Source organism: Salinispora fenicalii (assembly GCF_000514815.1).
Taxonomy (GTDB): domain Bacteria; phylum Actinomycetota; class Actinomycetes; order Mycobacteriales; family Micromonosporaceae; genus Micromonospora; species Micromonospora fenicalii.
In genome coordinates this window covers 1-114,843 of record NZ_AZWQ01000008.1, presented here as the reverse complement: position 1 = coordinate 114,843, position 114,843 = coordinate 1, and the positions used below count along the sequence as shown (strand labels likewise).

Genomic DNA, 114,843 nt, shown 5'->3' with positions numbered 1-114,843 from the left:
TCGGCCGCCGGGCGCGGCCATATGAAAGGGAAGTCCATGAGCGTTGAGGTGTTTTACGACGACGACGCCGACCTGGGTCTGATTCAGGGTCGCACGGTCGCTGTGATCGGGTACGGCAGCCAGGGCCACGCCCACGCGCTGTCGCTGCGCGACTCCGGCGTTTCGGTGGTGATCGGTCTGCCCGCCGGGTCGAAGAGCCGGCCGAAGGCCGAGGACCAGGGACTACGGGTGCAGACCCCGGCCGAGGCGGCGGCCGAGGCGGACATCATCATGATCCTCGCGCCGGACACGGCCCAGCGTGCCCTTTACACCGATTCGATCGCGCCGCACCTCACCGCCGGCAAGGCGCTCTTGTTCGGGCACGGGTTCAACATCCGGTACGGGCTGATCACGCCGCCGGCCGATGTGGACGTCGCGATGATCGCCCCGAAGGGCCCCGGCCACCTGGTCCGCCGGCAGTATGTCGATGGCAAGGGCGTGCCTTGCCTGGTCGCCGTCGAGCAGGACGCCAGCGGCAGCGCGTTCGGCCTGGCCCTGGCGTACGCCAAGGCCATCGGTGGCACTCGGGCCGGCGCGATCAAGACCACCTTCACCGAGGAGACCGAGACTGACCTCTTCGGCGAGCAGGCGGTGCTCTGCGGCGGTGCGGCGGCGCTGGTGCAGACCGGCTTCGAGGTGCTTACCGAGGCCGGCTACGCCCCCGAGGTGGCCTACTTCGAGTGCCTGCACGAGCTGAAGCTCATCGTTGACCTCATGTATGAGGGCGGCATCGCCCGGATGCGGTACAGCATCTCGGACACGGCCGAGTACGGCGACCTCTCCCGTGGCCCCCGCGTCATCGACTCCCAGGTCAAGGAGCGGATGCGCGCGATCCTGGGCGAGATTCAGTCTGGTGAGTTCGCCCGGGAGTGGGTTGCCGAGGACGAGGCCGGTCGCCCCAACTTCGCCAAGTGGCGGGCGGAGGGCGCGGCGCATCCGATCGAGGAGACCGGCGGCAAGCTGCGCGCCATGATGAGCTGGGTCGACCGGCCGATCACCGAGACCGCCTGATCCAGCAGCTCCCGGGCGCCCTGGTGCGAGGGCTTCCCGGCACCGCAGACGCCCGTGGCCTGACGCTCTCCCTCCCCGGCGTTGGGCCACGGGCGTCTGGCTGCGCTCCGGCACCGACGAGCAGGCGCGCGGCCAGCCGGTACGGGCGGTCGCTGTGAGGGCACTCACCCTGACCGCCGAAGCGCCGGCCCCGAGTGGCCGCCTACGATCCCTGTTAGGTGTCCGCAGCCGGCACCTGACGGCCATGGCCGGACTGCCGGCGGAGTGCAGTGCTGCCTCCGCCGCCCGGCCGACCGCTATAGACGACACTTAGAGGACCAATGAATCCTGTCGTACTGATCGCCGAAGAACTCGCCCCCGCCGCCATCGAGGTGCTCGCCCACGACTTCGACGTCCGACACGTGGATGGCACCGACCGTCCGGCCCTACTCTCGGCGCTCTCCGAGGCTGACGCTGTCATCGTCCGCAGTGCGACCCGAATCGACGCCGAGGCGATCGCCGCGGCACCACGGCTCAAGGTGGTCGCCCGAGCGGGTGTCGGCCTGGACAACGTCGAGGTGCCGGCGGCCACCACTCGCGGCGTCATGGTCGTCAACGCCCCCACCTCCAACATCGTCTCCGCGGCCGAGCAGGCGGTTGCCCTCCTGCTCGCGGTCGCGCGGAACACCGCCAGCGCCAGCGCGGCGCTGAAGGTGGGGGAGTGGAAGCGGTCGAAGTACACCGGGGTGGAGGTGCAGGGCAAGACCGTCGGGGTGGTTGGCCTCGGGCGCATTGGTGTCCTCTTCGCGCAGCGGATCGCGGCCTTCGGCACTCGGCTGATCGCCTACGACCCCTACATCCAGCCGGCGCGGGCGGCGCAGCTCGGCGTCCGCCTCGTCGGTCTGGAGGAGCTGCTGCGTCAGAGCGACTTCATCTCCATCCACCTGCCGAAGACGTCGGAGACGGTGGGTCTGATCGGGGAGAAGGAGCTGGCGATCGTCAAGCCCGGGGTGCGGATCGTCAATGCCGCCCGGGGTGGCCTCGTGGACGAGCAGGCCCTCGCGGATGCCATCGCCGAGGGGCGGGTCGCCGGGGCCGGCGTTGACGTGTACGCCAAGGAGCCTTGCACTTCATCACCACTGTTCGCCTTCGACAACGTGGTGGCGACCCCGCACCTGGGTGCCTCCACGCACGAGGCGCAGGACAAGGCGGGCCTCGCCGTGGCCCGCAGCGTGAAGCTGGCGTTGCAGGGTGAGTTCGTGCCGGACGCGGTAAACGTGCAGACCGGTGGCGTGGTCGCCGAGGACGTCCGGCCGCTGCTGCCGCTGGCCGAGAAGCTTGGCCGGGCCTTCACCGCGGTGGCCGGTGGGATCGCCGCGAGCGTGACTGTTGACGTGCGCGGCGAGGTGGTCAGCAACGATGTTTCGGTGCTCAAGCTCGCCGCGACCAAGGGGCTGTTCAGCTCGGTGGTGGAGGAGCAGGTCACCTACGTCAACGCCCCGCATCTGGCGGCTGAGCGGGGGGTCGAGGTGTCGCTGGTCACCAGGCCCGAGACGGCCGACGACGCGCTGCTGGTCACCATCCGTGGCGCCCTACCGGACGGCCGGACGGTGAGCGTCTCCGGTACCAGCGTCACCGGCGCCCGGGACGTCAACAAGCTGACCGAGGTGGATGGCTTCGACGTGGAGATCGGGGCGGAGGGCATCTTGGCCTTTCTCCGCTACGCCGATCGGCCCGGTGTTGTCGGCGCGGTCGGCACCCTGCTCGGCGAGGCCGGCGTCAATATCGCCGCGATGCAGGTGGCCCGTCGGGAGGCCGGTGGGGAGACGCTGATGACCCTCACCGTTGACCAGGCGCTCGGAGCCGATCTTCTCACCGCGGTCGCCGATTCGGTCGGTGCGACCTCGGCCAGCACTGCCGACCTGCGGGAGGAGTGATCGCCGGCCACGGAGGGCCCGCCGGTGGGCCCTCCGTGGCCGTAGGCGGTCCCGGGCACGGGCTGCGCGTTGGTCTGGTTGCGGGGGCGGTCAGCCGTCGGTGTGGTGGGACGGTGGATAGACCGAGCCGTCCTGGACGTCGAAGAGCATCAGCCGGTGTTCGCCGGCCAGCCGTTCGATGTCCAGCAGCACCTGGTCCGCGCAGGTCGGATGCAGCTTCAGCTCGACGTGGTCGCCAGCGGTGTGTAGCGGCGTCGTCGCCCAGGGGGTGTCCGCCCCGCCCGGCTGCTCTGGGTATGCGGCGGTGATCGCCCGATAGAATCCGACCACCCGCTGGTCGGGCTGGCGATCGGTGTGCTGGCCTGCTCGGCACCGCCGCACGGCTGTTCGTACGTCCTCGGCCGTTGCCCCGGGTGCCAGGGCCCACACGCTTAGATCGAAACTCACGGCGGACAGCGTGCCATTTGCCGTTCGCCATGTCGAAGTCGCCCTACCCCCCAACCAGCCCATACTCCTGACAGGAGGGTCTGCAGTGGATCCTCTTGCGTGGAGTTGTGTCAATTCGCTAGCGTACCGATGCGGTTACTGGCTGAGTCCGTGATGCGGGCCCGTCTTCGGGTGACGAGGTTGGCGTCCGGCCCTGGCTGGTCCGCACCCCTCGGGTGNGCGAGCCACGCGCAATCGTCGCTGACCGGCCCTCACGGTAGTTGCCGAAACCGTGGGGGCCGATCGTGACCCCCGGCGGGGCGGGCATGGGTGCCGCCATGGGCCGCCATCAGCGGCGGTGGGCGTGCAGGACTCGATAGTCCGTTCCACTGTGGAACCAGCTCAGCCCGGCCGGACCGGCGGCGTAGAGCGCGGTGGCGTAGGCGTCGGCGACGGCGAGGTCCGGCCCGACGACGGTGGCGGCGATGAACTGGTCGGCGGGTTCCCCGGTGTGCGGGTCCACCACGTGCCCCCGTCGTCCGGTCACTCCGGAGGTGCCGATCCCCCCGGCGGTCATCTCCAGCACCAGCGGTGCCTGGCGTCGGTTGGTGGGGTGGTGTACGGCGACCCGCCACGGTCCTCCGTGTGCGGCGTGCCCACGTACGACGAGGTCGGCGCCGGTGAGCACGGCGTAGTCGTGGACGCCCGCGGCCCGTAACCGGGCTGCGGCCCGTTCTACCGCCCACCCACCCAGCAGCCCTCCTGGGTCGAAGCCGCCGGGCACCGCCCAGGCGTCGAACCAGCCGTCGGTCGCGGCCCGCATCGCCGTGCAGCGGTCCACCAGGTCGGTCAGCGGCGGGTATGACTCGGGGCTGACCTCCCCCCGCCGTAACCGGGATACCAGGCTCTCTGGTCGGTTCGGCCCGTAGGTCAGGTCGATCGCGCGTAGCTCCGCGACAGCGTCCCGGAGCGCCGCGCCGAGGCCCCGGTGGCCAAGCCATTCCGGTGCGTTGAACAGCAACGTGTATTCGGCGATGGTGGTGCGGACGGTGTGCGCGACGGCGATTCGTTCCCCGGTTGCCGGGCCTGCTCCGCCGACCCGCCGCTGATGGCCACCGAGGCGGAGGTCCGGACGCGGCTGTGGTCGGAGTAGCGACGAGCCGTTCCAGCGGCTGCGTTGCTGTTCGTCGGTCCTCATTCTCATCCCGCCTCCCGGCCGACGCCCTGCGTCGCGGCGTTGGTGTGGGCCCTGGCCTGTGACCCCGCTGCTGATCAGGATAGGCAGCGGAGATCACCACTGAATGAATGTCACCTGGAAGCCTGCTGTACATCTGTATTCCCGAATGGTGGAAGTGTCGTACCGATGCTCGGGACCAGGGCGTACGGTCGGAGGCGAGCGAGTGAGGCAAAGGAGTCGACGTGGCACGGATCGCGGTGGTCGCTGGGGACGGAATCGGCCCCGAGGTGGTCGCGCAGGCCCGCAAGGTCATCGATGCGGTGGTGCCGAAGGTGCAGGCCACCGAGTATGACCTCGGTGCCGCGCGCTACCACCGCACCGGCGAGGTGCTGCCCGACTCGGTCCTCGCGGAACTGGCCGGGCATGACGCCATTCTGCTGGGTGCGGTCGGTGACCCGAGCGTCCCACCCGGCGTGCTGGAGCGGGGTCTGCTGCTGCGGCTGCGGTTCGCCTTCGACCAGTACGTCAACCTGCGCCCCGCCCGGCTCTGGGCCGGCACGAGCGGTCCCCTCGGCGGCGTCAAGCCCGGCGAGGTTGACCTGGTGGTGGTCCGCGAAGGCACCGAAGGGTTGTATGCCGGCGCGGGCGGTGCACTGCATCGCGGTACCGCGGCCGAAATCGCCACCGAGGAGAGCCTGAACACCCGACACGGGGTTGAGCGGGTGATCCGAGACGCGTTCCACCGGGCGGAACGGCGGGAGCGGCGCAAGGTCACCCTCGTGCACAAGACCAACGTGCTCACCCACGCCGGCTCGCTCTGGGCTCGTGCCTTCGCTGACGTCGCCGCCGAGTACCCGGACGTGACCACCGAATACCAGCATGTTGACGCCGCCGCGATGTTCCTGGTGACCCAGCCCCAGCGGTACGACGTGCTGGTCACCGACAACCTCTTCGGTGACATCCTCACCGACATCGCCGCCGCCGTCACCGGCGGAATTGGGCTCGCGGCCAGCGGCAGTATCAATCCGGAGCGCGCGTACCCGTCGATGTTCGAGCCGGTACACGGCTCCGCGCCGGACATCGCCGGTCGCGGTCTGGCCGACCCGGTGGCGGCGGTACTCTCCGCCGCGCTCCTGCTTGACCAACTCGGTCACGCCGAGCCGGCAGCCCGGATCACGGCCGCCGTGGCGGCGGAGCTGGCCGGTCGGGTGCCGGGCACGCCGATCCGAACCGAGGAGGTCGGCGACCGGCTGGCCGGGCACGCGGCCGGCTGAACCGGTAGCCACCTCCGCGGTCCGCCCGAACCGGTAGCGGCTCGCTCAGGGAGCACGGGCCCACGTCGGTTCGAAACCGCTTCAGTCACGTTGGGTAGGCGGTCGACGACTCTGTCCGTACCGGGCGGGTAGCCGGGACGAGCCACGCGTGTGGCCGGAGCGGGCGTCCCCCGGATGCCGCTACCCGCTGAACGACCGTTCGGGGTAAGTTGCTCGCACCAGCTCGGCACGCGGGGTCGCATGCCGTCATCATCCATTCCAGGGAGGTCAGCGCGATGAGCGGTGGTGACAAGCTCGAGTTCGAGATCCGTCCGAATTCGGCACCGGTATCCGTTGCGGACCGGGCTGCGCTGCTGGCCAACCCGGGCTTCGGGCGGGTCTTCACCGACCACATGGTCACTATCCGTTACGTCGCCGGGAAGGGCTGGTACGACGCCCGGGTCGAGGCGCGGGCGCCGATCCCGATGGACCCGGCCGCCGCGGTCCTGCACTACGCCCAGGAGATCTTCGAGGGCATGAAGGCGTACCGCACCGCCAGCGGTGGTGTGACGATGTTCCGGCCGTACGCCAACGCCGCCCGGTTCAACGCGTCCGCCCGGCGGATAGCGATGCCCACCCTGCCCGAGCAGACCTTCGTCGACTCGCTGCACCGGCTGATCGAGACGGACCGGGACTGGATTCCCGAAGAGGAGGACGGCAGCCTCTATCTGCGGCCGTTCATGTTCGCCAGCGAGGTCTTCCTCGGTGTGCGTCCCGCCAACGAATACCTCTACGCGGTGATCGCCTCCCCGGTCGGTGCGTACTTCCCCGGTGGGGTGAAGCCGGTGACGGTCTGGGTCTCGCCGGACTACACCCGGGCCGCGCCCGGGGGCACCGGTGCGGCCAAGTGCGGCGGCAACTACGCCAGCTCGCTGGTCGCCCAGGCAGAGGCGATCGAGCACGGCTGCGACCAGGTCATCTTCCTGGACGCCGTGGAGCGCCGCTTCGTTGAGGAACTGGGCGGCATGAACCTCTTCTTCGTCTACGACGACGGCACCCTGGCTACCCCGCCGTTGACCGGGACCATCCTGCCCGGCATCACCCGGGAGTCGGTGCTCACGCTCGCTGCCGCCGCCGGCCACCAGGTGGCGGAGCAGCCGATCACGTTCGCCGACTGGCAGGCCGACGCGGCGAGTGGTCGACTGCGCGAGGTCTTCGCCTGCGGCACCGCCGCGGTGATCACTCCGGTCGGCGCGGTCCGCTCTGTCGACGGTGAGTTCCAGATCGGTGGGGGTGAACCCGGCCCGGTCACCATGGCCCTGCGTCAGCAACTCGTCGACATCCAGCGGGGCAAGGCCGCGGATCCGCAGAACTGGGTTCACCACGTGCTCTAAGGGTTGCGGCTACTCCAGCAGGTGGTCGCGGAGCGCGGCCACCTGGGCGTCGGTGACGCCCGCGTGGCGAAGGTAGCCCTCGATCGTGCCGTAGCGGTCGCGTAGTTCGGTGAGGAAGAGCAGCATCGCCTCCTCGGGGCAGCTCAGCGGCGGCAGCGCCGGGTGTATCGCCCGGCCCGTCGTCGCGAACCAGGCCCGGAAGCGCTCGCCCGCTGCGGTGCTCAACGCGTAGTCCGTGGCGATGTCAGCGTCGGAGACGCCCAGCACGGCCAGGGTGAGACCGCAGACGATGCCGGTTCGATCCTTGCCGGCGACGCAGTGCACCAGGAGTGGGGCGTTGGTCTCGTCCGCGATCAGCCCGATCGCGGCGGCCAGGCCGGCGGTGCCGGTCGAGGCCAGGTCGGCGTACCGGTCGGCGAGGTAGCGGGCGAGGTCGGCGCCGGGTTGGTATGGCGTTTTGTCCCATTCGGCATGCTCCGGGTGGATGTGCTGCCAGGTCAGCCCCGCGAAGTCCGGGATCCGGCCATCCCGCTCCACTTCGTACGGCCGGCGCAGGTCGAGCACGGTGCGGACGCCGAACGTGGCGAACGCCGTCCGGTCGGCACCAGCCAGGCGGTGCGGGGTGTCTGAGCGAAAGAGCCGGCCACTTCGGACGGTGCGCCCGTCGTGGCCGGCGGGCCCGCCAACGTCGCGGAAGTTGAACAGTGTGTCGAATTGCGCTACTTCAATCGAGTCCACTCTGACACGGTAGCGGCAGACCCGGCGCTTGTGGTCCTGCCGATCATCGTTCCCGCGCGGTGCCCGGTGGGATAGCTGAGTACGTGTCGCCGTAGTAGCCGCCGAGCCGGTCCCGGTATGCCGGATCGGTGTCCGCGGTCTCGTCGTACTCCGGTGCGGCCTTGATCTGGGCCTTGCTCCGGTCGACGTGGACCTTCCGGGTGCTGTGGTCAACGTGGTTGACGGTGCCGGCGGGGAGCATGACCCGGCGACCGAAGAACCACGGGCCGGTGTCCACCACGAGGTAGCTGGAGTTGACCGCGTGGCTGGCCTGGTCCACCTTCCCGATTCCACCGTCACTCGCCTCGACCTGATAGCCCGCCAGGTCGATGTCGGTCGCGGTGGTGTCGGCGCGGTATCGCCACGGGTCGAAGGCGTTGCCGGGCGGGCCGTCGGGGTTGCTGCTCGGACCGCCGGTGCCGAGTGGGTTCGGGGTCGGGCGGGCCGGATGTGGGTCGCGCCGTGCCATGGCGCCTCCTTCCACCGGGGCGGTCCGGGCCGGCGTCCGGCCACCGCGGGGTGGTACCCGGTGTCGAGCCAGGTACACCGCAGTTCGGGGTGGTCGACGCCGACGACCTCCGAAAGCCGTCCCGGAATGCGGATTTGGTCGCCCCACCGGGCGCATGGCTGGCAGAGTGAACTCCGTGCACCACACCGTCATGATTATTCGCCGTTAGCGCGCCGGCCTCCCAGCCGCCGAGCGCGCAGACCTCCCACGTTCGTGGGGGGTCTTTTTGTTGCCGCAGAGAGGATCCTGATGACCTTCCAGGTCTACGACACGACGTTGCGCGATGGCGCCCAGCGCGAGGGGCTCAGCTATACGGTGGCCGACAAGCTCGCGGTGGCCCGGCTCCTCGACGAGTTCGGGGTGGGCTTCATCGAGGGAGGATGGCCGGGCGCGGTACCGAAGGACACCGAGTTCTTCCACCGGGCCCGTACCGAACTCGACCTGCGCCACGCGGTGCTGGTGGCCTTCGGCGCCACCCGGCACGCCGGTCGACAGGTCGACGACGACCCGCAGGTGCGCAGCCTGCTCGCCGCCGAGACCCCCGCCATCACGCTGGTCGCCAAGGCCGACCTGCGGCACGTGCGGGGAGCGCTGCGCACCTCCGCCGACGAGAACCTGGCGATGGTCCACGACACCGTGACATACCTGGTGGCGCAGGGGCGGCGGGTCTTCGTTGACGGGGAACACTTCTTCGACGGCTATCGCGATGACCCTGGGTACACCTCGTCGGTGGCCGAGACCGCACTCGCCGCGGGTGCCGAGCGGTTCGTGCTCTGTGACACCAACGGTGGCATGCTCCCCTCCCAGGTCACCGCTGTGATCGCCGACCTCACCGCCCGGCTCGAGGTGGCGCCCGAGCGACTCGGCATCCACACCCAGGACGACACCGCCTGCGCGGTCGCCAACACCATCGCCGCGGTGGAGGCGGGCGTGCGGCACGTGCAGGGCACCGCGAACGGGTACGGCGAGCGGCCCGGCAACGCCGACCTCTTCGCCGTGGTGGCGAACCTGCAACTCAAGCTCGGGCTGCCAGTCCTGCCCGAGGGCTGCCTGGAACAGATGGTGCGGGTGTCCCGCGGCATCGCCGAGCTCGCCACCATCGCCCCCGACGACCACCAGGCGTATGTCGGGGCCGCGGCCTTCGCCCACAAGGCGGGGCTGCACGCGAGTGCGATCAAGGTGGATCCGTTGTTCTACAACCACATCGACCCGCAGCTGGTGGGGAACCGGATGCGCATCCTCGTCACCGAGATGGCCGGCCGGGCCAGCATCGAACTCAAGAGCCGGGAGCTGGGCCTCGACCTGGCCGACCACCCGGAGACGCTGAACCGGGTCACCAAGCGGGTCAAGGAGCTGGAGGCCGAGGGCTGGTCGTTCGAGGCGGCCGACGCCTCGTTCGAGCTGCTGGTCCGCTCGGAGCTGCCGGACGCGGCGCCGCCCCGACCGTTCACGCTGGAGTCCTACCGGATTCTGGTTGAGCACCGCGAAGACGGCACGGTGGTCTCCGAGGCGACCGTCAAGATCCGGGTACGCGGCGAGCGGGTGATCGCCACCGCGGAGGGGAACGGCCCGGTCAACGCGCTCGACGAGGCGCTGCGCGCCGGTCTGGTCCGGCACTACCCCGAGCTGCGCGACTTCGAGTTGGCCGACTACAAGGTGGGAATTCTGGCGGGTAGCCACGGCACCGGGGCGGTGACCCGGGTGCTGGTGGAGACGTCGGACCGCAACGGTCGGGACTGGACCACGGTAGGCGTGCACCCCAACGTGGTGGAGGCGAGTTGGGACGCGCTGGTTGACGCCCTGACCTACGGGCTGGACCAGGCTCGGGGCGGACGGTCCGGGTTCACCCAGCCGGCGGGAGGCGCAGGTCGGTGAAGACCGCGCGGTGGTCGCTGCCCGGGATCGCGTACACCGCGGTGGCCTGGACCGCGATCCGCCGGTCCACCAGCACGTGGTCGATGGTCACCGGCGGAATCAGACCACCGTCGTACGGCCCCCACGTGCCGGTGAGCCCGGTCCCGGCAGCGTCGGCCGCGTCCACGTACCCGGTGTCCAGCAGGGCGCGCAGTGGGGCGTGGTCGAGGGTGGCGTTGAAGTCGCCGGCGAGGATGCGGAGCTGCCCGTCCGGGGTGGCGGGGGGCTGGGCGGCGAGGTCCCGGCGCCAGTTTCCGACCTGGTCGAGCGCGTACGGGGCGGCGGGGTGGACCGACTCGACCTGGACCGGCGGCGCCGCCGGGACGGTGACGGTTCCGTACGCCTGGAGGAAGCCCCAGCCGTTGCTGTTGTGCCGCACGCCGCCCGCGCTGATCGGGTAGCGGGCGTACAGGCCGGAGCCGGGGGTCCCCTCGACAGGGTGTAGTTCCCGGTACGGCAGGAGTTGGTCGAGCCCCAATCGATCCAACTCGGCCGCGATCGCCGGGGTGAACTCCTGTACGGCCAACACCTCCACCGAGTGCCGGCGAACGAGGTCAACCAGCGCCTCGGCGTCGGCGGAGCCGGCCAGCAGGTTGGCTGTCAGCAGCCGTACCGGTGGGCCGGTGGCGGCCGGCGGGGTGGACTCGAACGTCCGCGGTGCCACCACGGCGACCAGGGCCACGGTTGTCACCGCCGCCACCGCCGCTGGTCGCCAGCGTCGCAACGCGAGGAGCAGGATCAGGGGGAGCAGGCTGGCCGCGGCGGCGTACGGGGTGAAGGCCAGCAGCTGGACGAGGGGACCGCGGTCGAGGCCGAGCAGGCGTACGGCCGCCCAGGCGGCACCCGGGGCGACGGCCAGCCAACCGGCCACGGTTCTGGTCGCCGGTCGCCGACGGGGGTTACCTGCTTTCGCCACGACCGCAGACTAGGGCACGCCGGCCTGCTCATCCTTCGCCGACGCCGCCGGAGGCCTTCAGCGTTCAATAGGTTGTTTGTCCAGTATCGAGGGGAATAACCGGTAGGGCCATACTCAGTGCGGTAAGTCCGACGTTTGCTGGCGGTCGGCGCGGGAAGCAAGCACCGTGACGGACATCTCGGACACCTTGGCCCCCGAGCCCAGCCCGGTCGATCCCGACGCAGCCAGCACCGAGTTACGACAGACTCTCGCCGAGGTCCGGCGCGTGATCGTTGGGCAGGACCGACTCGTGGAACGCCTGCTCACCGCGCTGATCGCCGACGGACACTGCCTCCTGGAAGGAGTACCCGGCGTCGCGAAGACCCTCGCCGCGCAGACCCTCGCCACCGTCGTCGGCGGCAGCTTCTCCCGCATTCAGTTCACTCCCGACCTGGTTCCGTCCGACATCGTCGGCACCCGCGTCTATCGGGCGTCCCGGGAGACGTTCGATGTCGAGCTCGGTCCGGTCATGGCCAACCTGGTCCTCGCCGACGAGATCAATCGCGCTCCCGCGAAGGTGCAGTCCGCGCTGCTGGAGGCGATGGCCGAACGCCAGGTCTCAATCGGCGGGCGGAGCTGGCAGGTTCCGGCGCCGTTCCTGGTGTTGGCCACCCAGAACCCGATCGAGTCCGAGGGGGTCTACCAGCTGCCGGAGGCGCAGCGGGACCGGTTCCTGATGAAGGTGGTGGTGGACTACCCGAGCGACGCCGACGAACTCGCGATCCTCTACCGGATGAGCAGCGACCGGCCGAAGCCCGAGCAGGTCCTCGACCCGCAACGGCTGCTCAACCTCCAGGCCCGGGCGAGCCGGGTCTTCGTGCACCACGCGCTCGCCGAGTACGTGGTCCGGCTGATCCTGGCCACCCGTGACCCGGGCCGGTTCGGCCTGCCCGACGTTGCCCCGCTGCTCGCCTACGGGGCGAGCCCACGCGCCACCCTTGGCCTGGTCGCCGCCGCCCGAGCCCAAGCCCTGCTGCGCGGCCGGGAGTACGTGCTGCCCGAGGATGTCCGCGAGTTGGCGGTCGACGTGCTCGCCCACCGGCTGGTCCTCTCCTTCGACGCGGTCGCCGACGGGGTGTCGGCCGAATCGGTCGTCCGGCGGCTGGTCAACGCGGTACCGCCGCCTCGGGTCGCCGGGGTAACCGAACCCGCGCCCAACCTGGCGGCGGCGTGAGGTGGCGCAGCCGGCCCGCTGGCCCGGTGTCGCCGGACCCCGGCCTGGCCGACCTGGCCGGGGACCGGCGGCTGCGCCGGCTCGAGCTGGCCGTGACCCGGCGGCTCGACGGTCTGCTGCACGGCCGATACCAGGGGCTGCTCCCCGGGCCGGGCAGCGAACCGGCCGGCAGTCGGGAGTACCGGCCCGGTGAGGACGAGGTCCGCCGGATGGACTGGGCGGTGACCGCGCGGACCACCGTGCCGCACGTGCGTCAGCTCGACGCCGACCGGGAACTCACCACCTGGCTCCTAGTTGATGCCAGCGTCAGCATGGAGTACGGCACGGCCGAGCTGGACAAGCGGGAACTCGCGGTAGCCGCCGTCGCGGCGGTGGGCTTCCTCACCGCCGGCGTGGGCAACCGGCTCGGCGCGTCGGTGCTCACCCCGACCGGGCTCCGCCGCTACGCCCCCGGCAGCGGCCGTACCCATCTGTTCGGGCTGCTCCGAATGCTGCTGGCGGCCCCCCGGCACGGCGGGTACGACCGGGACACCGCACCGCTCGCGCCCCCCGACCTGGCCACCGCGCTGGACGGCGTACGCCGGGTGGCCACCCGCCGCGGGCTCGTGGTGGTGATCTCGGACTTCCTGGACGGCCTGCCCGAATCGCCCGGGCAGCCCGCCCCCTGGGAACAGCACCTGCGGCGGCTCACCGTTGCGCACCAGGTACTAGCCGTGGAGGTGACCGACCCGCGGGAGTGGGAGCTACCCGACGTCGGCCTGGTCACCCTGGTTGACCCGGAGAGCGGCCGGCGGCGTGAGGTCTGGACCGGCGACCCCCGGCTGCGCCAGCGGTACGCCGCGGCGGCGGCCGCCCAGCGGGATCAGGTACGCCAGGCGCTACGCCGTGGCGGTGCGGCGCACCTGCCGCTGCGGACTGACCGGGACTGGGTCGCCGACATCGTGCGGCACGTGCACCAACAACGCCGGCTGGCGACCGTTGCGGTCCCGGTCGGGAGGGGAGGTGGCGGGTGATCTGGCTCTCGCCGACCCGGCTGTGGCTGCTGCTCGCCGTGCTCGGACTGGCCGCCGGCTACGTTCTGCTGCAGCGCCGCCGGAGCCAGTACGCGGTGCGGTTCACGAACCTGCGACTACTGGACCGGGTGGCACCACAGCGACCGGCCTGGCGCCGGCACGTGCCCGCCGGGCTCTTCCTGGCGATGCTGGCGTTGCTGGTGGTCGGCTTCGCGCGACCGACCGCCGAGGTGCAGGTTCCCCGGGAACGGGCGACCGTGATGGTGGCGGTGGATGTCTCCACCTCGATGCTTGCCGGGGACGTGGAGCCGGACCGGCTTACCGCCGCCAAAGAGTCGGCCCGTCGCTTCGTGGACGGTCTCCCCGACGAGTTCAACGTGGGCCTGGTCGCCTTCGCTGGCAGCGCCGCTGTCCTGGTGCCGCCGGACACCGACCGGGAGGCGCTGGACGAGGGGATCGATCGGCTCGTCGAGGGGGCGACCGGGGTACAGGGCACCGCGATCGGGGAGGCGATCAACACCTCGCTCGGAGCGGTGAAGGCGCTGGACGGGGAGGCGGCGACGGACCCGCCGCCGGCCCGGATCGTGCTGCTCTCCGACGGGGCCAATACCTCCGGCATGGACCCGATGGAGGCGGCGGCCGACGCGGTGGAGATGGAGGTCCCCGTCCACACCATCGCCTTCGGCACCGCCTCCGGCTACGTGGACCGGGGCGGTCGGCCGATCCAGGTGCCGGTGGACGGGCAGACCCTCGACGCGGTCGCCCGGGAGACCGGCGGACAGTTCCACGAGGCGGTCAGCGTCGAGGAGTTGCGCGCCGTATACGACGACATCGGCAGCTCAGTGGGGTACCGCACCAAGCGACAGGACGTCTCAGCCCGGTTCATCGGCCTCAGCCTGGTCTTCGCGCTGGGCGCGGCGGCCGGCTCAATGCGTTGGTTCTCCCGCCTGCCCTGAGCCCGCCGGGTGGCTGGGTGCGGGTGGCCGATCGACACGAGGAGCGTACGTATGGCAGTGCAGAGCGGGCTGGGCGAACCGCGTGGCCCCTGGTTCATCTCGCCCGAGCTGGGCCCGGACGGGCGGCCCTGGCCAGACGAGTCCGGATCGGCGCGGGCAGGCGGGGCGCACCGCTGGCACCACCGGCTGCTGCTCGGGTTGGCGCTGGTGGCCATCTCCAGCGTCTCGGGCGCCGCGGCCGGTGGTCTGGTGGCGAGCCAGGACGGGGCGCCCGGGGCAGCCTCCGCCTCGGCCGCGCCGGTCCCGGCGGAGCTGGTGACCGCCGCCGAGCAGACCGTTCCGGGGGTGGTCTCGGTGTTGGCCGCCGGCGCCGATGGCGCCTCCGCTACCGGCTCCGGCTTCGCGGTCGACGACCAGCAGCACATCATCACCAACGACCACATCCTGGCAAAGGGGGGGAGTGGTTCGGTGATGGTGGAGTTGCCGGACGGGCGACGGTTCGCCGCCGAGGTGGCGGGCCGGGAGCCCCGCAGTGACCTAGCGGTGTTGCGGGTGCCGTCGTCCGCGGGCCTGGCGGCGTTGCCGTTGGCCAAGCCGGGGACGACCCGGGTCGGCGAGCCGGTGCTGGCGGTGGGCTCGCCCCTTGGCCTCGCCGGCACGGTGACCGCCGGCATCGTGAGCGCCGTGGACCGGCAGGTGCGCCTCGGTGACAACCGGCACACGGCGGTGCAGACCGATGCCTCGATCAACCCGGGGAACTCCGGAGGGCCGCTGGTGAACGCCCGGGGCGAGGTGGTCGGGGTGAACACGGCGATCGCCACGATCGACGGGAACGGCTCGATCGGGATCGGCTTCGCCATCCCCATCGAGCAGGTTCAGCAGACCGCCGACACGATCATCGGTAAGGGGGGCTGAGGTCTGCGGGGCCGGCCCCGCAGCGACTCCACCTGCCCGGTGTACCCGCCTGCCCGGTGTACCCGCCTGCCCGGTGCACTCCGGGGCCCAGGCGCTAGCCTCGGGAGCGTGGACAGTGGGCTGCGGGTGCACGATCGGTGGGTAGTGCCCGAGGCCGAGCTGCGGGAACGCTTCTCCCGGTCGTCTGGGCCCGGTGGTCAGGGGGTCAACACGACCGACTCGCGGGTGGAGCTGAGCTTCGACCTGGCCGCCTCACCGGGGCTCCCAGAGGCGCTGCGCGCCCGGGCCCTCGACCGCCTCGCCGGGCGACTCGTCAACGGCGTCCTCACCGTGACCGCCAGCGAGCACCGCGCCCAACTCGCCAACCGGGAGGCCGCCCGGGAACGCATGGCCGCGCTGCTCCGCGCGGCGATCGCACCGCCGCCGAAGCGGCGTCGCCCGACCCGGCCCTCCCGCGCCGCCAAGGAACGTCGACTGGCCGAGAAGAAGCGGCGGTCCCAGCGCAAGCGGGACCGCCGCGTCGACGGCGACTGACCGGATCAGCCCGGTGCGTCAGCGGTTGGCGACGCTTCGGCGGCGCCGGTCACCGGCGGCGTGAGGTGCCGGGTGAAGAACCGGACCGCGTTGCACGGCGGCGGTGAAGCTATCACATCCGTCGCTACGTATCGATCCTGTCTATTGCGTCGAGCAGTTGGGCGCGCAGTTGGGCGGCCCGTTCGGCGAAACCGCGCTGGGCGGCCGCGTACTCGATCCGTCCCGCTGGGGTCTCGACCGCAACCGGGGGGTAGCCCAGCGCGGCGAGGTCGTACGGCGAGGCGCGCATGTCGAGGGCGCGGATCTGCCCCGCCAGCTCGAAGCACTCCGCCACCAGCTCGGACGGAACCAGCGGGGAGAGTTTGTACGCCCACTTGTAGAGATCCATGTTGGCGTGCAGGCAGCCGGGCTGCTCCAGGTCGTGCTGGCTGTCCCGGGTCGGCTGGAGGAGGTTCAGCGGCCGGGCCGGTGCGGTGAAGAAGCGGTACGCGTCGAAGTGGCTGCACCGCACGCCCCGCTCCTCGACGACCGTGGCGACCTGCGCCGGGCTCATCCGTAGCGGCCAGGCGTTGTGCCGGACCTCGTCCTGGGTCTGCCGGTAGACCATCGCCCACTCGTGCATGCCGAAGCAGCCGAACTGCGCCGGTCGGCCGGCCGTGGCCGCCAACAGGGTCCGGATCCAGGTGATCGATTCGGCCCGCCGGGCGCGTACCGCCGGGGTGTTGAGGGTGGCGCCGGCGGCGCTGGCGCGGTAGTCCGGCCCGAAGTCGGCCGGGTCCGCGTCGCGCAGCACCACCCCCGCGCCGGGGTGCCAGCGGCGGAGCCGGGCCGGCCGGTGCGAGTAGTAGGTGAAGAGGAAGTCCTGCACTGGATGCTTCTCGCCCCGGCGGCGGCGGGCCAGGTGTGGGGCCAGCCACGCGTCGATCCGCTCCTGGTGTGCCCGGCGACGGGCCTGCCAGGTGGCCGGTTCGAGCACGGTGTCGAGTGCGGGGAGGGCGGATGTCACCTGCCCAGGGTACGACCGTCCCCGCTGGGGCCGGGTGTGTCCACCCGTGGTGCGCCCCGTGCCGCACGCTGCCGTTACCGGGCCCGGATTGCGCTACGCAGCCGGTTGCTGGGCGGCGAGGGTTGCTGCCCCAGCACGCCACGGATAGTATTTGGTCGAACGTCCAAGGCGATCGCCCAAGGAGGCCAACGTGGGTGAGACCAGCATCGAACGGGGCCGGAACGCGCGAGCGCGCCTGTTGACGGCCGCCCGGGAACTGATCGGCGAGCTCGGTTGGAACGCGGTCAGTACCCGGACGCTGGCCGAGCGGGCCGGCGTCCGTTCCGGGCTGGTGCACTACCACTTCGACTCGCTGCAGGCGCTGCTGCGTCACGCCGCCCTGGCTGAGGTTCAACGGATGCTCGACGGCACCAGCGCGCTCCTCGCCAGGGCCACGAGCCCGAGCGACGGCATCGAGCGGATGTTGTTCGACCTCGACCAGTACAACGGTGCTGACCCGGCTTCGCTGCTCTTCGTCGAGACCTACCTCGCCGCCACCCGCGACCACGAACTGCGTCAGGGGATGAGTGCACTGGTCGCCGACTTTCGTAGCTCGCTGACCGAAGCGCTCACCCGCTCCGGACACCCCGAACCGCAAGCCGCCGCGAGCATCGTGATGGCGCTCTTCGACGGCTTCGTCCTGCACAAGGGCCTCGACCAGGGCCTGTCCGCGGAGGACATCGCCCCGCTACTGCGCCGTGTCACCAGCACCGAAGAGAGTCGAATCCCCAACACCGAAGAGGACGGAGAACAATGATGAAAGCCCTCATCTGCGGCGCCGGCATCGCCGGACTGGCCCTCGCCCACCGCCTGCACCACCATGGTTGGGAGGTTCAGATCGTCGACCACGCTCCCGGGCCGCGCGAACAGGGGTACATGATCGACTTCTTCGGCCCGGGGTACGCGGCGCTGACGGCGATGGGACTGCGGCCGAATCTACGGAGGTTCGCCAGTCCGGTCGATTCCTTCCGCTACATCGACTCCCGCGGCCGAACGACTGTCCGCGTCGACTACACGTTCTTCGCCCGGGCTCTCGACGGCGAATTCGCCAGCATCATGCGGCCGGCCCTCGAACGCATGCTCCGCGAATCGCTCAACGACCAGGTCGACATTCGCTATAACGTCACGATCGACCGGATCCACGGTGACCGGGCAGAGCTCTCCGATGGCACTGCAGTTGAGGCGGACGTAATCGTGGGGGCCGACGGCATCCACTCCCACGTCCGCTCGCTCGTCTTCGGCCCCGAGCGCAACTACCTCCGCTACCTCGGCATGCACACTGCGGCGTACGTCTTCGAGGACCCCGCGGTGTTCGCACAGGTTCGGGGTCAGTTCGTGCTCACCGAGACCCTCAACCGGCAACTGGGTCTCTACGGGCTCGCCGATGGGCGGGTCGCGGTGTTCGCCCTACACCGAAGGGATGACGCCGGCCTACCCGAGGACCCACGCGAGGTGCTGTGTCGTACCTACACCGGCATGGGTGACCTGGTGGAGCGAGCCGTGGTCAACTGTCCTGGGCCGGAGGCGGTCTACTACGACCAGGTCGCCCAGATCGACGCCGCGCGCTGGACCGAAGGGCGGGTCGCGCTGGTCGGTGACGCCGCGTACGCGGTGTCCCTGATCGCCGGGCAGGGCGCCTCACTGGGGATCGCCGGCGCCTACCTGCTGGCCGAACGGCTGCAGGCCGCCGGATCGGTCCAGGAGGGACTGGCCGATTACGAGCGTCGCTGGAGGCCGATCATCCGCACCACGCAGCAGGCGGCCCGAGATCGGGTCACCGAGTGGTTCCTGCCGACGTCGTCGGCCAAGCTTCTGGCTCGGCGCTGGGGGTTCCGGGCGATGCGCGTGCCGGGCCTCGATCGACTTCTGGTCGGCACGCTGTTCCCGAAGAGCCACCGGAACATTGCCGAACTCGCGAGGTAGGAACTGCGGGTTCCCTGAAGCGAGGCGGATATCGGTCCTGCGGGTGTCAACCTTCTATGCTCGGTCGGTGGCGAGGATTGAGGGGGGCGCGAAATGGTAGCGCCAGCAGACTACGTGGAATTAGTTCGGCGACGGCTGGTGGCCGACGGGTGTGCGGTGACCGATGAGCGCCTTGGTGCTGACTCCGTGGTGATTGGGTACCGGGCTCAGTTTCGGGCACTGACCAGGATTCACTTTTTCACGGTCGTCACGACAATGGATCAGGTTGTCGAGGGAGATCTGCGGTCCTTTGTCAACAACGTGGTAGGGCTGGGGCTGGAACGAAAGGGCCGATGGCTCGGCGTGCAGACGGGCATCATCGTGCTGCCGGTACTCGTGACCGAGGCGGCGGATCCCGCCGCGACGGCGCTGACCCAGAAGGCGTACCGGCTGAAACGGTCCGGCTTCGCGGTCCTGACCCAGCCCACCATCGTGGACGTCAAGGCGGGCAGGGTCTGGACCTTCCGGGGTACCCGGGTCTGGGGTTTCGTCTACAACTCGTTGATCAAAAAGAAGTACGAGGCGTACCTGCCGGAGCCGTCGGCGGCGGCGGCCGACTGACTCGCGACCCCTTGCGGGCCGATGAAGCCACCCGTGTCGTAGATCGAAATTGATCATCGGAGGCGTCTACGGTGGTTCCATGGCACAGCTCCGCACGCCGACGACAGGAGTCGGTCAGGGTCGGGACGAGGCGAAGACGTGCCGATCGCGGTCTGGAGGGTCGGACGCGCCCTCCCTCCGGACCGATCTCGGGGACCGGCATGACCAGTTCCTCGCTCTGCTGCGTGCCCGCGGGTCAGGGCACGTCCACCCGAACTCCGGCGGAGAACACCCCACTGCGTAGCTCGAGTTGGGTCGGTGGCTGCTGGCCGGGCACGGTGAAGACCAGCGGGAGGACCATTCGGCTCCCGCCGGCCAGTGGCTTGGCGAACACGTCCCGGCCCTGGTTCGCCCGGCGGGTCGCCGGCTCGTCGGTGCTGACGAAGTTGCCATCGGCGAGGTACGCCCGCTGCAGTGGACCGTGCCAGCTCTGCTGTTCCGGAGTGCCGTTGTGGACCCCGACGGTCGCGGCGCAGGTCTGTGCCGCCGAGGTCGGTCGGCAGTTGATCCGGTAGACGGTGAACTCGAACGCCGCCTCGCGGAGTGGTTCCCCGATCGCCCCGGCGGCTCCGGTGCCGACCCAGGCGCCGCTGGTGGGATGGGAGTCGGTGTCGACGGCAGCGGCCTGCCGGGTGGCCGTCCAGGTCGCTGCGCCCACGGTGCCAGCCAGCACCACCGCGGCGACCGGGACGAGTAGCCAGGTCGAGGGCCGGCGGCGGCGCGCTGGCGTGGTCGGTGCCGCCGGTCGCGGATAGACGGTCCCTCGGCCCCCCTGGTGGGGCGGCGGGAGCTGTGTTGGGCGCCGCCGCCGTTGCCAGGTCCACCAGCCGCCGACGGCGAGCGCGGCGAGCCCACCGAGGCCGGTGAGGAGGGCAGCTGGCCGCTGCCACAGCGGTGGTTCCGGCTCGGCTGCCGCTGGTGTCGACGCGGACTGCCAGGTCGCGGTCGCGCAGTCGTACGGGCGTTCGCCGCCGGCGGCGAACGCGCAGGCGGGCGCGGTCAGGGGCGCATCGGGTGGCGCGGAGAGCTCGGTGCGGAGCGTGGTGGTACTCCGGGCGGGCAGCCGCAGGTCCCAGGTGACCTCCGTTCCGGCTGCGCCGCCGTTGGGACTGGGTCGGCCACCGTCGGTGATCGAGGTCGCCGAGGTGCCCGGTGGCAGCTCCTGCCGGACGGTGGTGGCGATCGGCCGGTTCCCGTCGTTGCGGACCTGGATCCGGTACCTCGGCGCGGCGGTGTTCTCCGGCGCGACCTGTACGGTGACCGGCGGCTTCGGTGGTGGGACCGCCGCCCGGGTCGGGCTCGGCAGCGCCGGCGGTGCGGATGGTCGGCCCGGCTCCGCGGAAGCCTCAGCGGACGGCTGGCCGGCCGGCGCCGTGGCTGCCACGGGCGGAGCGGGCTGCCGGGCGGCCGGCGGCGCTGCGGCGGCCGGGCCGGGTAGCGCCGGCACGGCGGCGAGCATGCCGAGGCAGTGGACGAGCACTGCGAGGGCCCTGTGGTGTCGTGTCGATGCAGGCATACGAACGAACCTCCGGAGCCGACGTTAGGGCGGTGTCACGCCAGGCGGTAGGAAGTGGCGAAGCCGGCCCCCTCCGGGCGGTGGTGGCGTAGGCTGCGCGGCGCGCCACGCGGCATCCGACCTGCGACTGCGCCCGCGCACTGGGCCGGGGATAGATTGGCTCGGTGCGTATTGCTCGTTTTGCTCATACCAAGGGAATGTCGTTCGGAGTCGTCGAAGGGGAGCCGGAGGCGGGTCCGCAGGGGCTGACCGTCGCTGAGGTCGAGGGGCATCCGTTCGGACGGATCACCTTCTCCGGCGCTCGGTGGGCCCTCTCCGATGTCCGCCTGCTCTCGCCGATCCTGCCGAGCAAGGTTGTCTGTGTCGGCCGCAACTACGCCGAGCATGCGGCGGAGCACGGTGCCGAGGTGCCGCAGGAGCCGTTGCTCTTTCTCAAGCCGTCCACCTCGGTGATCGGGCCGCGGGACGCGATCCGGCTGCCGGCGCTGTCGAAGCAGGTCGAGCATGAGGCCGAGTTGGCCGTGGTGATCGGGGCGCCCGGTGCCCGGCGGGCTGACCGGGCCGCCGCTGCGCGCGCGGTCTTCGGCTACACCTGCGCCAACGATGTCACGGCGCGGGATCTGCAACGGACGGACGGGCAGTGGACCCGGGCCAAGGGCTTCGACTCGTTCTGCCCGATCGGTCCCTGGATCACCACCGGCCTCGACGTCGCCGACCTGGAGATTCGGTGTGAGGTGGGTCGCGATCCGGAGGAGATGGAGGTCCGTCAGCTGGGCCGGACCCGGGACATGGTCTTCGACGTGCCGGCCCTGGTGTCGTACGTCTCACATGTGATGACGTTGCTTCCCGGTGATGTGATCCTGACCGGCACACCGGCCGGGGTTAGTCCGCTCGTGGATGGGGATACGGTCACCGTGCGGATCGAGGGGGTCGGTGAGCTGACTAATCCGGTACTGCCGGCCAGCTGATCCAGTACGAGGTTTCCGCAGCTCAAGGGCGTTCTGCCGGGGGCGATTTGGCCCTGCGGCGGGAGGAGGGTAATGTTTGTGCCCGGCGCTGCGAGGCGCCGATGGGGTATGGGGTAATTGGCAGCCCGACTGATTCTGGTTCAGTTAGTCTAGGTTCGAGTCCTGGTACCCCAGCGCTGTCTCGACTCGGTTGAGTCGTGGCCGCTGGATTTCAGCGGAGGTTCCGCCTCCGCTGAAAGGCTTCACCACTCACTGGGTGAGGAAGCAGCAGGTTCTGGCCCCGTCGTCTAGCGGCCCAGGACGCCGCCCTCTCAAGGCGGTAGCGCCGGTTCGAATCCGGTCGGGGCTACAGAAGCGGTGTGAGCCCGTCCCGTTATCGGGGCGGGCTTTTCCGTCTTTCTGCCCCGTGTTGCACTGTTCGCCCCTCGACCGCGCTTAGCTCCGGACGTGTTCACTCTGGGTCGTGTGTTCTTCCCGGACCGGGTTAGCCCTGCACCCTGTGCCGGTTCATCCCGGGTTGGGTCTGTGCCCGGCGTGATTCGCCGTCCCGCTCCCCCCGCCGTGGGTCGACCGGCCGGTGCCGGTAGACTATCTCCGCACCGCTCAGTTGGGCGGTCGTTTGGGAAATTCCTGGCCCCGTCGTCTAGCGGCCCAGGACGCCGCCCTCTCAAGGCGGTAGCGCCGGTTCGAATCCGGTCGGGGCTACTCATCTGCAACAGGCCCGTCTCGCCACCGCGAGACGGGCCTGTTGGTTTCGGTCACCAGGGCGGCGGGCTACAGGCCGGAGAGCCGCTGGCCGGCTCGGACGACCGCCATCGCGTGGCGTTCGCCGGGACGGCGGCCAAGCCGCTCGATCGGGCCGCTGACGCTGATGGCGGCGATGACTCGTCCGGTGCGATCCCGGATCGGTGCGGAGACGCTCGCCACCCCCGCTTCCCGTTCCGCCACGCTCTGCGCCCAGCCCCGGCGCCGGACCTCGGCCAGTGCTCGGCCGGTGAACTTCGAGCGGGGCAGGAGCGGCATGACCGCTTCCGGTGGCTCCCAGGCCAGCAGGATCTGCGCCGCGGAGCCGGCGGTCATGGGTAGCACCGAGCCGACCGGCACGGTGTCCCGTAGGCCGCTGGCCCGCTCGGCGGCGGCTACGCAGACCCGCTCGTCGGCCCGGCGCAGGTAGAGCTGAGCGCTCTCCCCGGTGGCGTCCCGGAGCGCGCAGAGCAGGGGCTCGGCCGCGGTCAGCAGCACGTCGGGCGCGGCGTTGGCCAGCTCCCCCAGCCGGGGACCGGGGCGCCACCGTCCCTGGGTGTCGCGTACCAGCATTCGGTGGATCTCCAATGCCTGTGCCAACCGGTGCGCTGTCGCCCGGGGCAGCTTCGTGCGTTCAACGAGTTCGGCCAGGCTGGCGCCGTCCACGCAGGCAGCCAGGATGACCACCGCCTTGTCGAGAACGCCGACACCGCTCATACTGTGTCCCACAAACCGAAACCTACCTCCCAGAATTTAGGATGTCCAGATGGTGGGAGTCACTCCTGAACCGAGGACCCTGGCCGAGAAGGTCTGGGCCTCGCACGTCGTCCGATCCGCCGAGGGCGAGCCCGATCTGCTCTTCATCGACCTGCACCTGCTCCACGAGGTGACCAGTCCGCAAGCCTTCGACGGGCTGCGCCTTGCCGGCCGGCGGGTCCGCCGCGCCGATCTAACGATCGCGACCGAGGATCACAACACCCCCACCGGGTACGCAGACCCGTCGTACCAGTCCCGCCGCGGTGACCTGCTGACCATCACCGATCCCACTTCTCGGACGCAGATCGAGACGCTGCGCCGCAACTGCGCCGAGTTCGGTGTGCGGCTACATCGGTTGGGCGACCGGAATCAGGGAATCGTCCACGTCATCGGCCCGCAGTTGGGCCTGACCCAACCCGGGATGACGATCGTCTGCGGCGACTCGCACACCGCCACCCACGGTGCCTTCGGCGCGCTGGCCTTCGGAATCGGCACCAGTGAGGTCGAGCACGTGCTCGCCACCCAGACGCTGCCGCAGGCCCGACCGAAGACGATGGCGGTGAACGTCGTCGGTGACCTCGCGCCGGGTGTTACCGCCAAGGACCTGGTGCTCGCGCTGATCGCCCAGGTCGGTACGGGTGGTGGCCGTGGGCATGTCGTGGAGTATCGGGGCGAGGCGATCCGGAAGCTGTCCATGGAGGGGCGGATGACCGTCGCCAACATGTCCATCGAGTGGGGTGCCAAGGCCGGGCTGATCGCCCCGGACGAGACGACGTTCGACTACCTCCGGGGGCGGCCGAACGCACCTTCCGGTGCCGACTGGGAGGCGGCGGTCGCGCACTGGCGGACGCTACCCACCGACGCGGGCGCGACGTTCGACTCCGAGGTGACCCTGGACGCGAGCCAGGTCACGCCCTTCGTGACCTGGGGCACCAACCCCGGGCAGGGTGCGCCGCTTGACGCGCGGGTGCCAAACCCGGAGGAGTTCGCCACCGAGCCGGAGCGGGCTGCCGCCCGTAAGGCGCTGGAGTACATGGACCTCGCGGCGGGCACTCCGCTGCGAGACCTCACCGTTGACGTGGTCTTCGTCGGCTCCTGCACCAATGGCCGGATTGAGGACCTGCGGGTGGCTGCCGACGTGCTGCGCGGGCGCCGGGTGGCTCCGGGCGTACGGATGCTCGTTGTGCCGGGCTCTGCCGCGGTGCGGGAGAGCGCCGAGGCGGAAGGGCTGGACAAGGTCTTCGCCGAAGCCGGCGCCGAGTGGCGATTCGCGGGCTGCTCGATGTGTCTGGGGATGAACCCGGACACGCTCCGGCCGGGCCAGCGCGCCGCCTCAACCTCGAACCGTAACTTCGAGGGCCGCCAGGGCCGGGGTGGACGTACCCACCTGGTCTCCCCGCCGGTCGCCGCGGCCACCGCGGTGGCGGGCCGGCTGGCGGCCCCCGCCGATCTGTAGCAAGGGACACCGCTGATGGAGAAGTTCACCATCCACACCGGCACTGCCGTGCCACTGCGTCACTCTAATGTGGATACAGATCAGATTATCCCGGCCGTGTATCTGAAGCGAGTAACGCGAACGGGTTTCGCGGACGCTCTTTTCAGCGCCTGGCGGGAAGATCAGGCCTTCGTTCTCAATAATGAATCATATTCTGGTGCCTCGATTCTTGTTGCTGGCCCTGAGTTTGGCACCGGCTCGTCCCGAGAGCACGCCGTCTGGGCCCTGCGGGACTGGGGGTTCCGGGCGGTGCTGGCCCCGCGCTTCGGTGACATCTTCCGGGGCAACGCGCTCAAGGGAGGGCTGCTGCCGGTTGAGTTGGATTTGGACGTAGTCGAAGAGATCTGGGATCGTGTCGAGGCCGACCCGAGCACGTCGATCACCGTCGACCTCGCCGCCCGCCAGGTTCGGGTCGCGGATGTGACCTGGGCGTTCCCGCTGGACGAGTTCAGTCGCTGGCGGCTGATGGAGGGCTTGGACGACATTGGACTCACGCTTCGGCACGAGCCCCTGATCGGTGCCTTCGAGGCGTCTCGGCGACCGTTCCTGCCGACCATCACATAGCCGCCTGCCCCACCACGCGAGGGAAAGTCGCCCCCACCGGCGTCGCCGGTGGGGGCGAATCTGTTGCGACACAAGGGCCTTTTTCTGTCGAATGTTTGTGTAGCGCCAGCACAGGGCATAACGTGCGCGCAGAATGGCTCGCGTCGAGTCAGTTGCACAATCGGGAGGAAGTCGTGAACAAGGCCGAGCTAATCGAGACGCTCGCCGTTCGCCTGGGGGACCGGAAGACGGCGACGGCCGCGCTTGACGCGGTCCTCACTGAGGTTCAGGCGGCGGTTACCAAGGGTGAGAAGGTGTCGATCACCGGCTTCGGAGCGTTCGAGAAGCGTGTCCGGGGAGCCCGAACAGCGCGCAATCCACGGACCGGCGAGGCGGTGAAGGTCAAGAAGACCTCCGTCCCGACGTTCCGCCCGGGTACCGGGTTCAAGGAGATGGTGGCCAGCGGCAAGGTACCGAAGGCCACCGCCGCGAAGAAGACCACCGCCGCCAAGGCGGCCGGGGCCAGGACCACAGGTGCCGCGGCCAAGAAGACCACCGCGGCGAAGGCGACGAAGACCACCGCCGCTAAGAAGACGACCGCCGCGAAGGCCACCGCCGCGAAGAAGACCACCGCGGCCAAGGCCACCGCGGCCAAGAAGACGACCGCGGCGAAGAAGGCCACCGCGGCCAAGGCCGCGCCGGCGAAGCGCGCCACCGCGACGAAGGCCGCCGCGGCACGGAAGTCCGCGACGAAGAAGGCGGCGCCGGCCACGAAGTCCACGGCGGCCCGGAAGAGCACGGCGGCCACGAAGTCCACCGCGCGGAAGGCGCCCGCGAAGCGGGCGACCACGCGCTGAGCCAACACCGTCGGGGCGTCCACGCGCTGAGGCGGCACCGTTGGGGGGCGCCCACCAGCACGGTGGGCGCCCCCCAACGCGCTACAAGGGCTCGGGGACGAGGAGAGTCGCGCCGGAGAAGGCGAGCAGCCAACCGCCCCCGTGCTGGGTGGTGAAGTCCGCGCAGCGGCCGGAGAGGCGCCCCAGTGCCCCCGAAATTATCGGCCCCTGGCAACACACCACGGCCGGCGTTCCGGCCGTGCCGAAGGCAGCCAGGCGGGCGGCAGCGGCCAACGCGCACTCGTCCTGGCTCTGACCCGCCCGCGGCTCGTCCAGATCTCCGGCTACCGCAATGGGCAGGTCGAGCAAGTCCGCCACCGGGCTGAGGGTCTGGACGCAGTGCCGGGTCGAAGCGGCGAGCAGGCGTACCGGCGCAACCACGGCCACCAGCGGCGCCAGCCGTCGGGCCTGGGCCCAGCCGGCAACGGAGAGCGGTCGCCCGCTCGGGGACCCGGCCCAGCTGCTCGGCCCACCCGCGTGCCCGTGCCGCACCAGCATGACCGTCGCGGTCACCGGTGGCAGGGCCGCGAATGCGCTGACCACGGCCGCGTCGTGCGGGTAGCTGACCAACCGCACCGCTTGGTCCACCGCGAGCCAGCGCACCTCGTCAACCTCGGCGTCGGGTTGAAAACCACCGGTCGCGACCGCCCGCATCGACCAGTAGTCGACCACCTTCGGCCGGTCCTGGCTGCGGTAGCGCACGCTCGGCAGCCGGGCCTGCGGAACCGCCCGGACGCCGGTCTCCTCGGCGACCTCCCGGAGGGCGGCGCGGAGCGGGTGCTCGCCCGGCTCGAGCTTTCCCTTCGGCAGCGACCAGTCGCCGTAGCGGGGGCGGTGCACCAGGCAGACCTCGATACCGCCCCGGCCCGACCGCCAGAGGACCCCGCCGGCCGCCCGGATCCCGCTCGCCATCCGGTCAGCGTACGGCCGTGTCGCCAACTCGGCGTAGCAGCAACTCCTGCAGGTGCCCGCGGGGGTCCTCCCCGGTGCCAGAGCGCCGGTGCCAGCTGCCCTCCGCGTCCAGCTCGAACGCCTCCACGTCCGGGCTGAACGCGGCGGTCAGCACGTGGTCCAGCTCGGCCCGGGCTACCGGGTCGGTGACCCGTACCAGCGCCTCGACCCGCCGGTCCAGGTTGCGGTGCATCAGATCGGCCGAGCCCATCCAGAACTCGGCGTCGCCGTCATTGCCGAACCGGAAGATCCGCGAATGCTCCAGGAACCGGCCGAGGACCGACCGGACCCGGATGTTCTCTGACAGGCCCGGAACCCCGGGACGGAGCGTGCACATACCCCGAATCAGCAGGTCCACGTGGACGCCGGCCTGGGAGGCCCGGTAGAGCGCGTCGGTGATCGCCTCGTCGACCAGCGAGTTCACCTTGAACTGGACCAGTCCTGACAAGCCGAGCCGGACGTTCGAGATCTCCCGCTCGATCCGCTCGATCAGGCCGCTGCGGATTCCCTGCGGCGCCACGAGCAGCTGCCGGTACGCCGTCTGCCGGCTGTAGCCGGTCAGCACGTTGAACAGGTCGGTCAGGTCGGCGCCGATCTCCGGGTCGGCGGTGAGTAGACCGAAGTCCTCGTAGAGCCGGGCGGTTTTGGGATGGTAGTTACCGGTGCCGATATGGCAGTAGCGGCGGATCTGGTTGCCTTCCTGCCGGACCACCAACGCCGTCTTGCAATGCGTCTTGAGACCCACCAGGCCGTAGACGACGTGGCACCCGGCGCGTTCGAGCGTCCGCGCCCAACCGATGTTGGCGATCTCGTCGAACCGGGCCTTCAACTCGACCAGCACCACTACCTGTTTGCCGGCCTCCGCCGCGTCTACCAGGGCGTCCACGATGGGGGAGTCGCCGCTGGTGCGGTAGAGGGTCTGCTTGATGGCCAGTACGTTCGGATCCGCGGCGGCCTGTTCGATGAAGCGCTGCACGCTGGTGGCGAAGGAGCGGTACGGGTGGTGCACCAGCACGTCACCATCGCGCAGGGTGGCGAAGACGCTGCGCGGCACCTCGCCCTCGGCGAGCCGCGGGTGGGTGGCTGGCACGAACGGCGGATCCTTCAGGTCTGGCCGATCCGCCTCGCCGTAGAGCTGCCACAGCGCCGACAGGTCGAGCAGGCCGTTGACCCGCTGGACGTCCTGGGTGTCCATGTCCAGCTCGCGGACGAGGAGTTCCAGCATGTGTTCGGAGATCGAGGCGGCCACCTCCAGGCGTACCGATGGGCCGAATCGACGCCGGGCGAGTTCCCGCTCGAGGGCCTGCAGCAAGTCCTCGTCCCGGTCCTCGTCAACCTCCACTTCGGCGTTGCGGGTCACCCGGAACAGGTGGCACTCCACCACCTGCATCCCGGAGAAGAGCTGGCCCAGGTGCACCGAGATCAGATCCTCCACCGGCAGCACCTGGACGCCGGGCTGGTCGCGGTGGACGCGGACGAACCGCGGTACGTTGTTCGGCACCTTGACCCGCGCGAACAGCTCCGATCCGCCGTCCGGGGCGCAGACGGAGACCGCCAGGTTGAGGGAGCGCCCGGAGATGTACGGGAACGGGTGTGCCGGGTCAACCGCGAGGGGGGTGAGCACCGGGAAGATGTGCTCACCGAAGTAGGTGCGCAACCGGGTGTGCTCGGCGTCGGACAGGTCACCCCAGCGGAGGATGCGTATGCCCGTGGCGGCCAGCTTCGGCAGGAGGTCGTCAACGAAGCAGGCGGCCTGCCGGGAAACCAGGGTGGCGGTCTTCTCCGCGATCAGCTCGAGCTGGGTGCGGAGCGGCATCCGGTCGCCGCCGCGAACCGGCAGCCCCGCGGAGAGCCGTCGCTGCAGCCCGGCGACCCGCACCATGTAGAACTCGTCGAGGTTGCTGGCGAAGATGGCGAGAAATTTCGCCCGTTCCAGCAGCGGCGTGCGCGGGTCCTCGGCGAGCGCGAGGACCCGCGCGTTGAAGTCCAGCCAGGAGAGCTCCCGGTTGAGGAATCGGTCATCCGGCAGCGGTTGCGCGGCGGGCGGTTCGGCGGGCGGCGCCGGCTGGTCCGGCACCGGATCGAGTACCTCCTCCAGACCGGCTGCGCCATCGGCCGGGTCGGCGCTGGTCGGCTCGGCCGGGGAGTCGGCGGTGTCGGTGCCCCGGGCGGACAGGAAGCGGCCGTCGGCCCCGCGGGGGCGGGAGCCGTTGTGGGATGGAACCGCCGGTCGGCCGGCGACGGAGTCAGCAGGGTGCTCGCCAGGGGTGCTCACCCGCCCATCTTGACCTGAGCTCGGTGAACGCCAAATGAACTTGGCCGGGTTGATCAGCTCATCGTCGGCAACGTCACGCGAATCACCGTTCCCGCCCCGTCGGTCTCCACCCGCAGCCGTTGGCCGAGGCGGAGCAGCCGCAAGCCGGAGGCGTCGAAGGCCGGAGCCGGAAACGCCAGTTCGGTGCCGTCGTCGAGGAGGAGCACGCCGCTGCGGGTCGTCGCGTCGTAGGTGGCCACCGTGCCCTGCATGACCGGCACGCTACACCGGTCGACCGACGGTTGGGGCAGCCGCGCCACACAGTGACGCGGTGCGCGCCCCCAGCCCGAGCCGGGTGGCGGTAGCCAGATCGGCGGCGGTGTCGACATCCCGACGCAGGCTCGGCCAGTCACCGAGCAGCGGGAGCGCACCACTGGCTGCATGGGCGGCCGCCGAGCTGCCACCGAAGCGTGGGTCCAAGGGCACGCCGGGCGGCGCTGTCAGCAGCACGGTGCCAGTGCCGGGGGCATCCGGCACGAACCGGCGGGTCGTGGGGCCGGACTGCGCCGCCACCAGGGCGGCCGCCAGCTCGACCGGGCGTAGCGCGGGCAGGTCCGCGGTGAGGCCCGCGACCCAGCCGGCCCCGGCGGCCGCCGCGCCGTACCGGAAGGCGGGGTTGAGCCCGGCGGCGGGGTGGTCCGGCACCACCCGCGCACCGATCGCCGCCGTTACGGCCGGGTCGTCCGTCACCACCAGCACCTCGACAATCACCGGACAGGCCCGTACCGCCTCGACCGTGTCGACCGCCAGCGCCAGCGCCAACGCCTCGTGGGGCTGGCCGGGCAACGCGCCGCGGAGCCGGCTCTTCGCCGCGTCCAGCCGCTTCACCGGCACCACTACGGTCCACACCTGGGTCACCCCGCCATCCTGCCAGCCCGGTGCCGGTACCCTCACTGGCCGGACCCGGTGGGAGCAGGCATGATTTCACCTCGCGGGCGTTGAACCGGGTGGGGCGTACCGGCGGGCCGGACGGTGGCGGTAGAAGGAGGCGCGGGTGGCGCGGCGCAGGATCGGATTCTGGCCACGGTTCGCTGTGGTGCTGGTCAAGTCCGTGATGACGATCTGGACGCGGCGGAGTTGGCACGGCATGGAACACCTCCGTCGGTCCGGCGGGATGATCATCGTGCCGAACCACATCTCGCACGCCGACCCGCTGGTCGCTGCGCACTTCGTCTACGACTCCGGGCGTTGGCCGCAGTTCCTCGGCAAGGCCAGCTTGTTCCGCATTCCGCTGGTCGGCGGGATTCTGCGCCGTTGCTGGCAGATCCCGGTCGAGCGCGGCACCGCGGCCGCGGTTCAGTCGTTGGACCTCCTAGTCGAGGTGGTGAACAGCGGCGGTGCGGTGGTGATCTACCCCGAGGGGACCCTGACCCGGGAACCCGAGCTGTGGCCGATGAAGGCCAAGACCGGCGCGGCGCGGCTCGCCCTGGCCACCGGCGCCCCGGTCATTCCGGTGGCGATGTGGGGGCCCGAGCGGATGTTCGATCCCCGGACCTCCCGGCTGAACCCACGTCCCCGAATCCCGGTGACCGTCGTCGCCGGGCCCCCGGTCGACCTGGACCGGTGGGCCGGCGTCCCTCCGACGAAGGCGGTGCTTGAGGAGATGACCGAGGCCATCATGCTGCGTCTGCGCGACTTGCTGGCCGAGGTTCGGCAGGCCGAGCCGCCCCCGCTCTGGGAACGCCCCCGCCACACCGAACGCCCGGGAGCGGCGGCATGAGCGGGCACGTCGCCGTGTTGGGGGCCGGGTCCTGGGGGACTGCCTTCGCCAAAATCCTCGGTGACGCGGGCCGGGATGTCAGGCTCTGGGCCCGGCGACAGGCGGTCGTGGCGGCGCTGCGGGCCGAGCGGAGCAACCCGGAGTACCTGCCGGGTCTGGTCCTGCCGGAGCGGGTGACGGCCACCGGTGACGCCGGGGAGGCGATCACGGGTGCCGAGCTGGTGGTGCTCGCGGTCCCGTCGCAGACACTGCGCGGCAACCTCACGGAGTGGCTGCCGTACCTGCACAGCGACGCCACGCTGGTCTCCCTGATGAAGGGGATCGAACTCGGCACCACCAAGCGGATGAGCGAGGTGGTCATGGAGACCGCCCGCGTCCCCGCCGACCGGGTGGTCGTGGTCTCCGGGCCGAACCTGGCCCCCGAGATCGTCGCCGAGCAGCCCGCCGCCACCGTGGTCGCCTGCCCCGACGTTGACCGGGCCACCCTCGTACAGCGGGCGATCACCACCCCGTACTTCCGCCCGTACACCAACGACGACGTGATCGGCTGCGAGCTGGGGGGCGCGGTCAAGAACGTCATCGCCCTCGCGTACGGCATCGCCACCGCGATGGGCTTCGGCCACAACACCCGGGCGATGCTGGTCACCCGGGGGCTGGCCGAGACCGCCCGGCTCGGGGTAGCGCTCGGTGCCGACCCGCTCACCTTCGCCGGCCTCGCCGGCATGGGTGACCTGGTGGCGTCCTGCTCCTCCCCGTCGGCCCGAAACCGCACCTTCGGCGAGCACCTTGGCCGGGGGGCAACCCTGGAGGAGGCCCGGATCGCCACCCGGCAGACCGCCGAGGGGGTCAAGAGCGCACTGGCCATCCGGGATCTGGCGCGGGCACACGAGGTCGAGATGCCGATCACCGAGCAGGTCGAGGTGGTCTGCCACGAGGGCGGGGACCCACGACGTGCGGTCGCGGCGCTGATGAGCCGTACGACGAAGCCGGAGTGACGCCGTGCTGGCCGACCGTGATGGAACCCGCTGTGTCCGCGCTGGGCTGCCGGAGCCGGTACCCGGGGAGCCGTTCCTGCCCGGCCCGGTCTTTGCCGCGCCGTACCACCTCGATCCGTGGGCCGGGCCCCCGGGCACGCCGAACGGCTACGGTCGGTCGGACAACCCGACCCGGCGGCGGCTGGAGGCGGCGATCGGTGAGCTGGAGGGGGGCGACTGTCGGGTTTTTGCCAGTGGCCAGGCGGCGATCACCGGGCTGCTGCTGAGTGTGTTGCGCTCCGGCGACACGGTACTGCTCCCCGCCGACGGCTACTTTTCGGTGCGGGCGTTCGCCACCGAGACCCTGGCTGGCATCGGGGTACGGGTGCTCCTCGCGCCGACCGTCGGGCCGTATCCGGACCTCGCCGGCGTACGGCTGGTGTTGGTGGAGACCCCGGCGAACCCGGGCCTCGACGTCGTTGACCTGCCCGCGTTGGCGGCGCGGGCGCGGGCGGCGGGGGCGTTGCTGGTAGTGGACAACACCACCGCGACCCCGCTCGGGCAGTGTCCGTTGGAACTCGGCGCAGACCTGGTGGTGGCCTCCGGCACGAAGGCGCTCACCGGCCACTCGGACCTGCTGCTCGGCTATGTCTGCACCCGGTCGGCTGAGTTGCTCGCGGCGGTGACCCGGTGGCGGGACCACACCGGGGCGGTCCCGGGCGCCTTCGATGCCTGGCTGGCGCACCGATCCCTGGCCACTCTCGACCTGCGGCTGGCTCGGCAGACCGCGAACGCTGCGGCCCTCGCCGGGTTGCTGGCGGAGCAACCGGGAGTGACTGGGCTGCGCTGGCCGGGCCGGCCGGAGGACCCGGCCTACCCGGTGGCCGTGGCCCAGCTGCGTCGGATGCCGGGGGTGCTCTCGTTTGATCTCGGCGCCGCCGACCGCGTGGCCCGCTTCGTTGCCGCGGCCCGACTGGTGGCGGCGGCCACCTCGTTTGGGGGGCTGCACACCACGGCCGACCGACGAGCCCAATGGGGTGACGACACGCCGCCCGGCTTCGTCCGGCTCTCCTGCGGCGTCGAGGACACCGCCGACCTGGTCGCCGATGTGGCTGCCGCGCTGCGGCTCGTCGATGGCTGACCGCTGCCGGTTCCCCATAGCGGGTCACCGGCGCGGGAACTAGCCTCACGTCATCGTCTCCGGAGTGGGAGGGCGGAACGTGGGTAGCACGGCAACGCCGGTGGTTGTTGGTTTGGACAACGGCGGCACCAGCAACAACGTCACTGTTTTGACAGTGGACGGACGCTTCCTCGTGGATGGCTTGCTCGAGAGCCCGAGCGAGGTCCAGGCCGGTCCACCGGCGGCGATCGAGGCCCTTGCGGGCGCCTTTTCCGAGGCATTGGCGTCGGTCGGGGTAACTCGGGATCTGGTCCGGGCGGTGGGGCTGGACACTCCCGGTCCGGCCAGCGCCGCCGGGGTGATCTCCTCGCGTGGTTCGACCAACTTTTCCCAGCCGCAGTGGCGGGGCTACGACGTGCGGGGTGCACTTCAGCGGCGGCTTGGCCTACCGGTGGTGTATCTCAACGATGGCAACGCCGCTGCCTTGTACGCGCACCATTCGTACTTCGGAGCGGATGCGGCGCGTCGCTCGTCGGTCTCCGTGGTGGTCGGTACCGGTCTCGGTGGTGGGCTGGTCGAAGGAGGGCGGGTGATCGCCGGTGCGGCCGGCATGGCGGGGGAACTGGGACACGTGCAGCTACCGCTGACCGGCCTGCTCGGCCCCGGCCAGCCGGAACCGGTCTGTGGCTGTGGGTTCATCGGGGACGCGGAGAGCATCGCGTCGCTGACCGGGATCGCCCGTAACCTGCTGCCGTACTGGCTGACCCGGTTCCCCGGGCATCCGCTGGCCGCCGAGCCGCTGGCGCGGGCGGCGAAGCTGGTCCGCGGGTTTGGTGAGCGGGGCGACCCGCTGGCCCGGGAGATCTTCACCCAGCAGGCGAAGGCGATCGGCCGGCTGTTCACGCTCGCGGCGAATTTGGCCGACCCGCATGCGTACTTCGTTGGCGGGGGCGTGGTGGAGGCGGCCCCGGAGTTCCGCGACTGGTTCCTCGCCACCATCCGCGAGCACACCGTGCTGCGGAAGGAACAGGCGGCGGTGGCGACGTTCGCGCTGGTGCCGGAGCGGGACATGGCCGGGGCCCGCGGGGTGGCCCTCGCGGCGCTGCGGGCTTTGTCGGCACCGGGGCGATGACCCCGCGTCGTTCTGCGGGATGCCGAGCAACGGGCGGCCGGAGCTGGCCTTCGGTGGTCGGGCGACGGTGGGACCAGTACCGCCGCCCGACCGGTCACCGGCGGGGTGGCGCGGCGGCGAAGGTCGTCCAGGCTGCGGGGGTGAAGAGCAGCGTTGGGCCGCCCCGGTCCTTTGAGTCGCGCACGCCCACCACCTGCGGCAGCGCTGCGATCTCGACGCACGCCCCCTCGTCTCCGCTGTGGCTGCTGGTGCGCCAGTAGGCCCGGGTCAGCTCCGGGCCGATCGTCGGGGTCATCGTCCTACCGTCCCTTCATGAGGTGCCGAAGCTGGTCCCGGCTGGCTGCCGGGCTGAGGGCCACGCTTCGCAGGTGCTCCATGATCTTGGTGCAGGTGCGGAGGTCGCCGGGGCGGTCGAGGACCATCTGGCCGGCGACCGTCTCCACCGAGGCGATGACGGGGTCTTCGGGGTCCGCGAACTCCAGGATGTGCAGCGAGCCGCGGGTGCCGCGGTGGTAGCCGGCGGCCAGTGGGATCACCTGGATGGTGACGTTGGGCAGCTCGCTTGCCTTGAGGAGGTGGCCCAGCTGCGCCGCCATCACCATCCGGTCGCCTACCGGTCGTAGTAGGGCGCCTTCGTCGATGATGGCGTCGAGGATTGGTGGGTGTGGTGCGGTGAGTCGCTGCTGTCGGTCGAGCCGGAGCTGGACTCGCTGCTCGACCTCGTCATCGGTCAGGGTGTGTGGGCCACCTCGCATCACTCCGCGGATGTAGTCGGCGGTCTGGAGCAGGCCGGGCACCACGGAGGGCTCGAAGTTGGCGATCCCGGTGGCCTCCGCCTCCAGCGCGATGAAGTCGATGGTGCGCCGGTCGAGAAGGTATGAGTAGGAGACCCACCAGCCGGGCTTGCGGGCGTCCTTGGCGAGCTGTGTGGCTGCCGCGATGTCGTCTGGTGCGACACCGTAGACGGTCAGGAGCGCGCGGACGACCGCCGGGCTCACCAGCGTCTGCGCGTTCTCGTAGCGGGACAGGGTGCTGCGGGTGCTGCTGATTTCGTCCGCTGCGGACTCCAGGGTGAGGCCGGCGGCCTCCCGGTGCATGCGCAGGGCGATGCCCAGTCGGCGGGCACGGGCGGTTTTCGGAGCCATGTATCGATCATTGCACATCCTTGGGAGGTGGTAAATGAGAGAACGCGGGTGAGAGTTGCATTCACAGCTATCGCAGTGTCACGCTGTTAGCAGGTCCTCGCTGACGGTTGTCGTGGCGACGGTGGCGGCGAGCGACTCGGAGGGATGAGGCGCGCGGTGGTCGGGTTACTCCCCCGGACCCGATTGCCGCGTGCTGCCCCGATGGCTCGCCGTCCGGAGGGACTCGACATGCGAACTGCCCAGCTGCCCCGACAGCGCTATGGCGCCACCGAGCCCGGCGCGGTAGCGCTAACCCGGTTCCTGGTGGTGCTCACCGATGTGCGCTCCCAGGACCGTGGTCGGGACGAGCGGGCCAGCCCGGAGCGGCGCCGGCAGGTGGTGGGCGCGAGTAGTCGCGAGGCGGCTGAGCGCATCGCGGGAGCATTCATGGCGCTGGGCATGGTGCGAGCGGGTCGGCAGCGGGTCAAGCTGATCGCGATCGGTCGGCGGCGCCTTCGCCGATAGTCGACGGACTGGCGGGCTGCCGGAACCGGCGGGCCGTCTCCTTCCTGTCGAGCTAAACCGATACATCCCCAAAATCCGGTTACCCACCGTATTCCGGGTCGACTAGTTGCTGGGCCCTCGCGCTCTCATTGGGGTATCGCCCGCCGACGTTCGCCACGCACAGTAAGGTCACCAAGGTGAGCGCCGCGGCAGATGCGACGAGCCGACGAAGAGGTGAGGGCCAGTGACCAGCCCAGGCAAGACCCGCGTGGCGGTCGTGTTCGGCGGACGTAGCCCGGAGCATGGCATTTCCTGTGTCAGCGCCGGCAGCGTCTTGGCGGCGCTCGACCCCGACGAGTACGAGGTCGTGCCGATCGGGATCAGCCGCGCCGGTCAGTGGGTGTTGACCGGGGGTGATCCGGACGAGCTCGCGATCAATGCCCGGCGGCTGCCGGAGATCACCGCGGAGTGCGGGGACACCATCATGCTGAACGCGGACCCGAGCAACAGCGGGCTGCTGGTACTCGACGCGACCGCGGGGCCCCGGGCCCTCGCCGACGTGGATGTGGTGTTTCCGGTCCTACATGGAGCGTACGGGGAGGATGGCAGCATCCAGGGGATGCTGGAGATGGCCGGTATCCCGTACGTCGGGGCGAACGTCTTCGCCTCCGCCGCCGCCATGGACAAGGAGTTCACCAAGAAGCTCTGCGCCGTCGAGGGGATTCCGGTCGGCCCGTACGCGGTGCTGCGCAGCGGCATGACCTTGACCGAGCAGGACAAGCAGCGCCTCGGCCTGCCGGTCTTCGTCAAGCCCTCCCGGGCTGGCTCGTCCTTCGGGATCACCAAGGTCAGCGACTGGGCGGACCTGGACGATGCGGTCGCCATCGCCCGGAAGATCGATTCCAAGGTCCTCGTCGAGGGCGCGCTCGTCGGCCGCGAGATCGAGTGCGGGGTGCTGGAGGGCGAGGCCGGTGGGGCGCCGGAAGCGTCCGTGCTCGCCGAGATCCGGGTGGTCGGTGAGCACGACTTCTACGACTTCGAGGCGAAGTACATCGACGCCGATCTCGCTTCTGAGTACGACGTCCCCGCCGACCTGCCGGAGCGGGTGACCCGTCAAGTCCAGGAGTACGCGGTCCGCGCCTTCACCGCGCTCGACTGCGCCGGGCTGGCTCGGGCTGACTTCTTCATCACCCCCGAGCTGGACGTCTACCTCAACGAGGTCAACACGATGCCCGGCTTCACCCCGTCGTCGATGTTCCCGCGGATGTGGGCGGCCGCTGGTCTGGAGTACCCGAAGCTGATCAATCGCCTCATCCGGACCGCCCTGCACCGCGGGACCGGCCTGCGCTGAGCCGCCTCGCCGCCGCCCGCCGGGACTACCGGTGCGGCGGGTCCGGTGGCAGCGGCGGCGGCCCGTTGGCGGGGGCTACTCGGGGCGGCAGCCCGTCGGGGCGTCGTCAACGGAGAGAACCGTAGCGGCGATCGTCTCCGAGACGGGGGAGACCCACTGCAGCGGCTGGTCGTAATCGTCGGGCACCCGGACCGTGACCGTCATCTCCCGGTCGACGGTGCTCAGTACGGTGCTGCCCTCCTCCTCGTTGCCGTACCAGCAGACCCGGTTGACCAACCAGAGCTTGTCGGTATCGGCGAAGGTCGGCGCCGCCCCGCCGCAGGCCACGGTGAGGGCCGGGTCACCGTACGCGGCGTTCTGCTCGGGGCCGGCGGTGACCGGACGCTGCGGCAGATCCCGGATCGTCGGCGGAAGCTGGGAGAGCAGGGCGCGGCAGACGGTGGCCGGGCGCTCGGCCAGAGCCGGAGCGGCCATCTCCACTGCGGCGGTTGACAGCGGCGCGGGGGTCGTCGCCGACGCGCTCGGCTCAGATCCCGGCTGATCCGGGGCGAACTGGTTGAACGCCAGGACACCGGCCAGCACGGTCGCCGGGAGCGCGACCGCCGTCGCGATCAGTGCCGCGCCCCGGTTAGAGCGGTCCCGGCCGCCCTCCGGGGCCCCATCGGCGCCGTCGGTGTCCGACTGGCGGGCAGCGGTGTCGCCCCCGGGGGTGGGTGCGTCGTCGGGGGCAGGGGTGGTGGTCTCGGACGAGTCGGGCAGCCTGCTCACTTAGAGACGCACCACCGAACAGGTGAGGGTGCGGGTGATTCCCGGCACCATCTGTACCTTGCTGACGATGAGGTCGCCGAGTTCGTCCACGGTCTGCGCTTCGCAGAGCAGTACCACGTCGTAGGGCCCGGTGACGGCGTCGACGCGGACAACGCCGGTAATCTTCGCGATCTGACCGGCCACGTCACGCGCTTGGCCGACCTCTGTCTGGATGAGTATGTACGCCTGTACCACGTTCGACCTCCCTCCGTCGCCGCTGGATGAGCGGCCCGAAGGGAGAAACTACCCTACCGACCAGGCCGGATTCCGATCGGCGGAGAAGGAGAAGCGGTGAGCGAACGCGGCAACGGCGTCGTGGGGCTGGGCGAGTTCGGTCTGATCGACCGGGTTACCGCTCGGTTGTCCTACGGACCGACCGTCCTGCTCGGCCCCGGGGACGACGCGGCGGTGGTGGCTGCCGCGGACGCCCGGGTCGTCGCCTCCACCGACGTGCTGGTGGAAGGCCGGCACTTCCGCCGGGACTGGTCGGCGGCGCAGGACATCGGCCACCGAGCAGCCGCGGCGAACCTCGCCGACATCGCGGCGATGGGTGCGCGAACGACCGCTCTGCTGGTCGCCCTCTGCATGCCGCCGGAGCTGCCGCCCGGGTGGGCAGAGGAGCTGGCCGACGGCCTGGCCGCGGAGGCCGCCAAGGTGGGGGCCAGCGTGGTGGGCGGGGACATGTCGGCGAGTCCCACGCTGACCATCGCCGTGACCGCACTCGGTGATCTAGGCGGCCGGGCGCCGGTGACCCGGGCCGGGGCCAAGCCCGGTGACATGGTGGCGCTCGCCGGCCGGACCGGGTACGCGGCGGCCGGCCTCACCGTCCTGTCTCGAGGTTTTCGGACACCGCGGCTGTTGGTCGAGGCACACCGACGACCCGAGGTGCCGTACCCGGCCGGACCGGCGGCGGCCGGGGCCGGGGCGACCGCGATGATCGATGTTTCGGATGGGCTCCTCGCCGACCTGGGACATTTGGCCCGGGCGAGCGGGGTGGCGGTGGATGTGCGGCGGGAGGCCTTCGCGGTGCCCCGGCAGATGCGCGACGCGGCCCAGGCGCTCGGCGTCGACCCGTACACGTGGCTCTTGACCGGCGGGGACGACCACGCCCTCGTGGCGACATTCCCCCCGACGGCCGTGTTGCCGGCGGGCTGGCAGCCGATCGGCGAGGTCGCCGCGGGTGCCGGGGTGACCGTTGATCGTCGGCAGTGGGAGGGCCCCGCCGGCTGGGACCACTTCCGGTAGGCGCACCGGACGGTCGTACCCTGCACTGGTGCGGAACCTGCAGATTCACCCCACCCGATTCGACTCGCCGACGGCGCAGCGGCTGATTGAGGCGGCCCTAACGGACCTGGGCATTCGATACGGCGGCAGCGGCGACGAGACCCCGGTGGACGCGGCCGAGTTCGAGCCGCCCGCCGGTACCTTCCTCATCGCCCACCTCGACGGCGAGTCAGTGGCCTGTGGCGGCTGGCGCAGCCACGGTGGGTCGGTCGAGACAGCCGAGCTGAAGCGGATGTATGTGGCGCCACACGTTCGGGGGCGGGGTGTGGCCCGAGCCGTTCTGGCGGCGGTGGAGCAGTCCGCACGTGAGCAGGGCCGTCAGCGGATCGTCCTGGAGTGCGGCGATCGGCAACCCGAGGCGCTTGCGCTGTACCGTTCATCCGGCTACGCGCGGATCCCGAACTTTGGCTTCTACAAGGATGCCCCAGGCTGCGTCTCGTTCGGCCGGGCCCTCTGATTCACGCTCCGCCCCGGGAGGCGCCAGGGCCCCAGCAACGCAAAACCGGCGGACCCGTTGGGGCCCGCCGGCGCGATCTGGCTGAGCTACCGCGTCAGGCGCGGGTTACCTTGCCGGCCTTGATGCAGGACGTGCAGACCTTCAGCTTCTTGGTGTTGCCACCACCGGCAGGGGTGCGCACCGACTGGATGTTCGGGTTCCAGCGGCGGTTGGTCCGCCGGTGCGAGTGGGACACGTTGTGGCCGAAGCCCGGCCCCTTACCACAGACGTCGCACACGCTAGCCACGGGATACTCCTGGGATTGATCCGTTCATGAGGTCGTCACCAGGCGCTGCCCGGGCAACCTGGCCAGGTTACCCGATGCCTGCTCGCGGTGCCCAACCCCCCTCGGACCCCGCTCAGATCCGCCGGGCCCTGCGCCCGGATTCGCCCGGCCTTGTGCGGGTACACGCCGGCGCGCGTCGCCGGGCCAGACGCGGACTGGAGCGCGCCAGTAGGCTACTCACTGTGCTGGACACCCTCGATGCCGCCGCGGTCCGCCGTTGGTGCGCGGGTGGGCTGGTCGCGTTGAAGCGCCATCAGGGCGAGATCGACCACCTCAATGTCTACCCGGTACCCGACGGTGATACCGGCACCAACCTGGTCCTCACCCTCACCTCGGCGCAGCAGGCGTTGGCGGTGGAGCTGGAGACGCTGCCCGAGGACGGGCCCACCCCGCACGGGCAGGCGCTCCGGCGGATGGCCCGGGGCGCGCTGCTTGGCGCCCGGGGCAACTCGGGAGTGATCCTGGCGCAGATCCTGCGTGGCTTCGCCGACGCGCTGGCCGCGGTCCCCGTGGTGCGGGGTCGGGCGTTGGCCGCTGCCCTGCGCGCCGCCGCCACCGCCGCCTACGCCGCCGTCGCCGCTCCGGTCGAGGGGACGCTGCTCAGCGTGGCCGCCGCCGCAGCGCGCGCCGCCGAGCGGGCCGGCCGCGACGAGCTGGGCACCGTGGTCCGGGCCGCGGCCGACGAGGCCGCCCAAGCCCTAGATCGGACGCCCCAGCAGCTACCGGCGCTGGCCCAGGCCAGTGTGGTGGACGCCGGTGGACGGGGCCTCTGCCTGCTGCTCGATGCCCTGGTCGAGGTGGTCACCGGGGAGCGTCCGGCGCGTCCGGAGCTCACCGGCCGCTCGCCCCACCCACCGGCCGATGACTCCCGCGAGGGCAACTGGTCGACGTACGCCTACGAGGTGCAGTATCTGCTCGACGCCGAACCGGCGGCAGTGGACCGGCTGCGCGAGGAGCTCGGTGCCCTGGGCGACTCGCTGGCGGTCGTCGGCGACAGCGCGGTCGGTACCTGGAATGTGCATGTGCACGTGGACGATGTTGGCGCGGCCATCGAGGCGGGCGTGGTCGCTGGTCGTCCACACCGGATCGTGGTGACCCGCTTCGCCGATCTGCCCAGGCCGCCCGCGTCGCCGGGGACGGACCCGGCCCCGGACCACCGGGCGGCGGTGGTGGTGGCCACCGGCGCCGGCATCGTCGAGCTCTGCACCGCAGCGGAGGCGGCGGTGGTGGAGGGCGTCTCCTCCGCTGGTGAGCTGCTGACCGCCGTCCGTGCCACTGGCGCGGCCCACGTCGTGTTGCTGCCCAACGATCCAGACACCCAGGTGATGGCGAACGACGCGGCCCGGGCAGCGCACCGGCTCGGCGTCAAGGTCAGCGTGGTCCCGACCCGGTCACCGGTGCAGGCGCTCGCCGCGCTCGCCGTCCGGGACCCGGGTCGGCGCTTCGAGGACGACGTGATCGCGATGGCCGAGGCCGCCGGCGCCTGCCGGTACGCGCAGGTCTGCCACGCCAGCCGGGCGGCCCTGACCGTCGCCGGCCCCTGCCGACCGGGGGACGTGCTCGCCCTGGTCGATGGCGAGGTGCACCTCATCGGGGCGGACCTGATCGACACCTGCACCGCCGTGGTCGACCGGATGCTCGGTGGCGGTGGCGAGCTGGTGACCCTGCTAGTCGGGGCGGAGGCCCCCGCCGGCCTGGCCGAGGCGGTCCGTGAGCACGTGGTCCGCTCCTGGCCGTTCGTCGAGGTGCAGGTGCACCTGGGCGGGCAGCCGCACTACCCGCTCCTGGTGGGGGTCGAATGACCTCCGACCAGGCCACCGTCGACACTCCGTTGGGCAAGTTGGTCGGGGCGAAGACGGCCAAGGCGCTCGCCAGCCACCTCGATCTGCACACCGCGGGCGACCTGCTCTACCACGTCCCCCGCCGGTACGACGAGCGCGGTGAGCACACCGACATTCGGTCGCTCGATGTCGGTGAACAGGTCACCGTGCTGGCCCAGGTGCAGCGCACCGCCGTACGTCCGATGCGCCAGCGCCGCGGAAATCTGCTGGAGGTGACGGTCGGCGACGGCTCGGGGGGCGCGTTGACCCTGACGTTCTTCGGCAACCAGGTCTGGCGCGAGCGGGATCTGCGCCCCGGCCGGTGGGGGCTGTTCGCCGGCAAGGTAACCGAGTTTCGGGGCCGCCGGCAGCTCAACGGCCCGGAGTACGTGCTGCTTGGCGCCGGTGATGAGGGCGAGGTGGCGGCCAGCGAGGAGGTTGAGGAGTTCGCGGGTGCGTTGATCCCGGTCTACCCGGCCGCCGCGGCGGTGCCGACCTGGGTGATCGCTCGGTGTGTTCGGGTGGTACTGGACACTGTCGACCCACCGGCGGATCCGGTACCGGCCACCGTACGGAGCGCTCGTAACCTGGCCGGCCTCGGCACCGCCCTGCGCGAGGTGCACCGGCCCTCCAGTAAGGAGGCGCTTTACCGGGCCCGCCGCCGGCTCAAGTGGGACGAGGCCTTCGCGGTGCAGCTCACCCTGGTGCGACGCAAGCGGCAGGCCGCCGACCGTCCAGCCCGACCACGGCCGGTGGTGGCCGGGGGCCTGCGAGACGCCTTCGACGCCCGCCTGCCGTACCAGCTGACGGCTGGCCAGCGGGAGGTTGGCACCGAGATCGCCACGGATCTGGCCACCGCCCACCCGATGCACCGGCTGCTGCAGGGCGAGGTCGGTTCCGGCAAGACGGTGGTCGCGCTGCGCGCGATGCTGCAGGTGGTGGACGCCGGTGGGCAGGCCGCCCTGCTGGCCCCGACCGAGGTGCTCGCCGCCCAGCACTACCGCGGCATCCTTGACCTGCTTGGGCCGCTGGGGCGGGCGGGTGAGCTGGACGCCGCCGAGCACGCCACCCGGGTGGAGCTGGTCACCGGATCGTTGGGCGCCGCGGCCCGTCGCCGGGCGCTGGGCGAGGTGCGCAGCGGCGCCGCCGGCATCGTGCTGGGCACGCACGCCCTGCTGTACGAGGGCGTCGACTTCGCCGACCTCGGTCTGGTGGTGGTGGACGAGCAGCACCGCTTCGGCGTCGAGCAGCGGGACGCGCTGCGGGCGAAGGCGGAGCAGCCGCCACACGTGCTGGTCATGACGGCTACCCCGATTCCACGTACGGTGGCCATGACCGTCTATGGGGACCTGGAGGTCTCCACCCTGTCGCAGCTGCCGCGGGGGCGCTCGCCGATCGCGTCGCACGTGGTTCCGGCCGCGGAGAAGCCCGCTTTCCTGGACCGGGCGTGGCGTCGGCTGCGGGAGGAGGTCACCGCCGGCCACCAGGCGTACGTGGTCTGCCCGCGCATCGGCGACGGTCCCTCCTCCGACGAGGAGGCGGCGCCGGAGGACGACACCGCGCGGCGGCCACCGCTCGCGGTGACCGAGGTAGCGCCGCTGCTCGCCGAGGGGCCGCTGCACGGGCTGCGGATCGGGGTGCTGCATGGTCGGCTTCCCGCGGAGGAGAAGGACGCGGTGATGCGTTCTTTCGCCGCCGGTGATCTCGATGTGCTGGTGGCCACCACCGTGGTCGAGGTCGGAGTGGACGTTCCCAACGCCACCGTGATGATCGTGCTGGACGCCGACCGGTTCGGGGTGTCCCAGCTGCATCAGCTGCGCGGTCGGGTCGGCCGTGGCTCCGCGGCGGGCCTCTGCCTGCTGGTGACCGAGGCGGTGGAGGGCAGCTCGGCACGGGAGCGGCTGGACGCGGTGGGGTCGACAACGGATGGTTTCAAGCTCGCCGAGCTCGATCTGGAGCAGCGGCGCGAGGGTGATGTGCTCGGCGCCACTCAATCTGGTCGCCGCTCACACCTGCGGCTGTTGTCGCTGCTGCGGGACGCGGACCTGATCCGCGACGCGCGGATCGAGGCGATCAGCCTGGTTGAGGAGGATCCAGAGCTGGTGCGCCATCCGGCGTTGGCGGCGTCGGTGGCCGCCCTGGTTGACGCGGACCGCGCCGAGTACCTGGAGAAGGGGTAGCCGCGCCACGGCGGCGGTGCGTCGGGGCGGGGATGTCCAGCAGCAGTGCCGCTGCTCGTCGCTGTCGGGTCTGCCGACGATGCGGTCGTGCTGTTGCACCGGCTGGCCCAACAACTGCCAAGGGCGGGCCGACCAGTTGGTCGGCCCGCCCTCAGCGGTCAGTATTCCTTAGCTCAGGCGGTGAACCGGAGCTTGCGACGACGGGCCATGATGAACAGGCCGCCACCGACGGCCAGCAGCACGGCGGCGCCGGCGGCGATGCCGCCAGCCGCGGCGCCGGTCACCGGCAGGCCCGGCTCGCCGCCGCCCTCACCGGGGGAGCAGTCCGCCGGCTTCGCCCAGGCGATCGGCTCGGGGTTCTCGATGCCCTCGCCGCTCGGCGTGACGATCAGGCCCTCCTCGGCCGGGAAGGACACGGTGCCGCTCATGCCCGGCTCGACGGTCAGCGTCTGCGCCTCACCCTTGTTCGGGGTGAAGGTCGCGGTAACGGTCTCGCCGTCCTCGGGGTTGTTGATCTCGAAGATCAGCTCGTCGCAGGTGGACTTGTAGGCGCCGGTCGGCTCGCCCGGCTCGACGCAGTTGTCGGCCGGCTCCGGATCACCCTCGAAGAGCGGGTCCTTGCTGCCCTCGACGGTCACCTTGATATCGGTCGCATGCTCCGCCGGAACCGCTACCGTGGTGCTCTCACCGGGCTTGAGGCCTACCTTCTCGGTGAAGGCGCCGAGATTGGCTTCGACGGTGAACTTCGCCGGAGCGGTCGCGTCGTCGGCGTTGTTGAGCGCGACGTGGGCGATGCCCTCGCAGTCAGCCTGGATGCTCGCCGTCGGCTTGGGAGCTCCCGGCGTCGGCGTCGGCGGCTCGGAGGTCGACGGGGTCGGCGTCGGCGTCGGCGGCTCGGAGGCCGACGGGGTCGGCGTCGGTGTCGGGGCCTTGCAGGTGCCGCAGAACTTGACCTTGACCGGGCGCAGTCGGTCTTCTGCGAAACCGTTGTCCCATTCGACCCGGACGGCCAGCGACGCCTTGGTGACGTCGCCGGACACCCGCTGGGTGGCGGTCAGCGTCTTCTTGACCGAGTGCGGGTACTTGTCACCGTCAGTGACGGTGAGGTCGGGGATGGTGACCTCGGTGGCCTTCCGCCCGACGTAGGTCTTGGCCACGACCTCGGCCAGCTTGAACTTCTTGACCTTCTTCGGGGTGCTTGCGCTCTTGATGTTCCAGGTGACAACCCACTCGCCGGTGGCGGCGTCGCACTTGGCCGTGCCCGTGACGTTGCTGTGGTGGGCGCTGGCGGGGCTGGCGAGGATCGCCACTCCGGTGAGGCCGAGCAGGGTGCCAGCGGCGACGGCGCTGGCACGTCGGAATAGGGCATGGAGACGGTTCACGTCTGCTCCTGAATGAGGGATCGGACGACGTGCCGGGCGGACGGGAGGTAGCGGCGACGGTGACGCGAACCGCGGGCTCACGGTGCTCGCCTAGGCACAGGCTGCGCTCGCCAGAACGGGCGCATAGGTGGTGACTGTACTGGTCTTTGATCAATCTCGGGGGTCGGGATGAGGGGGCTCACATGATGTTGTCGATTCGTGATCATTGATTGGCGGAGGGTTGTTGAGTGATAACCGTCCGATGTGTGTGATCAGGTGACTTCTGGCCCGGTTCGGCCCGGTCGTGCTCGGCCCGGTGCAGGTGCCGTAGCGTCGCATCATGACTAGGAGCAGGCGGTGACGCGCATCGTGGCAGGAGCGCTCGGTGGACGCCGGATCACCGCCCCGCCCGGCGCCGGCACACGGCCGACCTCCGACCGGGTCCGGGAGGCGCTGTTCAGCGCCGTTGAGGCGGCGGCCGACCTGGAGGGGGCCCGCTTCGCCGACCTCTACGCCGGCTCCGGGGCGGTGGGGCTGGAGGCGCTCTCCCGGGGCGCCGCGCACGTGCTGTTGGTCGAGTCAAACCCGCGGGCCGCCCGGACGATCCGGGCGAACATGGCCGCCCTGCGGGCCGGTCCGGCAGCCCGCCTGGTTACCGGGAAGGTCGCCACCGTGCTCGCCGCCGGCCCCGAAGAGGGCCCGTATGACGTGGTCTTCGCCGACCCGCCCTATCCGGTGTCGGACGAGGAGGTCTCCGCCATGCTCGCCGCGCTCGCCGGCGACGGGTGGTTGGCGCCCGAGGCCCTCGTCGTGGTGGAGCGGTCGAGTCGCAGTGGCCCGGTCGGCTGGGTGCCAGGTGTCACCGGCGAGCGCAGCCGCCGGTACGGCGAAACCATTCTTTGGTACGGTCGCGGATCATGAGGCGTGCGGTCTGTCCCGGCTCGTTCGACCCGGTCACCAACGGTCATCTCGACATCATCGGCCGGGCCAGTCGGCTCTTCGATGAGGTGATCGTCGGAGTGTTGATCAATCAGTCGAAGACCGGTCTGTTCACCGTTGACGAGCGCATCGACATGCTCCGCGAGGTGATCTCGTCGTACGACAACGTTCGGGTGGAGTCGTTCCGTGGTCTGCTGGTGGACTTCTGTCACGCCCAGCGGGCCAGTGTTCTGATCAAGGGGCTCCGGGCGGTCAGTGACTTCGACTACGAGTTGCAGATGGCCCAGATGAACATCGGTCTGGCGGGCGTCGAGACGCTTTTTATGCCAACCAACCCGCTCTACTCGTTTCTCTCCTCGAGTCTGGTCAAGGACGTGGCGAAGTGGGGTGGTGATATCTCCGCCCACGTGCCGGAGGTGGTCCGCGAAGCCCTGCTGGCCCGCCTCGACCCGCCGCCACGTCCCTGATTCCGTCGTCGGCGTCTCGGTTTCGTCATTGCTGGCCCGGGTGCCGTGGTCGGCGTCTCGGTTCCGGTCCGCCGACGTCAACCCCTCCCGGCGACGCGCCGGGAGGGGGCATGATGCACCGGTGGACGGCACAGCGCATCATGTGTGGGGGCGCCGAATCCGGGGTTCAACCCGCATCATTGAGATCGGCCGACGAACGACAGGAGTGAGGTACCAGTGGACCCGCTCGATCGAATCGACGAACTGATCACCATGGTGGAGCAGGCCCGCTCCGTGCCCATGTCTCGCAACAACTGCATGTTCGACCGGGGTGAGATGATCGCTGTCCTCGACGAACTGCGCGCCGAGTTGCCGGCGGACCTGCGCCGGGCCGCCGCGCTGCTCGATGAGCGAGACAAGATCATGGAGGCCGGGAAGCGGGAGGCCGACCGGATCATCGCCGAGGGGGAGACGGAACACGCCCGGCTTGTGTCGGTGAACGAGATCACCGTCTCGGCCGAGCACGAGGGCGCGCGGATCGTCGCCGAGGCGCGGGCCGAGGCGCAGCGGCTCCGGGACGAGGTGGACGACTACGTCGACACCGCGCTCGCCAACTTCGAGCAATTCCTTACCCGAGCCCTCGCCTCGATCGAGCGGGGTCGGGACAAGATGCACGCGCTCCGGGAGATCGGCACGTTCAGCGGCGAAGAGGCCGAGCGGCCGTTGAATTTCTAAGGGTCGACGATCATCGTCGCGGATGAGCCGCGCCGGAACGGGCGCGGTACGCCGCCGCCGTGGGGTGGAAACGCCCCCGGTTCGACGCTGTGGCCACCGCCCAGGTAATCTCGGGTGTCGGCCCTCCTACCGGCCGGAGTCTAACTATGCCCAAGCACACGCCTGCACCACTCGACCCCAGGGCGCCGCTGGTCCTCGACACGAGGGACCTGCCGCGTCGCCCTGGCGCGTTGCGTACGGTCCGGCGGGTGGCGGCGGCACCGGCGGACCTCGGCGTGGAGTTGATCGGCGTGCCGGAGGGTGCTGATCTCGACCTCGACCTGAGGTTGGAGTCGGTGTCCGAGGGGGTGCTCGTCTCCGGGACCATCAGTGGTCCCATCAAGGGCGAGTGCAGCCGCTGCCTGCGCGAGATCGACGACGTCGTGGCCGTCCCGATCCAGGAGCTGTACGCGTACGAGAACAGCACCACGGACATGACGGCCGACGAGGACGAGGTGGGCCGGATGCAGGGCGATCTGATCGACCTGGAGCCGGTGCTGCGGGACGCGGTGGTGTTGACGCTGCCGACCAACCCGCTCTGCCGGGAGGACTGCCCGGGCCTCTGCCCCGACTGCGGGGTGGGCTGGGCTGAGCTGCCGGCCGATCACAGTCACCAGCAGGTCGACCCGCGTTGGGCGGCCCTGTCGCAACTGACCCGTAAAGAGGAGTAAGAACCGTGGCCGTCCCCAAGCGCAAGATGTCGCGCAGCAACACCCGGTCCCGTCGGGCGCAGTGGAAGACCGCGGCGGTTGCGACCGTGGCCTGCCCGCAGTGCAAGTCCGCCAAGCTGCCGCACGCCGCCTGCTCCGTCTGCGGCACCTACAACGGCCGTCAGGTCCTTGAGGTCTGACCTGGACGACGAGTGACGCCCCCGACCTCTGGTCGGGCGGCGCGTGCGCCCAGGCGCTCGCCCGATGTCCCGGCTCCCATCGCCACCGGCTGGCCTGTTCCGGTCGAGGTCCCGGTGGAGCCGGGCATCGTGCGGATCGCCGTCGACCTCCTCGGCGGGGACGACGCTCCCGCCGTCGTGGTTGACGGCGCTCTGCGGGCCGTCCGTGCCGACCCCGATCTACACGTCCTGCTCGTCGGCCCGCCCGAGGCCGTCGGCGAGCTGACCACCGACCTTGATCCGGCCCAGCGCGACCGGATCGCGACTCGCCCCGCTGAGCGGGGAGACCACAGCACTGCCCGAGCCGGCTCCACCGTTGGCGCTGCCGTGGGCGCCGTCCGCGATGGCGCCGCCGACGCGCTCGTCTCCGCCGGTTCGACCGGTGCCACCGTCACCGCCGCCGCCCTCGGGCTTGGCCGCTGGCCCAGCGTCCGGCAGCCAGCCCTGGCCGCCACCCTGCCCGGGGTTAGCGGACCGGTGGTCCTCCTGGACGTCGGCGGCTCGTTGGAGCCCCGTCCGGCGACCCTCGCCCAGCATGCGGCGCTCGGTGCCGCGTACGCCGCCGTTACGCACGCGCTCGAGTCACCGCGGGTCGGGCTGCTCTCGATCGGCACCGAGCCCGGTAAGGGCGATCGCGCACGGCGCCTGGCCGATCCCACCCTCGCCACGGCACCGCTGCCCTGCGCCGCTCGCTACGTCGGCCTGGTCGAGGGGTATGACGTTGCGTCCGGCGCGCGCGCCGATGTGGTGGTTACTGACGGATTCACCGGTAACGTGCTGCTCAAGGCGATCGAGGGCGCGTACGCACTGACCGGTGGCCCGCCGGCTGGCGGCCGGGCTCCCCGGGCCGCTGCCCTGCTCGGTGTCGCTGGCACGGTGGTGGTGTGCCATGGTGCTGCCCACGGAGGGGACATCGCCTCGGGTATCGCGTTGGCCGCCCATCTGGTCCGGCGTGGAGCCGCCGACCAGGTCCGTGCGTTTCTTTCCGATACTGGCGCGGAAGCTCCCACGGACCGCTACGACCGCATCACCGACACCGAGGTACGCACATCATGAGCATCGACAAACGTCGGCGACCGGCCGTCGGACATCTGGAGGCGGCGTTCGGCGTGGCGCTGGACCCGGAGCTGCTGGAGCGGGCGTTGACCCACCGCTCGTACGCGTACGAGAACGGCGGTCTGCCCACCAACGAGCGGCTGGAGTTTCTCGGCGACTCGGTGCTCGGCGTGGTGATCACGACCGCGTTGTTCCACAACCACCCGGATCTGCCCGAGGGGCAGCTGGCGAAGCTGCGGGCCAGCGTGGTCAACATGCGGGCCCTCGCCGAGGTGGCCCGCGGTCTGGGGCCCACTGGCCTCGGCCCGTACCTGCTGCTCGGCAAGGGGGAGGAGAGCACCGGCGGGCGGGACAAGGCGAGCATCCTCGCCGACACGCTGGAGGCGCTGCTCGGTGCGATCTATCTCGAGAGCGGCCTGGAGACCGTGGCGAGCGTCATCCACCGCCTCTTCGACCCGCTGATGGCCGAGTCGGCTGGGCGGGGCGCGGCGTTGGACTGGAAGACCAGCCTGCAGGAGCTGACCGCCGCGCAGGGGCTGGGCGTCCCGGAGTACCGCATCGAGGGCACCGGGCCGGACCACCTGAAGACCTTCACCGCCTGGGTGGTGGTGGCGGGCCGGCGGTACGGCGGCGCGGAGGGGCGGAGCAAGAAGGAGGCCGAGCAGCGAGCCGCCGAAGCGGCCTGGCGGACGCTGACCGAGCAGACGGAGCAGGAGCCGGCTGGTGCCGGCAGCGGGGCGGCCGGCAGTGCCTGAGCTGCCGGAGGTCGAGACCGTCCGGCAGGGGCTGGCGCAGTGGGTGATCGGCCGGCGGATCGCCGAGGTGCGGGTGTTGCACCCGCGCGCGGTGCGTCGACACTCGGCCGGCGCCGCCAACTTCGCGGATGTGCTCGTCGGGACGACGGTCCGGGACGTGCGACGGCGCGGAAAGTACCTGTGGCTGCCGTTGGACAGCGGCGACGCGGTGATCGGGCACCTCGGTATGTCGGGGCAGCTGCTGCTGCAGCCGGCTGCGGCGCCGGACGAAACCCACCTCCGGGTCCGGTTCCGGTTCGCCGATGACGGACCCGAGTTGCGCTTCGTTGACCAGCGGACGTTCGGCGGGTTGTCGGTCAGCGCCGAGGGTGCGGAGTTGCCCGCGGAGATCGCACACATCGCCCGGGATCCGCTGGACCCGGAGTTCTCCGACGCCACCTTCGTCGCGGCACTACGCCGCCGCCGTACCGAGATCAAGCGGGCTCTGCTGGATCAGACGCTGCTCTCCGGCGTGGGCAACATCTATGCCGACGAAGCCCTCTGGCGGGCTCGGTTGCATGGCGCCCGGCCCGCTGACGGGCTGACTGGCCCGGCCGCGCTGCGACTGCTCGGGCACGTCCGGGACGTGCTCGGTGAGGCGATCAAGGAAGGCGGAACGAGCTTCGACGCCCTGTACGTCAACGTCAACGGCGAGAGCGGCTACTTCGACCGGGCGCTGAACGTGTACGGGCGGGTGGACCAGCCGTGCCGGCGGTGCGGTGCGCCGATTCGTCGCGAGACGTTCATGAACCGCTCGTCGTTTAGCTGCCCGCGCTGCCAGCCGCGGCCCCGTGGGCCGGCATCGGCTCGTGGCTGAACCGAAAGCACCCGGTTGAGGTACGCCGTTCGGCGTTGCTCAACCGGGCACCCGGTGGGGAGGGGCGGACGACGACCCCGGTCAACGGGGCGCGGCGAAGACCTGCGTCCAGTAGGGTCCGTTGCTGGTCGCGATGCCGACCCCGATCTCGGTGAAGGAGCAGTTCAGGATGTTCGCCTTGTGGCCGGGGCTGTTCATCCAGGCCTTCATCACCGCGGCCGGCGACTGCTGGTTCCAGGCGACGTTCTCCCCGTAGGTGCGCCACTGGTAGTTGACATCGTCGAGTCGGTCGCCGGGGCTACTGCCGTTGCTGCCGTCGTGTGACATCTTCTTGTTGTCGGCCTGATCTTGGCTGTGCCGTTGGGCGGCGGTCATCAGCTTGTCGTCGATGCTCAACGCCGCGCAGCCGGCCTTCTCGCGCTCCACGTTGGCCAGGCGAACCACCTCGGCGGCGTCCTCACTGACGTCGCCGCTGCCGTTGGCGGGCGTGGTGGTGCTACTGGTGGGGGGCGCGGTGGTACGGGTCGGGGTGGGCCGGGAGGTAGCGGTGGAGCGCGACGCCGTCGGGCTTGGCTTGCTACTCGGCGAGACCGACGGCGACGGTGTGGGCGACGTCGTGGTCGGCGTGGCGCTGGGGCTGGCCGAGGTCGGTGTCGAGCTGGGGAGTGCGCCCTCCTCGATCGGGCTCGTCGCCACGACGTCGTCGATGGCCGAGGTGGGGCTGGCCGCACCGCCACCGGAGAGGGCGACGGCGCCGACCCCGAGGCTCACCACCAGCGTGGCTGCCGCTGCGGCCCCGCCGATGAGCAACGGCCGTCGGTTCCGACGCCGATCCTCGCCGGCCGGCTGGGCACCGGTTGGCGCAGCGGCCTCCGCGACGGGCGGCATGCTGGTCGTCGGTTCGTCGGCGTACCAGCCGGTCGAATTCGGGGCCGGCCACTGTTGCCCGGTGGACTCTGGCCATCCGGCGGGGGCGGCCGCGCCATGCCAGCCTCCGGTGGGCTCGTCCTGCCCGTCGGCGTATCGCTGGTCGCTCCCGTCGCCCGGCTGGTCCTGCCGCCAGCTCTGGGTGTGCTCCCCGTGCTGCCAGCTTGGGGTGGCCTGCCAACCCTGTGTGGGCTGCTCGTGGCGGGGGTCACCGGCGGGTCCGTGGTATGGGTGCTCTGCGGCTCCCCAGCCCCGGGCGGGCTCGCCGTCGGGCCGCCAGCGCGCGGTCGGCTGCTGCCGGTCCCACTCGCCGGTGGGCTGCTCCCATGGGTTGGCGGGCTGCTCCCGGCCGCTGGTGGGCTGCTCCCATGGGTTGGTGGGCTGCACCCATTGTTCCGTGGGCTGCTCCCGGCCGCCGGCGGGTCCGTCCGGCTCGTCACCGAACAGGTAGGCGGAGCGCGGCTCCGGGCGGTCTGTCGGCCATGCTGGTTCGTCGGCCGCCGGTTCGGGTTGCCGATGGCTACCTTCCGGGTTCCTCGGGTCGTTCCAGCCGTACACGACGGTCGCCTCCACGGGTTGAGATGCGGGCCGGGGCGACGCTACGTCGCGGCCGTTGCCTGCGGCAACGTGGCTAAGAAAGAGTTAAGGGGAACCCGGACCCCGGGGGTGGGGAGTTGGCGGAAGTAGTGCGTACAGTTGGGTGGTCCGGACAGTGCATGTCCGCGCCGAAAGGCAACCCCCGTTAGGTGGACAGGTAGACGTGGAGATGGGTCACGGCCTGTAGCAACTTGACGAAGGAGGGGGTGCCGGCTCAATATGTAGGTGTCGCCAGTCGCGCCCGGTCATGCCCAGAATTTGCTGGATTGACAGTCGCGTACTAACTGGGCGCGCGTTGGCCGGCTTTTCCGGCAGCGCATATCAAGGAGTCAACATGGCGAAGGCCCTGTACGGCCACGTAGGTGCGGCGCCCGATCGGCGTCTGCTCGACGAGGTCACCCGACTGCGTGCCACGGTTCAGGCACTCGAGTTCGAGATCACGCGGCTGCGTGCCGAGAACGATCGGCTCGCGGCAGCGGCAGCCGAGGCGGACGACCTGCTCCGTCTGGCCGAGCCGGCGCTGACCTGACCCACCAGGTCAGCACCGAGCCGCAGTCCGCAGAAAACTGAATCGCACCAGGCAAGAAGCGCGCCGACACGACTGTGCCGGCGCGCGGTTCTGTGTACGCCAACACCTGGGTGGATCGTTACCTGAGTACGTGTCACCGGGGCCGGCCGTCGCCTGTGTGTCTGGTCACCTGTGCGTCCCGTCACCTAAATCGGTGCAGTGAACTCCGGAACAACGTCCCGAGTCACCGTGTCTTGATCGGATCGGGCGGGAAACCTGAATCGGATATGACCGGCAGCGGCGCCGCAGGCGGGTCGCGTGCGTGGCGGCTGCCGGCTGCGGGTTAGTCTGCGGGTTCACCAGGTCCGCGCAGCCGGGCGACGGTACGGCGGCCACCGGACGAGGATCGAGAAGGTGTATCTCAAGAGCCTGACGGTCAAGGGCTTCAAGTCCTTCGCCTCAGCGACGACGCTGAAGCTGGAACCCGGTATCACCTGCGTGGTGGGTCCGAACGGCTCCGGCAAGTCGAACGTGGTGGACGCCATCGCCTGGGTTCTCGGCGAGCAGGGCGCGAAGGCACTGCGGGGCGGCAAGATGGAAGATGTCATCTTCGCCGGCACCGCCGGGCGGGCACCACTGGGCCGGGCCGAGGTGACCCTCACCATCGACAACACCGACGGCGCGTTGCCCATCGAGTACACCGAGGTCTCGATCACCCGCCGGATGTTTCGTTCCGGCGAGAGCGAGTACGAGATCAACGGCGACTCCTGCCGGTTGCTCGACATTCAGGAACTACTCAGCGATTCCGGCATCGGCCGGGAGATGCACATCATCGTCGGGCAGGGTCGGCTCGACGGCATGCTGCACGCCAAGCCGGAGGACCGGCGGGCCTTCATCGAGGAGGCCGCCGGCGTCCTCAAACACCGCAAGCGCAAGGAGAAGGCGCTGCGGAAGCTCAACGCGATGCAGACCAACCTCAACCGGCTTACCGACCTCACCGCCGAACTGCGCCGCCAACTCAAGCCACTCGGCCGGCAGGCCGAGGTGGCCCGCCGGGCCGCGGTTATCCAGGCGAACCTGCGGGACTCCCGGCTCCGACTGCTCGCCGATGACCTCGCCACCCTCCGCGGCACCCTGGCCAAGGAGATCGCTGACGAGACCGTGCTGCGCGAGCGGCGCGAGCGGGTCGAGGCCGAGCATGCCGAGGTGCAGGCCCGCCTCGGCGAGCTGGAGGCGGCGCTCGCCGAGGACGCCCCGCTGCTCGCCGCCGCCCAGGACACCTGGTACCGGCTCTCGGCCCTGCAGGAGCGGTTCCGGTCGATGGAGCAGCTTGCCCGGGAGCGGCGGCGCCACCTCAGCGCCACGCCGGACGATGAGCGGCCAGGTCGGGACCCGGACCAGCTGGAGGCGGAGGCGGAGCACGTCCGCGAGCAGGAGGAGGAGCTTCGCGCGGCGCTCACCGACGACCAGATCCGGCTGGCGGAGGCGGTGGAGCATCGCCAGGACTTGGAGCGGCAGCTCGCCGCCGCCGAGCGGGAGCTGGTTGTGGCGGCGAAGGCCAGCGCCGACCGGCGGGAGGGGCTGGCTCGGCTGGCGGGGCAGGTCAACTCCGCCCGTGCCCGCACCGCCACCGCCGGTGAGGAGATCGAGCGCCTCACCGCCGCGTACGCGGACGCTCTGGCCCGGGCGGAACGGGCCCAGGCCGAGCTGGACGCCGTGGCGGAGCAGTCCACCGAAGCCGATCGGGACAACGCCGGCCTGGATGCCCGCCACGCCGAGGCGGTCGCTGACCAGGAGCAGGCGCAGGCGGGGGTCCGGTCGTGCAGTGACGTGGAGCGATCCGCGGAGAAGGAAGCCGCCACCTGGAAAGCCCGCGAGGAGGCACTCGCCCTGGGCCTGCGCCGAAAGGATGGCGCGGGCGCCCTGCTGGCTCGGGCGGGTGAGGTGCCGGGGCTGCTCGGCGGCCTCTCCGGGCTGCTCACCGTCGCGCCCGGGCACGAGGCCGCGCTCGCCGCTGCGCTGGATGGGCTCGCCGACGCGGTCGCGGTCAACGGCGTGGACGAGGCGGCCGAAGCGATTCGCCTACTCAAGATTGCCGATGCGGGTCGTGCTGGTCTGCTGGTCGGCAGCCCGGCTGGCCCGGGCATGGCCGGCCCGGCCGACGCGCTGCGCCCCAAGCTGCCGGACCGGGCCCAGTGGGCGCCGGATCTCGTGGAGTGCGACCCGCAGATTCGCCCCGCCGTACACCGGGCACTGCGGGATGTCGTCCTCGTCCCCGACCTCGCCACCGCCGCCGAGGTCATCGGCGAGAATTCCGAGCTGCGGGCGGTCACCCCGGAGGGGGACGTGCTCGGGGCGTACGCCGCCGCTGGCGGGTCGGCCAAGGCACCGAGCTTCATCGAGGTACAGGCCGCCGTGGAGGAGGCACGGACCCATCGTGCCGCCGCCGAGCGGACCGCTGCGCAGCTGCGTGAGCAGCTGGTGCAGGCGCGGGCCGAGGTGGCCGTGGCGAAGGAGGCGGTGCAGCAGGCCGCCGCCGCGAAGCGGGAGGCCGAGAGCCACCGGAACGCCGCCGCTCGCCGTCTCGCCGAACTGGGGGCCGCGGCGCGGTCGGCGCGGGCCGAGACCGAACGGCTCGGTGCGGCCCGCTCCCGCGCGGTCGAGGCCCGCGAGCGGGACCTCACCACCCTCACCGAGCTGGCGGAGCGGTTGCGGCTGGCCGAGGAGGCGCCGGTGGACGCCGAACCCTCCACCGAGGAGCGCGACGAGCTCGCCGCGGCCCTCCCCCGAGCCCGGCAGAACGAGCTGGAGGTACGGCTGGCGGTACGGACCGCCGAGGAGCGGGTCTCCTCGATCGCCGGCCGGGCCGACTCACTACGCCGGCAGGCCACGGCCGAGCGGGCCGCCCGGGAGCGGGCGGCGGCGCGGCGGGCGGTGCGGACCCGGGGCGCCGCGGTCGCCGAGGCGGTGGCCGCCGGAGCACACACGGCGCTGGCCCGGCTCGACGTCTCCATCGACCAGGCGGCTCAGCAGCGGGACGCCGTGGCCAACCAACGTGCCGCCCGGGAGGCCGAGCTCGCCGAGGTACGCGGCGCCGCGAAGCGCCTCGGTGCGGAGCTGGAGCGGCTGACCGGCCAGGTGCACCGCGACGAGGTCGCCCGCGCCGAGCAACGGTTGCGGATCGAGCAGCTGGAGGCGAAGGCGGCCGAGGACTTCGGCCTGGACCTGGCGACCCTGATCGCCGAGTACGGTCCGGACCAGCCGGTTCCGCCGACCGACGCCGAGGTCGCCGCCGCGCAACGGGACGGCCTGCCCGTGCCCGAGCCGGTCGGGTACGAGCGGGCGGTGCAGGAGAAGCGGGCCGCCAAGGCGGAGCGGGAACTGACCCTGCTCGGCAAGGTCAACCCCCTCGCGTTGGAGGAGTTCGCGGCGCTGGAGGAGCGGTACAAGTTCCTCTCCGAGCAGCTGGAGGACCTGAAGGCCACCCGGCGGGATCTGCTGACCGTGGTCAAGGACGTGGACGACCGGATTCTGGCGGTCTTCGCCAGTGCGTTCGCCGACACCGCCCGGGAGTTTGAACAGGTCTTCAGCGTGCTCTTCCCCGGCGGCGCGGGGCGGCTGGTCCTCACCGAACCCGACGACCTGCTCACGACCGGGGTCGAGGTGGAGGCCCGCCCGCCGAGTAAGAAGATCAAACGGTTGTCGCTGCTCTCCGGCGGGGAGCGGTCGCTGACCGCGGTGGCGATGCTGGTGGCGATCTTCCGGGCTCGGCCCAGCCCCTTCTACATCATGGACGAGGTGGAGGCCGCGCTCGATGACGTGAACCTGGGCCGCCTGCTCACGCTGCTCGCGCAGCTGCGGGAGAAGAGCCAGCTGATCGTCATCACGCACCAGAAGCGGACGATGGAGGTCGCGGACGCGCTCTACGGCGTGACCATGCGCAACGGGGTTACCCAAGTAATCAGCCAGCGGCTCGACCGAGCCGGGGGCGGGCAGGAGGATAGCGAGTGAGTCGGGAACGAGCGACGGCGTTGTTGGTGGACTTCGATGGGGTGCTGCGCCGCTGGGACCCGGCGGTCGCCGCCGGCGTCGAGCGGTCGTACGGGCTCACCGAAGGTGTCCTCGACGAGATCGCGATGTCCTGGGGGCTGCTCCAGCCGGTACTGACCGGCCAGGTGAGCCACGCCGAGTGGATGGCCAGCGTGGCCGCGGCGTTGACCCCGTCGGTGGGGGAGCAGCAGGCCCAGGCGGCTGTGCACGAGTGGCAGCGCTACCGGGGCGAGGTCGACCCGCAGGTGCTGACGTTCGTCCGGGAGGTCCGGGCGTCCGGGGTCCCGGTCGGGCTCGCCACGAACGCCACCGACCTGCTCGACGCCGACCTTGCCGCCCTCGGGCTCGAGGATGAACTGGACGTCGTGGTCAACTCGTCGGTCGTTGGTGTGCACAAGCCGGCGCAGGAGTACTTCCAGGCGGCCTGCGAGGCGCTGCGCACCTCGCCGTCGCGGGTGCTGCTCGTGGACGACAACGACCGGGTGGTCGCGGGGGCCCGGGTGGCCGGCCTGTCGGCGCACCGTTGGAGCGGCCCCGGCGACCTGCGCTACCTGCGGGCCGCCCTGACCCCGGCCGCCTGACGGTCAGTCTCCGGTGACGCCGTCGAGGCGTTCCCGGATCAGGTCGGCGTGGCCGTTGTGCCGGGCGTACTCCTCGATCATGTGGAGGTAGACCCAGCGCAGGCTGAGCTGGTAGCTGCTGCCGTCCCGCCGGCGCATCGTGAACTCCTCGTCGAGATCGCGCCCGGCGGCGGCGTCGTCGGCGGCCGCGATCTCGGCCCGGAGCGCGGCGAAATCGGCCTCCGGGTCGGCGGTCTCCACCCGGAACTCAGCGTCCGGATCAGCGGTGAAGTCGAACAGGTCGGGCAGGTCCTGCCCGGCGAAACGCTGCCGGAACCAGGCCCGTTCGACGTAGGTCATGTGCCGAACCAGGCCGAGGAGGGAGAGCGTGGACGGTTCGACGCTCGCGATGCGTAGCTGGTCGGCGGTCAGGTCGACGCACTTGTGCAGCAGGGTGTCCCGGTGGTAGTTGAGCCAGCCGGTGAGCAGGGCGCGTTCCGCACCGAGCTCGGGCTCGGTTCGGCGGTCGATCTTAGGTGCTGTCCAAGTCATGCCCGAATCCTCGCGCAGCGGGTCCGGGACGAGCGCACCACCCCGGCGGGAGCTCGTGCCGGCGCCATGTGAACCGGACCCGGCGCCGTCCCGGCGAGCCGGGACCGCCTTCGGTGTTGGCCGGGCGTCAGTCGCTGGTGAGCTGGTGGCGCATCACCTCCTGCAGCGCACCCGCGCTGGTGGTGCCCGCGATCGTCACCTCGGCCGACCGCCCGTCGTGTCGCAGGGTACCGATGGCGTTGCCGAAGTACGGCCCGGCCAGCTTCGTCCAGCGCAGCGCCGGCCGGCGGATCCCGGCGGTACGGGACAGCGCTCGGGCGGCCAGGGCCAGAGCAGGTGACCAGCCCAGCCGCAGCGGTAGCCGCATCGCGTCCGGCACCTGGTTGTGCAGCGGGGAGCAGGTGAGCTGGTGTACCGGGGTGACCACCGCGGGATCGGCGAACCGGGCCCGGGCCACGTACGAGTGGTGCACGTCGCCGCTGAGGACACTGATCGACGCTGGCCGCGGGGCGCCGGGGTCACGCTCCGCCGGTTGCCCGGGCTGCGCCGATTGTCCGGGTTGCCCGGTCCATCCGGTCTGCCCGATCTCACGACGAGTCCGGATCGCCCGCTCCGGCGTGCCGCCACCGACCCGGGCGAAGAGGGCACCGAGCGCGTCGAAGGAGTGCCGGAACGCCGCCCAGTGCTCGAGGTCAACAGCGCGGCGCAGCTTCTCCGCCGCCTCGGCCACCCAGCGCCGGTGGGAGTCGGCGAGCACCTCGTTCCACGCCTCCACATGGTGGACGCCCGGTGGAAGCAGCCAGGGCAGGGACGAGCCCAGGACCAGGTGGTCGTAGTTGCCGTGGGCTTGGTCGACCAGCCAGGACCACTCGCCCGGCGGCAGCATCGCCCGCCGGCCCGGCTTCAGCACCCGGCCGCACCGGTTGTCGAGCATGACCAGGCGGGTTCGGCCGACATCGAGCGCGAAGCTCCACCGGTACCGCACCGCCCGTCGCTGTGCGGGTTCGTGCGCGAGGTTGGATTCCTGGTCGACCTGCTGACCGAATTCACGGAGCGTATCGGTGGCGTCCGCGGCGGCGGTCACCTTCGCGTAGAGCGGGTCGGCCGCAACCTCCTCCGGGGCGAGGTTGCCGAGGTGCTGGTAGACCCAGTAGGAGGCGAGCCCGCTGCTGATGCGCTCGCTCCACCAGGGCTGGGCGCGGGCGTCCGCGCGCCAGGCGGCGGAGGTGTTCCAGTCGTCCACGATCTCGTGGTCGTCGAAGATCATGACGCTCGGCACGGTGGAGAGCAGCCAGCGGGTCTCCGGGGCCCGCCACGACTCCAGGTAGAGCTTGGTGTACTCGTCGAAGCTCACCACCTGGTCGACCGGCGCGCCCACCGGCCGCCGGCGCCGCCGCCGGAGCAGCCGCCGTACGGTCGGTGAGGTCTCGTCGGCATACACCTGGTCGCCGAGGAGCACCAGCAGGTCGGGCAGGTCCGCCGGGTCGCCGGTGGCGGCCAGCCCGCGGGCGTACGCGTCGAGCGCGTCCGGGGGCAGCCGGTGGGCGGTGGCGTGCTGGGTGGATTCCCGGCACGAGCCGAACACCAGGCGTACCGGCTGGTCCCGGTCGTCGGCGGCCCGGGTGCGGATGACGCTGGGGCGGTACGGTCCCGGCAGTGGCCAGACCGGCTCCCCGTCGAGCAGCACCTCGTAGCTGCTGGCGGTGTCGGGGGTCAGCCCGGAGACCACGACCAGGGCGTAGTGGTGCTGGTAGGCGGAGAAGGTGGGCGCGGTGCCGGTGGCGCCGTCGGCGGTACGGACGGTGACCGTCGTTGGGGCGCTGGTCTCCACCCAGATGGTGGCCTGCGTGCCGACCACCCGGCGAAGCAGTGGGCCGACGAGCAGGTCTGCGGCGGACATGGTGGGCCTCCCGATGAGCGTGTCGTCCTGCCTCCCCGGCCGGCGGGCGCAGCACTGCGGTGCGGACGAGCCTATTGCCCGCCGGTTTCCGGCGGGGGTGCGGTGGTGGAGACGCAGTCGCCCGCGTCTGACAGGATTTCGGGCATGACGGATTACCTCCTCATCGCACTCGCCCTGCTCGGCGTGCTGATTCTCGGCACCGTCGGGCTGGTGGCGCCGAAGTTGCGCCGCCGTCGGGAGCCCCCGTTGCCGACGACGGAGGTCGAGACCCGCGCCGAGGAGGACCTTGCCGGACCGCCGGTCGAGGCGGCCGAAGCGGAGCCGCCCATCGGGATCCTGGTCGAGCCGCCGCCGGCTCCCCCGGTGCCGGTGCCGGAGGTCCCGGTTGAGGTCCCGGTCGAGGTCCCGGAGCCGACCGCCGGACGGTTGGTCCGGCTCCGCTCCCGACTGTCCCGCTCGCAGAGCGTGTTCGGCAAGGGGCTGCTGGGCCTGCTCAGCCGGGACCGCCTCGACGAGGAGACCTGGGAGGAGATCGAGGACAGCCTGATCACTGCGGATGTCGGCATCGACTCCACCCGGGAGATCGTTGACCGGCTCCGCGAGCGGACTCGGGTGCTCGGCACCCGTACCGTCGCTGAGCTGCGCACGCTGCTCGCCGCCGAGTTGGTCAACGCCCTCGACCCGGAGCTGGACCGCGCCCTGCACACCGCGCCGAAGGACGGTGTGCCGGCGGTGCTGTTGGTGGTGGGGGTCAACGGGGCCGGGAAAACCACCACGTGCGGCAAGGTTGCTCGGGTGCTGGTGGCGGATGGCCGGAGTGTGATTCTCGGCGCGGCCGACACGTTCCGCGCCGCCGCCGCGGACCAGCTGGAGACCTGGGCCGGCCGGGTCGGGGCGGAGACCGTCCGGGGCCCGGAGGGGGCTGACCCGGCCAGCGTCGCCTTCGACGCGGTCAAACGCGGGATCGAGACCGGGGTGGACACGGTGTTGGTCGACACCGCCGGCCGGCTGCAGAACAAGGTCGGCCTGATGGACGAGCTGGGCAAGGTCAAGCGGGTGGTGGAGAAGCATGGTCCGATCGACGAGACGCTGCTGATCCTCGACGCCACCACCGGCCAGAACGGTCTGGAACAGGCGCGGGTCTTCACCGAGGCGGTGGACGTGACCGGCGTCGCGCTCACCAAGCTCGACGGCACCGCCAAGGGTGGCATCGTGATCTCCGTGCAGCGCAAGCTGGGTATCCCGGTGAAGCTGGTCGGCCTCGGCGAAGGCAAAGACGACCTGGCTCCGTTCGACCCCGCGCAGTTCGTGGACGCGTTGCTGGGCGTCGAGACCGGGCCGGACGTGTAACCCCACGGTGATGAATGACGATCGCGTCCACGCGGGGTGGCGCGACCGCCCGACGTCCCGCCTCGGGCGGCCCTATGTGATGGCCCATGAGATCCCGCTGCACGGCGGCAACGTGAGCACGGTGGTCCGGGTCGGGGACACGGTCCGGCGCAACGCCGGTCCGTGGACCCCGTCGGTGCACGCCCTGCTGCGGCACCTGGAGTACGCGGGCTTCACCGGCGCCCCCCGGGCACTGGGGATGGATGAGCGCAACCGCGAGGTGCTGTCGTACCTGGAGGGGGAGTGCGGGGAGTATCCGCTGGCCCCGCACTGGGTCACCGACGAGGCGCTGGTGACGGTCGCCACGATGCTGCGGATGTTCCACGACGCGCAGTACGGGCTCGTCCTGCCGGAGGGGGCGGTGTGGCGTTCCTTCGGCCCGTCGCCGGAGAACGAGGTGATCTGCCACCACGATGCCGCCCCGCACAACGTCATCTGGCGCCCGGACGGCACCCTCGGCATGATCGACTTCGATCTCGCCTCGCCGGGCTCCCGCATCTACGACGTCGCGTACGCGGCCTGGACCTGGGTGCCGCTCTTCGCCGACCGGGACTCGATCACCCTCGGATGGCGGCGCCCGGACCGGCCGCGGCGGCTGCGGCTCTTCGCCGACGCGTACGGGCTGATCCCGCGCGACCGGCATCGGCTGGTCCGTACTATCCGTAAGCGGATCGTTGACCACGTGGAGGGCATCCGGCGGATGGCCGCCGCCGGGGATCCGGCCTTCGTGCGGATCGTCAACCGGGGCCACCTTCGCCGTCCGATGCGAGACCTGCGTCTGCTCGAATACGAGCGGCACATTCTTGAGGGCGCGCTTCGGGCTCCGGGGTAGTCGTTCGGTGCCGTTGGTAGCGGCCGGAGTTGGGTGCCGGCACGGCGAGAGCTGGTGGGTGGGTGCCCTGCGCCGACGTGTCCGTCTAGACATTACGCACATATGGGTAGCTGTTTCAGGTTCATGTTCATTTGGGCTTTATGTCGGTTTTGCTTCGGTGGTGGCTGCTACGACCTACCTGGTAGCCGAGGAGCGCCAACCGGCCTACCGGTGTGCGTTCCGCGTTGACGACGGGGAAGGGCACCGAACGACATGAACCATCAGCACCGCACACACGAACCTGGTCGCCCCGGCGGGGGCCGGGCGAGACCACGATGGTGGGCCGTCGGGCTCGCCGGTGTGACCGGCCTGGCCCTCACCGTCACCAGTGGCATCGCCGCCTCCGCTGCTGGTGCGGACGGGAGCGCCGCTGCCACCACCGGAAAGCACTCGACGGGCATCCCCGTCCCCTGCGACACGGACAAACTGATCTCCGCGATCGCCCTTGCCAATGCCCGGGGCGGCGCACTCCTCGACCTCGCCAAGGACTGCACCTATCTGCTCACCGCCGAACTCGACGATGCCGGCCTTCCCACCATCACCACCCCGATCACCCTCAACGGCGGAAAACACACCACCATTGAACGCGCCGCCGCAGTCGACCCGTTTCGCATTCTCGCCGTGGACGTCGGTGGTGACCTCACCCTCACACACCTCACCGTCACCGGCGGGCAGACCGCCGGAGGCGACGGCGGTGGCCTCCTGGTGAACGCTGGTGGCCGCGCCACCCTAAAGCACGTCGAGGTCGTGAACAACGTGTCCGACCAGAACGGTGGAGGTGTGGCCAGCAGTGGAACGGTTGTCGCCGAGCACTCCAGCATCAGCCGCAACACCGCCGCCGTGAATGGTGGTGGGGTCCACACCACGGGTCAGCTCACCGTCGGCTCCGCACGGGTGGACAAGAATACGGCTAGCATCGCGGGTGGTATAGGAAGCGCCGTTGGTGGTGGTGCGATCCGAATTGAACACAGTTTCATCACGGGAAATCGAGCCCAAACCATCGGAGGCATCCAGCTCGCCGAGGTCGGCTATATCGCCGATTCCAAGATTGCGGACAACACCGCCGGCGACACGGGGGGCGTCGCGGTATTCGGTCAGACCACGATGCGACGCGTCGGCATCCTCAACAACACCGCGACCGAGTTCGACACGGGCGGGCTGTTCGTCGCGGCGGGGATTCCGGTGCCCCCCGCGGCGGTCCTCGAGGACAGCCGGGTAGCAGGCAACACCGCTGTCATCAACGGTGGGGGAATCCTCAACAGTGGGCAGGTAGTACTGCGGCGGACCTCGGTCGCCGGCAACCAGGCAGGCGAAGAGGGCGGTGGAATCTTCAACTCCGCCGTCGGTACGGCCACCCTGTCCACTTCCAAGATTGTGAAGAACGTTGCTGTCACCGATGGAGGCGGCATCTTCAACGCGGCGGGTGGAACGGTGAACCTGAACACCGCCACCGGCACCGTCGTGGCGAAGAACAGGCCGAACAACTGCGTCAACGTACCCGGTTGTTCCGGGTAGCGGGCCGGACACGTCGGATTCACCAAGGCCCCGTTCCTGCCGATTTCGGTGAGAACGGGGCCGCTGCTTTTCTGCGTCACAGGGAAGGGGGCCCAAGTTGGGCCCGGTGTTCGCCACCTGCGGCATCGGAGGTTCAGTGGAGCCCCAGACCCTGCTCTGGGGCTGCGCTGGGTCGGCAATCGGCCGGTCCCGGCATCATCCGTTTGGTTGGTCGAGGCCCGCTTCACACGTACGAAACAGGTCGTCACCGCCTGGAAATCGATGGGTGACGCTACCGGAAACAGGGAACGAGCAGGCTTCCGGGTAACCGGTGGACGGGCAGCGCTGCCTCGGAAGCCGTTAAGGAGGGAACTTCACCTTAGGAGGCCAGCGTGCCTGAAGCACCGACCATCGACACCGGTAACACCGCGTGGCTGCTGGTGTCGAGCGCGATCGTGCTGCTCATGACGCCCGGACTGGCGCTGTTCTACGGCGGCCTCAACCGGGCCAAGGGCGTCCTCAATATGATCATGATGAGCTTTTCCGCGATCGGGCTCGTCAGCATTCTCTGGTTGTTCTACGGCTTCTCCGCTGCTTTCGGTACGGATCAGGGCGGGGTCATCGGCGACCTCGGCCAGTACCTCGGCACCAAGACCTTCATGGCGGAGACCGACCTGTGGGGCGAGACCGGCATTCCGCTCTACGTCTTCATGGCATTCCAGATGATGTTCGCTGTCATCACGGTCGCCCTGATCAGCGGTGCGATCTCCGACCGGGCCAAGTTCTCCGGCTGGCTGCTGTTCGTGGTCGGCTGGGCGAGTCTGGTCTACTTCCCGGTCGCCCACTGGGTCTGGGGCGGCGGATTCATCGGTGCGGAGCTCGGCGCGCTCGACTTCGCCGGTGGGACCGCGGTGCACATCAACGCCGGGGCGGCGGCGCTGGCCCTGGTGCTGGTGCTGGGCCGGCGGCTCGGCTGGCCCCGGGAGACGATGAAGCCGCACAACGTTCCCATGGTCGCGCTCGGTGCCGGCCTGCTCTGGTTCGGCTGGTTCGGCTTCAACGCCGGCTCCGAGTTGACCGCGGACCTGACCACGGGGCTGGCCTTCATCAACACCCAGGTGGCGACCGCCGCCGCCGTACTCGGCTGGTTGGTGGTGGAGAAGGCGCGGGACGGTCGGCCGACCCTGGTCGGCGCCTCCTCCGGCGCCATCGCCGGACTGGTCGCGATCACCCCGGCCTGCGCCTTCATCACTCCGTGGGCCGCGGTGCTGCTCGGCCTGGTCGCCGGTGCGGTCTGCGCGTTGGCGGTGAGCCTGAAGTATCGGCTGGGCTTTGACGACTCCCTCGACGTCGTCGGCGTGCACTTCGTCGGTGGCTGGATCGGTTGCCTGTGGATCGGTCTCTTCGGCACGTCGTCGGTCAGCTCGCTCGTCAGCGACGAGGGCCTCTTCTACGGGGGTGGGGTGGCCCAGCTGGGCGTCCAGGCGCTGAGCGCGTTGATCGTCACCGGCTACTCCTTCGCGGTGGCGTTCGTCCTCGCCCTCGTCCTGGAGAAGACGATCGGTTTCCGGGTCAGCAAGGAGGCCGAGGTCGAGGGGATCGACATCGCCGAGCACGCCGAGAGCGGCTACGACCTCTCGCCCGCCGCCGGTTCCGCCGGTGGGGGCGCGTTCGCGGCGGCGGGCCTGGCCGGCGGGAAGCCGGTCGGGGAGAGCAGCGCCGCGGAGCAGCAGGTCGCGTCGGCCTCGTCGGCGGGAGGTCGGCGGTGAGCGGCGGGCCCGCCGTCGAACAGGTCGCTGGTTAACGTTGCCGGAATGGAGGGGTTGGACATGAAGCTGGTGACCGCGGTCATCAAGCCATACCAGCTGGACACGGTGAAGGAGGCCCTGCACGCGCTCGGTGTGGCCGGCTTGACCGTCAGCGAGGTCCAGGGCTACGGCCGTCAGAAGGGGCACACCGAGGTGTATCGGGGTGCCGAGTACACGGTGGAGTTTCTGCCCAAGATCCGGGTGGAGGTACTCACCGACGAGCTGGATGTTGACAAGATCGTTGATGCTGTCGTCGCCGCCGCCCGGACCGGCAAGATCGGTGACGGCAAGGTCTGGGTCACCGCGGTCGAGGAGGTCGTCCGGGTCCGTACGGGTGAACGCGGTCTCGACGCCGTGTAGGCGTTCCGCGGGCGGGAGCAGGTACCGATGACCTCGTTGATCAAGAAGTGTGCGGCCGGACCGGACCTCCTGATCAACGAGGTCACCGGTGCTCCCGGCGGGATCGACGCCGCCGCGCGGGCGGCCCGGGCCACGTCCATCGACAGCTGGCTCGCTGAGCTGCTGCCCGGCCGGGACGGGGTCGCGCTGGTGGCGGTGGGCGGGCTCGGCCGTCGTGAGTGCGCCCCGTACGGGGACCTCGACCTGCTGCTGCTGCACGCCGACGTACCCGAGGTGGACGAGCTGGCCGCCAGCATCTGGTATCCGGTCTGGGATGCCGGGCTGCGGCTCGACCACTCGGTACGAACCGTCCCCGAGGCTCTCGCGGTCGCCCAGGAAGATGTCCGGGTGGCTCTGGGCCTGCTCGACGCCCGCTTCGTCGCGGGTGACGAGGCGTTGGCCGACCGGCTGGTTCGCTTGGCCGCCGACCAGTGGCGACGCAGCGCGGTGCGCCGACTGCCGGGGCTGCGCGAGTTGACCGAGGCCCGGTGGGCGGCCCATGGGGAGCTGGCCTTCCTGCTCGAGGGGGACCTCAAGGAGGCCGCCGGCGGGCTTCGCGACGTGGGGCTCCTCCGGGCGATCGCCCGCGCCGGCGTCACCACCGCGCTGCGGCCCGCGGTCCGTGCCGCCCACCTGCGGCTATTGGACACCCGCGACGCGCTGCACCTGCGGGTCGGCCGGCGGGTGGACCGGCTGGTCGCCCCGGAGCGCGACGGGGTCGCCGCCCTGCTCGGGCTGCGCCAGCCGCGGACCGACCCGGCGGCGGAGCCGGTGGACGAGGCGGACCTGCTGCTGCGCCGAGTCGCCAACGACGCCCGGACCGTCAGCCATGCCCTGGACGACGCTTTCCGGGCGGCCGACCGACTCCGCACCCGGCGCCGGGGCGCCGATGGGCGACCGCTCCGTCGACCGGTGGCCCGGGACGTGGTCGAGCACGACGGTGAGCTGGTGCTCGCCCGCACCGTGATCGGGGTGCGCCCGGAGCCGAGCCTGTCCCTGCGGGTCGCGGCGGCGGCGGCGACCACCGGTCTGCCGATCGCGGCGGCCACCGGCGAGTGGCTGGCCGCCTACTGCCCGCCGCTGCCGACTCCCTGGCCTGCCGCGGCGCGCACCGCCCTGGTCACGCTCCTGGGCGCAGGGCCGGGGCTGGTGTCGACGTGGGAGGCGTGCGACCGGTACGGGCTGGTGGATGGCTGGCTGCCGGAGTGGACCCGGATCCGATGCCTGCCCCAGCACCACCCGGTGCACCGGTTCACCCTCGACCGGCACCTGGTGCAGACCGCGTACGAGGCCAGTCGCCGTACCCGGGAGGTGGATCGGCCGGACTTGCTGCTGCTCGGCGCCCTCCTGCACGACGTGGGCAAGGGGCTACCCGGTGACCACAGTCAGGTCGGTGCGCCGATCGCGGAGGCGGTCGCCGCCCGGATCGGCCTGCCCACGGCCGAGGTGGCGCTGATCGGGCGGCTGGTCCGGCTGCACCTGCTCCTGCCCGAGGTCGCGACCCGGCGTGACCTGGCCGATCCGGTGACCGTGGCCGGCGTGGCGGCGAAGGTCGTCGACACCAGCACCTTGGAGCTGCTGCACTCCCTGGTCCGGGCCGACGCGGCGGCCACCGGCCCGGCCGCCTGGTCGCGCTGGAAGGAACGGCTCGTCGCCGAGCTGGTGGCCCGGGTCCGCACCACACTGGACACCGGCCGGCTACCCGAACCGCCCGTACCGGATCCGGCGTTGGTCGCCGGCCCGCTGCCGGTGGTCCGCCTGACCGGGGACGAGGTGGCGGTGGCGGCGGCCCACCGGCGTGGCCTGCTCACGACGGTGGCCGGTTGCCTGGCCGTGCACCGGCTCGACGTGATCTCCGCGGACGCCTCGACAGTGTCCGGACGGGCGTTGGTCGAGTTCCGGGTCCAACCCCGGTACGGCCTCGCGCCGGATCCGGTAGCGCTCGGCGCCGACCTGCGTCGGGCCGTGACCGGCGACGGGTCGGTGATCCAGCGGCTGCGGGGTCGGGCCGCCGCCGCGGGGGGCGCGGGGCCCGCCCCCCAGGTGCGGTGGTACCGGGAGGCGGCCACCGACGCGGTGGTGTTGGAGCTGCGGGCGGCCGACGCCGCCGGTCTGCTCTACCGGGTCAGCGCGGCGCTGGACGAGGTGGGAGTTCAGCTGCGGGCGGCGCGGATCTCCACCCTCGGCGCTGCCGTGGTGGACGCATTTTACCTGGTCGGTGCCGGTCTGGACGCCGAGACCCAGGCTCGGATCTCCGCCGCTGTGCTGGCTGCGGCGCGATGAGAGGGGGCGATTGCCGTCCGGCGGCCGGCGGGTGCGCGGGCGGCGCTGGGTGCGTCGGGTGTGCCGGCCGGAAGCGGGTGCATCGCGGGCCGGATACCCTAGCGGTGGCTGGACAGCTCGTCTGGCCGTGCTCGTGCTCACCAGAACTCTGACAAACGGGATGTTCGCGTGTTTGACACCTTGAGTGACCGCCTGTCCGGGATCTTCACCAAGCTCCGCGGTAAGGGACGGCTCACCGACGCCGACATCGACGCCACCGCCCGCGAGATCCGCCTCGCGCTGCTGGAGGCGGATGTGGCGCTGCCGGTGGTCAAGGGCTTCATCGCGCGAGTCAAGGAGCGGGCGCGGGGCGCCGAGGTCTCCCAGGCGCTGAACCCGGCCCAGCAGATCGTCAAGATCGTCAACGAAGAGTTGGTCAACGTCCTCGGTGGTGAGGCGCGGCGGCTTCAGTTCGCCAAGCAGCCGCCGACCGTGATCATGCTGGCCGGTCTTCAGGGCTCCGGCAAGACCACGCTCGCCGGCAAGCTGGCTAGTTGGCTGCGCGGCCAGGGCCACCAGCCGTTGCTGGTCGCCGCCGACCTGCAGCGCCCCAACGCCGTCGGACAGCTCCAGGTGCTCGGTGGTCGCGCCGGCGTCGAGGTGTACTCCCCGGAGCCCGGCAACGGCGTCGGCGACCCGGTGCAGGTGGCCCGCGCCTCGATCGAGCACGCTCGGCGGGCAGCCCGGGACATCGTCATCGTGGACACGGCCGGCCGCCTCGGTATCGACGCCGAGATGATGCAGCAGGCGGCCGACATCCGGGACGCGGTCAACCCGGACGAGGTCATCTTCGTCATCGACGCCATGGTCGGCCAGGACGCGGTGCGCACCGCGGAGGCGTTCCGGGACGGCGTCGGTATTACCGGTGTGGTCCTCTCCAAGCTCGACGGTGATGCCCGTGGTGGTGCCGCGCTGTCGGTCCGGGAGGTCACCGGCCAGCCGATCCTCTTCGCCTCCACCGGCGAGAAGCTGGAGGACTTCGATGTCTTCCACCCGGACCGGATGGCCAGCCGAATTCTCGGCATGGGCGATGTTCTCACTCTGATCGAGCAGGCCGAACAGGCCTTCGACGTCGATCAGAAGGAGAAGATGACCGCCAAGCTGATGGGCGGTGAGCAGTTCACCCTGGAGGACTTCCTCGACCAGCTCATCGCGGTTCGGCGAATGGGGCCGATCGCCAACGTGCTGGCCATGATGCCCGGCATGGGGCAGATGAAAGACCAGCTCGCCGAGGTGGACGACAAGCACTTCGACCGGGTCACCGCGATCATCCGGTCGATGACTCCGGCCGAGCGCACCAACCCGAAGATCATCAACGGTTCGCGCCGGGCCCGCATCGCCAACGGCTCCGGAGTCACCGTGATGGACGTCAACCAGCTACTCAACCGCTTCACCGACGCCCAGAAGATGATGAAGCAGATGGGCGGCATGATGGGTCTGCCCGGAGGGCGCCGAAAGGCGACCAAGTCGCCGAAGAACAAGCGCAAGGGCGGGAAGGGCGGCGGTCGGTCGCGGACCGGCACGGGGGCGCGGGGCGGCCTCCCCGGTGGCATGCCGCAGCTGCCGCCCGGCCTGAACCCCGACGACCTGGCCGGCCAGGGGCTACCACCGGGATTCAAGCTCCCGAAGATCGACTTCAACAAGCTCGGCAAGGGGGACCAGCGCCCCCGTTGACCGGGGTTGAAGCAGGGCGAGGTCAGTGCGGGTCGCGGCTGATCCGGCACTGGCCGCGGTCCGCCGGCGGGTGGCCTGCCCGCACGCCCCGGCGGGCGATCAGGTAGGACTGAGCGTATGGCTCTGCACGTGCGCGGTGTGCTCCTGCCCGAAGACGAGGTCCGGGACATCTGGCTGGTCGGCGACCGGGTGACCTTCCAGCCGGTGGCCGGCGCGGAGACCATCGCGGATGGTGGCTTTCTGCTCCCCGGCCTGACCGACGCGCACTGCCATATCGGCATCGCCCAGGGCGGGGCGCCGATCACCTCGGTCGACCAGGCCCGCGAGCTGGCCCATGTCGACCGCGACGCCGGGGTGCTCGCCATCCGGGACGCCGGCTCCCCGTACCCGTATCCGGAGCTCGACGACGCCTCGGACCTGCCGCGGCTGGCCCGGGCCGGCCGGCACATCGCCCCGCCGAAGCGCTACCTGCGCGGCGTCGGGGTGGAGGTCGGTGCGGCAGAGGTGACCGCGACCGTCGCCGCGCAGGCCGACGCCGGCAACGGCTGGGTCAAACTGGTTGGCGACTGGATCGATCGTGGCGTCGGCGACCTCGCCCCGGCCTGGGACGCGGAGACCATGACCGCCGCGGTTCGGGCCGCGCACGCCGCCGGGGTCCGCGCCGCGGTGCACACCTTCTCCGAGTCCGCCGTCGAGATCATGGTGCGGGCCGGGATCGACTCGGTGGAGCACGGCACCGGTCTGAGCCTGGACCTGATCGACGTGATGGCCCGGCAGGGCACCGCGCTCGTACCCACCATGATCAACATACGGACCTTCGGCGGCATCGCCGACCAGGCGCGGGCGAAGTTCCCCAGCTACGCCGACCACATGCTCGCCCTGCGAGACCGCTTCCCCGAGGTGGTCCGCGCCGCCTACCAGGCCGGCGTCCCGATCTACGTCGGCACGGATGCCGGCGGTGGCATCGCGCACGGTCTGGCCGCCGAGGAGATGCTGCTGCTGCACGAAGAGGCCGGGATACCCGCCGAGGACGTCCTCGCCGCCGCCTCCTGGCGGGCCCGCGAGTGGCTTGGCTTCCCCGGCCTGGTCGAGGGGGGCCTGGCCGATCTGGTTGTCTACCCGCAGGATCCGCGTCGCGATCTCCGCGTCGTCCGGTCCCCCACCCGCGTCGTCCTCCGCGGCCGGGTCCTGCGCTGATCCACCCGGGCGGTCGGCGGTCCGGGGTGGAGCGACCGCCCGCTGGTAGCGACCGCCCCGGCGGCACATAGGATGTGCGGTCATGGCGCGCGTGCTCACTCCCCGTGCGGAGGACTTTCCCCGCTGGTACCAGGACCTGATCGCCAAGGCGAAGCTGGCCGACAACGGCCCGGTCCGGGGAACCATGGTGATCCGACCAGCCGGCTACGCCATCTGGGAGCGGATGCAGGCCGAGATGGACAACCGGATCAAGGCTGCCGGCGCGGAGAACGCGTACTTCCCGCTCTTCATCCCGGAGGGCCACCTCAAACGCGAGGCCGAGCACGTCGAGGGCTTCTCGCCGGAGCTGGCGGTGGTCACCCACGGCGGTGGTAAGCAGCTCGCCGAGCCGGTCGTGGTACGCCCGACCAGCGAGACCGTCATCGGCGAGTTCATGGCCAAGTGGGTCGACTCGTACCGAGACCTGCCGTTGCTGCTCAACCAGTGGGCGAATGTGGTCCGCTGGGAGCTTCGTCCCCGCATCTTCCTGCGTACCAGCGAGTTCCTCTGGCAGGAGGGGCACACCGCGCACACGACCCGCGAGGACGCCCGCGCCTACGCGCGACGGATTCTGCACGAGGCGTACGAGGACCTGATGGTCAACGTCCTCGCCATCCCGGTGCAGGTGGGCCTCAAGACCGCCCGGGAGCGGTTCGCCGGTGCGACCGCCACCTACACCCTCGAGGGCATGATGGGCGATGGCAAGGCGCTCCAGCTGGGCACCAGCCACGAGCTGGGGCAGAACTTCGGCCGCGCCTTCGACATCAGCTACACCTCGGCCGAGGGGGGTCGGGAGTACGCCTGGACCACTTCGTGGGGCACCTCCACCCGGATGCTCGGTGGTCTGATCATGTGCCACGGTGACGACAACGGTCTGCGGGTGCCGCCGAAGCTCGCGCCGGTCCAGGCGTACGTGATGGTCGTCAAGGACGGCGAGGGGGTCGGTGAGGCCGCCACGCGGCTGCACGACGCGCTGCGAGATGCCGGTGTCCGGGTCGCGCTCGACGACCGGACCGACACCCCCTTCGGGCGTCGCGCGGTGGACGCGGAGTTGCGCGGCTATCCGATCCGCGTCGAGATCGGCCCTCGCGACCTAGCCGCGGGGAACGCGGTCGTGGTCCGGCGAACGGACGGCTCGAAGTCCCCAGTTCCGGTAGCCGACGTTGTCGGCGTGGTGCGCGCGGCTCTCGACGCCGACCAGCAGGCGCTGCACGACCAGGCGCTCGCCCTTCGACAGGCGCGGACCCGTGAGGTGGGGACGTTGGCTGAGGCGATCGAGGCCGCGGCGACGGGCTGGGCCCGGGTGCCGTGGTCGGTGGTCGGCGCCAAGGGCGAGGCGGAGGCGAACGCCCAGGGCGTCACCGTGCGGTGCCTGATCCGGGCCGATGGCTCGGTGCCGGACAGCGAGGACGAGCCGGACCTGGTCGCCATCCTGTCCCGGGCCTACTGAGCTACGCCCGCACCGCCCGCACCGACCCGGTCCCCGCCACCGCCCGGTCCGACCCGGATCGGTATCGCTACCGACCGGCCCCGGCCCAACTGGCTCGAGCTGGCTCGAGCCCACAGATGGGGCAGCTCGACAGCGAGCGGAGCGAACCGGGCCACCGGCGTCCAACCGGCCGTCGGTTGGTGGGCTCGGCGATCCGACCGAGTCACGCGTTCCAGCCGGTCGTCGGTTGGGTGGGCTCGGTGATCCGACCGGCCGTCGGCGGGCGGTAGGGTCGGCCAGGTGAGGTTTGAGCCTGGGCGGTTGGTGGTGCACCGCAACGTGCGGCGGGGGCGGATCGGGTGGGTTCGTCCGGCGCGCGTGGTCAGCGACGACGATCGGGGGCTGCTGCTGTGGATCCCCCAGGGCTCCCTGGTGGCCAGCGAGACCACAGACGCCGGAGTCGGAATGCGGGCGATTCCGTTCGCCGAATGGATCGTCTCGGCGTACCGGCTGACGGTCGCGCGGTGGCAGGGGCCACCCCTGTTGAAGTTCCTGCCGGTCGGGGCGGCGCACTCGGTCTGGTGGTTTCGTGACGCGCAGGGGCGTTTCACCCATTGGTACGTCAACCTCGAGGAGCACGGCGTTCGTTGGGACGACGGTGGGCTCGCCGGAGTTGACGTGCTGGACCAGGACCTCGACGTGCTGGTCCACGCGGACCGCCGTTGGGAGTGGAAGGACGAGGACGAGTTCGCCGAGCGGCTCGACTTCCCGGCGCACTACTGGGTGCCGGACCCGGACGAGGTCTGGGCCGAGGGGAAGCGAGTCATCGCCCGGGCCGAGGCGGGTGAGTTCCCGTTCGACGGCACCTGGTGTGACTTCGTGCCGCCGGTCGAGTGGACGGCCCCGCTGGACCTGCCGCCCGGGTGGGACCGGCCGCCGGCGCGCTGACGGCTCCCCACTCGGCCGCAAGGCGACTGCCGCGAGCACGGTCGGCCGACCAAACTGAATCAGTGTGCTCTTCGTCATAATCGAATGGTGAGCCGGGGCCGGTCCGATGTGAGGCTTCCCGGTCCGATCTGGCAGAATGGCTGGCTGGTATCCGGCGTGGGTCCGGCGCCCTCTACCCGGGCACCACGTCAGTCCACCCGAGCAGTCTCCGGCCCAACCCCACTGTGCCGGAGAGCGCGCTCACCCGTGCACCGCCCGTCCAGGGTCGGTGGAAACACAACAGGAGCGAAAACACTGTGGCCGTAAAGATCCGGCTCCTGCGGATGGGCAAGATCCGCAACCCGCAGTACCGCATCGTCATCGCCGATTCGCGCACCAAGCGTGACGGCCGGGCGATCGAGTTCGTCGGGATCTACCAGCCGAAGCACGACCCTTCGGTGATCGAGGTCAAGTCGGACCGGGTGCAGTACTGGCTCTCCGTGGGCGCGCAGCCGAGCGAGGCGGTGCAGCGCCTGCTGGAGAAGACCGGCGACTGGCAGAAGTTCAAGGGCCTGCCGGCCCCCGAGCCGCTGAAGGTCGCCCCCGAGCGGGTCGACCGCAAGGCGGCCTACGAGGCTGAGGCGAAGGCTGCTGCTGGTCTGGCGGAGGCTCCGACCAAGCCGGCGAAGAAGGCCGCCAAGGCCGAGGCGGCGCCGAAGACCGACGAGGCGGCGCCGAAGACCGAGGAGCAGGCCGGTGCAGGCTCCGGCGAGCAGGGCTGACGTGGCACTGCGTCCGGCGCTGGAGCATCTGGTCAAGGGCATCGTCGACAACCCCGACGATGTCCGCGTCCGGCTGGTCGACTCCCGGCGGGGCAAGCGGCTCGAAGTCCGCGTGCACCCGGAGGACCTCGGCACGGTGATCGGGCGGTCCGGGCGGACCGCTAAGGCGCTGCGCCAGGTCATCGGTTCCATCGGTGGACGCGGCGTACGCGTCGACATCGTCGACTCGTACTGATGCTCGTCGTCGGCAGGATCGGCAAACCGCACGGGATCCGCGGTGAGGTGACCGTGGAGGTGCGGACCGATGAACCTGAGACGCGGTTCGCCCCGGGCTCGGTGCTGCGCACCGAGCCCGGGGCGCACGTGCCCGCCCACCCCGGCGCGTACCAGGTGCCGGGTGAACTGACCGTCGAGGCATCGCGGTGGCATCAGGGGCGGATGCTGCTGGTCGCCTTCGCGGGTGTGCTCGACCGCAACGTCGCCGAGGCGCTTCGCGGCACCCTCGTCGGGGTGGACCGCGCCGACGTGGCCCCGCCGACGGACCCGGAGGAGTTCCACGACCACCAACTGGTCGGCCTGGCCGTGGTCACCCCGGCTGGGGAACGGCTGGGTGAGATCGTCCGGATCGACCACGCCCCCGCCGCGGACCTGTTGGTGCTGCGCCGTCCCGGCCGCCGGGACGTGTTGATTCCGTTCGTCCAGGCGATCGTTCCCGAGGTTGACCTCGCCGGCGGTCGCGTGGTCGTGGATCCGCCCAGCGGCCTGCTCGACCTCTGACCGGGCAGTCTGGCCCGCACAGCTGTTGGAGCCCCGCAATGCGCGTTGACGTTGTGTCGATCTTCCCGGAGTACTTCGCTCCGCTGGACCTGTCGCTGATCGGCAGGGCCCGGGCCAGTGGCACCCTCCAGTTGGCCGTGCACGACCTCCGTACCTGGACCCACGACGTGCACCGGACGGTCGACGACACGCCGTACGGCGGGGGGCCGGGGATGGTGATGCGGCCGGAGCCGTGGGGGGAGGCGCTGGATGCGCTCGCCCCGTCGGGAGGTAACCCGCCCCGGCTGCTGGTGCCCTCGCCAGCCGGTGTTCCGTTCACCCAGGCGTTGGCCCACGAACTGGCCGCCGAGCCGCACCTCCTCTTCGCCTGTGGCCGGTACGAGGGGATTGACCAGCGGGTGCTTGAGCACGCTGCGAGTCGGATGCCGGTCACCGAGGTCTCTCTCGGGGACTATGTGCTCTTCGGCGGCGAGGTGGCGGTGCTGGTGATCCTGGAGGCGGTGACTCGACTGCTGCCCGGGGTGCTCGGCAACGTTGGCTCGCTGGACGAAGAGTCGCACGCCCACGGGCTGCTGGAGGCGCCGATGTACACCAAGCCCGCTGCCTGGCGGGGTCAGGAGGTACCGGCGGTGCTTCGCTCCGGCGACCACGGGAAGATCGCCCGCTGGCGCCGGGATGAGGCCCTGGTGCGGACGGTCGACCGGCGCCCCGACATGATCGCCGCGCTGGCTCCGGAGTGCCTGGACCGGCAGGACCGGGCGACGTTGGAGCAGGCCGGGTTCCTGGCTGCCCCCGGCGATGTGGCAAAATAGGGGGTTGCCGCAGTCAACCGCGCCGCGGATGGCTGCGAGGACCCTCGACCGGGGCCGGCGAGTGCCGGCGACCATCCGAGGGTCAGAATCACCCATTCGCGCATCGACTGACGATGCGCCGTGAGCCTCGCGAGGACGCAGCGATGAACATCCTGGACGCGCTTGACGCCCAGTCGAAGCGGACCGACGTTCCCGATTTCCGCGCCGGTGACACCGTTAAGGTGCACGCACGGGTCGTCGAGGGAAACCGGTCCCGGGTCCAGATTTTCCAGGGCGTCGTCATCCGTCGTCAGGGTGACGGTCTGCGGGAGACCTTCCTGGTCCGCAAGATCAGCTTTGGGGTAGGGGTCGAGCGCACCTACCCGATCAACAGCCCGGCCATCGACCGCATCGAGGTCGTGACCCGCGGTGATGTCCGGAGGGCCAAGCTCTACTACCTCCGCGAGCTGCGCGGCAAGAAGGCGAAGATCAAGGAGAAGCGGGAGAAGCAGCCGAGCTGAATCGTGCTGCACCACCCAGTCTGAGCTGCGCGTATGGTGTACGAACCGGAGGGCACCACCCGGGACGTGCCAGCGCAGCCGGATGCCACCGCCCAGCGGCGGGGCAGGTGTCCACTGCCGTCCGGAGGCCTCGACCAGGTCCCCGGGCGGTAGTGTCGTTTCTGCGGACCGGGGAGGCGTGGTGCAGACGCGCGACGAGGACGGCACGGTCGATCCACGCCGTCGCCGAGCCCGGCGACGCCGCCGTCCGTTGCCGCTCTGGCAAGAGCTGCCGCTGCTGCTGACTGTCACCTTCTGCCTCGCGGTGCTGATCCGGACCTTCCTGCTTCAGGTGTTCTTCATCCCGTCCGGCTCGATGACCGAGACGCTGCTCGTCGGGGACCGGGTGTTGGTCAACAAGGTCGTCTACGACGTACGGGACCCGCTGCGGGGTGAGGTGGTGGTCTTCCGCGGCCCGCAGCGGTGGGCCACCCAGCTTGACGGGGAGCCCGAACCCGGGTTCCTGCGCCGGCTCACCGCCACCTTCGGCGATCTGGTGGGGGTCGGCGGCACCGGCGAGAAGGACTTCATCAAGCGGGTCATCGGGCTGCCGGGCGACCGGGTGAGCTGCTGCGACGAGCAGGGGCGAGTGCTCGTCAACGGCATCGGAATCAACGAGCCGTACGTGTGGCGCGACTCGCCGCTGGACCTCCCGCCGAATCCGGGCGAGTGCCGCGCGCGTCGCTTCGACGAGGTAACCGTCCCACCCGGGCAGCTCTTCGTGCTGGGTGATAACCGGCTGGTCTCCCAGGACGCCCGTTGTCAGGGCCCGGTGCCGATCGACAATGTGGTCGGACGGGCGTTCGGCGTGGTGTGGCCATCGTCGCGGTGGAGTGCTCTCTCCACACCAGATACCTTCGCGAACGTTGCGGCGCCGCCGGGTTCCCCGACCAGCGGGCCGCAGCCGGTTGAACCGCGCCCCGACGGTGGCGTGCTGCTGCTTCTGCCGCTCTCGGCCGCGTGGCGTAGTTCTCGCGCGTTCCGTCCAGTGCCGCCCAGCTCGGCAACGTAGGCTCCTTTCCGTGATTGACGAGCAGACCGACAAGTCCCGCAACTCCTTCTGGAAGGAGCTGCCGATTCTCCTGGGCGTGGCGATTCTGGTCGCGGTGCTGGTGCGTGCCTTTGTGTTGCAGACCTTCTTCATCCCGTCGCCGTCGATGGAGAACACGCTCCAGATCGACGATCGGGTGCTGGTCAACAAACTGGTGTACGACTTTCGCTCGCCGAAGCGCGGCGAGGTGGTCGTATTCAAGGCGCCGACCTCGTGGAGTGGCAACCCGGACGGGGAGGACTTCATCAAGCGGGTCATCGCCATCGGCGGCGACCACGTGGTCTGCTGCGACGAGCAGGGGCGGATCACGATCAACGGGGTTGCCCTGGACGAGCCGTACCTCTACTCGGTCGGTGGCGAGCGGGACCAGCCCGCTGACCAGGACTTCGATGTGACCGTACCGCGGGGGCGGCTGTGGGTGATGGGTGACCACCGGTCGGCCTCGGGCGACTCGTTGCAGCACTGGCAGCAGTCGGGGGAGGACGTCCACGAGGCGACCATCCCCGAGGACCGTCTCGTCGGTCGGGCCTTCACGATCTTCTGGCCGCTGGACCGGGCGCGCTGGCTGAGCGTCCCCGAGCAGTACGGCCCCATTCCTCGGCCCGGAACCTGAGCCGGTGGGCCGGGTAGGCCCGGTAGGCGATGGCGAGGGCGTCTGGCAGGCTGGGACGGTGACCGTTGCCCACGCCTTCCGTCGTCCCGCCCGGGTGCTGCTCGTCGCCCTGCCCGGCCGTCGCCTGGTCGTCGAACCGTGGGGGAGCGCGGACGGGGGCGGGCCATGCTGACGCCGCCGCGTACCGTCGTCCGCCGCGACGGCGGGCTCTACGCGCTGGAGCGTGCCCTGCAGCGACGCGGATTTCGGCAGGTGGCCGGCGCCGACGAGGCCGGTCGGGGCGCCTGCGCCGGCCCCCTGGTGGCCGCCGCCGCGATCCTGCCCCCCGGGCGACGCGGGGAAGTCGACGGACTCGCCGACTCCAAGCTGCTCACCCCGGCCAGTCGAGAGCGGGTGTACGCGGAGGTGGTCGCTCGGGCATCGGCGTACGCGGTGGTGGTGATCCCGGCGGCGGAGGTGGACCTGCGCGGACTGCACGTGTGCAACCTGGCCGCGATGCGTCGTGCGCTGGCGTCACTTGCCACCCCGCCCGAGTACGTGCTGACCGACGGCTTCGGGGTGGACGGGCTGGACGTGCCCGGGTTGGCGGTCTGGAAGGGCGACCGGGTGGCGGCCTGTGTCGCGGCAGCCAGCGTGCTGGCCAAGGTCACCCGAGATCGAATCATGGTGGAGCTGGACCTGGAGTTCCCCGGTTACGGGTTCGCGGAACACAAGGGTTACATCACCGCTGAGCACTCGGCTGCGCTGCGGGAACGCGGGCCGTGCCCGGAACACCGGTTCTCGTATGTCAATGTCGCGACCGTCTCCGGCCGGCACGGGGCCCCGCCCCGGGCCCGACGACCCCTGGTCGCCGCGGCCGACGAGGCGATGGAACGCGCCGGGGCGGTAAAGGGTACCGTCGGCGTGGCGTTGGGCGAGCGGCCCTGGGCTGCGGGGTCGGTGGGGAATGATGTGGCCATGGAAGGCGGGATGGGATGAGCGCGGAAGATCTCGAAAAGTACGAGACGGAGATGGAGCTGCAGCTCTACCGGGAGTACCGCGACATCGTCCGCCAGTTCTCCTACGTCGTGGAGACCGAGCGTCGGTTCTATCTGGCGAACCAGGTCGACCTGCACGTGCGTAACTCGGACGGCGAGGTCTACTTCGAGGTCGAGATGCACGACGCCTGGGTATGGGACATGTACCGTCCTGCCCGGTTTGTCAAGAACGTCCGGGTGATGACATTTAAGGACGTCAACGTGGAGGAGCTGGAGAAGCCGGATATCTCGTTGCCGGCCGACTCAGGGTTCGGTAGCTGACCCTCCGGACCGCTGACCCTCCCGTTCCCTTCCCGGCGGGCCCAGCTTCCATCGCCCTGAAACAGCACGTCACCCCGGTCCCACCACGGGCCCAGCCCGGCCTCGTTTAGCAGATCGAATCGCTCCCCACAATCTGTCCACAGTGCTATTGCTATCCACAGGTGAGCTGGGCGGGGGTGGCCGCCGATCGGCGGTCCGGGCAGGCTGCCGCCATGAAGCCGTCCCCGATCCTCGCCATCCTGCTCAGCGCCGGGCTGGTCACCACGCCTGCCGTGCCCGCGTCGCCGGTGGTCGGGCCCCGGTCGCTGTTGGTGGGCTCTTCGTTGCCGGTGGTTGGGCCCATGCCGTCGTTGAGTGGGTCCGTGTTGCTTGGGGTTGGTTCCACGCCGGCTGTGGCGGGTTCCCCGTTGCCCGGGGCGCTCCCGGCCTTTCGGTGGCCGCTGTCCGGGGAGCCGCCGGTTGTGCGGCGGTTCGACCCACCGCCGCAGCCCTGGTTTCCCGGTCACCGCGGCGTTGACCTGGCCGCCGACGCCGGCGCGCCAGTGTTGGCAGCGGGCGATGGTGCGGTCACCTTCGCCGGTGCCGTGGCTGGCCGCCCGGTGCTCACCGTGACCCACGCCGCCGGGCTGCGGACCACCTATGAGCCGGTGCATGCCGATGTCGAGGTTGGCGCGCGGGTGCTGGCCGGAGTGCCGATCGGTCGGCTGCGGGCCGGGCACCCGGGCTGCCTGGCTGCGGCCTGCCTGCACTGGGGCCTGCGCCGCGGCGACACCTATCTGGACCCGTTGGCGCTGCTCGGTCAGGGGCCGGTGCGGCTGCTGCCGCTCGACGGTGCGCCGCGGTAGCAGACGTTCGACCAGTGTATCGACATCTGATTAATTACTGGTGTTTTAACCAGATCTTGCAATTCGTAGGGTCGTTGCCGCCTGGCGGAGTTGGCACTGCCGCTCAATGCGGTTGATGCGTGGGCGCGTGCGCGCGGGCCGGAACGGCTGTAGCGCGTGCGCCCGCGACCCGGCTCTGCCGGGCCGTCTCTTGATTGGGTGAAGCAATTCTTAGCCCAGTCGCTCCGCCGGTGGCGGGCTGCTGGGCTGCTCCTTTGGTTTGCGGCGTGCCCTCTTCGGTGCCGGCGGCTCGGCGGGCTTGGGCGCTTCGCTGGCGGCGGCTCGTCCGAGTTTGGCTTCGTAGGCGGCGAGGTCGTCGGTGAGGTCGGTGTGTGCTTGTTGGAGGGTGGCGAGTTCTTCGGTGGCTTGCCAGGCGGAGTCCTTATCCCTGAAGGCGTTGACGATCTTGCCGCCTGGGCGGGGCGTCGGTTGGTTCGTAGGGCCAGGCGAAGAACCGGTGATACAGCGTTCCCGTGGTAGTGGTGGGCATGTCCACACACGCCTCGACAAAGAACTGGGTGAGGTAGAGCATCAGCGATACCCGCGCGCCGGCGAACTCGGCCAACAATTGACGTTTGCGGGTCAGGCACGGCCATACCTGCCCGCACCCGGCACACGTCCATACCGGACGAACTGGTAGATGCATCGTCATCGCTGGCACCCTTTCGGCGGCGTCGTGGGCTACGGTGGGAGGACCGGGGCCGCAACACTGGGTCGAGGCGAGTGCCGATCGCCAAAACCCCTGGTCCCGGCCCTCCCGAAACGGGCGCCAGCCAGGTTCGGACTCGATGCACGTCCCCGCTGGGCCTGCCACCAGGATCAGGGGAGACAGATGACCATGGAAGCAGGCGAGGGTTTTCCCCCGTCTACAGACACCCCCGCCGACCTCGGCGCCCACCTGCGAGCCGCCCGCGAAGCCGCCGGACACAGCCTCGCCGGCATGGCCGCGCTCACCCACTTCAGCAAGCCCTACCTCAGCCTCGTCGAAACCGGCCGCCGCCAGGCCACTCCCGACATCGTTGAACGCTACGAACATGCCCTCGGTGTACCGATCGGCACCCCAGCCGACCCGGTCCGCCGCACCCACGAATGGCTCCTGGACAGCCCACCCGCCACCGGCTGCCTACGCGCCGGCCGCCGCATCGGCGCAACCCTGATCCGAACGTTGGAAGCCCGGGTGATCGACCTCCGCCACTTGGACGACACCGTCGGCAGCCGCACCCTGTTCCCCGTCATCCGCGCCGAACTCGACCAAGCCGAACACCTCGCCCGCACCGCCTCCTACACCGACGCCTCCGGTAGACGGCTGTACACCGTGATCGGTGAACTGGCCCAACTCGCCGGCTGGGTCGCCAGCGACGCCGGCAACTACTCCGACGCCCAACGCCTCTACCTATCCGGCGTCACCGCCGCCGACGCGGCAGGCGACCGGGCGCTGGGCGCGCAACTGCTGTCCAGCCTCGCCTACCAGATCACCAACATCGGCAAACGCGACGATGCCCTGCTCATCGCCCGCTCCGCCGTCACCGGCGCCCCGCACGCCAGCCCGCTCGTGCGGGCGCTGCTGCTGGAACGCCTCGCCTGGGCCGCCGCCCGCCTCCGCGACACCGATACCACCCGCCGCGCCCTCGACGCCGTCAACGACGCCTACGACCAACACTGCGACGGCAACGCCGAACCCGAATGGGTGTACTGGCTCAACCAGACCGAGATCGACGTCATGGCCGCCCGCTGCCTCATCGAACTCGGCACCCCAACCTCCGCCGAACCCCTGCTCACCCGAGCACTCGCCGGCTACAACCACGACCACGCCCGCGAAGTCGCCCTCTACCAAACCTGGCTCGCCGAAGGCCACGCCAAAACCGGCAACCTCGACGCCGCCCGCGCCGTCCTGCACCGCATCGACACCACCGCCATCGACGCCGGCTCCACCCGCCTGCACCGACGCATCACCGCCGTCGACCGCCTCATCAACCGCCGCACACAGAAGAAGAAACCCACCAACACCACCAGACGACCGACCGAGTAGACACCCCAGCCCGTCGCCCCACGCAGCCCGACGTGCCCCCACGTTGCTGTCACGACTGCTGTCAAAACCGCCCACAACCGATGAACCGCCAACGAGCGGTTGAGCGAAAGCCCAGATCACCGCCAAGATCGAACCCATGACATCGCCGCAGCCACCGTAACAAGGCCACACGTACTATGTGATGGCTGGCACCGCGCCGGTTCTTGTCCATAACAATGGTCCCTATGTCTGCCCGACTGGAGCCGATGGCCTTCCCGCTGGGGGCTGCAATTCAGGAACTGGACGGACTCCATGGGATGGCGCTTCGCCAAGTTCCGTCTACACCCGTATGGGAAAGGACGGCACGCCTGTGCAGAATACGATTTATGATGCTGAAGGGAAAGCGGTTGGTCATTTCGATTTCAAGGATCACGGAACTGGGGGTCCTCACGGTCGTATCATTGATCATCCGGGAACGAATGGCGGCGGTCACGGCTCTGGTAGTCCGCATATTCCAGAGCGTGATCTTCCGTCAGTGTGGAAGCTGTGCCCATGAGTGAGGGGGCTGTGGATAATTCGGGGGAGTTGGTGGCTATACCTGACTTCCTTGATAGGTTTCTCTCCTTCGAGGATGGGGTAATTAGTCGTATAGCTGTTGTGCTTCCACGCGGTAATAATGAAGGGCGTCAGATTGAGTTAGAGATCCAAGCCCTCGATCGTACGGCTGAAGGTGATGGAGCTCCCTATGGGGCACTTTTTGGTTGGAAGCTAGTGCGATTAACTTTGGGGGAAATTCTTGGATACAGTCTGAGTGAGACTCCCAGCGATCCATTTCAAGTCCTCTATGATGGTCTGAAGCTCGAGTTTTTGGGCGATCAATTCGTCCTTGACTTGGATCCAGGGCCTGATGATTGGTCTCCGTTCACAATTCAAGATCCAGCAACTAGTTACTCTAAGCGGTATGTGCTTGCCAAAAGGGCTTCGTTCGAAGTGTTGGACGGACCTTTCATCTGATCGAGCTGCAAACGGCGTGGAGTGAGTTTAATCGATTGCGTCGTCGTGGCAGGAGTGGGCTTCCACCTGCCACGATGACGCAGACATTCAGGGGCGTCATGGGCTCGCACGTAATAGCTCCCTCCTACTGCTCCAGTCGTCCTTCCTGAGGTGACCCCAGGTCCCCTGGAACGGGAACGACCGCTGCATGATCTCTGTGCTTGTCGACAATGAATTTGACCCGATTTCGGTCATTCTGGGACTCTGCATAGCTCCACTGTTAGTTCCGCGTAGGTGTGGAGGGCCTGGTAGACGATGTCCACTGGCGAGGTCAAGCGTGACGGCCGCGCCTTTCGTCCATACTGGCGCATTTGCAGCATGACCGTATTGCCCGTCCGCGACCCGACTCCGCCGGAGCTTTCAGTGGTGGGCAGGTGCTGGGTATCCGGACCAGACGCTGTTGGGAGTTGCCGTCAGGCATGCCGCCGCCCACCAGACGGTGGGCATCGACGATGACGAAACGATCTACGCCGCGCTGTGGCTGGCCGGCGGTCCGGCGGGTCCCTCGCGTCGCTGTAGCCGACCGGCTGATGGGCGAGCGGAAGGGTGGGAACTGGCTGTGCGCCTGATCCCCGCGCTGAGGGCGGGTGCGTGCAGCTGTCGGCAGCGCTGGAGTCGCATGGGTGGGTTCGCGTTAGGTGGAGGCGTTGCTGGCTGATCGAGCCGACGGTGCGGCAGCGTGCAGGTCTGATCGACTGAAATATGCTGATCTGGCTGCACAAGGCGGCCCACAACGTATCCTGACCGTCCTTGCTGCGGGCCTGACCCCGGTCTACGACCCGATCCCGCTGTGCTCGACCGAGCTGCGCGACGGGTCGAGGTGTCGGCTGGGGTTCGTGGAATACCGGATCCTCTACTGCCTTGACGGGCGCGACTATCGGTCTCCAGCGTAGCTGTTCAGCTGGGCCCCTCCTCCTCAGCGCGCTGGTTCCGGTAGGTCCCGTGGCGTTGCCCCGTCAGGGCGGGCTTGGGACCGGTTCGCCATTTCGCTCGTCTGGGTCGCGGCTGTGGGGCAAGCCGACACCCGGGTGTCGGTGTATGTGGTGCCGTCCCCCGAACGGCTACCCGATCCGGTCAAACCTGAGATAAACCCATAATACCACCCAAAGCCTGGATACTGTGACGACTGACAGCGCCCGTGAACAAAGCTCGCATAGCTGCTGCATCCGGCTCAGGTGTCGTACGGGTGTGCACCACCGGTATCGCTTGGTGTCGGCGGAACGTCGAGTCCACTGCGCCAGCTGAGAGCAAGGGGGTTCCGAGGCGGAAATCTTCACACCCAGGAAGTGATGCTGATGTGGAAAATGGTACGTCCGACGTTCAGGAGCGCGTCCACGATTGCTGCCGGGGCGCTCGCCTGCACCGTGGCGGTCGGGGTCGCGAGCAGTATGCCGCGCGCGCTCGCGGAACCCACGTCGCCGTTAACGCCGGGCGCTTCTCCAGCGGTACAAGACGAGGGTTGGGGTGCGCCCGATCACGGTAGCCGTGCTCTCCCACTCTACTACTCCGAGGAGCCCCAATATCCGGGTAGTCGAATCCGTGAACCCGTGATTTTCTCTACTGACATGTCGATGGGGCTAACCACGGGCTCCCGTAACGGTATATCCACTTCGGCCCCGGACATTGACGACTCGTACGCGCTCGCCCTTGCGTTGGCTCACGGGGTTGATGTGCGAGGCGTTGTGGCGACCATGGGTAACTCGATGGCCAAGCCGACCGTGGTCACCGCTCAGGCGACAGTTGACGCACTCGGTGCGGACATACCCGTGGTGCAGGGGGCGGAGGTCTGGTTGCCGGTCGAGGCCCAGCAGACCACCGGTGGCGCGGATCTGACCGGCACCTGCGTCAACGACGGTGTCCGATTCATGGCCGACCAGCTGCGGGAGACCGGCGGGTTGACAATCCTGGCGATCGGGCCGTTGACCGACGTGGCGTGTCTGACCATGAACTTTCCGGAAGAGGCCTCCCTCATCTCCCGGATTGTCGCCCTCGTCGGCAGCAAGCCGACGACTGTGTTCGAGATTTTCGGCACCCCGCTGGTTGACTTCAACTACATCATGGACCCCCGCGCTGAGCAGATCATTCTAGATCAGACGTATATTCCGTTTACGGCCATCACCTTCGACCTCTCCTCGCTGGCGCCGATTCCGATCCCGGAGTTGGAGCGGCTGGCCAGTAGCCCGAATCCGCTCGCACGTTTCTACGGCGAGTCCTCGATGCCGCGCCTAGAACTGCTGAAGGAGATTGATTTCGGCCCCGCGTACCCGATTTTTGATGCAGCCGCCGCGTGGCATCTGATTCGGCCGCAAGACCAGGTCTGTCAGCAGGCGGGCTACCGGCTGAAGACCGGTTCGCCGGCGACAGCGGAGGCCGGAGAAACAGACATCTACGACTGGTTCTCGCCCGAGATCACTGAAACCCGGCAGGTCACCTCGTGCACGGGTTTCACGAGTAAGGAAGCGGCAGGCCGCTACCAGCAGGCGATTCTGCAGGCAGTTGGCGGTGGAGTTGGGCGAACGGGTCCGGAGATCCTGGGCGATGATGAGGGCTCTCCGCGGATCGACGAGGGGTCTGCCTCCGCCGACGAGGGGAGCTTGTCGACCGGCGAGGGTATCGCGCGAACTGACGAGGGTGCTGCTGCACTGACTGACGAGGGCACCTTGTCGACCGGTGAGGACACCGGGTGGACTGCTGAGGGTGCTACTACATCGACTGATGAAGGTGCGGCGCAGACTGACGAGCGGTCGGTGCCGACCGATGAGGGCGCGGCGCAGACTGACGAGCAGGCGGTGCCAGCCGATGAGGGTGCGGCGCAGATCGACGACGGAACTGCCCTGACCGACGAAGACGCCGACCGGGCGGCCTGGTGAGCCTTCCGTGGAGCGAACACTTCGGGCGGAGCGTTGAGTCGACGGTAGGGCGGTTCAGGGCTGCGACCTGAGTAGCGAGAGCCTGCCACGCATGGTTGCGCCCCCACGTCACATGGTGTGGGGGCGTAGCCATGGGCGGGTCGTTCGGTTCATGCCCGGGGGTGGGCCTGCCTATATACGGCCCGCAGCCGCTCGACCGACACGTGGGTGTAGATCTGGGTACTGGCCAGCGAGGAATGCCCCAGGAACTCCTGCACCGCCCGCAGGTCCGCGCCGCCCTCCAACAGGTGGGTGGCCGCCGCGTGCCGCAGCCCGTGTGGGCTCGTCCGGGGCAGGCCCGCCGCGGTCGCGTACCGGCCGACGATCCCCCGCGCGGTGGTCGGGTTGAGTCGGCCGCCCCGCGCCCCGAGCAGCAGCGCGTTCGCCGACCGAGCGCCGACCAGCCCGGGGCGGCCGTGGCGTAGCCACGCGTCGAGCGCCCGTTGCGCCGGGACTCCGTACGGCACGCTGCGTTCCCGGCCCCCTTTGCCGAACACCCGGAGCACCCGCCGGCCCGGGTCCACGTCCGCGATGTCAAGCCCGCACGCCTCACTGACCCGGACTCCGGTCGCGTACAGCAGCTCCAGCAGCAGCTGGTCTCGCAGCCGGGCCGGGTCGGCGGCACCCGGCGGGACGTCGTCGGCCGGCTGGTCCTGGGGCGCCGCGTGCGCCGCCTCCAACAGGGCGGCGGCCTGATCAACCGGGAGTACGGCGGGTAGCTCCCGGTGGGCGCGGGGGCTGGCCAGGCCGGCGGCGACGTCGGTCGGTAGTCGGCCGTCGCGGTGGGCCCAGGTGCTGAAGGTACGGGCCGCGGCGGACCTTCGGGCCAGTGTGGTCCGGGCGGCTCCCGTCGTGCGCTGCCGGGCCAGCCAGCTGCGGATCTGTGCCAGCGTGAGGTCAGCGGGAGTCCGGGCTCCCGCCCGTACGGCGTGGTCGAGCAGGTTGATGACATCGGCGACGTACGCCCGGACGGTGTGGGTGGAGCGGTTCTGGACCTGGTATAGCTGGGTCGCGAAGTCGTCCGCCGCCTCGCGTAGCGGCGCAGGGAGCGCCGCGTGTAGGGCCCGGGTCGCTTCGCCTCGCTTCACCGGCGGGCCTCGCACGAGCCGTTGAGCCGGCCCGGCGGACCGATGGTGAGCTGCTTGTCGGCGTGCATCGAATCAGCCTACGGGCGCCTTGCGCAGTGTCTATGGGGCGTCGCCAGGCAGGGCCGGCCTCTGCGGCCCCAACGGCTCCTGAAACGTCAACGGCTCCTGTCGTGTCAACGGGGGCGAGAGCGCGTACCCGTCGCCGCGTCGGCTGACCAGGCCCAACTCCTCGAGGAGGGCCAGCTTGCGCAACGCCGTCCGCGCCATGACCCCGGACCGGGCGGCGATGTCGTCGACTCCGCGTACGCCCCGCCGGGGTAGCGCCTCCAACACCATCGTGGACTCGTCGTCGAGCTGGTCCTGTATCCGTGCGGGCCCCCGGACCTGCGGTGCGAGGTCCCCGCCGATGCGGCCCACCTCCTCGAGCACCTGCGCGGGGGAGACGACCAGCCGGGCTTCCGGGTATTGCCGAAGCAACTCGTGCGCCCCGACGGACATGGTGGAGGTGACCGGGCCGGGCACCACCATGGCCGGCCGGGCGATCGCCAGGGCCCGGTGCATCGTTTGGGTCGCTCCGCTGCGGGCGGCGGCCTCGACCAGTACGCTGCCCCGGGTCGCCGCAGCGATCACCCGGTTGCGGATCAGGAACCGGGGCCGCAGCGGATCCGCTCCCGGTATCCACTCGCTAACCAGCAGCCCGGTGTCGGCGATCCGGTCGAAGAGGGCGGTGTTGCCCGTCGGGTACGGCCTGTCCTATCCGTCAAGATGTTCAAGGCTAGCCATCAGCTCATGGATGCCTGCCAGCCTGCGTCGGCTACTGGCTCAGCGCTGCCACGCAGCCGGCTGTACGTGTCCTATGGACGCAAAAACCCCCGACTCCCAATGCAGGGAAGGGTCGAGGGTTTCGTCGTGCGTGTAGCGCCTTAGCGGGCTACGTGCCCGCTGCTGGTGAACGCGACGAACGACCGCCACGCCTCGGGGCCGAACACGAGCGCCGGGCCGGTCGGGTCTTTGCTGTCCCGAACACCCACGATGCCGGGGAGGTTGCCGGCGACCTCCACACAGTTGCCGCCACCGGAGCCGCTGCGGGTCGACTTGCGCCACTGAGCGCCGATCAGGTCCATGAGTCCACTACTTCCTTCATCAGCTCGACTGACTGGCGGCGAGGTAGTGCCTCGTTGCGCACCGTCTCCCACCGTGACATCAGAGTATCTACGTCGTCGTCTTGGTCTACAACCGTGCCCCCTAGTTGGTTTTCCATCTCCGCTAGCCACTGGTGACCGGCGCAGGTGAGGCTGAATGGGCCAGTAAGCCCGACATGCATACTGATTTCGTCAGGCAGGATGTGGACGCTAATGTTGGGTCTTTCCGCAAGTGAGATTAGGTGCTTAATCTGACCGGCCATGATGTCACGGAAGTCTTCGCCCGCTCGACGGATCACCGATTCGGCAATAACCGCTATGAAGTGGGGAGGGTCCTTTCTGGTCAAGACTTCTTGCCGGTCCATCCTTTCGACGAGCCTCCGATCAACCTCTTCCTCGCTGAGCCGGTCATCGCACCGGATCACCGCCCGGGCGTAGTCCTGGGTCTGTAGTAGGCCAGGAATGAGCGAAGGTTGAAAACACCTGAGCTGTGTTGCAGTGCGTTCGGCATCTAACCAGGGAACGAACCAGCTTGGTCGTCCTAGCTCTTCGATCATGCGTTCAAATAGTCCGCCGGTGTTGAGCCCTCGGTCGGCTCCATGGATGAAGTCGATTGTGAGCGCCCGTGTTCCGTTTTCGACGGAGCTAACGTGTGATGCGGTGTATCCGGCTGCCCGCCCAAACGCTTCTTGTGTCATGCCGGCTGCTCCTCTGGCGCGGCGGATCTCACTAACGATGAACGATGCGATCGGGTTTGACAGGTCGGCCATTTCAACGTCCCCCAAAATCAAGATCAATATTTCAGACCGTCACACGGGCGTCCCTGACTGTCTCAACCCTGCCCACCTGACAGACGCACCTAGTGAGGGTATGCCTAGCGCATCCATCGTGGAACCCGACAGCGTGCCGGTGGAGAACCTAACCCGCCGGGGACTTCTTGGACCCTAGGAGCGTCAATGCTGGTAATGATCTCTATAGCCGCTGTTGCGCGCACGCTTAGCCTGTTCCTGGGCGTGATCACAGGCGCGAAGGCGAATGCCGCTCGGCAGCAAGTCAGGCAGAAGGCGGCAGATCCACCCCGAGGGGTGTCCCCGCCGTCATGGGCGACTCAGCCGACCGAGGCATTCCCCCGGCCCGGTCGTGCCGGGTGGCTAACGCCCGCTCAGGCGTGGCGAGCGAACGGAGGCCGATGATGACACGGCGCGCGCCGGGACTGCCGAGACTCAGCCCCAGCCCGGGGCACCCCACCTACCGCAGCGGGATCCGACCGGAGCGCGCGTATCGGGCGCGGGTGCACTACACGGTCCCTCTGAAGGGCTCAGCTGAACCTCTGGACGCAGACGAGGTTTTGCGGGCGTTGAATGCCGGCCCTCCGGACCCAGCGGTTTTGCAGGCTGTGCTGGCTGGTCTGCGGAGGCTGTGATGGCAGACGACCGAAGGCCGCCGCCGCATCGCAACCGTGATCCATACGGGACAGCCCCGTTGCCGGACGGCGACCGGGTACATAGGAAGCCGGAACCGGACCTCCCCCCAATCACAGCTGGGCAGAAGCTGACCGCGCTGCTTTGCGCGCTCGTCATTGTTGCCGCCGTGGTGATCGGCGCACTCCGGTGACGGACCGGCCACCATGCCCGGCAACGGTTGCCCGGTGGAGGGAAGCCCTCAGCGAGCACGAAGTGGTTGATGGGCGCTGCCCGAAGTGCGGCACTCCCCGCCGGTGTCGGGTGTGGGGTGAGGCGTTCGCGGAGTTGCTGGCCCATGACTTGCTTGACCCACGTACACCACCGCCCCCTGAGGATGTCCGGTCGCAATCAGCGTCCGGTGAGGAAAAGAGAGAGGAAGATTCTCGTGGAGAAGTTGAGCTGGAAGAAGCCGATGAGGTGTGACAACTCCGCCCCGAACTGTGTCGAGGTCGCGTCCGGTGACAACGGCGAGCGGTTTGTCCGGGACAGCAAGAACCCGAATGGGCCGGTTCTCACCTTCACCAACGAGGAGTGGGACGCGTTCGAGGGCAGTGTTCGCGGCGGACAGCGTTTCTGACGCGTCCGTCCTGGGCCAGCCATTGAAGGCTGGCCGTAGCGGGCAGCCAGCGGTCCAGGTGCCGCCTTTGAGGATCGTGTGAACCGCCCAACGAAAAGGGCCCCGGACCCCTGACAAGGGGGGTCCGGGGCGTCCTAGTTGCTGAGTTCGTCTCCGCTACGGTCCTTTGGCTGGCGGCGTCAGGAACGCTTGCCCTTCCCCGTCTGGTAGTGGCTTCCGGTCCTCCAGGGCCCGCACTTCGTCTACGGACAGGAAACCGGCCTCGATGCCGGTGCGGTAAGCCTGGTACCGCTCCACGGTCTTAACGCGAAGTCTCGCGTTCACGTTGAACCGCACGGACTGCCCGGCCGGCAACACGCGGGAGAATGCCTGCTCTATCCGGATCAGCCACGGCATAAGGGTCTGGGTGACAAACCAGTTGTGTTGCTCTTCGACACCGGAACCCCACGAACTAGCCGTGGTCGGATCGAGCATGTAGGCCGGCACCCGGAAAACCCCGGCGATGGCCAACCGGTTGAACCGTTGAGTTTCCAAGAACTGCGCTTGCTCAGGGGTCACGGAAATCTGCTTCCACGAGGCACCGCCGGTGAGCACACCGATCGCGTGACTGTTCTTGACGCCCTGGTGGCTACGCTTCAGCATCCGCGCCAGCACCGCCACCTCACCCGGCTTGGGGCTACCGGGATGTTCCACAATCCCGGAAACGGTGGCCCCTTGGCTGAAGAACCGGGCGGCGTATTCCTCGGTAGCCAACCCCGCCCCGATCGTCTGCCTCGCGTTCTCCAAAGGAGACAAGCCCCGTAGACTGTTCGCGGCAGCGAATCCCTTAACGTGAACAACCTCCCGGCTGGGCAGCGTCGAGTCACCGACCGTGTAAACAACCCCGCTGCCGTCATCGGTCAGCTCGATCCGAACCGTACGCGGATCAAGAGGAAGAACAGCGATAACCCTGCTGTTGCCGCCCCGGAAGACACGGATAAAAGCGTTCCCGTCGGTGAGGAGACTCGTCATCACCTTGTGCCAAAAGTCAAACGCCGTGTCGAACGGGTTCGGCTGACTCAACCACGCCGGGCCCTGGACCGGCTCCCTCATCTTCCCGACAGTCCGCACCACATCAACAGGTAGGGCCGCTACGGCGTCAGCGATCAACGACACGCACGTGTACACCGCCGACAGGTTGAGGGCTGTGTCCTGGCTGACGTTCACTCCGGCCCACGTCGGGCCCTGACCGCCGAGAGCGGCAAGAACACCACTAGAAGGTGCCGGTGCCGCACGACGTTCCCTGATCCGATCCCACAAACCCAACAGGCCACCTCCAAAGACGAAAAACGCCCGCCCCCGCTTGGGGGCGGGCAGAAAGGTTTGGGGGCTACTTGACGCCGGTCACCCGGACGACAGCCGCCGGGTTCGGCACCAGCAGATCAGCGCGCATCTTCGCCGTCACCAGCGTTTCGTCAGTCGCACCGTAGACGTACGGGTTGACATCGAAAACGGTGTCCTCCCGAATGACCGCGTACACCTCGGAGGGCACATACACGTAGATGCTGTTACACACGTTCCCCGACGTGCCCTCAGCCTCGGTAAGAGACAGGTTCCCGGACAGGTACACGGCACGACCGAACAGGCGACGAGACACACCCCCCGACGCGCTGCCGGCGCTGTCCTGAATAAGCGACTTGTTGGAACCGGTCGCCTCCTTCAGCTTCAAAATCTGCCGCCACGTCCGAGGCGGCAAAACGATGACAGCGGATTCCTCGTCGGCGTTCGCCTCCGCGAGCAAGCCCAGGGCGTCAGCGACAACATCCAGGTTCCCCAACGCGGCACCGTTAGTACCCGCCGAAAGCGTCTGGATACCAGCAACATGCTTCAGTCCCCGCACGTTCGGGGCGGTACCGTCACCCTCGAAACAGCTCAAGTCGTAGGCCAAACCCACAGAACGGATCAGCGACTTCGAAAGCTGCTCAAGAGCGGACGGCTTAGCGTCGCTGACAACCTCATTAGGTACCCGGGTGCCCTGCATGAACTTCCGGGGCACCGCCGTCAACGACTCCGCGTTCGGGTCGCTCAACGGCACATCAGCCGCCTCCCCCACAGCACCAGCAACCCCATCACTGGTCATGTGAGGAATCACCACGCTGTCACCGCTGGTGCGGATGACCTGTACACCACTACGGACAATGACACTAGAGGTGCCCAGGAAGTCCAGCACATACCCGGCCTGCTCGGCCGGGGTGAACGCCGCACCCATCCCGGACGCACCCGTGAGGGCCCGCACCTCAGCGGACAGCAACTCCCCAGCACGCACCTCGGCGCGGGTACCAGGAACACCAGCCGGGCTAGCGGCGATAGCGCGACGCTGCTCCGCCTCGACAGTCGCCCGCGACTCACCCGCCGCACCCTCAGCGGTCTGCCGCCCCGGTTCACCCCAACCGCCTTCCGGGCCGAGACTGTCAATGGCGCGGATTCGCGTCTCCACCGGAAGAGCCTCGTTGCGGGTCACTCTCAAAAGGTTTCCCAACTTGGCGCGCTTTTCTGCTAGCTCAAGCTCAAACTCAGGTTCAGTAGTCAAAACAGAATCTCCAATCAGAACAAACGAGAATGCCGCCCCACGCAGGGGCGGCATTCACTAAGAATCATTGTCGAATGCTGGCGCCACTGTGAGAATGGATAACCCTGGTCGCAGTCAGGCAGACTTTCGCGTACGCCATTGCCGAATCAGTCCTACCGCGATCAAGCGCCGACTGGGCAAGTTGAAAGAAGAGATCCGCCATGACCTGAACCTCAGCAGCGGTCAGCTTACGGAACGCCGAAAGCAGATCATCCATGAAATTTCCTTACTCTCATTGAAGGTAACTGAAACAATTTAAGGTTTCCCTCGAATTCCCACAAACCCGGGAGAATGTGCAGACACAAAAACGAGCCTAAGGCAGCGGGAGTGGGTGAAGTTTGTGGGAAAGTTTTTCTGCCCCTTTCCCCTGTCGGGGGTCGGGGGTTGTGGGTTTGCATTTCCTGAGCAGACTGTTTGTGGGTTTTTCTGTACGGAATGCAGACCGTAGTGCACGAACCCCCGCCCAGCTAGACTGTGTGTCAGAGCCCAGGGGCTCTTTCACCGAACGGGGTCGCACGGTTCTCGATTCTTCGCTGGGCCCCTAACCGGGCCCCCTGCCGGTTAGAGCAGGGGGCACAATGAGGACGCCACAACGACTGCTCCATGAGTAGCCTCCGGCCCTCCGGTGTGGACGTGGGGATGATGTGGTCTACATGTGTTGAGGGTGCTCCACATTCCCAGCACACCGGATGGTCGTTGAGGAACGCGCGTTTCGCGCGGGCTGCCTTCGCGGAATACCAAACTTCGGGGTGAGTGCGGTTGTGCGCCTCCGACCGTGGGGCGGTGGCGAACGGTTTCGGCTTGTGTGTTGGGCACCGGGTGGTGCCGTGGGGTGTGAGGTGTTTGCAGATGGTGCAGGTGTTGTAACTCATTGCCTTTGCGGGACAGTGGTTGGTTCTGTTGGTTGGCATTCTTTGGGGAATGCCAACAGTGGTAGTTAAAAGTTGGTTACTGTTGGGCAGCCCTCAGGGGCTGCCACTGTAGTAGTAGTTAGTTGTTACTACTAGGCAGCCCTCGGGGGCTGCCCTTGTTTGAATAGAACTGTTTGGTTATTACTGTTGGTTGGCAGCCCTTGGGGGGCTGCCGTAGTAGTAGTGGTAGTTACTGCTGTTGGGCAGCCCTTGGGGGCTGCCCTGTGACTGTTGGTTGTAGTTGCTGTCAGTGGGCAGCCCTAGGGGGCTGCCCTGTTGCTGTTAGCAGTAGTGACTGTTGGGCAGCCAAGGGGGCTGCCCACACTGGTAGGTCACTGTTGGGGTCGGTCGGGTCGGTCGCCTTCGCTCCCTCCCCTCCCTCCCGTAAAACCCCCTCACCCTTAATAACCACGCCCAAACTCATATGGTTGGGCGTGAAATCTGCTGTGACCTAGGCCACTCTTCCGCGAAGGGAAGGTGTGAATTGCTGCCTGGGCGGCCCCGAGGCTGCCCAGGGGTGGCTTGGTCTAGGTGATTACTCACTGGTCGGCAGCCCGAAGGCTGCCGACTGCCAATCAACCCCTCACCCTTAATAACCACCTACAAACCCGTATGCCCGTAGGTGGTTCAGTGTGTGACTTGCGTCACTCTACGGGTGAGGGGAAGTCAACCAGCACAGGGAACACACCTAATTTATAGTGAGAGCGGTTTGTGTTCACGCAGGTCACACCGCACATCGCTTAGCGCTCACGGCTAAGAGCTTTAGCCGCAGCGGCTAAGCAGCCTCGATCCGGGCCTTGCGAACGTTGTGGAAGCTACACGACATGGTGCCCCTCCCGGCCTTCTGGAACAGGTACGACGACAGCACCAGGCACCGAGCGCACGAATCGACGTGCAGCATCCCTAGCCGCTTCGCCTTCGCGATAGCGTCGCTGACCGTCGCAGCAGAGCTGGGCGTGACGCGCCCGGTTGCCCGGTCTGGTCGGCCGAGGAATTCCCGTAGCGCCCCGGCGCGGAACTCAGCGTGCCCAATCTGGTTAGCCTCAGCCATTGCCAGCATGAACAGCCGTACGTGCGCCGGTCCGACCTCGGGGTTACGGCTGATCCTCCGCAGCTCAGTTTGATGCACGGCCCCGTACGGGCCAGCAAACAAGAAGCTCATACAGACGTATCACCCCTTCCCAATACTGTGATTGTTGCCGTGGCAGTACGTTGTGGCTAAGCGGCAACTGCCGTACACCTTAGCAGCGGCTGCAACACCTTAACTTTGCCATTGATGCGCAGCCCCCTACAGGGCTCCTTGCCAAAGCGGGATACGGAAGGCGGATATAGCTTGCCGCCGCCGCAACGGGGCACCGCCTAACAGCGCGCTTACGGCGAAGCCCCGGCAAGGGCTGCTCGCCTTACCGGGGCATTAGTAGATCGGCGGCATTCAGACTGTTATCACCGGATCTAACGATGTCCATTGGAATGGCGGAAGCGGGGATTGTCGGCCAACCGGAGTAGCCGCTTCAGGGTCGCCCGTTACCCGAGCGGAAAGGTCTCTCGGCAAAAATATAGCAGCGGCAACATCACCACTACGGTGGAACATTATCGCCCCATCGTCGCGCTCAGGCCGATTGGATAGCCTAGCCGGAATTCCGTTGAAGTCGGCAGACGTCTTCATGGCCTCAATTCGGATTCCTGCCTCAATTAGCAACCCGCGCCTACCTTCGTCGTCCGACGACTCCCACAAATCACGGAAGGTCTTTCCGGTGTTCACCTTCCGCCGCTCCGGTTCAATGACCGGCTGGGCCTCAAGCTCAGAAACCCTCGCCTGCAAAGCTTCCATGTCCGGCGCAAGCCGAGACTTAACGCTTTCAGGTGCGCCCGCGTACGCAACTAGTAGGTCTGCAAGCTTGGCAGATTTTTCCGCTAGTTCCTCACGACGGTCGTCTCCCGCCGATTCTATGACCTTGATCACCTCTAAGCCCCCGATAACGGATAGGATCATTTCCTCGATCATGCCCTCCAAGATATCGGTGCGGATACCCGGTGCATCACAAGTTCTTTTCTGGCTGGCGCACCAGGCGCCACTACAGCCCGAGTAGCGATACTCGACACCTTTTACCGTTTTGCGGCGGAGCCATAGAGGTAGCCCGCAGCGCCCACAAAAAACGAGGCGTAGCAGCATGGATACTCCCGATTGACGGAACTTAGGAATCGATATCTGATCCAGGCGACTTTGCAGATTGTCCCACTCGACTCGCGTCACTAGGGGGTCAGACGCTTGCACGATCCGTCCCAGGTCATCCCTCACGGGCTGCCCATTGTGCATTGCCTCGCCGAGTAGAGAACGATGCCGAAGGATGGGCGTTAGGTGTACCTGCTCCCACAGCTTTCCCCCGCTGGGAGTTGGTATGCCCCGAGTATCGAAGTCGCGACCAATCGCATTCATTGACTCGCCAGCTATAACCCTTCGGACTATCTCGCGTAGCCGCTCGGCGTTCTCTGGGTGGTGCTCTAATCTCCACCCCCCGCCCTCAGCTTGACGAGGAATTAAGCCGTACGGGTATCGACCCCCACCCCAGCGCCCGTCGTCCCGCAGCGCTTGGCGAGCATCATTGACGCGTTCTCTGATGATGTCAGCTTCAAGCTCAGCGAATACGGCTACAATCTGAGCCATAGCCTTCCCGTACGAAGTGCTCAGGTCGACGGTACCATCAGTTGCGATCAGATTCTTTTCGTTCTCTTGAGCCCACTTGATGAGTAAGGCGAAATCGCCCACCGACCGCGCTATCCGGTCGATCTTCCAGAAGATGAGGCAATCGTATTCCTCTACGCGTCCACCGGCCGGGTTCTCCAGACTAAGGTTTGGCAGCCAAAGCCCAAGCTGCGGACGCTTCCATGGGGCAACCTTGACCGCAGAGATATTCAGGTCTTCCGCCCAACCCACAACTTCCATCCCCTTCGACGCGGCAACGCTTAGGATGTGTTGCCGCTGCCGTTCAGGACTCGTCGAAGGATCGTCAGGGCGGTTGCTGTGCTTGCTTAGCCGGATGACCCCAAGGGCACGGGTCCGCTTGCGCTTCTGGGACATAGATAGAACTCTAGGCGTTGAACATGTTGCCGGTCAAGACCTGTCCAGGCCGCAGGCGAGCACGGAGACGGTCAGCCCGCCGGCGGTCAGCGCCCCCCGGTGCGCGGCGGCGTCGATCCCGAACGCCCCGCCCGAGACGACCGTCCAACCCCGCTCGGCCAGTCCGTACGCCAGCTCGGTGCCCACGTGGAGGCCGTAGCCGGTCGCGGCCCGGGCGCCCACCACCGCGACCGACCGGTCCAGCGTCTCGGCCATAGGGTGCCCGCCCCGCACCCAGAAGCAGAGCGGTGGGGCGGTCTCCCGGTCGACCCGGCGGGTCGAACCCGCCAGCACGAGGCGGCGTAGGTCGGCGACGGGTAGTGGCCACTCGTCGTCAGCCGGCGTCACCAGCCGGGCGCCGAGGCGGTCGGCGCGCTCCATCGCCTCCGCGGCTACGGCCAGCGGGTCTCCGGCCGAGAGTCGGGCGGTAACGGTTTGCCGCAGTGCGTCCTCGGGAGCGCCGCCCTCCCGCAGCAGGGTCAGCGCGTCAATAGCACCGTGCTGCTCGACCAACCTGAAGACGGACCGGTTACCCGGTTCGGCGATCCAGGTCAGGGCCACCCGGGCGAGGCGGTCGGCGTCGAGCGCCGCCGCTGACCGGTGGCATATCGGGTCTCGTACCCCGGCCGGCTCCGGATTTCCCATCGGCCCGGATTCGGCGCTGGCCTCTCCCCGGTTGGTCACAGTGCCTCCCCGGTGCGCAGGCCGATCGCCTCTCGGACGTCCTCGGCGTCGGGGCGCTGCCGTCCGTCCAGGTCGGCGATCGTCCACGCCAACCGGAGGACGCGGTCGAAGCCCCGGGCCGAGAGTGATCCCCGGTCGAGCCGAGCACGTAGCTCCCGGAGGTCCGGGGTGGGCAGGCACCAGGGTGGCCGCCGCAGCACCGGCCCGGGTAGTTCGGCGTTACTCCGTGGGCCGAGGCGGGACCAGCGGTCGAGGGCCGCCGCGCGGGCCGCCGCGACCCGGGCGGCCACCACGACGGACGACTCGCCGCCGGAGCTCACCTGCATCAGCTCGGCGGCGCGTATCGGTCGCACCGTCACCTGGATGTCGACCCGGTCGAGGAGCGGGCCGGAGAGGCGGCCGAGGTAGCGGCGGCGGGCGAGCGGGGTGCAGTCGCAGGAGATGTCCCCGGCCGGTTTGGCGCAGGGGCAGGGGTTGGCGGCCAGGACGAGCTGCACCCGGGCTGGGTATTCGGCGGTGCCTCGGGAGCGGGCCAACCGGACCCGGCCGTGCTCGAGTGGCTGCCGGAGGGCGTCGAGAGCGCGTCTATCGAATTCGGGAACTTCATCTAGCAGCAGCACGCCCCGGTGGGCCAGGGATACCGCGCCGGGGCGGGCGAGGCCGGAGCCACCACCGACCAACGCCGAGACCGTGGCGGTGTGGTGCGGCGCCTGGAACGGTGGTCGTCGGATCAACTGCCCACCGGAGGGCATCAGGCCGGCGATCGAGTGCAGCGACGTCACCTCCATCGCCGCGTCGTCGGGCAGCTCGGGCAGGACCGACGGGAGCCGTTCGGCGAGCATGGTCTTGCCGGCGCCGGGCGGGCCGAGTAGGGCGAGGTGGTGGCCGCCGGCGGCGGCGATCTCCAGGGCGCGCCGGCCCAGACTCTGGCCGGCGATGTCGGCCAGGTCGAGGGTGGGGGTGGGGTCCGCCCGGGTGGCCTGGGGCGGCGGCGGCAGGGGAGTGCCGTCGGTGAGGAAGGCGGCCAGCTGGCGGAGGCTGCGGACGGGGTGGACCTGGATGCCGGGGATCATGCTCGCCTCGGTGGCGTTGTCGAGGGGAACGACCACCCGGTGGTGGCCGGCGCGGGCCGCCGCGGCGACCATGGGTAGGGCACCGCGGACGGGGCGGACGGTGCCGTCCAGGCCCAACTCGCCGAGGAGCACCACCTGATCCAGCGGGGCCAGCGGTAGCTCCCCGGCGCTGCCCAGCACCGCTACCGCGATCGCGAGGTCGAAGCTGGAGCCGTGTTTGGGCAGGGTGGCGGGGAGCAGGTTGATGGTGATCCGGCGGTTGGGCCAGGCCCGACCGGAGTTGACCACCGCGGCCCGGACGCGGTCGCGCGCTTCGTGCAGGGCGGTATCCGGTAGACCGGTGATCGCCACGGTGGGCAGGCCGGGGGCGAGGTCGGCTTCGACCTGCAGCACATGCCCGGCGACCCCGACCAGGCCGACGCAGCGGACCCGGGCGTAGCTCATCGGTGCGCTCCCATGTCAGAAGGCCCCTTTCAGGTGCTCGACGCGGGGCGGGCCACCGGTGAGGCGGATAGCGAGCACGTCGAAGCGCACCTCGTCGGCCCGGGTCCCGGTCTCGGCGAGCCAGCGGGCGGCGAGGAGACGTAGCCGGCGGGCTTTGGTGCCGGTCACGGCCGCGGTGGGGGTGCCGAAGGTGTCGGTGCGCCGGGTTTTGACCTCGCAGATGGCGAGGACTGGGCCGTCCCAGGCGATGATGTCGATCTCGCCGTGTGGGCAGCGCCAGTTGCGGGCTACCGGCCGGAGCCCCGCCGTGATCAGGTGTCGGAGGGCGCAGCGTTCCCCGTATGCGCCCACCAACTGGTTGTGTCTGCTCATGCCCGGCACGGTGCCGGGTTCGGCTCTGGGCTGCAGCCGGGCGGGACGGGCCTGTGGACGACGGGGTCGCCTGTGGACGAGCGGATGATCAAGCTCTCGCCGTGGTAACGGCGATGATGAAGCTCTCATTGCGTCAAGGGCGATGATCAAGCCCTCGTCGGGCCAGGGGGATTGCCTTCGGTGGCGATCGTGGCCTACGCCGGGAGTTGGAGCGGACCACCTTGTCGATACAGACAGTGATCGTCAGATGACCAGGGTTGGTGGGTTGGTGCAGGCCGGGGGCGGCCACCCGGCGAATGGCGTCCGCGCAGTCGGTCGCATACGGTGCCGGCGTGGACGGACGACGGAGTTTCACTGAAGATCAGGAGTCGCGTTGGTACCACGACGATCGAGAGCGGGGTTATGGGGAGCCGACGTGGCGGGGTGAGAGCCGCCACGGCGAGGGGGATCTTCGGGGCCCCGAGCAGGGTGGCGGGGACGGCCGGTACGGAGACCTCGGCGACGGGCGGGGAGGACTCGGCCGTCCCGAGGACTCCGGTGCGTTTCGGATCAGCGAGGATGACTCCGGACGTTTCAGCGTCACGGGTGCGTACGGCGACGCCCGGTCCGAGACCGACGGCTACCGGGCGAGCCGCTCGCGGCGGGCTGCCGATCCGGAGACTACCGGTGAATCCGCTGCTGACCGGCCGGGGCGGCGTTCGCGGGAGGCACGTGACCAACTCTCGGTCTCCAGCGCGGATGCGTTTGGTGGAGCCGGCCCGGTCGTGGAGCCGGGGCGGCCGGGCGCGCTGGGCGGGTACCCGATCGTGGAGCCGACCCGCCCCGACGACGAGGCGGTGAACCCGCTGGAGCTGCCGACCGGAGCGATGCCGCCGGTCGAGCCGCGCGGTGATCTGTCGCCCGCGGCGACGCCGGCTCCCCCGGCGAGCGACGGTGTCTATCGGACGCGCCGCCCGGCGTTGGCGGTGATCTTCACCGTCCTGGTGTTGGCCTTCGAGGTGCCGGCGCTGCGGGTGTTGCTGGACGGGCTGACCGGGGAACTGACAGCGGCGAACGTGCTGGCCGGGATGTTCCTCGTCAGCGGGGTGCCGATCTTCGCCGTCGGCCTGTACGGGCTGCGTGCCGGTGGGTTGTCGATGGCGGATGGTCGCGGTTGGCTGCGTCCACCGACGGCCCATCTCACCGCCGGCCTGGTGCTCTTCGTGGCGGCGGCGCTCGCGGTCGGCTGATCCGCCGGTCGGGCTGGCTGCCGGACAATCCTGGTTCCGGCGGCCAGCCCAACGTCGGCCCGCCGGGCCAGCCAATGCCGGGCCACCCAACGCCCGGCCAGCCAGCCAATGCCGGTCCGGCCGGTTCAACGTCGGCCTGGTCGGCTCGACGTTGCCAGGCCCGCCTCACGCGGGCCTGGCCGGCCAGCTAACGCCGGTCCGGCGGGGCTGGGGCCTGTGACAATCCCGGCGTTGCGACCCTTACTCCCGAAGGCGGGGTTAGCGGGTGGTGGCGTACACTGGTCGACTGGCGACCGCCTTGCGCGGTCGACCTCGCGCGCCCTCTCCGCGGCTTGCCGTGGGGCGGCGGCTCCCTGGTCCTGACCTTTGGGTCGGGCCCATCACGGCCGACGACCGGGCGCCAGGACGCCCAGCCGCCGGCCGGGCGGAACAACCAGGGATGCAAGGAGTAACCATGGCCGTCGTGACCATGCGCCAGCTGCTCGAGAGTGGTGTCCACTTCGGGCACCAGACCCGGCGCTGGAACCCGAAGATGAAGCGTTTCATCTTCACCGAGCGCAACGGTATCTACATCATCGACCTGCGCCAGACCCTCGACTACATCGAGAAGGCGTACGAGTTCGTGCGCGGGACGGTCGCCGAGGGGGGCAGCATCCTCTTCGTCGGGACCAAGAAGCAGGCGCAGGAGGCGATCGCCGAGCAGGCGACCCGGGTTGGCCAGCCGTACGTCAACCACCGCTGGCTCGGCGGCATGTTGACCAACTTCCAGACGGTGTACAAGCGGCTCCAGCGGATGAAGGAGCTGGAGGCCCTCGGTGACCTGAGCGGCACCGCGGCCGGCTACACCAAGAAGGAGACGCTGCAGCTCAACCGCGAGAAGGGGAAGCTGTCGCGTACTCTCGGGGGTCTGCGGGACATGCAGAAGCTCCCGGCCGCGATCTGGGTGGTCGACACGAAGAAGGAGCACATCGCCGTTGACGAGGCCCGCAAGCTGGGCATCCCGGTCATCGCGGTACTCGACACCAACTGTGACCCGGACGAGGTCGACTACCCGATTCCGGGTAACGACGATGCGATCCGCTCGGCGGAGCTGCTGACCAAGGTTGTGGCCGCCGCCGTCGCCGATGGCCTGATCGCCCGTTCTGGCCGCCGCCGGGGCACCGACGAGAAGCCGGAGGCGGGGGTCGCCACCGACGAGCCGCTGGCCGAGTGGGAGCGCGAGCTGCTCGAGCAGCCGAAGAAGACCGACGAGCAGCCGGCCAAGACCGACGAGCAGCCGGCCAAGACCGACGAGCAGCCGGCGGCAGCCGCCGCGGAGTGACCGCCCACCCGTCCCCGCTGTTCGGCGGGGTCCGGGTACATCGTCATCCCAGACCACCCACCCGCAGTCTCACCACTGAAGAGAGAGTCATGTCCAACTTCACCGCCGCGGATGTCAAGAAGCTCCGCGACCTCACCGGCGCCGGCATGATGGACAGCAAGAAGGCGTTGACCGAGGCCGAGGGCGACTTCGACAAGGCCGTCGAGGTTCTGCGCGTCAAGGGCGCCAAGGATGTCGGCAAGCGGGCTGGCCGGACCGCCGCCAACGGTCTGGTCGCGCACTCCGGCAAGGCCCTGCTGGAGCTCAACTGCGAGACGGACTTCGTCGCCAAGACCGACAGCTTCGTCGCGCTGGCCCAGCAGCTGGTCGAGCACGGCGAGCGCACCGGCGTGAGCAACGCCGAGGAACTGCTGGCCAGTGAGATCGATGGCAAGGGCGTCGCCGAGCTGGTCCAGGAGCAGTCCGCCAAGATCGGCGAGAAGCTGGTACTGAACCGGTTCGCGAAGCTGGACGGCACGGTCGCGGTCTACCTGCACCGCAAGGCGCAGGATCTGCCGCCGGCCGTCGGTGTGCTGGTGCAGTACACCGGCAAGACCGACGAGGCGGGTGACGCCGACGCGCGTGGTGTGGCGATGCAGATCGCCGCGATGCGCCCGAAGTACCTGACCCGGGACGAGGTGCCGGTGGAGGTCGTCGAGTCCGAGCGGCGCATCGCCGAGCAGACCGCCCGGGAGGAGAACAAGCCCGAGGCGGCGCTGCCGAAGATCACCGAGGGTCGGGTGAACTCCTTCTTCAAGGACTTCGTCCTGCTGGAGCAGGCATCGGTCACCGACAACAAGAAGTCGGTGCGGCAGGTTCTGGCCGAGGCCGGTGTCGAGGTCACCCGCTTCGTCCGGTTCGAGGTCGGCCAGGCCTGAGCCGAGCCCGAGCGCTTGCCGGCGCTCGGGACGGGAACGTGGACGAGGAGGTCGCCGGTGTACGTGTCAAGCACCGCGGCCTCCTCGTCACATAGGGTCGGTGGCGGCGATTCGCGGCACGTGGGGCGTACGCATGGTGAAGGGCGGGGAGGATGACACAGGTTGTGAGTGACCGGAGTCTGCTGGCGGAGGATCCGACGGCGCCGCCTCCTGGCCGCGCGCGTCGGGTGGTGCTGAAGCTCTCCGGCGAGGTGTTCGGTGGGGGCGCGATCGGTGTTGATCCCGATGTTGTTCAGGCCATCGCCCAACAGATCGCGACCGTGGTCCGGCGCGGCGTGCAGGTCTCGGTGGTGGTCGGTGGAGGCAACTTCTTCCGGGGCGCCGAGTTGCAGAAGCGGGGCATGGACCGGGCCCGGGCCGACTACATGGGCATGCTTGGCACGGTGATGAATTGCCTCGCCCTCCAGGATTTTCTGGAGAAGGAGGGCATCGAGACCCGGGTGCAGAGCGCCATCACGATGGCCCAGGTCGCCGAGTCCTACATTCCGCTGCGTGCCATCCGACACCTGGAGAAGGGGCGGGTGGTGATTTTCGGGGCCGGTGCTGGCATGCCGTACTTCTCCACCGACACCGTCGCCGCGCAGCGTGCCTTGGAGATCCGGGCCGATGTGGTGCTGATGAGCAAGAACGGGGTGGACGGGGTCTACACGGCGGATCCGCGGATCGACTCGACCGCCAGCAAGTTCGACTCGATCACCTTCTCCGAGGTGCTTCGTCGCAATCTGCGGGTCGCTGACGCCGCCGCGTTTAGCCTCTGCATGGAGAACGGCCTGCCGATGTTGGTCTTCGGCGCCCAGGGCGACGACACCATTACCCGGGCCGTGGGTGGCGACAAGATCGGCACCCTGATCACCACCTGAGCGGTTCGACCTCGACGGTCCTCCGACACGACCAGCCACGACGAGCAGAGAAGGAGGCGAGGAGAACGGTGATCGACGAAACCCTCCTCGAGGCCGAGGAGAAGATGGAGCGTGCCATCGAGCACGCCAAGGAGGAGTTCGGGGCCATCCGCACCGGCCGCGCCAACGCCGCCATGTTCTCCAAGATCATCATCGACTACTACGGCAGCCCGACCCCGTTGCCGCAGATGGCGTCGATCGGGGTGCCGGAGCCCCGAATGGTCATCATCAAGCCGTACGACACCTCGCAGACCAACGCCATGGAAAAGGCGATCCGCGACTCCGACCTCGGGGTAAACCCCAACAATGAGGGTAACCAGCTGCGCATTCTGCTCCCGCAGATGACCGAAGAGCGCCGCCGCGAGATGATCAAGGTGGCTCGGCACAAGGGGGAGGAGGCCAAGGTGGCGGTCCGCAACATCCGCCGCAAGGCCAAGGAGGAGCTGGACCGGTTGGTCAAGGCCGGGGAGGTCGGCGAGGATGACGGGCGCCGTGCCGAGAAGGAGCTAGACGATCTGACTCAGCGATTCGTCGGCACCGTAGACGAATTGATCAAGCACAAGGAAGCCGAGCTGCTCGAGGTCTGACCTCGCTGCCCGACTGCTGACCGGCACCGGCGACCACGCCCTTCGGGGTCGCCGGTGCCGCCCTTCTGTCGCGGCTCGTCGTCGCACCGGCCGTCCCAGTGGCTGGTTGGGGTCGGCGGAGGCGGTTGCGGATGCCGGGGTGGCGAGTGCAGTAGGCTCGGCTCGATTCTCGGGCACCCGGCGGTGACGGCGGGGATCGACTGGCCGACCCGTCGGTCAACCAGAGGAACATCATTCGGGTAGGGGACATGGTTGTGGTTGTGCGTCTGGTCGTCGGTTACGTCTCCCCTCCCGGTGCGTGATGTCCCCCGTTGACCCACACGGCAGTGCCGAACCGTACGGTTGGGAACGGCCGGCCTCCGCCGTACCGTGGCCCGATCGGGAGCTCGAGCCGGAGGTGCGGGGCAGCGGGTTCGGCCGGCATGGCTGGTCGCCAGCGGAGCCGACGGGTGGAACCGGCCGGCTCCCGAGTAGCGACCACCGTGCCTCCGCCGACGACCGCGCCTCCGCCGACCACCGGGACTATCCGACGGCGCAACAGGCTCCGGTCCGGGACGCCCCGGTCGGCTCCGAACATCCCACGGCCCAACTCCAGCCGGTTCGGGACAACGACGACCTCCAGCCGGTTCGGGACAACGACGATCCGGCCGCGCAGCCGCCACCGCGGGGGCGGCGTCGGCCGGGACGGCGTCGTGCCACCGGCGCTGCTGCCCGGCAGCGGTCGTCCGGCAAGGCCGGCCGTAACCTGCCGGCGGCTATCGGAGTGGGGGTTGCCCTCGGCGCCCTCATTCTTGTGCCCCTCTTCCTCTACCCATTCGCCTTCGTGGTGGTCGTTGCAGGGGCGCTGGCGGTCGGCTGTTGGGAGATGACCCGAGCGGTCGGTCGCGCGGGGGTCCACCCGCCGCTGGTCCCGCTGGCCGCGGGGAGCGTGTTGGTGGCCGGGCTGGCCTGGTTCGCCGGGCCCGATGCGTTGACCCTCGGGTTGGTCGTCACGGTGCTCGGCGCCCTGGTGTGGCGACTGGGTGACGGGCTGGCCGGGTTCCGCCGGGATGCCCTCGCGACCACCCTGATCGCTGTCTACGTGCCGTTTCTCGGTGGGTTTGCCGCGCTAATGGTCGCGGCGGAGGACGGGGCGCTGCGGGTGTTGGTGACAATGGTCGCGGTGGTGCTCTCCGACACCGGTGGGTACGCGGCCGGAGCCAACTTCGGTCGGCATCCGATGGCCCCGACGATCAGCCCGAAGAAGTCCTGGGAGGGGCTGGCAGGTTCGCTCGGCGCGGCGGCCCTCGGCGGCGCCCTGCTGATCTGGCTGCTCTTCGATGTGGCGCCCTGGTGGGGAGCGCTCTTCGGGGTGGCTGTCTCCACCGCGGCCGTGCTGGGTGATCTGGCCGAGTCCATGATCAAACGAGATCTCGGGGTGAAGGACATGAGTAACCTGTTGCCGGGGCATGGCGGCCTAATGGATCGGCTCGACTCGGTTCTCTTCGCCCTCCCGACGGCGTACCTGCTGCTTGCGCTCTTCGTCCCGGTGACGGGCTGAGCCGTGGGTCACCCGCTGTTCACCGTCGGGCACGCCCCGCTTCCACCAGCGTTGCCGGCCGCTCCGGGGCGAGGCTGGCGGATCCACAGCGGTGCGTTCCGGTTCCGGCGTGACAGACTGGATAGGTCATGACAAGTCTGCCCTTGACCCCGGTCAATCCCGATGCCCCCGCCCGCCGCGCGGCGATGCCTCCGCGGCACCTCGCCGACTTCGATCTCGCCGGCCGCCAGGCTCTAGTTGCGGAGCTGGGTGAGCCGCGGTTCCGGGCTCGGCAGGTGTCGACCCACTACTTCGGTCGCCTGGTCCGTGACCCGGAGCAGATGACTGACCTGCCGTCGGCGACTCGGGAGAAGCTGGCCGACCAGCTGCTGCCCACCCTGTTGACGCCGGTACGGGAGCTGGCGTGTGACGACGGTGCCACCCATAAGGCGCTCTGGCGGCTGCACGACGGCTCGCTGGTCGAGAGCGTGCTGATGGGCTATCCGGACCGGGTGACAGTCTGTCTCTCCAGCCAGGCGGGGTGCGGGATGGCCTGCCCCTTCTGTGCGACCGGCCAGGCGGGCCTGACCCGCAACCTCTCCACCGCCGAGATCGTCGACCAGGCGGTCTACCTAGCCGGCGTGGCCGCCTCGGGCGCTGTCGCCGGGTCCCCGCCGCGGCTGTCTCGCGTGGTGTTCATGGGGATGGGGGAGCCACTGGCCAACTACAACCGGGTGGTGGCGGCGATTCGCCGGCTGGTGGCGCCCGCGCCGGAAGGGCTGGGGCTGTCTCAGCGGCACATCACCGTTTCCACGGTGGGTCTGGTCCCTGCCATCCGTCGACTGGCCAGCGAAGACCTCTCCGTGACCCTTGCGTTGTCGCTGCACGCGCCCGATGATGAGCTGCGCGACGAACTTGTGCCCGTCAACCAGCGCTGGAAGGTGTCCGAGGTGCTGGAGGCGGCCTGGGAGTACGTGGCCCGCACGGGACGTCGCGTGTCGATCGAATACGCAATGATCAAGGACGTGAACGACCAGCCGTGGCGAGCCGACCTGCTTGGGCGGCTGCTATCCGACCGGTTGGCCCATGTGAACCTGATCCCGCTCAACCCCACTCCGGGTAGCCGCTGGGATGCGAGCCCGAAGCCGGTTGAGCGGGAGTTCGTCCGGCGGTTGCGCGCCGCCGGGGTCTCCACGACAGTGCGGGACACCCGGGGGCGTGAGATTGACGGAGCGTGTGGCCAGCTCGCCGCGGCCGAGGGGCAATGAGAGCGTGGGGGCCGGGGAGACCCGGTGGAGCGAACGAGACCAGGAGACATAGTGGCGAGTCAGGGTCAGCGTTTCCGGCGTAAGTCGCTGCGCCGGGGATACAAGGTTGACGAGGTGGATGTCTTCCTCGACCGGGTCGAGGCCACGCTGGATGGGCAACCGGTGGGCGCGCCCGTGTCCGCGCAGGAGGTTCACGACGTCGTCTTCCGGGTCCGATTCAACGGCTATGACGAGTGGCAGGTCGATCTGCACCTCGACCGGGTCGAGCGGCAGCTCGCCGACTTGGAGGAGCAGGGCGGCCTCTCAGCTCCGGTCGCCGAGCCCCACCCGCCCGAGCGGATGGTTCCGCCGGATCGGATGGTTCCGCCGGATCGGATGGTTCCGCCGGACCGGATGGTTCCGCCGGACCGGATGGTTCCGCCCGACCAGTTCGGCCCGCCGGATCGGATGGGCCCACCGAGACACGACGAGCGCGGCGTCGCGCCGGAGCAACAGCCGATGCCACCCCGGTTCATGCCGGCGCAGCCCGGTGGCCCGTACGGCCGGCGCGACGAAACGACCGGCTCCTTCCCCGGCGGCGGCTACGATGCCCCTCACGGCGGCTACGAACCACCGCGCGGTCCGGCCGCCCCGCACGGTCCCGGTGGCCCGCCACGCGGCCCGGCTACCGGCGGCTACGGCCCCGACGAGCCGCGGTTTGACGGGTTCGAGGCAGGTCGGCACGGGCGTGCCGACATGACGACCGAGATGCGAATGCCGGAGCGAGGGCGAGAGATGGGCGGTTCGCCTGCGCCGCAGCCCGGCTTCGGCGGCCCGCCGGCCGTCCCCAGCCCACCCGCACCCACTGGGCCGCCTCCGCCGCCGCCCGGCCTGGGCAGCCCACCGGCGGTCCCCGGGCCGTCGATGGTGGCGCCACCCGGGGCAGCTGGTCCGCCGATGGGGGGTCCGCCCATGGCTGGCCCGCCGGGCAGCGACCTCTACCGGGTTGACCAGATTCGCCGCAGTTTCCAGGTCCGTCGCTTCGGCAGCGGGTACGACCCGGACCAGGTTGACCGCTTCTTCGACAGCCTGCTCGGTGGGATGCAGGGGCGGAATCCGATGCCAGTGAACCCGCACGACCTGGGCACGCTCCGCTTCGGCCTGGTGCAGGGCGGCTACTTCGAGGCGGAAGTTGACGCCGCCCTGAAGGATGTGCAGGACGTTCTGCTCGGTCGTTGACTCAGAAACGCCGTGGCCCGCTCCCTAATTCTGGGAGCGGGCCACGGTGGTGTGGCTGACTGCGCGGGCTACTGGCGAAGCCCGTTGCGCCGGAGCACAATGTCGCCGACGACGATGGCCAGCAGCAGGACGGCGAGGCCGATCAGCCAGATGTCCTCGACCCTGCCCTCGTGGTTACCGCAGATCATTGCCAGCAGCGACAGCGCGACGACCACCGCGCCGATCCGTCCGGACTTGCGGTGCCCGGGCTTGTGTTGGTCCGGAGACGTAACCGGCTCGCTTCCTGCCACTGTCGGTCCTTCCCTCGCGATTTGATCTGCGGTCAAGTCTGGCACGCCTCGTAGCGGCCCCGGCGCTGGGTCCGACCATCTCCCGGGCCGGAGTCGTTGGGACGCCGGGAGCCCGTGCCGGCCGACACGAAGGGTGTTGTCGCTAATGGGCGGTAATACCAGCATCGTGACGTGATAGCAAGAGTTGCTCCGGTAGGTTCCGACGTGAACTTGTTATGTCTGTTCAGGGAGAACTGCGGTGCGAGTGACCGGTACCGGGCACGCCAGCATGCGGATTGACACTCCCGCGGGGAGCATCCTCTGCGACCCGTGGGTCAACCCGGCGTACTTCGCCTCGTGGTTTCCGTTCCCCGACAACTCCCAACTCGACTGGGCGACGCTGGGCGACGTTGACTACCTCTACGTCTCACACCTGCACCGGGACCACTTTGACGCGGCGCACCTCAAGCGGTACGTGTCGAAGCGGGCTACCGTACTGCTGCCCGCCTTTCCGACCTCGGAGATGGAGGACGAGCTTCAGGAACTGGGCTTCACCCAGTTCCTGAAGGCGCCGAACGAGGAGGTCGTCGACCTGGGCGGCGGCCTCAAGGTCATGATCCAGGCGCTGACCAGCCCGACCGACGGACCGATCGGCGACTCGTCGCTCTGGGTGGAGCACGACGGGGTCCGGTTGCTCAACCAGAACGACGCCCGCCCCACCGACCTGAGCCTCTTTACCGAACTGGGCCACGTGCACGCGCACCTGCTCCAGTTCTCCGGGGCGATCTGGTATCCCATGGTCTACGAGCTGCCGAACACCGCCAAGACCGCGTTCGGCAAGCAGAAGCGGGACCGGCAGTTCGACCGGACCTGGCGCTACATCGACGACCTGAAGGCCGACCACGTCTTCCCGATCGCCGGCCCGCCGTGCTTCCTCGACGACGCGCTGTGGCAGTTCAACGACATCCACGGCGACGAGGGCAACATCTTCCCCGACCAGTCGGTGTTCCTGGACGAGTACGCCAAGGTCGGCGGCACCAACGGGGTGGTGCTGCTGCCGGGCAGCGTCGCCGAGGTCACCGCCGACGGCTGCGAGACCACCCAACCGGTGCCGGTGGCGGAGTTCTTCGCCGACAAGCTCGCCCAACTCGAAGAGATGCGCGAGCGCAAGCGGCCGATCATCGCGGCCGAGAAGGCGTCCTGGCGGCACCCGGAGGTGGACGTCCTGAGGGAGATGCAGCGCCGCATCGAGCCGTTGCTCAACGAGTCGATCTATCTGGCGAAGGGGGTCGGTGGCCCGGTCCGCTTCGACCTGGTCGAGGTTGACGATACGGGTGCGGAGACCATCGAGTCCATCGTGGTGGACTTCCCCGGCAAGCAGGTCCGCCCGTACGCCGACGAGAAGGTGCGCTACCGGTTCCGCACCGAGCGGGCGCTGATCGAGCACCTGCTGCACATCGGCGAGGTCGACTGGGTCAACTCGCTCTTCCTGTCCTGTCGGTTCACTGCGGCGCGGATCGGCCAGTACAACGAGTTCGTCTACGCTTTCTTCAAGTGCCTCTCCCAGGAGCGGTTGCAGTACGCCGAGGGCTGGTACGACGAGCACGAACGGGCGGTCGACGCGGAGGACATCACCCTCGGCGACTGGGTGGTGCAGCGGCGTTGCCCGCACCTCAAGGCGGACCTGAGCCGGTTCGGCGTCGTGGCGGACGACCAGCTCACCTGCCAGCTGCACGGCTGGCGCTTCGACCTGGCCAGCGGGCGGTGCCTGACCAGCGTCGGGCACAAGATCCGTGCCCAGCGGGTCGATGAGCAGTCCCCCGCCCCGGTCGTCGAGACGACGACCTGATCCCCGTTCGGTCCGGCGCCGCGCCGTGGATCAGCGCCCGCATCGATGGCAGATCGTCCCGGCCGCGGCACAGCGACTACCGCGACCTGGCCGCGCGGCGGCAGGTCACGCGAAGCACTGTCAACGCACACCGCCGCTGTTTGACTTGGCGCTGCTCACCGCCCGAGGTCGGTGAGGATCCGTTGGGCGGCGTTGTGGCCGGACGCACCGATGACGCTGCCCGCCGGATGACAGCCGGCGCTGCCCGCGTACACGCCGTCGATCCCGGTGGCGTACGGCATCCGGTCAGTGAACGACACCGTGTTGTCCACGTGGTGGATGTGCCCACCGGTGATGCCGAAGTGCGCCTCGATGCCGGGTGGGGCCAGCGGTACGGCGTCGGCGATCAGGGCCTCGGTGCCCGGGGCGTACCGCTCGCAGATCGCCACCAGCCGCGCCACGTACCCGGGTAGCGCCTCTTCCCAGGTGCGGCCCGCCAACGCGTACGGCACCGACTGCACGAAGAGCGCCGACGAGTGGTGCCCGGCGGCGTCGGAGAGTGTCGGGTCGACGGTGGTGTGCAGGTACCACTCGATCGTCGGCTCCTGGGGCAGCCGCCCGGCCCGCACGTCGGCCCACATCGCGCGCAGCCCCGCCAGCGGCGTGTCCCGGGCACCGTCGGGGGCGGAGCCGGGCAGCAGGTGGATGGTGGACCCGAACGGGCTGGGGGCGCCTTCCGGTAGGCAGGAGAAGCGCGGCAACCCGGTCAGCGCCAGGTTGAGCTTCAGCGTGGTGCCGGGGCGGCGGACCGCCGTCATCCGGTCGGTCAGCGCCGCCGGGAGCGCGCCGTCGGGGAGCAGCCCCATCAGCTGGTACGGGTCGCAGGCCCCCAGCACCACGGACGCGGCAACGCTCTGCCCGTCGGCGAGCCGGACACCGGAGGCCGTACCCCCGTGGAGGGTGATCGCGCTGACCGGCGTACCGGTGTGGATGGTCGCGCCGGCGGCGCGCGCGGCGTCGGCGAAGGTCCGGGAGACGGTGCCCATGCCCCCTTTGGCGATCATCCAGGTGCCGTCGGAGCCGGGAAGTCTGCACATGTTGTGAACCAGGAAGTTGTGCCCGGTGCCGGGATCGTCCGGGCCGGCGTTGACCCCGGAGAGGCCGTCGGTCACCGCGTACATGCTGACCAGCAGCTCGGAGTGGAAGTCGAAGCGGGCCAGGTAGTCGACGACCGAGCCGCGTACCAGGCCGACGAAGATCTGGCGTAGCGCCGGCCGGACGTACCGTTCGGCGGTCTCCTCGACCGGCAGCGGCTCGGCCAGCCAGGCCGGCGCCAGGTCCGCGCGCAGTGCGGCCAGCTCGGCCTGGAGCGCGGCGTCGGCGGCGACATCGGCGGGGGAGAAGAACTCGGCGAACTGCCGCCGGGTCGCGTTCGGGTCACCGCCGAAGAGCAGGTACGGCGAGCCGGGCCCGCCCGGGGTGGGCAGGAAGTAGTGCGGGTCCCGTCGCAGCACCGGGATGCGGACGTCGAGCCGGGCAAGCAGCTCTGGGGGCATCAGCCCGAGCAGGTACGACCCGGTGGAGTGGCGCAGTTCCGGCACCCGGGGAAACGGTGTCTCGGTGCGGGCCGCGCCGCCGACCACGTCGGCCGCCTCCAGCACCAGCACGTCCAGCCCGGCTCGGGCCAGCAGGATCGCCGACACCAGCCCGTTGTGCCCGGCACCGACGACGGCGACATCCACCCGTCGCGGGAGCTTGGTCTGCGGTTGGGCCCGTAACGTCGAGGTCGCCTGCCGATCCATGCAGCGAAGATAACTGTCGATTTGGCCTTGGGCCACCCTGATCACTGTGCGCGGTTAGGAGGGGCGACTGTTGGCATGAGTAGTACACGCTGCCTGCCGTCGGGGCCCTCCCGGCCGACGAGGTGCCGACCGGATACACCAAGGGCGGGCTGCCTCCGCCAGTGCCAGGAAGGGAGTGGTAGGGCATCGAAACTACTCGCCGTACGGGCAGGGCCCGCGTCAACCCTCGGCGCGTACAGCCGTACCGGGTGTGGAGCACGCCTCCTATGGCAGTGCCAGCGGTACCCCACCGGTCAGCAGGTACACCGCCAGCAGACCCGATGCGGTCGGGTGGGGACTGCGTAGAGTTGAGGTCTCATGTATCGAAGAGTTGGCCTGAGAAGTTCGAGTGACGGTTATATTCTCACGCTTACCCCTATTCAGTTTGAGCTGGTCAGGAGGGTTCTTGTCGATTTATACGGCGGCAGTCACTCTTCTAAAGTAGTTGCCGCTGTGGCCGGAGAGGCCTCGTTGGGGCTCCTCGAACTGAGGGGTTGGGAAGTGGACTTTCGGTCGCGAGAAAGCATTGATGTGCCGCTAAGCTACCCCGACCTTCGAGCGCTATGTGGATCTCTGACGCTTGCCTTTTTGAATCACTCGTCGGAAGAGGCGTTTCATAATAGATATGGCTTCTACAGTGAGAACGTACAGGCTGTTGGGTGGGAGATCTTTGGGGCGCTTCAAGCATTGGGTGATTCGGCCGAATAAAATCCAGGCCCAAAGGGTGAACGCTTGAACTGACCTCCTGGGTCAATTCTTGATGCTCTTCATCCGGATCCTCCAGGATCAGCTTGCTGTTGGTCGCCTGCTGGGTAGTTGTTAAGCCTTGGTTTGCCACTCCGGAGCGTACTGACTTTGCTACTTCGTGTCTAGAAGTGCTTGGCGGTACGCCCCGGTTGCCGTCAGCGTTGCCGTCGGGGGTCTGTAATGAATCGAAATATAGGAAGTGTAATCCAATGTGCTGGATAGTCGTTCTGGCAGCCGGGTGAGTTGGTTGTTCGGTGCCAGGTCGCGCTTGCGCAGCATGGCCTCGATCGCCGGGCGCACTGACTGGCTCAACATCGGTGAGCGATTGTCGCGGCCTCCCGCGTGGTGGCTTGATCGGCTGCCGGGCCGCTTCTTGATTTAGTGAAGCAGTTTTGGACCAGATCTACTTCGTGAGTCGCCTTCTGCTGGTTGTTTCTGGACAGGCTTCGGTCGTCTTGGCTGCTTTGGGTGGTGCGGTGGCGGGTGGGGCGCTGTCAGGTGTCTGCCCGGTGTCGGTGTCTGCGGGGCCGCGNAGTGGGCTCCGGGGTCAAGGGGTGCCTGTGGGGCGGTCGCAGGCGGCGCGTAGCGCCCTTGGGGCCGGAGGGGTGACCCCTCGTATGGGCGTGCCGCCCATAGGTCGTCGTTTGCGGCTGGACCGGCTGTCT

106 protein-coding genes, 3 tRNA genes and 3 pseudogenes are annotated in these 114,843 nt (G+C 69.5%); 75 read left to right on the top strand and 37 right to left on the bottom strand.

Annotated features, from left to right (window positions below):
• The first annotated feature begins 36 nt into the window (after window positions 1–36).
• Both ilvC and serA read left to right on the top strand, forming a co-directional pair.
• Entirely contained in the window at window positions 37–1,050 is a 1,014-nt protein-coding gene (ilvC, locus tag B116_RS0100555; protein WP_018722201.1) for a ketol-acid reductoisomerase, read from the top strand.
• A 320-nt stretch (window positions 1,051–1,370) separates the two neighbouring features.
• On the top strand, window positions 1,371–2,966 hold the full coding sequence (serA, locus tag B116_RS0100550; protein ID WP_027658886.1) for a phosphoglycerate dehydrogenase: 1,596 nt from the start codon (window positions 1,371–1,373) through the stop codon (window positions 2,964–2,966).
• A gap of 90 nt (window positions 2,967–3,056) precedes the next feature.
• On the opposite strand, the gene B116_RS0100545 is transcribed toward serA, so the two are convergent.
• Window positions 3,057–3,413 (bottom strand): hypothetical protein, encoded by a 357-nt coding sequence (locus B116_RS0100545; protein ID WP_188115975.1) that lies wholly within the window; start codon window positions 3,411–3,413, stop codon window positions 3,057–3,059.
• 328 nt (window positions 3,414–3,741) lie between these two features.
• A complete protein-coding gene (locus B116_RS0100540) occupies window positions 3,742–4,596 on the bottom strand; it encodes an FAD:protein FMN transferase (protein ID WP_027658885.1) in 855 nt (284 codons plus the stop codon).
• 215 nt (window positions 4,597–4,811) lie between these two features.
• Between B116_RS0100540 and B116_RS0100535 the strand changes: the two genes are divergently transcribed.
• Both B116_RS0100535 and B116_RS0100530 read left to right on the top strand, forming a co-directional pair.
• Window positions 4,812–5,843 (top strand): 3-isopropylmalate dehydrogenase, encoded by a 1,032-nt coding sequence (locus B116_RS0100535; RefSeq protein WP_018722197.1) that lies wholly within the window; start codon window positions 4,812–4,814, stop codon window positions 5,841–5,843.
• A gap of 275 nt (window positions 5,844–6,118) precedes the next feature.
• Window positions 6,119–7,216, top strand: coding sequence for a branched-chain amino acid aminotransferase (locus B116_RS0100530; RefSeq protein WP_027658884.1), 1,098 nt, complete (start codon window positions 6,119–6,121; stop codon window positions 7,214–7,216).
• A gap of 9 nt (window positions 7,217–7,225) precedes the next feature.
• Here B116_RS0100530 and B116_RS0100525 read toward each other — a convergent pair whose 3' ends face one another.
• The gene (locus B116_RS0100525; protein WP_027658883.1) at window positions 7,226–7,954 is read right to left on the bottom strand and encodes a tyrosine-protein phosphatase; all 729 of its coding nucleotides are present in this window, start codon (window positions 7,952–7,954) and stop codon (window positions 7,226–7,228) included.
• 43 nt (window positions 7,955–7,997) lie between these two features.
• Window positions 7,998–8,462 carry a hypothetical protein gene (locus B116_RS0100520; RefSeq protein ID WP_027658882.1) on the bottom strand — a complete coding sequence of 155 codons (465 nt, stop codon included), beginning with the start codon at window positions 8,460–8,462 and terminating at the stop codon, window positions 7,998–8,000.
• 288 nt (window positions 8,463–8,750) lie between these two features.
• Between B116_RS0100520 and cimA the strand changes: the two genes are divergently transcribed.
• Window positions 8,751–10,376, top strand: a complete 1,626-nt coding sequence (gene cimA / locus B116_RS0100515; RefSeq protein ID WP_027658881.1) for a citramalate synthase — start codon at window positions 8,751–8,753, stop codon at window positions 10,374–10,376.
• On the opposite strand, the gene B116_RS0100510 is transcribed toward cimA, so the two are convergent.
• Window positions 10,345–11,286 carry an endonuclease/exonuclease/phosphatase family protein gene (locus B116_RS0100510; RefSeq protein ID WP_027658880.1) on the bottom strand — a complete coding sequence of 314 codons (942 nt, stop codon included), beginning with the start codon at window positions 11,284–11,286 and terminating at the stop codon, window positions 10,345–10,347. The two genes, cimA and B116_RS0100510, sit on opposite strands and share 32 nt — an antisense overlap.
• A gap of 211 nt (window positions 11,287–11,497) precedes the next feature.
• Between B116_RS0100510 and B116_RS0100505 the strand changes: the two genes are divergently transcribed.
• The 5 genes from B116_RS0100505 (at window position 11,498) to arfB (ending at window position 15,962) form a co-directional block, all read left to right on the top strand.
• On the top strand, window positions 11,498–12,544 hold the full coding sequence (locus B116_RS0100505) for an AAA family ATPase (RefSeq protein ID WP_027658879.1): 1,047 nt from the start codon (window positions 11,498–11,500) through the stop codon (window positions 12,542–12,544).
• A gap of 26 nt (window positions 12,545–12,570) precedes the next feature.
• A complete protein-coding gene (locus tag B116_RS0100500; RefSeq protein ID WP_027658878.1) occupies window positions 12,571–13,557 on the top strand; it encodes a DUF58 domain-containing protein in 987 nt (328 codons plus the stop codon).
• Window positions 13,554–14,513, top strand: coding sequence for a VWA domain-containing protein (locus tag B116_RS0100495; RefSeq protein ID WP_018722189.1), 960 nt, complete (start codon window positions 13,554–13,556; stop codon window positions 14,511–14,513). Before B116_RS0100500 ends, B116_RS0100495 begins: the two co-directional genes overlap by 4 nt.
• Before the next feature lie 51 nt (window positions 14,514–14,564).
• A complete protein-coding gene (locus B116_RS0100490) occupies window positions 14,565–15,428 on the top strand; it encodes a S1C family serine protease (RefSeq protein WP_018722188.1) in 864 nt (287 codons plus the stop codon).
• Window positions 15,429–15,536: 108 nt separating this feature from the next.
• Entirely contained in the window at window positions 15,537–15,962 is a 426-nt protein-coding gene (arfB, locus tag B116_RS0100485) for an alternative ribosome rescue aminoacyl-tRNA hydrolase ArfB (RefSeq protein ID WP_018722187.1), read from the top strand.
• A 124-nt stretch (window positions 15,963–16,086) separates the two neighbouring features.
• Here the strand turns inward: arfB and B116_RS0100480 are convergent, their stop codons facing one another.
• Window positions 16,087–16,968, bottom strand: a complete 882-nt coding sequence (locus B116_RS0100480; protein WP_027658877.1) for a hypothetical protein — start codon at window positions 16,966–16,968, stop codon at window positions 16,087–16,089.
• 190 nt (window positions 16,969–17,158) lie between these two features.
• On the opposite strand from B116_RS0100480, the gene B116_RS0100475 reads away from it, so the two are divergent.
• The 3 genes from B116_RS0100475 to B116_RS0100465 all read left to right on the top strand — a co-directional run bounded on the left by B116_RS0100475 (window position 17,159) and on the right by B116_RS0100465 (window position 19,530).
• Window positions 17,159–17,764 carry a TetR/AcrR family transcriptional regulator gene (locus B116_RS0100475; protein ID WP_027658876.1) on the top strand — a complete coding sequence of 202 codons (606 nt, stop codon included), beginning with the start codon at window positions 17,159–17,161 and terminating at the stop codon, window positions 17,762–17,764.
• On the top strand, window positions 17,764–18,930 hold the full coding sequence (locus tag B116_RS0100470; protein ID WP_027658875.1) for an FAD-dependent monooxygenase: 1,167 nt from the start codon (window positions 17,764–17,766) through the stop codon (window positions 18,928–18,930). Before B116_RS0100475 ends, B116_RS0100470 begins: the two co-directional genes overlap by 1 nt.
• A gap of 93 nt (window positions 18,931–19,023) precedes the next feature.
• Window positions 19,024–19,530, top strand: a complete 507-nt coding sequence (locus B116_RS0100465) for a hypothetical protein (RefSeq protein WP_027658874.1) — start codon at window positions 19,024–19,026, stop codon at window positions 19,528–19,530.
• 235 nt (window positions 19,531–19,765) lie between these two features.
• On the opposite strand, the gene B116_RS0100455 is transcribed toward B116_RS0100465, so the two are convergent.
• Window positions 19,766–21,085: a hypothetical protein gene (locus B116_RS0100455; protein ID WP_027658873.1), complete on the bottom strand. Its 1,320-nt coding sequence runs from the start codon at window positions 21,083–21,085 to the stop codon at window positions 19,766–19,768.
• 164 nt (window positions 21,086–21,249) lie between these two features.
• On the opposite strand from B116_RS0100455, the gene B116_RS0100450 reads away from it, so the two are divergent.
• From B116_RS0100450 to B116_RS0100435, 4 genes are all read left to right on the top strand, one after another.
• On the top strand, window positions 21,250–22,053 hold the full coding sequence (locus tag B116_RS0100450; protein ID WP_082312636.1) for a fumarylacetoacetate hydrolase family protein: 804 nt from the start codon (window positions 21,250–21,252) through the stop codon (window positions 22,051–22,053).
• A gap of 102 nt (window positions 22,054–22,155) precedes the next feature.
• A tRNA-Gln gene (locus B116_RS0100445) sits at window positions 22,156–22,227 on the top strand.
• A 102-nt stretch (window positions 22,228–22,329) separates the two neighbouring features.
• Window positions 22,330–22,402, top strand: a tRNA-Glu gene (locus tag B116_RS0100440).
• 283 nt (window positions 22,403–22,685) lie between these two features.
• Window positions 22,686–22,758: transfer RNA gene (locus tag B116_RS0100435), tRNA-Glu, on the top strand.
• A 69-nt stretch (window positions 22,759–22,827) separates the two neighbouring features.
• On the opposite strand, the gene B116_RS0100430 is transcribed toward B116_RS0100435, so the two are convergent.
• Window positions 22,828–23,514: an IclR family transcriptional regulator gene (locus B116_RS0100430; RefSeq protein WP_018722178.1), complete on the bottom strand. Its 687-nt coding sequence runs from the start codon at window positions 23,512–23,514 to the stop codon at window positions 22,828–22,830.
• A gap of 49 nt (window positions 23,515–23,563) precedes the next feature.
• On the opposite strand from B116_RS0100430, the gene leuC reads away from it, so the two are divergent.
• From leuC to B116_RS26050, 3 genes are all read left to right on the top strand, one after another.
• A complete protein-coding gene (gene leuC, locus B116_RS0100425; RefSeq protein WP_027658872.1) occupies window positions 23,564–25,009 on the top strand; it encodes a 3-isopropylmalate dehydratase large subunit in 1,446 nt (481 codons plus the stop codon).
• A 15-nt stretch (window positions 25,010–25,024) separates the two neighbouring features.
• Window positions 25,025–25,612 (top strand): 3-isopropylmalate dehydratase small subunit, encoded by a 588-nt coding sequence (leuD, locus tag B116_RS0100420; RefSeq protein WP_027658871.1) that lies wholly within the window; start codon window positions 25,025–25,027, stop codon window positions 25,610–25,612.
• 173 nt (window positions 25,613–25,785) lie between these two features.
• On the top strand, window positions 25,786–26,448 hold the full coding sequence (locus tag B116_RS26050) for an HU family DNA-binding protein (RefSeq protein ID WP_027658870.1): 663 nt from the start codon (window positions 25,786–25,788) through the stop codon (window positions 26,446–26,448).
• 81 nt (window positions 26,449–26,529) lie between these two features.
• Here B116_RS26050 and B116_RS0100410 read toward each other — a convergent pair whose 3' ends face one another.
• Genes B116_RS0100410 through cofC form a run of 4 tightly spaced genes read right to left on the bottom strand, consistent with a single transcriptional unit; the run spans window position 26,530 to window position 30,610 of the window.
• Window positions 26,530–27,399 (bottom strand): bifunctional NUDIX hydrolase/histidine phosphatase family protein, encoded by an 870-nt coding sequence (locus B116_RS0100410; protein WP_027658869.1) that lies wholly within the window; start codon window positions 27,397–27,399, stop codon window positions 26,530–26,532.
• A 4-nt stretch (window positions 27,400–27,403) separates the two neighbouring features.
• Complete coding sequence (locus tag B116_RS0100405) at window positions 27,404–29,713, bottom strand: RNA degradosome polyphosphate kinase (protein WP_018722173.1); 2,310 nt, start codon at window positions 29,711–29,713, stop codon at window positions 27,404–27,406.
• A gap of 53 nt (window positions 29,714–29,766) precedes the next feature.
• Window positions 29,767–29,964, bottom strand: coding sequence for a hypothetical protein (locus B116_RS0100400; RefSeq protein WP_018740399.1), 198 nt, complete (start codon window positions 29,962–29,964; stop codon window positions 29,767–29,769).
• 10 nt (window positions 29,965–29,974) lie between these two features.
• Complete coding sequence (gene cofC, locus B116_RS0100395; RefSeq protein WP_027658868.1) at window positions 29,975–30,610, bottom strand: 2-phospho-L-lactate guanylyltransferase; 636 nt, start codon at window positions 30,608–30,610, stop codon at window positions 29,975–29,977.
• 136 nt (window positions 30,611–30,746) lie between these two features.
• Here cofC and B116_RS0100390 point away from each other — a divergent pair, with 136 nt between their 5' ends.
• The 4 genes from B116_RS0100390 (at window position 30,747) to B116_RS0100375 (ending at window position 34,698) form a co-directional block, all read left to right on the top strand.
• Window positions 30,747–31,472, top strand: a complete 726-nt coding sequence (locus B116_RS0100390; protein WP_027658867.1) for a lysophospholipid acyltransferase family protein — start codon at window positions 30,747–30,749, stop codon at window positions 31,470–31,472.
• Entirely contained in the window at window positions 31,469–32,467 is a 999-nt protein-coding gene (locus tag B116_RS0100385) for an NAD(P)H-dependent glycerol-3-phosphate dehydrogenase (protein ID WP_027658866.1), read from the top strand. Before B116_RS0100390 ends, B116_RS0100385 begins: the two co-directional genes overlap by 4 nt.
• Before the next feature lie 4 nt (window positions 32,468–32,471).
• On the top strand, window positions 32,472–33,587 hold the full coding sequence (locus B116_RS0100380) for a cystathionine gamma-lyase (protein ID WP_027658865.1): 1,116 nt from the start codon (window positions 32,472–32,474) through the stop codon (window positions 33,585–33,587).
• 79 nt (window positions 33,588–33,666) lie between these two features.
• A complete protein-coding gene (locus B116_RS0100375; protein WP_033667201.1) occupies window positions 33,667–34,698 on the top strand; it encodes an ROK family protein in 1,032 nt (343 codons plus the stop codon).
• 94 nt (window positions 34,699–34,792) lie between these two features.
• Here B116_RS0100375 and B116_RS0100370 read toward each other — a convergent pair whose 3' ends face one another.
• Complete coding sequence (locus B116_RS0100370; protein ID WP_018722167.1) at window positions 34,793–34,993, bottom strand: DUF397 domain-containing protein; 201 nt, start codon at window positions 34,991–34,993, stop codon at window positions 34,793–34,795.
• A gap of 4 nt (window positions 34,994–34,997) precedes the next feature.
• The gene (locus B116_RS0100365) at window positions 34,998–35,843 is read right to left on the bottom strand and encodes a helix-turn-helix domain-containing protein (protein ID WP_018722166.1); all 846 of its coding nucleotides are present in this window, start codon (window positions 35,841–35,843) and stop codon (window positions 34,998–35,000) included.
• A gap of 228 nt (window positions 35,844–36,071) precedes the next feature.
• On the opposite strand from B116_RS0100365, the gene B116_RS0100360 reads away from it, so the two are divergent.
• A complete protein-coding gene (locus B116_RS0100360) occupies window positions 36,072–36,347 on the top strand; it encodes a hypothetical protein (RefSeq protein ID WP_018722165.1) in 276 nt (91 codons plus the stop codon).
• A 223-nt stretch (window positions 36,348–36,570) separates the two neighbouring features.
• Entirely contained in the window at window positions 36,571–37,677 is a 1,107-nt protein-coding gene (locus B116_RS0100355) for a D-alanine--D-alanine ligase family protein (RefSeq protein WP_027658863.1), read from the top strand.
• A gap of 75 nt (window positions 37,678–37,752) precedes the next feature.
• On the opposite strand, the gene B116_RS0100350 is transcribed toward B116_RS0100355, so the two are convergent.
• Both B116_RS0100350 and B116_RS0100345 read right to left on the bottom strand, forming a co-directional pair.
• Entirely contained in the window at window positions 37,753–38,445 is a 693-nt protein-coding gene (locus B116_RS0100350; RefSeq protein WP_027658862.1) for a DUF3515 family protein, read from the bottom strand.
• Window positions 38,446–38,679, bottom strand: coding sequence for an Lrp/AsnC ligand binding domain-containing protein (locus B116_RS0100345; protein WP_011905176.1), 234 nt, complete (start codon window positions 38,677–38,679; stop codon window positions 38,446–38,448). It abuts the gene before it with no gap.
• 96 nt (window positions 38,680–38,775) lie between these two features.
• Here B116_RS0100345 and B116_RS0100340 point away from each other — a divergent pair, with 96 nt between their 5' ends.
• A complete protein-coding gene (locus B116_RS0100340) occupies window positions 38,776–39,729 on the top strand; it encodes a thiamine-phosphate kinase (protein WP_027658861.1) in 954 nt (317 codons plus the stop codon).
• 28 nt (window positions 39,730–39,757) lie between these two features.
• A complete protein-coding gene (locus B116_RS0100335; protein ID WP_018722161.1) occupies window positions 39,758–40,225 on the top strand; it encodes a GNAT family N-acetyltransferase in 468 nt (155 codons plus the stop codon).
• A gap of 94 nt (window positions 40,226–40,319) precedes the next feature.
• Here the strand turns inward: B116_RS0100335 and rpmB are convergent, their stop codons facing one another.
• Complete coding sequence (gene rpmB / locus B116_RS0100330) at window positions 40,320–40,511, bottom strand: 50S ribosomal protein L28 (RefSeq protein WP_011905179.1); 192 nt, start codon at window positions 40,509–40,511, stop codon at window positions 40,320–40,322.
• 221 nt (window positions 40,512–40,732) lie between these two features.
• On the opposite strand from rpmB, the gene B116_RS0100325 reads away from it, so the two are divergent.
• On the top strand, window positions 40,733–42,352 hold the full coding sequence (locus B116_RS0100325) for a DAK2 domain-containing protein (protein WP_027658860.1): 1,620 nt from the start codon (window positions 40,733–40,735) through the stop codon (window positions 42,350–42,352).
• The gene (recG, locus tag B116_RS0100320) at window positions 42,349–44,550 is read left to right on the top strand and encodes an ATP-dependent DNA helicase RecG (RefSeq protein ID WP_027658859.1); all 2,202 of its coding nucleotides are present in this window, start codon (window positions 42,349–42,351) and stop codon (window positions 44,548–44,550) included. The genes B116_RS0100325 and recG overlap by 4 nt, the downstream gene beginning before the upstream one ends.
• Window positions 44,551–44,723: 173 nt before the next feature.
• Here the strand turns inward: recG and B116_RS0100315 are convergent, their stop codons facing one another.
• Window positions 44,724–45,932, bottom strand: coding sequence for a hypothetical protein (locus B116_RS0100315; RefSeq protein ID WP_027658858.1), 1,209 nt, complete (start codon window positions 45,930–45,932; stop codon window positions 44,724–44,726).
• A gap of 336 nt (window positions 45,933–46,268) precedes the next feature.
• On the opposite strand from B116_RS0100315, the gene rsmD reads away from it, so the two are divergent.
• The 8 genes from rsmD (at window position 46,269) to mutM (ending at window position 51,626) form a co-directional block, all read left to right on the top strand.
• Window positions 46,269–46,832, top strand: a complete 564-nt coding sequence (gene rsmD, locus B116_RS0100310) for a 16S rRNA (guanine(966)-N(2))-methyltransferase RsmD (RefSeq protein WP_018722157.1) — start codon at window positions 46,269–46,271, stop codon at window positions 46,830–46,832.
• Complete coding sequence (gene coaD, locus B116_RS0100305; RefSeq protein WP_018722156.1) at window positions 46,829–47,317, top strand: pantetheine-phosphate adenylyltransferase; 489 nt, start codon at window positions 46,829–46,831, stop codon at window positions 47,315–47,317. Before rsmD ends, coaD begins: the two co-directional genes overlap by 4 nt.
• A 216-nt stretch (window positions 47,318–47,533) precedes the next feature.
• The gene (locus tag B116_RS0100300) at window positions 47,534–48,031 is read left to right on the top strand and encodes an SPFH domain-containing protein (RefSeq protein ID WP_011905185.1); all 498 of its coding nucleotides are present in this window, start codon (window positions 47,534–47,536) and stop codon (window positions 48,029–48,031) included.
• Window positions 48,032–48,177: 146 nt separating this feature from the next.
• A complete protein-coding gene (locus B116_RS0100295; RefSeq protein ID WP_026321708.1) occupies window positions 48,178–48,741 on the top strand; it encodes a YceD family protein in 564 nt (187 codons plus the stop codon).
• 5 nt (window positions 48,742–48,746) lie between these two features.
• Window positions 48,747–48,920: a 50S ribosomal protein L32 gene (gene rpmF, locus B116_RS0100290; protein WP_012181392.1), complete on the top strand. Its 174-nt coding sequence runs from the start codon at window positions 48,747–48,749 to the stop codon at window positions 48,918–48,920.
• Window positions 48,921–49,034: 114 nt separating this feature from the next.
• Window positions 49,035–50,015: a fatty acid synthesis plsX protein gene (locus B116_RS0100285; RefSeq protein WP_027658857.1), complete on the top strand. Its 981-nt coding sequence runs from the start codon at window positions 49,035–49,037 to the stop codon at window positions 50,013–50,015.
• Window positions 50,012–50,770 (top strand): ribonuclease III, encoded by a 759-nt coding sequence (gene rnc, locus B116_RS0100280; protein WP_018722153.1) that lies wholly within the window; start codon window positions 50,012–50,014, stop codon window positions 50,768–50,770. The genes B116_RS0100285 and rnc overlap by 4 nt, the downstream gene beginning before the upstream one ends.
• Window positions 50,763–51,626, top strand: coding sequence for a bifunctional DNA-formamidopyrimidine glycosylase/DNA-(apurinic or apyrimidinic site) lyase (gene mutM / locus B116_RS0100275; protein ID WP_027658856.1), 864 nt, complete (start codon window positions 50,763–50,765; stop codon window positions 51,624–51,626). Before rnc ends, mutM begins: the two co-directional genes overlap by 8 nt.
• A gap of 81 nt (window positions 51,627–51,707) precedes the next feature.
• Here the strand turns inward: mutM and B116_RS0100270 are convergent, their stop codons facing one another.
• Window positions 51,708–53,126, bottom strand: coding sequence for a CAP domain-containing protein (locus tag B116_RS0100270; RefSeq protein ID WP_027658855.1), 1,419 nt, complete (start codon window positions 53,124–53,126; stop codon window positions 51,708–51,710).
• Window positions 53,127–53,484: 358 nt separating this feature from the next.
• On the opposite strand from B116_RS0100270, the gene B116_RS0100265 reads away from it, so the two are divergent.
• From B116_RS0100265 to B116_RS0100255, 3 genes are all read left to right on the top strand, one after another.
• Complete coding sequence (locus B116_RS0100265; RefSeq protein ID WP_012181397.1) at window positions 53,485–53,679, top strand: hypothetical protein; 195 nt, start codon at window positions 53,485–53,487, stop codon at window positions 53,677–53,679.
• A 393-nt stretch (window positions 53,680–54,072) separates the two neighbouring features.
• Window positions 54,073–57,669 carry a chromosome segregation protein SMC gene (gene smc / locus B116_RS0100260; RefSeq protein WP_027658854.1) on the top strand — a complete coding sequence of 1,199 codons (3,597 nt, stop codon included), beginning with the start codon at window positions 54,073–54,075 and terminating at the stop codon, window positions 57,667–57,669.
• Window positions 57,666–58,289 (top strand): HAD family hydrolase, encoded by a 624-nt coding sequence (locus B116_RS0100255; RefSeq protein ID WP_027658853.1) that lies wholly within the window; start codon window positions 57,666–57,668, stop codon window positions 58,287–58,289. The genes smc and B116_RS0100255 overlap by 4 nt, the downstream gene beginning before the upstream one ends.
• Window positions 58,290–58,292: 3 nt before the next feature.
• Here B116_RS0100255 and B116_RS0100250 read toward each other — a convergent pair whose 3' ends face one another.
• Both B116_RS0100250 and B116_RS0100245 read right to left on the bottom strand, forming a co-directional pair.
• On the bottom strand, window positions 58,293–58,820 hold the full coding sequence (locus B116_RS0100250; protein ID WP_027658852.1) for a DinB family protein: 528 nt from the start codon (window positions 58,818–58,820) through the stop codon (window positions 58,293–58,295).
• 127 nt (window positions 58,821–58,947) lie between these two features.
• Window positions 58,948–60,720: an alkaline phosphatase D family protein gene (locus tag B116_RS0100245; protein WP_027658851.1), complete on the bottom strand. Its 1,773-nt coding sequence runs from the start codon at window positions 60,718–60,720 to the stop codon at window positions 58,948–58,950.
• A 144-nt stretch (window positions 60,721–60,864) separates the two neighbouring features.
• Between B116_RS0100245 and ftsY the strand changes: the two genes are divergently transcribed.
• The 20 genes from ftsY to B116_RS0100140 all read left to right on the top strand — a co-directional run bounded on the left by ftsY (window position 60,865) and on the right by B116_RS0100140 (window position 80,986).
• Window positions 60,865–62,070 carry a signal recognition particle-docking protein FtsY gene (ftsY, locus tag B116_RS0100240; protein WP_018722146.1) on the top strand — a complete coding sequence of 402 codons (1,206 nt, stop codon included), beginning with the start codon at window positions 60,865–60,867 and terminating at the stop codon, window positions 62,068–62,070.
• A gap of 10 nt (window positions 62,071–62,080) precedes the next feature.
• Entirely contained in the window at window positions 62,081–62,941 is an 861-nt protein-coding gene (locus B116_RS0100235; RefSeq protein ID WP_018722145.1) for an aminoglycoside phosphotransferase family protein, read from the top strand.
• Between the two features lie 339 nt (window positions 62,942–63,280).
• Window positions 63,281–64,495: a right-handed parallel beta-helix repeat-containing protein gene (locus B116_RS0100230; protein WP_027658850.1), complete on the top strand. Its 1,215-nt coding sequence runs from the start codon at window positions 63,281–63,283 to the stop codon at window positions 64,493–64,495.
• Between the two features lie 371 nt (window positions 64,496–64,866).
• Window positions 64,867–66,243 (top strand): ammonium transporter, encoded by a 1,377-nt coding sequence (locus B116_RS0100225; RefSeq protein WP_027658849.1) that lies wholly within the window; start codon window positions 64,867–64,869, stop codon window positions 66,241–66,243.
• 60 nt (window positions 66,244–66,303) lie between these two features.
• Entirely contained in the window at window positions 66,304–66,642 is a 339-nt protein-coding gene (locus tag B116_RS0100220; RefSeq protein WP_188115979.1) for a P-II family nitrogen regulator, read from the top strand.
• 27 nt (window positions 66,643–66,669) lie between these two features.
• Window positions 66,670–68,964 (top strand): [protein-PII] uridylyltransferase, encoded by a 2,295-nt coding sequence (locus B116_RS0100215; protein WP_027658847.1) that lies wholly within the window; start codon window positions 66,670–66,672, stop codon window positions 68,962–68,964.
• Between the two features lie 168 nt (window positions 68,965–69,132).
• On the top strand, window positions 69,133–70,677 hold the full coding sequence (gene ffh, locus B116_RS0100210; protein ID WP_018722140.1) for a signal recognition particle protein: 1,545 nt from the start codon (window positions 69,133–69,135) through the stop codon (window positions 70,675–70,677).
• A gap of 117 nt (window positions 70,678–70,794) precedes the next feature.
• Complete coding sequence (locus tag B116_RS0100205; protein WP_027658846.1) at window positions 70,795–71,874, top strand: amidohydrolase family protein; 1,080 nt, start codon at window positions 70,795–70,797, stop codon at window positions 71,872–71,874.
• Window positions 71,875–71,956: 82 nt separating this feature from the next.
• Entirely contained in the window at window positions 71,957–73,363 is a 1,407-nt protein-coding gene (gene proS / locus B116_RS0100200) for a proline--tRNA ligase (protein WP_018722138.1), read from the top strand.
• A 279-nt stretch (window positions 73,364–73,642) separates the two neighbouring features.
• Window positions 73,643–74,290, top strand: a complete 648-nt coding sequence (locus B116_RS0100190) for a DUF402 domain-containing protein (protein ID WP_027658845.1) — start codon at window positions 73,643–73,645, stop codon at window positions 74,288–74,290.
• Between the two features lie 296 nt (window positions 74,291–74,586).
• Entirely contained in the window at window positions 74,587–75,051 is a 465-nt protein-coding gene (gene rpsP, locus B116_RS0100185) for a 30S ribosomal protein S16 (RefSeq protein WP_011905207.1), read from the top strand.
• On the top strand, window positions 75,026–75,286 hold the full coding sequence (locus B116_RS0100180) for an RNA-binding protein (RefSeq protein ID WP_018722136.1): 261 nt from the start codon (window positions 75,026–75,028) through the stop codon (window positions 75,284–75,286). The genes rpsP and B116_RS0100180 overlap by 26 nt, the downstream gene beginning before the upstream one ends.
• Window positions 75,286–75,828, top strand: coding sequence for a ribosome maturation factor RimM (gene rimM, locus B116_RS0100175; protein WP_027658844.1), 543 nt, complete (start codon window positions 75,286–75,288; stop codon window positions 75,826–75,828). Before B116_RS0100180 ends, rimM begins: the two co-directional genes overlap by 1 nt.
• Window positions 75,829–75,866: 38 nt before the next feature.
• Window positions 75,867–76,640, top strand: a complete 774-nt coding sequence (gene trmD / locus B116_RS0100170) for a tRNA (guanosine(37)-N1)-methyltransferase TrmD (RefSeq protein WP_027658843.1) — start codon at window positions 75,867–75,869, stop codon at window positions 76,638–76,640.
• A gap of 143 nt (window positions 76,641–76,783) precedes the next feature.
• The gene (gene rplS / locus B116_RS0100165; RefSeq protein WP_018218952.1) at window positions 76,784–77,140 is read left to right on the top strand and encodes a 50S ribosomal protein L19; all 357 of its coding nucleotides are present in this window, start codon (window positions 76,784–76,786) and stop codon (window positions 77,138–77,140) included.
• A gap of 178 nt (window positions 77,141–77,318) precedes the next feature.
• Window positions 77,319–78,191: a signal peptidase I gene (lepB, locus tag B116_RS0100160; protein WP_027658842.1), complete on the top strand. Its 873-nt coding sequence runs from the start codon at window positions 77,319–77,321 to the stop codon at window positions 78,189–78,191.
• Window positions 78,192–78,201: 10 nt separating this feature from the next.
• Entirely contained in the window at window positions 78,202–78,843 is a 642-nt protein-coding gene (gene lepB, locus B116_RS0100155; protein ID WP_018722132.1) for a signal peptidase I, read from the top strand.
• Window positions 78,844–79,008: 165 nt separating this feature from the next.
• On the top strand, window positions 79,009–79,821 hold the full coding sequence (locus B116_RS0100150) for a ribonuclease HII (protein ID WP_027658841.1): 813 nt from the start codon (window positions 79,009–79,011) through the stop codon (window positions 79,819–79,821).
• A complete protein-coding gene (locus B116_RS0100145) occupies window positions 79,818–80,141 on the top strand; it encodes a DUF2469 domain-containing protein (RefSeq protein WP_011905215.1) in 324 nt (107 codons plus the stop codon). Before B116_RS0100150 ends, B116_RS0100145 begins: the two co-directional genes overlap by 4 nt.
• Window positions 80,142–80,353: 212 nt before the next feature.
• Entirely contained in the window at window positions 80,354–80,986 is a 633-nt protein-coding gene (locus tag B116_RS0100140; RefSeq protein WP_050591824.1) for a murein hydrolase activator EnvC family protein, read from the top strand.
• 210 nt (window positions 80,987–81,196) lie between these two features.
• On the opposite strand, the pseudogene B116_RS28710 reads toward B116_RS0100140, so the two are convergent.
• Together B116_RS28710 and B116_RS28030 are read right to left on the bottom strand one after the other, a co-directional pair.
• A pseudogene (locus B116_RS28710) lies at window positions 81,197–81,445 on the bottom strand (GntR family transcriptional regulator); the annotation flags it as partial.
• Complete coding sequence (locus B116_RS28030; protein WP_027658839.1) at window positions 81,408–81,677, bottom strand: hypothetical protein; 270 nt, start codon at window positions 81,675–81,677, stop codon at window positions 81,408–81,410. The pseudogene B116_RS28710 and the gene B116_RS28030, both read right to left, overlap by 38 nt.
• Window positions 81,678–81,857: 180 nt before the next feature.
• Here B116_RS28030 and B116_RS0100130 point away from each other — a divergent pair, with 180 nt between their 5' ends.
• From B116_RS0100130 to B116_RS0100115, 3 genes are all read left to right on the top strand, one after another.
• Window positions 81,858–83,054, top strand: coding sequence for a helix-turn-helix domain-containing protein (locus B116_RS0100130; protein ID WP_027658838.1), 1,197 nt, complete (start codon window positions 81,858–81,860; stop codon window positions 83,052–83,054).
• Between the two features lie 531 nt (window positions 83,055–83,585).
• Window positions 83,586–84,047: a hypothetical protein gene (locus tag B116_RS27270; RefSeq protein WP_155255703.1), complete on the top strand. Its 462-nt coding sequence runs from the start codon at window positions 83,586–83,588 to the stop codon at window positions 84,045–84,047.
• Window positions 84,048–85,651: 1,604 nt separating this feature from the next.
• Window positions 85,652–86,956, top strand: a complete 1,305-nt coding sequence (locus B116_RS0100115; RefSeq protein WP_027658837.1) for a nucleoside hydrolase — start codon at window positions 85,652–85,654, stop codon at window positions 86,954–86,956.
• A gap of 149 nt (window positions 86,957–87,105) precedes the next feature.
• On the opposite strand, the gene B116_RS0100110 is transcribed toward B116_RS0100115, so the two are convergent.
• The 4 genes and pseudogenes from B116_RS0100110 to B116_RS0100095 form a co-directional block, all read right to left on the bottom strand.
• Window positions 87,106–88,083 carry a tyrosine recombinase XerC gene (locus B116_RS0100110; protein ID WP_027658836.1) on the bottom strand — a complete coding sequence of 326 codons (978 nt, stop codon included), beginning with the start codon at window positions 88,081–88,083 and terminating at the stop codon, window positions 87,106–87,108.
• Between the two features lie 99 nt (window positions 88,084–88,182).
• A pseudogene (locus B116_RS24555) lies at window positions 88,183–88,836 on the bottom strand (DNA-processing protein DprA); the annotation flags it as partial.
• A gap of 170 nt (window positions 88,837–89,006) precedes the next feature.
• Window positions 89,007–89,207 carry a DUF397 domain-containing protein gene (locus tag B116_RS0100100; RefSeq protein ID WP_026274624.1) on the bottom strand — a complete coding sequence of 67 codons (201 nt, stop codon included), beginning with the start codon at window positions 89,205–89,207 and terminating at the stop codon, window positions 89,007–89,009.
• Window positions 89,198–89,995: a helix-turn-helix domain-containing protein gene (locus B116_RS0100095; protein WP_027658835.1), complete on the bottom strand. Its 798-nt coding sequence runs from the start codon at window positions 89,993–89,995 to the stop codon at window positions 89,198–89,200. Before B116_RS0100095 ends, B116_RS0100100 begins: the two co-directional genes overlap by 10 nt.
• A gap of 652 nt (window positions 89,996–90,647) precedes the next feature.
• Here B116_RS0100095 and B116_RS28025 point away from each other — a divergent pair.
• Window positions 90,648–90,839, top strand: coding sequence for a hypothetical protein (locus B116_RS28025; protein ID WP_082312624.1), 192 nt, complete (start codon window positions 90,648–90,650; stop codon window positions 90,837–90,839).
• A gap of 261 nt (window positions 90,840–91,100) precedes the next feature.
• Complete coding sequence (locus B116_RS0100090) at window positions 91,101–91,265, top strand: DUF397 domain-containing protein (protein ID WP_082312620.1); 165 nt, start codon at window positions 91,101–91,103, stop codon at window positions 91,263–91,265.
• Between the two features lie 156 nt (window positions 91,266–91,421).
• On the opposite strand, the gene B116_RS0100085 is transcribed toward B116_RS0100090, so the two are convergent.
• The 8 genes and pseudogenes from B116_RS0100085 to B116_RS0100060 all read right to left on the bottom strand — a co-directional run bounded on the left by B116_RS0100085 (window position 91,422) and on the right by B116_RS0100060 (window position 100,475).
• On the bottom strand, window positions 91,422–92,471 hold the full coding sequence (locus B116_RS0100085) for a phage portal protein (RefSeq protein WP_027658833.1): 1,050 nt from the start codon (window positions 92,469–92,471) through the stop codon (window positions 91,422–91,424).
• 163 nt (window positions 92,472–92,634) lie between these two features.
• Window positions 92,635–93,765 carry a phage major capsid protein gene (locus tag B116_RS0100080; RefSeq protein WP_027658832.1) on the bottom strand — a complete coding sequence of 377 codons (1,131 nt, stop codon included), beginning with the start codon at window positions 93,763–93,765 and terminating at the stop codon, window positions 92,635–92,637.
• 133 nt (window positions 93,766–93,898) lie between these two features.
• A complete protein-coding gene (locus tag B116_RS24550; RefSeq protein ID WP_033667198.1) occupies window positions 93,899–94,090 on the bottom strand; it encodes a hypothetical protein in 192 nt (63 codons plus the stop codon).
• Window positions 94,091–95,559: 1,469 nt separating this feature from the next.
• Window positions 95,560–95,946 carry a hypothetical protein gene (locus B116_RS0100075; protein ID WP_027658831.1) on the bottom strand — a complete coding sequence of 129 codons (387 nt, stop codon included), beginning with the start codon at window positions 95,944–95,946 and terminating at the stop codon, window positions 95,560–95,562.
• Between the two features lie 270 nt (window positions 95,947–96,216).
• Entirely contained in the window at window positions 96,217–97,863 is a 1,647-nt protein-coding gene (locus B116_RS26025) for a recombinase family protein (protein WP_082312610.1), read from the bottom strand.
• Between the two features lie 39 nt (window positions 97,864–97,902).
• Window positions 97,903–98,547: pseudogene (locus tag B116_RS24540) on the bottom strand (DNA-processing protein DprA); the annotation flags it as partial.
• 35 nt (window positions 98,548–98,582) lie between these two features.
• A complete protein-coding gene (locus tag B116_RS0100065; RefSeq protein ID WP_027658830.1) occupies window positions 98,583–100,103 on the bottom strand; it encodes a YifB family Mg chelatase-like AAA ATPase in 1,521 nt (506 codons plus the stop codon).
• Window positions 100,104–100,118: 15 nt separating this feature from the next.
• Complete coding sequence (locus B116_RS0100060; RefSeq protein WP_018722116.1) at window positions 100,119–100,475, bottom strand: YraN family protein; 357 nt, start codon at window positions 100,473–100,475, stop codon at window positions 100,119–100,121.
• A 296-nt stretch (window positions 100,476–100,771) separates the two neighbouring features.
• Here B116_RS0100060 and B116_RS0100055 point away from each other — a divergent pair, with 296 nt between their 5' ends.
• The 8 genes from B116_RS0100055 to B116_RS0100020 all read left to right on the top strand — a co-directional run bounded on the left by B116_RS0100055 (window position 100,772) and on the right by B116_RS0100020 (window position 109,493).
• Window positions 100,772–101,704, top strand: coding sequence for a hypothetical protein (locus B116_RS0100055; protein ID WP_027658829.1), 933 nt, complete (start codon window positions 100,772–100,774; stop codon window positions 101,702–101,704).
• Between the two features lie 454 nt (window positions 101,705–102,158).
• The gene (gene rpsB / locus B116_RS0100050; protein WP_018722114.1) at window positions 102,159–103,025 is read left to right on the top strand and encodes a 30S ribosomal protein S2; all 867 of its coding nucleotides are present in this window, start codon (window positions 102,159–102,161) and stop codon (window positions 103,023–103,025) included.
• An 89-nt stretch (window positions 103,026–103,114) separates the two neighbouring features.
• The gene (gene tsf, locus B116_RS0100045; protein ID WP_027658828.1) at window positions 103,115–103,942 is read left to right on the top strand and encodes a translation elongation factor Ts; all 828 of its coding nucleotides are present in this window, start codon (window positions 103,115–103,117) and stop codon (window positions 103,940–103,942) included.
• Between the two features lie 152 nt (window positions 103,943–104,094).
• Window positions 104,095–104,862 carry a UMP kinase gene (gene pyrH, locus B116_RS0100040; protein WP_033661872.1) on the top strand — a complete coding sequence of 256 codons (768 nt, stop codon included), beginning with the start codon at window positions 104,095–104,097 and terminating at the stop codon, window positions 104,860–104,862.
• A 68-nt stretch (window positions 104,863–104,930) separates the two neighbouring features.
• Window positions 104,931–105,488, top strand: coding sequence for a ribosome recycling factor (gene frr / locus B116_RS0100035; protein WP_018722111.1), 558 nt, complete (start codon window positions 104,931–104,933; stop codon window positions 105,486–105,488).
• 301 nt (window positions 105,489–105,789) lie between these two features.
• On the top strand, window positions 105,790–107,028 hold the full coding sequence (locus B116_RS0100030) for a phosphatidate cytidylyltransferase (RefSeq protein WP_027658827.1): 1,239 nt from the start codon (window positions 105,790–105,792) through the stop codon (window positions 107,026–107,028).
• Between the two features lie 128 nt (window positions 107,029–107,156).
• Window positions 107,157–108,275: a 23S rRNA (adenine(2503)-C(2))-methyltransferase RlmN gene (gene rlmN / locus B116_RS0100025; RefSeq protein WP_018722109.1), complete on the top strand. Its 1,119-nt coding sequence runs from the start codon at window positions 107,157–107,159 to the stop codon at window positions 108,273–108,275.
• 51 nt (window positions 108,276–108,326) lie between these two features.
• Window positions 108,327–109,493, top strand: a complete 1,167-nt coding sequence (locus B116_RS0100020; protein WP_027658826.1) for a DivIVA domain-containing protein — start codon at window positions 108,327–108,329, stop codon at window positions 109,491–109,493.
• 68 nt (window positions 109,494–109,561) lie between these two features.
• Here the strand turns inward: B116_RS0100020 and B116_RS0100015 are convergent, their stop codons facing one another.
• Entirely contained in the window at window positions 109,562–109,828 is a 267-nt protein-coding gene (locus tag B116_RS0100015) for a DUF2631 domain-containing protein (protein ID WP_026321701.1), read from the bottom strand.
• A gap of 193 nt (window positions 109,829–110,021) precedes the next feature.
• On the opposite strand from B116_RS0100015, the gene B116_RS0100010 reads away from it, so the two are divergent.
• Window positions 110,022–111,611: a Rieske 2Fe-2S domain-containing protein gene (locus B116_RS0100010; protein ID WP_027658825.1), complete on the top strand. Its 1,590-nt coding sequence runs from the start codon at window positions 110,022–110,024 to the stop codon at window positions 111,609–111,611.
• A 155-nt stretch (window positions 111,612–111,766) separates the two neighbouring features.
• On the opposite strand, the gene B116_RS0100005 is transcribed toward B116_RS0100010, so the two are convergent.
• Window positions 111,767–113,392, bottom strand: a complete 1,626-nt coding sequence (locus B116_RS0100005) for a phytoene desaturase family protein (RefSeq protein WP_027658824.1) — start codon at window positions 113,390–113,392, stop codon at window positions 111,767–111,769.
• Window positions 113,393–114,843: the final 1,451 nt, after the last annotated feature.

Excerpts from the sequence above, each read along its gene's own strand:
- ilvC (WP_018722201.1), top strand. The coding sequence starts at position 37 with ATGAGCGTTGAGGTGTTTTACGACGACGACGCCGACCTGGGTCTGATT.
- serA (WP_027658886.1), top strand. The coding sequence starts at position 1,371 with ATGAATCCTGTCGTACTGATCGCCGAAGAACTCGCCCCCGCCGCCATC.
- B116_RS0100540 (WP_027658885.1), bottom strand. The coding sequence starts at position 4,596 with ATGAGAATGAGGACCGACGAACAGCAACGCAGCCGCTGGAACGGCTCG.
- B116_RS0100530 (WP_027658884.1), top strand. The coding sequence starts at position 6,119 with ATGAGCGGTGGTGACAAGCTCGAGTTCGAGATCCGTCCGAATTCGGCA.
- B116_RS0100520 (WP_027658882.1), bottom strand. The coding sequence starts at position 8,462 with ATGGCACGGCGCGACCCACATCCGGCCCGCCCGACCCCGAACCCACTC.
- cimA (WP_027658881.1), top strand. The coding sequence starts at position 8,751 with ATGACCTTCCAGGTCTACGACACGACGTTGCGCGATGGCGCCCAGCGC.
- B116_RS0100490 (WP_018722188.1), top strand. The coding sequence starts at position 14,565 with ATGGCAGTGCAGAGCGGGCTGGGCGAACCGCGTGGCCCCTGGTTCATC.
- B116_RS0100470 (WP_027658875.1), top strand. The coding sequence starts at position 17,764 with ATGAAAGCCCTCATCTGCGGCGCCGGCATCGCCGGACTGGCCCTCGCC.
- B116_RS0100465 (WP_027658874.1), top strand. The coding sequence starts at position 19,024 with ATGGTAGCGCCAGCAGACTACGTGGAATTAGTTCGGCGACGGCTGGTG.
- B116_RS0100455 (WP_027658873.1), bottom strand. The coding sequence starts at position 21,085 with ATGCCTGCATCGACACGACACCACAGGGCCCTCGCAGTGCTCGTCCAC.
- B116_RS0100430 (WP_018722178.1), bottom strand. The coding sequence starts at position 23,514 with ATGAGCGGTGTCGGCGTTCTCGACAAGGCGGTGGTCATCCTGGCTGCC.
- leuC (WP_027658872.1), top strand. The coding sequence starts at position 23,564 with ATGGTGGGAGTCACTCCTGAACCGAGGACCCTGGCCGAGAAGGTCTGG.
- leuD (WP_027658871.1), top strand. The coding sequence starts at position 25,025 with ATGGAGAAGTTCACCATCCACACCGGCACTGCCGTGCCACTGCGTCAC.
- B116_RS0100410 (WP_027658869.1), bottom strand. The coding sequence starts at position 27,399 with ATGGCGAGCGGGATCCGGGCGGCCGGCGGGGTCCTCTGGCGGTCGGGC.
- B116_RS0100400 (WP_018740399.1), bottom strand. The coding sequence starts at position 29,964 with ATGCAGGGCACGGTGGCCACCTACGACGCGACGACCCGCAGCGGCGTG.
- B116_RS0100385 (WP_027658866.1), top strand. The coding sequence starts at position 31,469 with ATGAGCGGGCACGTCGCCGTGTTGGGGGCCGGGTCCTGGGGGACTGCC.
- B116_RS0100370 (WP_018722167.1), bottom strand. The coding sequence starts at position 34,993 with ATGACCCCGACGATCGGCCCGGAGCTGACCCGGGCCTACTGGCGCACC.
- B116_RS0100365 (WP_018722166.1), bottom strand. The coding sequence starts at position 35,843 with ATGGCTCCGAAAACCGCCCGTGCCCGCCGACTGGGCATCGCCCTGCGC.
- B116_RS0100360 (WP_018722165.1), top strand. The coding sequence starts at position 36,072 with ATGCGAACTGCCCAGCTGCCCCGACAGCGCTATGGCGCCACCGAGCCC.
- recG (WP_027658859.1), top strand. The coding sequence starts at position 42,349 with ATGACCTCCGACCAGGCCACCGTCGACACTCCGTTGGGCAAGTTGGTC.
- coaD (WP_018722156.1), top strand. The coding sequence starts at position 46,829 with ATGAGGCGTGCGGTCTGTCCCGGCTCGTTCGACCCGGTCACCAACGGT.
- B116_RS0100295 (WP_026321708.1), top strand. The coding sequence starts at position 48,178 with ATGCCCAAGCACACGCCTGCACCACTCGACCCCAGGGCGCCGCTGGTC.
- rnc (WP_018722153.1), top strand. The coding sequence starts at position 50,012 with ATGAGCATCGACAAACGTCGGCGACCGGCCGTCGGACATCTGGAGGCG.
- B116_RS0100265 (WP_012181397.1), top strand. The coding sequence starts at position 53,485 with ATGGCGAAGGCCCTGTACGGCCACGTAGGTGCGGCGCCCGATCGGCGT.
- B116_RS0100250 (WP_027658852.1), bottom strand. The coding sequence starts at position 58,820 with ATGACTTGGACAGCACCTAAGATCGACCGCCGAACCGAGCCCGAGCTC.
- B116_RS0100245 (WP_027658851.1), bottom strand. The coding sequence starts at position 60,720 with ATGTCCGCCGCAGACCTGCTCGTCGGCCCACTGCTTCGCCGGGTGGTC.
- ftsY (WP_018722146.1), top strand. The coding sequence starts at position 60,865 with ATGACGGATTACCTCCTCATCGCACTCGCCCTGCTCGGCGTGCTGATT.
- B116_RS0100235 (WP_018722145.1), top strand. The coding sequence starts at position 62,081 with ATGAATGACGATCGCGTCCACGCGGGGTGGCGCGACCGCCCGACGTCC.
- B116_RS0100220 (WP_188115979.1), top strand. The coding sequence starts at position 66,304 with ATGAAGCTGGTGACCGCGGTCATCAAGCCATACCAGCTGGACACGGTG.
- B116_RS0100215 (WP_027658847.1), top strand. The coding sequence starts at position 66,670 with ATGACCTCGTTGATCAAGAAGTGTGCGGCCGGACCGGACCTCCTGATC.
- B116_RS0100205 (WP_027658846.1), top strand. The coding sequence starts at position 70,795 with ATGGCTCTGCACGTGCGCGGTGTGCTCCTGCCCGAAGACGAGGTCCGG.
- proS (WP_018722138.1), top strand. The coding sequence starts at position 71,957 with ATGGCGCGCGTGCTCACTCCCCGTGCGGAGGACTTTCCCCGCTGGTAC.
- rimM (WP_027658844.1), top strand. The coding sequence starts at position 75,286 with ATGCTCGTCGTCGGCAGGATCGGCAAACCGCACGGGATCCGCGGTGAG.
- trmD (WP_027658843.1), top strand. The coding sequence starts at position 75,867 with ATGCGCGTTGACGTTGTGTCGATCTTCCCGGAGTACTTCGCTCCGCTG.
- rplS (WP_018218952.1), top strand. The coding sequence starts at position 76,784 with ATGAACATCCTGGACGCGCTTGACGCCCAGTCGAAGCGGACCGACGTT.
- B116_RS0100150 (WP_027658841.1), top strand. The coding sequence starts at position 79,009 with ATGCTGACGCCGCCGCGTACCGTCGTCCGCCGCGACGGCGGGCTCTAC.
- B116_RS0100145 (WP_011905215.1), top strand. The coding sequence starts at position 79,818 with ATGAGCGCGGAAGATCTCGAAAAGTACGAGACGGAGATGGAGCTGCAG.
- B116_RS0100140 (WP_050591824.1), top strand. The coding sequence starts at position 80,354 with ATGAAGCCGTCCCCGATCCTCGCCATCCTGCTCAGCGCCGGGCTGGTC.
- B116_RS28030 (WP_027658839.1), bottom strand. The coding sequence starts at position 81,677 with ATGACGATGCATCTACCAGTTCGTCCGGTATGGACGTGTGCCGGGTGC.
- B116_RS0100130 (WP_027658838.1), top strand. The coding sequence starts at position 81,858 with ATGACCATGGAAGCAGGCGAGGGTTTTCCCCCGTCTACAGACACCCCC.
- B116_RS27270 (WP_155255703.1), top strand. The coding sequence starts at position 83,586 with ATGAGTGAGGGGGCTGTGGATAATTCGGGGGAGTTGGTGGCTATACCT.
- B116_RS0100115 (WP_027658837.1), top strand. The coding sequence starts at position 85,652 with ATGTCGATGGGGCTAACCACGGGCTCCCGTAACGGTATATCCACTTCG.
- B116_RS0100100 (WP_026274624.1), bottom strand. The coding sequence starts at position 89,207 with ATGGACCTGATCGGCGCTCAGTGGCGCAAGTCGACCCGCAGCGGCTCC.
- B116_RS0100095 (WP_027658835.1), bottom strand. The coding sequence starts at position 89,995 with ATGGCCGACCTGTCAAACCCGATCGCATCGTTCATCGTTAGTGAGATC.
- B116_RS28025 (WP_082312624.1), top strand. The coding sequence starts at position 90,648 with ATGGCAGACGACCGAAGGCCGCCGCCGCATCGCAACCGTGATCCATAC.
- B116_RS0100090 (WP_082312620.1), top strand. The coding sequence starts at position 91,101 with ATGAGGTGTGACAACTCCGCCCCGAACTGTGTCGAGGTCGCGTCCGGT.
- B116_RS24550 (WP_033667198.1), bottom strand. The coding sequence starts at position 94,090 with ATGGATGATCTGCTTTCGGCGTTCCGTAAGCTGACCGCTGCTGAGGTT.
- B116_RS0100075 (WP_027658831.1), bottom strand. The coding sequence starts at position 95,946 with ATGAGCTTCTTGTTTGCTGGCCCGTACGGGGCCGTGCATCAAACTGAG.
- B116_RS26025 (WP_082312610.1), bottom strand. The coding sequence starts at position 97,863 with ATGTCCCAGAAGCGCAAGCGGACCCGTGCCCTTGGGGTCATCCGGCTA.
- B116_RS0100065 (WP_027658830.1), bottom strand. The coding sequence starts at position 100,103 with ATGAGCTACGCCCGGGTCCGCTGCGTCGGCCTGGTCGGGGTCGCCGGG.
- B116_RS0100060 (WP_018722116.1), bottom strand. The coding sequence starts at position 100,475 with ATGAGCAGACACAACCAGTTGGTGGGCGCATACGGGGAACGCTGCGCC.
- B116_RS0100055 (WP_027658829.1), top strand. The coding sequence starts at position 100,772 with ATGGCGTCCGCGCAGTCGGTCGCATACGGTGCCGGCGTGGACGGACGA.
- rpsB (WP_018722114.1), top strand. The coding sequence starts at position 102,159 with ATGGCCGTCGTGACCATGCGCCAGCTGCTCGAGAGTGGTGTCCACTTC.
- tsf (WP_027658828.1), top strand. The coding sequence starts at position 103,115 with ATGTCCAACTTCACCGCCGCGGATGTCAAGAAGCTCCGCGACCTCACC.
- pyrH (WP_033661872.1), top strand. The coding sequence starts at position 104,095 with ATGACACAGGTTGTGAGTGACCGGAGTCTGCTGGCGGAGGATCCGACG.
- B116_RS0100030 (WP_027658827.1), top strand. The coding sequence starts at position 105,790 with ATGTCCCCCGTTGACCCACACGGCAGTGCCGAACCGTACGGTTGGGAA.
- rlmN (WP_018722109.1), top strand. The coding sequence starts at position 107,157 with ATGACAAGTCTGCCCTTGACCCCGGTCAATCCCGATGCCCCCGCCCGC.
- B116_RS0100005 (WP_027658824.1), bottom strand. The coding sequence starts at position 113,392 with ATGGATCGGCAGGCGACCTCGACGTTACGGGCCCAACCGCAGACCAAG.